Genomic DNA, 115,343 nt, shown 5'->3' with positions numbered 1-115,343 from the left:
CTGCTCCGCTGGTAGTAGTTGATGGTGTAACTTATCCAGGCGCAAAACTACCGATGGAAAACAACACGCTATATGGCACGGGCAATTTTATACAGGGTGGCAACGGTCTTAACTTTTTAAACCCTAATGATATAGAAAGCATCAGTGTACTGAAAGATGCGGACGCCACTTCGTTATACGGCGCCTCAGGTGCCTATGGCGTGGTGCTGATCACCACAAAAAAAGCCAAGCCCGGCCCTGCTACCTTAACGGTTAATATCTACAATGGGGTATCCTTGCTGGGTCAGACAGTGCAGCCGATGAACACAGATCAATACCTGATGCTGAGAAGGGAGGCGTTAAAGAATGACGGAACTCCGGTTGGCGCAAGCGACAAAGATTTAAACGGCACCTTCCCTACCAACCGTAACGTTGATTTTAAAAAGGAACTGCTGGGCGGCCTGGCACAAACCGGCAACCTTAACCTCACCTATGGTGGCGGTACGTTAAATAGCAGCTACCTGGTTGGCGGCAGTTTACGCAACAACGGGAATATTCAACGGCACAAGGGCTCAAATATTGACGGATCGTTAAGGTTTTCGATTAATACTAACAGTGCCGATAATAAGTTCAGCTATAACATTGCAGGTACCTACCTTTCTAACGTGAATACGATGGTTCCTTATGATTTCAGCAGGCTGATGTCGTTGACGCCGCCTAATGCGCCCGACCCGTTTTTACCTGACGGCAGCGTAAATTGGGATAGCAATATTGTAAACTTTACGGGCGATTTTAACCGCACCTACAGGGCGGTAACCAATAACCTCTTGGCCAATACCAGCCTGATATACCGGCCTGTTAAGGGCTTATCACTGCGCGCCAACGTGGGCTATAACAACATCAGCGGCGAGGAACTGATGGGTTATCCTACTACAACCATGCCGCCATCAACAGCCAACGCGGCCGCCTCAACACACAGCATTTTCCACCACTACCAGGTTCGTAATATCACCATAGAACCTTATGCCGAATATGCCAGCACTTTTTTTAACAAAGGCGATTTTAGTTTTAAACTGGGTGGCAAAATTGATAATAACCTGAATACCGTAGATGAAATATCAGGTACGGGCTTTGCTTCCGATGCTTTGCTCAGTAATCCTTCCGCGGGCACTAACATCACCACAACCTATGGCAGGACCCCTTATCGCGATCTGGGCGCATACGCCATCATGAAGCTGGTTTGGAATCAAAAGTACATCGTCAACTTAAACGGAAGGCGCGATGGGTCCACCCGCTTTGGCCCCAACAAGAAATTCGGGAATTTCGGTTCGGTAGCCGCCGCCTGGATATTTAGCGAGGAAGATCTTATTAAAAACAACCTCCGCTTTTTAAGTTATGGTAAGATACGCGCCAGCACAGGTATATTAGGTGGCGATGCCATAAACGATTTTGCCTATCTAAGCAAATATACGGCGTCCTCGGGTACTTACGCGGGTAAAACCATTTTAAACCCATCCGGGCTGGCCAATCCCGAATTGAGCTGGGAACATAACAAAAATAAGGAAATAGGCATTGAACTGGGCTTTCTGAAAGACAGAATTTATGTTGAGGGCAATTACTACCGTAATATTGCAAGCAATCAGCTCATCAACATTCCCCTGTCCGCCGTTACCGGGGTGGGCAGCTATCCCGTAAATACTGATGCGGTTATCCGCACCAGCGGCTGGGAGATGAGCTTAAGCACCAACAATATCAGGACCAAAAGCTTAAGCTGGACAACACGCTTCAATATGTCTATCCCAACAAGCAAACTGCTTAAACTGCCTACTTATTATTCGTTAGGGCCTAATTACATTATTGATAAACCCGTTACGGGCACTTTGCTATATAATTTTGCCGGCGTAAACCCGCAAACCGGTAATCCCTCCTATACCAATGCAAAAGGAATTACCGCAGATGATCCGAGCTTGGGTAGTGCAGATAAAACAGAATTCAGGGATCTTTCGCCCAAGTACTATGGTGGTTTTCAAAATACCGTCACTTACAAACAACTTTCGCTGGATTTCTCCTTTACTTTCACCAGTCGTTTGTCACTCAACGCGGTAGCCCAAAATGGCTTCCCGGTAGGTTACAACGGCGTTAACGGCGGTACGGTTTGGCTTAACCGCTGGCAAAACCCGGGCGATATAACCACTGTACCTAAAGTTAGCGCAACCATAACCAATCTGCTGAATTTTTCGCAGGTCTACACTAACAGCACGGCTGCTTACAGCAATGCTACTTACGCCAGGCTGCAAAATGCCAGCCTCAGGTATAACTTTGCAGGCAATATGCTTTCTAAAATGCATGTAAAGGCGTTGTCAGTTTATGCACAGGGCCAGAACCTGTTAACCATCTCCAACCTGGGCGGCCTTGATCCTGAAAATCTAAGTATCACCGTTATTCCACCTATGCGCGTAATTACCGCGGGGTTAAACGTCTCTTTTTAAATAATTAATCAGATTAAAAATGAAGATCAAAAATACACATATCAAGGCTGTGGCAATGGTGCTGACATCTTCGCTGCTGCTCACAGGCTGTCAAAAATATTTAAATAACAGCGAGTTGCCGGCAGGTACCATTGCCGGTACCGACGCCTATGTTTCGGATAACTCGGTGGCGTCTATAGTAACAGGCTCCTTAAACGCTCTGAACAGCAGCGGCCCGTCAAACTTTGCACAGTTTACCGGCTTTTATACTGATGAGCTGGCCGTAATGCCAAACTCAACATCCAATACCCCTGTTCAGCAAGCTTATGCCAACAGCATTTTAGCAGCGAATATTAATTATTGGTCGCCCACCTACTCAAAAATATACGCTTTGAATTTGGCTATAGAGGGTATAAACACTACACCTTCCAAACTCTATTTTAAAAACCAATGGCTGGGCGAATGCTATTTTTTACGTGCCTTTGATTATTATTATTTGACCAGCCTTTACGGCGATGCAGCCCTGGCTTTAACCTCCGATTTTAATGTAACCTCCAAACTATCGCGGGCACCGCAAAGCCAGGTTTACGGACAGATTATTTCAGATTTGCTTAAAGCCAAGTCATTATTGCCAACCGACTTTATGAACGGCTACGGCACTGCCACATCAGACCGGGCGCGGCCTAACCGTTATGCAGCAGAAGCCATGCTGGCCAAAATGTACCTGACCACCCGCGACTGGACGAACGCTGCGGCAATGGCCGATTCCGTGATCAGCAATACCACGTTGTTTAAAATGGTAGCTCCAGCAAGCGTATTTTTAACCAACAGTGCAGAAACTATATGGGCTATGGCCACCACCAACGACGTTCCGACCAACGAATATACCATATACAACAATGCCATGCCGGCGATAACGGCTACCGATCCCGTTAAGCTGAACGTATTCGGGCAGCTAACCAATTCATTGCGGCTGAGTTTTGAGGCTAATGATGCGCGCTATACCAATTGGGTAAGATCAACAACCTATACCGGCATCACACCTAACGCTACCTACTACTTCCCGAATAAGTACAAATCGAATGTGATAGGTAACGAACGCTCCGTGATATTAAGGCTGGCCGAGATGTACCTGATCCGTGCAGAGGCACGCGCTCAGCTGAAAAACATAACCGGAGCCCAGGCGGATATCAATGTAGTAAGAACCCGGGCCGGGCTGCCTAACACTACCGCAGGTATGCAAACGGATTTACTTACTGCCGTTGCGCAAGAGCGCCGCGTGGAGTTATTTACCGAAATGGGCAACCGCTTTTTTGACCTGCGCCGCACCGGCACGCTTGATGCCACTATGCTGGCGCTGAAGGGTAGCGGCGTGTGGGCAAGCTACAAGCAATTCTGGCCAATCCCTTTAACCGAAATGAGCTATAACCCTAACATGGTACAAACTCCGGGTTACTGATTAATACAGACCAGGTGTGCCCAACAGCACACCTGGATTAATAATTGAATAATGAAAAAATATATTGTTACCGGCCTGGTTATGATGTTATGCATCTGCAGCCTTGCACAAACCCGGCCCTGCCAAATAAACATCAAGTTGAATGGCTTAAAAGTGCCGGCCAAAGCTTACCTGATTACACAATATGGCTGGACCGACAGCCGGGTGATTGATTCGGCTGTATTTAAAAACGGCGACGTTAAATTTAAAAGCCAAACTGCCGAGCCGTTTAAGGCTCAGCTGCTTGTTGGTAATAGCCCTAAATGGAGTAAAACCAATGATGCCTTACTGCTATACGTTGATCAGGGTAATATTGCGGTGAATGGTACCGATTCTGTAAAAAATGCAGTTATCAGCGGTTCAGAAATAAACAAACAATACCTGCGCTACCGGGCAACCGTATTAGCCCCTGTAGAAAAAACATCAAAGGAAGTAAACGCAGCCTTTACAGCAGCAGGAGCGGAAAAGAAAAAGGGCAGTCAATTTATGGCTGAGATGACGGCTAAATTAAAGCAGGCCGTTAAGGTGTCCGACTCGCTTAAATACATTTATATCCGGCAAAACCCATCGTCATTTTTAAGTTTGGAAGCGTTAAGTGAACTTGCCGGTAAAAACCCGAACATTACGCTGATTGAGCCTTTATTTAAAAAACTGGATGTAAGCTTACGCAATATGCCGAAAGGAAAAAAACTCGCGGAGATATTGTACGACAACGGCTCTACAGGTATAGGCGCCCTTGCCCCGGTATTTACCGAGCCTGATGTAAATGGTAACAACGTAAGCCTGACCGATTTTAGAGGTAAATATGTATTACTTGATTTTTGGGCATCCTGGTGCGGCCCCTGCCGTGCGGAAAACCCTAACGTACTAAAGGTCTATAACAAATATAAGGATAAAAATTTCACCGTATTGGGCATATCACTTGACCAGCCGGGGAAAAAAAATGCCTGGCTTGCCGCGATAAAACAAGACGGATTGCCATGGACGCAGGTGTCTGACCTTAACTATTGGAACAACGCCGCTGCCAGGCTTTACGGCGTTCAGGCCATCCCTCAAAATTTTCTGATTGATCCATCCGGAAAAATAATCGCCAAAAACCTGCGCGGCGATGCACTGGAAATTACGCTGGCTAAATTTATCCGCTAATATGAAAATCGTTTTCAAAATTATTCCGGCTATATTTCTATTAACGGCAGCCATCCGCGTTAACGCGCAAAACAAACGCCAATGGCAGGATATTGATACCTCCGGCTTCCACACGCGCAGCCAGAACAGTAAGAACGGCTTTACATTGATCACGATCAATAAAGATTCACTGTTCTCAGCCGAAACCTTACAGCGTATAAAAAATGCATTTTGGCAGATCTACCCTCGGGAAGTTAAACGATACAATAAAAAAGCTTTGCGCACCGTAACAATCTTAATTGGTAACGACTATAAAGGTGTAGCGGCCACGCTGAACGGTGTGGTTAAAATTGATCAGGATTGGCTAACTAAAAATCCCGAAGATATTGACGTGTTCACGCATGAGTTGATGCATATTGTGCAGGGTTACACCTACAATGTACCTGATAACTGGCTTACCGATGGCATTGCCGATTACGCCCGTTATACATTTGGTGTAAACAATTCAAAATCCGGATGGGCTTTGCCGGCCTTCCAAAACGGACAAAGTTATAAAAACTCCTACAGGGTGGCGGCGCGCTTCCTGGTGTGGGTAGAGCAATACAAAAACAAGAACATCGTAAAAAAGCTGGATGAAGCATTGCGGCAAGGTAATTATCAACCCGCTATATGGCAGAAGCTCACCGGCAGCAAACTTGATGAACTCTGGACTGCTTACGCAGCCAACCCCATGCTTAAAACCCAGTAGTATCTAAATTAAGCAGCAGGTGTGCGGTAAACCAATTCACTTTACTTTAAACTATCACCCTGCTGCCTAATTTCACATTTATCAGGATTGATGCTGTAGAGATTACTCCTTTCTGCAGTACAAATGGTCCTATCCGTAAAAGGCGAAAGGCTGGCATCTGATTAAAAAGTATAAATCAACATTTAGTAAATATTTTAAAATCAACCAGATATAAAAATAGCAAAACAACGACACTTATCGACAAGCAGCTGAAAGTCATATGGTTATGAATGTTGGGCTATTCTTCGACGGTTTTGCACAGATAGTAAACTTTTTTGCCGCAAATACTTGGGTTTAATATGAATATTTTAGGAAACACGTCCCAATTGGTATCTTTATATCATAGCAATTGCAGCTAAAACGTAGTCAAAAGCAGTGAGCGACTCATGGAGTAAGGAAACTCGATGCTTGTAATGCGCTGAAAATATGATAGTTGCCGATTAGGCTCGATTCTCGTCGGAATCCCCGACGAACCACTATCATTGCTTTGTGCCATAACATTAGATGACAAGCTTAACGTAAATTACCAAATGATACCCCGAACGGTTAAAAGGCGGGCTGTTCCAGAACTATGTGCTTCGCAGGTCTCTCACTATAGAACTAGGCTGGAACGTAATTTAATCAATAGGTATATGCTTTTACATGCTGGATGTTATACTCATAAACAGGTATCCGGACATGCCTTCCCTGGTGATCCTGATCGCCATTCATTATTCTGCCCGGGATCCATTTGCTAAGTTTAAAATGCCCTTCATCTACACTTAATAACCCGGCTTTTTTACTATTACCCAACGGCTCATAAGTAACTACGATGCCTGTCCCGGCAACATAAAATTCATCCGGCGCAACGCAAATGATGATGCCCCCGGTTTGCGGCCAGGTATCGTCCTTAGACCCTGGCGACCAGCCCAGCGCATACTCATGCTTAATCGTCAGTAGATAGTTGCCCAGTTTAACCTTTTTTGTAACCGAATCTTTATCAAACAAGAAGCCTTTTACGGTGCCCATTGGGGCGTATTTTGCAATCAACGGGGTTAATTGTCCTAAGATGTGGTAGGCTTTGCCAATCGGCTCTTTTTGCGGCGTTTCGGTAGATTCAATAGAAAAAGGAGAAAATGAAAGGCAATTATAATTTCCAAACGCGAAAAACGCTTTTGCATCATCGCCTCTTTCAAATTTTATTTCGGGGATAAATAAAGGGTTGGCGGTACGGGTGTACAGGTCTGCCCAATGCTGGAAATTGGGAAAATAAAAGTCGGGCGCTAATATATCAATAGCCGGTGCGCCTGCTTTCCAGATATCCATGATATGCGGGAGGGGGCCGCCGCTTGGATACGCACCCGGGTCAACATTGGGTCGGTTAAGCGCGGCATTTAAGTACATAGGCAAATGATATTGAGCCTTACCCGCCGATGTAATCTCATTGACATAAACAGCAAAATACCATGCTGTAAATATTTCATCCGTAACCAGCCCTTTGCCAAATATATCTTCCCAATTGCCTGCCGTTTTATAGCCATTTCGTTGCCAGATAGCTTTAATTTCGGGCAGTAATATCTCCTTGTTTTTTTGAAGATAGTTCATAAACTGTGCAGGTACCGCTTGCTGAAAAGAACGGTTAGCGGCATCGTCATAACTGCGCGCATTCGGTAACATCCCTATTTCATTTTCGACCTGAACTGCGATAACGGTATGTTGTACATCCGTTTTTTTTAAATGCTGCATCAGTTTAACAAAAGCGCTTTTATCTGCTTTGAGATTGTCTTTGTTGAAAGGCGTCAGTATCTCCTGCGGTTTGCCTATTTTATCTTTTGTTCTTGGAAAACGGGCTTCGTTAGTTTTAACCCACCTGGGAGCATAACACGACATACTGTTTTTCCAGGAACCAAACCAGAGTAGTACCAGTTTCAAATGGTTTTCGCGGGCAGCTTTGATATGGTAATCAACCAGTGTGAAATTAAACTTTCCTTCCTCCGGCTCCATCAGTTCCCAATAAACCGGGACGATAACGGTGTTTAAATTCATCTTTTTCAGCTTAGCCCATATGGGTTTCATATAAGTTTTGCTCGATGCGCTTGAATTGCCCAACTCACCACCCAAAATAAGGTAGGGTTTATGATCAACCAACAGCTGAAAATAATTGCCCTTTTTTACCAGCCTCGGCATATCAGGTGTTTGCGCATTTGCATTAAACAGGCAGCAAACGGCAGCCACTACTATTAAAGATCTAATTCTAATCATAATGGAAGACGTAAATTCATTAGCGGGCAGTATTGGCTGCTACGGACGTGCGGTTCATGTTTTTATCTGCCCAAGCAATAAAATATTTCATATTGGCATGATCCTCATGCCCCTGGTCGTGCTGGCGCCAGGCTAACTGTCCGTCAAGCAAGCCTGTATTTACCGGCGGCATTTTTTCGGTATGGTAGTCGTTTGATACACCTATATCTTTTACGCCTAACAGCTTAAATACAGATCCCGCAGCGACCGTTGCCATATAGCTGCCCTGGTGGTCAAGCCAGTGCGCATCGCCTTTTCCAGGGATACCGTAACTGATAAAAGTAAGGCGAGGCGCACAAAGGGCGATCAATTCATGGGCGTCAACCGGTAGATCACCTGGATTCATACTGCCAAATTTAGATTCTGCCGCCGCATATTTCATAAAATTACCTGCCATCCAGTAATGCGCGCCACCGCTAAGGCTTTCTACCATTTCGCCCCAGTTGCGGCGGCTAAGTTTCGCGCCGCCCTCGCCGGATGAACCAACCAGTACCATATAAAAACGCTGGTCATAAGCCATGGTTACCAATGCGGCTTTACCATAACGCGAAACGCCCTCGATACCCACGTGCTTGGCATCGACCATAGGTTCGTTGGTTTCCAAATAATCCAGTCCACGGCCGGCACCCCATCCCCAGGCGCGCAATGCGCCCCAGTCATCGGGTTTTCGGGGCTGGCCTTTGTTAACTAATCCAATAATACCCCGGGTTGTCTCCGCGCCATTATCTGCCTGTATACTTTTTGGATTGATTTGCGCGTAACCCCATCCATCAGCGATCAGCTGATCAGTCGAAGGCTGGTCATAATTTTCCCCGGCCACACCTGGGATATTTGGGCTGATCTTAGGTGCCGGCTGCCGCGCAAAGGCGAAGGGGTTAGGAGGATCGGGCACGGTATACGGATTGTACAAAGGGTGTTCTTCAAACACCGCCTTTAAAGACGGGTCGGTTTTTAATAGTACTGCTTTTAAGGCTTCATTAATCTTTATCACCTGGTCGCGGTTGGGCTGTGATGGTGCCGGGAAACGGCCCGGACTGAACATCATTAAAAGCGGCACGGGGCCTTTAGCGTTGGCCGGCATGACCAATGTCATGGTAATATTGACGTTTATCAGGGGATATTCAGTATTGTCCACGTGCGCGACCAGTTCTTTGACAGTAACCGGCGCACGCCCCACCATTTCATGGTCTATGGTTTTAACCGTCCAGGTGACTTTGGGCGTGCTTTTAGGTACACGGCCATACATTTCGCGTTCAAAGTCTTCTACGATTTCAGGCCGGCGCTGGTTGAACCACATGGCAGGCGTAGTCACTTTTTTGCCGTTCTTTAGCACCAACGGGTCCGGAAGGTTAGGGTACGGGTTAGCCAATGCTTCATCTGTATTGGCATGATTAGGCGCTTTTTCGTCCCCGCTCGGTCCCGGACGCAAAGCCTTAATGCCGAGCTGATCCATCATGTTTTGTTTATCCTGCTCTTGCGTAAATATAACCGGCGGCGGATAATTTCCGGCAGGCACGATAACCTGCTGGGCTGATGCTTGAGCAACGGTCAGCAGGCATAAATAAAAATACATCTTCATATTACTACTTCGTATTTTGGTCAATAAATGCAATGAGTTGGTCGGCCATTTTTTTATGCTCGGCAACACTTGAGTGTTCAAAGGGGCTGGTGCTTGTATTGTAGGGAAAGATCAGCGAATATCCATCTTTGCTTTTTATCTTTTTCACCGTGTTTGCCACATAGCCTGGTCATAGAGATCCCTCTTTAGATGCATCCATGCTGCCTAAGCCTACAATCATTTTAGCCTTAGGATACCTGCTCCGGATAGTATTTATAAAACCAACATAACCGTTAACGATTACATCCACGGTAGCCCCGGTAGCGCCAAACCATGCTTGATACTGCTCGTTAGCGGGCTGCTTCACTATCCATAAATCATTTTGGCCGAGGTCAGTGATAACAATATCGAGCGCATATTTAGAAAAATCCCATTTACTATTTGGGTCCGTTTCATCCAGCCTGTCATATATATCAGCGATAATTCCCGCGAACCAGCTCACCACAATACTTATTCCGATACGTGCAATGCAAGAATACTTCTCGTCAAAATGCTTGGCTGTCAACCCACCATAAGAAAGATAGTTGTTTTCATCGCCGTTCCCTCCTTTCACCGTATCAGCTATCGCGAGGCCGCATGTAATGGAGTTGCCATACATTTCCATTCTACGTTTTTTTGTCAACGGGGCAGCCAGCAGTTTTGCACCCGTATTCAGCACAAACCTGTTAAAACAGGTCTTGCCATTTTCGGCTTCGGTACGTTTAAATAATTCAACCGAGTGGTTTCCTGCGGGAAGGTTTTCCGCTAAAACATATTGCCTCCCAGATTTATCCAGCAGGATGATCTTAGTTACCTTATCATCGACTATAACATTAAAAAAGTTGCCGCCTTTTTCATCGTTCAGCAAAACTTTGACGCTGGTGCTATTGAAATTAGATTTGGCCGATGTGCCTGAACATTGCAATTGGGCCTTACCGTCTTTAAGTTGTACACGGCCCATACAATGAATGTGAGGATCATCACCGTTAAGGATAGTCTGGGCATTACTTATGCCTGCAAGCAGTAGAAAGCAAATTAACTTAGCGCAAAATTTATACACCATGTTGGTTTATGACGGATTAACCGTATTATATAAATATCAGGCAAACAATCGGTGAATGCAAAAAATCATAAACTTTTAATTGTTTGATTAACATGAATTTAGAAGTTAGAAATGATTGGCGTAAAGGATAGCTGCGGATCGCCAGTTGGCACCAGCTCATCAGGTCTTTTTTATTTTAAATTTCCGCCATGTGAAATAGTAGTCTAAGAGTGTTTAGAACCGATAATCTAAAGTGAGTATACGATAACTGATCCACAGACTTATATCAAAAGCTTTCATTTTATAATGGAAGTTTTAACGAAGCCCTAATCAATCTTCTTAGGCTGGGATTGGTATTTAACTTTGTTAAAAGTTTTCATCACTGATTTCATCAACGCATTTCTCGATATCGGCATCTAATATATACTTAGGCTTACCTTTGATTGATAAAAGATCGCTTCAGTAGCATTATCGACTGATCCCCAGTCCCCTAACCCATAGCCATTGGGTTCAAACCTCTCTTCCCATTCGGGTTCAAGGGCTAATTTATCCAACGCCTGTGCAGCACGGTCTTTCATAACGGTATGCCCAAAGGGCGTATTTCATTACTGTTTCGGAATCCATATTCGGTGAGTTGGTTTTACCTTTACCTTCAATAAGTCTTTGTTGCTAAGTTTCATCCGTTGCGCCGGAGTTAGTTTTCTTGCACCATCAACCCCCGCTGTTTTCTTCCTTTGATCGTCCTGCGTTAGTTTCCTAACCGCCAATAGCTTGGCGGCATTAGATTTCGATAACAGTTTTTGTAATTTGCGCGTAGATATTATAGTTCCGCACATGCATTCCTGTAAATTCGTTTATGCAGCTTGAAAACATTACGCTGACTTCTCGTCCAGTTAATTGTGTTCCATTGATACATCGGTCGTATTGCCGCGTTGGCCGTCTTAAACGGCTACTTACTAAACTTATCATTAACGTCGCGGGTAAGTCTGCTTATCCTTTGGCTTTCCCAAAGGCATTTGCTTTTTTCCCAATCTTTTTTCGCTAAGGCATAAGGATGGCTTACCACGGCGATTTCATAGCCTTTATAACATTACCTTATTCCGATTACTTGTACGGTTTTAATTCAATAAGTTTTAACTTCCTACTATTCAACGTATTAATTTCTTTTGAACGATTGATGGGCGACATTACCACCAAGACTGTCACCATACCCTTTTGTGGCAAGCCTTACAACCGTAGTTGAATAATCTGAGTAGACTTGTTGATCGCGATGGTGATTCAAACATAGGTTCGTTACCTACGCATACCAAAATACTTAGAAAGGATTGAATGTTATATTCAATTCTTACTTGCTTTCTTCCCTGCTGTACTCATGCAGATGGCACCTGAATCAATTAGGAAGGTGTTTTCATCTGTTCAAATAGAGAGAATGGTGTATCCATTCATCAGATAATCAGTTATTACAAAAGAACATTTGTAATGTCCGCTTACTTAACTCAAGGACAACAAGTCACACATGCCGGTGCTATCCCTGATGGTCATGGCTACATGTTCAATTCAAGTCCGGCTGGTTTTGCGCTCACCTTTGTTGCCGTGTTTTTCTTGCCCGGGGATTGTTCTCTTCCACAAGCTGATCCACACGGTGATAAAATTCATGACTTCCGATTTCCATAACATGATCGGCTCAAGCGATGCCATAGCCGAATTTTTCAATAAGCAGGCTCGCGAGCTGCGGCGTTTCTCCTCCATCTATGATACGCTTTTTCCGTACTGCGGCATAATTTTCCAGTTACTGCTAAAATCTTCTTTGGTAACGCAATACGGTTGCTCTTGTCAGTTCAGGCATGGCGGATAGTTTATGATATTAAATTAAGAATCTTCCGCAAAAATTATGAGTGCTGAACAATTTCCAGCGACGTTATCCCGCCGCGCATCGAAAAAATATTAAAATTCTTCCTGCATTTTTTCAAGACGAGGGTTAAAAAGGACGCGAAGTTGGGCCTGATGCCTGAAGACCACACAGGCTGAAAAAGTGTTCGGCATAACTCCGCCTGGGGATCGTTCCTCAACCCGCTACGGCCTTTGGCACTTATTCCGCTTCCTTTTGCACCCTGAGATCCGCCCCACTTCCATTGGCTACCTTTTTAACCCATCGTCTTTCAAAAAAAATCCTTGGAAGAGTTTCGGTTGAGGAGGTACGAAATAATTTTTAACTCATTAATAAAGAAAAAGATGGAAATCACAAGCACAGGAGTTTTGACAGGCAAGGCCGAGGTCCGAGAAGTTAAGGGTGGCAAAACGGTAACCAATTTTACCATTGCCGTCAACCGTACCTACAAAAAGGACGGCGAGTTGAAAAGGGAAACCACGTTCGTAGATTGTGCGTGGTGGCTTAATGCCGGGGTGGCCGAATACCTGACCAAGGGAACAGTCGTGGAACTGTATGGCCGGATAGGTGCGAGGGCGTGGATCAACCGGGACGGTGACGCCATCGCTAACCTGACCTTAACCGTGCTGAACCTGAAATTATTGGGGCATGCCGGGAAACAGGGCACACAAAGAGCGGACACTGAACCCGTGCAGACCATGACCCTTGTGGTGGACGGCAAACCGGGAGAGGATGACGACCTGCCGTTTTAAACCACCTGCCTGAACCTTATCACTTTTTCAATGCAATTCATTTCAAATTAAAAAATTACAGTCATGGCACATAACCTCAATTTCAACGACCAAACCAATCAGCATAGTTTTTTCAGCGTAAAGGAAAAGGCATGGCACGGTTTAGGGCAAGTCGTGGAACAATACCCAACCTCCGCACAAGCCATTCAGTTTGCGGGTTTAGATTACTTCGTGGAGAAACGCCCGTTGTTCACCAATGGCATCAGCAATGATTTAGCGGAGTTAACCGCAGGGATAGAACCGGCGAAAATCAGTGTTCCGGCTTTTTTTGCGACCGTCCGAAATGATAACGATGCCGTTTTGGGCGTGGTAGGCAAGGACTACAAAGTCGTGCAGAATGCCGAGGCCTTTACTTTTTTTGATGCCATCGTGGGTGGTGGTGATGGTATTTTATACGAGACTGCCGGGGCGTTGGGTAATGGTGAACGCATTTTTATTACCGCTAAACTGCCGGGTTATATCAAAGTTGGCAAGCAGGATATGATAGAGCAGTACCTATTCCTGACCACTTCGCATGATGGTTTTGGAAGTATTACCGCAGCTTTTACGCCTATCCGCATCGTATGCAACAATACTTTGAACGCCGCTTTAAAGAACCACAGCGGGGCGATCAAGATACGACATACCGCCAGTGCCAACGACCGATTGAAACAGGCGCATACCTTAATGGGCATCACCAATTCGTTGGGTGCGGAACTGGAAGAACTATTCAACCATTGGGCGACCGTACGCATCACCGATAAGGAAGTTAAAAAATTGATACAGGTGGCGATGTCTCCCAACAAGGAAGTCCTTAAAAACTTAGCCGGGGGCAAAACGGACGATTTGTCAAGCACCTTTAAGAACATCGTGGAAAGCGTGGAGGCCTATGCTTTGGGCAACCCGACACAGCAGACCGAGACAACCGCAGGGACGGTATTTGGAGCCTATAACGCCGTGACAGGCTATTTTCAAAATGTCCGTGGCTTTAAGGACGAGGAGGCCAAATTCAAATCCATCATGGACGGAACGGCCAAACAAAGGGCGCAGGTGGCTTTTGACCTTTGCAAAAACTTCGCTAGTCACGGAGCGGATGCCCTGAAACTGAATTAATCATTGATAAGGGGGGAGCAATACCCCTCATTTTAAAGACAGCAACAAAATGAAACCATTGGAACTGATGGACAACGTGCAGAAAGCAAGGCTATTGCACGGTTTAATGGCAAATGAGGTACCCGGATTTTTAACCTATATGGCCGAAGTCGCCCAAACCATTTACGATGAACAGGAAGCGATGCGAAAAAACTGGAAAGACCAATTACTGGCCTTTGACTTTTGGTTTGACCTCGCCCGGGGAACAGGGGAACTGATCGAAAAGCACCGGGAGGAACTCACGAATGTCCGTAAGGTTTTCAGCGAAGTTTTATTCGGTGGCTATATGTGCGTGTTCGCTATTCATTGCCTGCATAACTATGTCGGTACAGGCAGGTACGCCGACCCCAAAATGGAACATGCGGTCAATCTCTTATTCACTTAATTACCCGGCTATGAAAACGATACAAGTTGAACTGTATGTATTCAGCGAACTGGAAAGCAAGATCAGGGATAAGGTGCTGATAGACCATTTATATATCAATGTAGAGGATAATTGGTGGGAAGCCGTTCAACAAAATAAAGGGGTTAATTGAGGCAAAATATTGAAAAAATTGCTTCGGAATTAGGTCAACGAAACAATACAGAAGACAAGGTTCCAACACTATCACAGCCGGTCTTTTCTGTAAGGCCCAAAGCAAACTTTATAAAGTTTGCTATCTTGCGGGCAGCAAATAATATTGCAAATATAATAAATCCGGCTAAAAAACATCAGCTACAATTATTGTAATGGTAAATTTTGTGTCAATTTATTTTAATATCGTTCCAATTTAAAATAGATATAAATAAGTCGTTTTTAAAAAGTCAGGTCAAATAATCGATCCCCATAATGGTTTTAAAACCCATTTTTCTAATTTTGGACCGATATGATTCTACAATACTGCTCCGACCTACATTTAGAGTTTCCCCAAAATGAAGCTTATATAAAAGCACACCCAATTCAACCCGTCGGAGAGATTTTGATATTAGCAGGTGACATTACTTTGTTTAATCGGATAGACTATCAAAAAGACTTCTTTAATTACGTTAGCGATCATTTCAGGGAAACCTATTGGATACCGGGTAATCACGAGTACTATCAAAGCGATATTTCAAACCGGTCAGGTTCATTTGAAGAAAAGATCAGAGACAATGTGTCCCTGGTCAATAATGTTGTTAAAAATTTTGGTACACATCAGCTACTATTTTCCACCTTGTGGTCGTCAATCAGTCTTTTAAATGGCTGGCGAATAGAAAGGGGCTTAAATGATTTCTATCAAATCAGTTACAACGGAAAGCGCTTTCAAATTCCTGATTATAATGACTTTCACGCAAAATGTGTCGATTTTCTGCGCGATGCTTTAGAAAAAGAAATAAATGGCAAAAAAGTTGTTATCACACATCACGTTCCTACTTTTAAACACTATCCGCCCGAATATAAAAGTGATTATTTAAACGAAGCTTTTGCAACCGTGCTGGATTATTTGATTTTGGATACCACGCCGGATTATTGGGTCTATGGGCATCATCACCGGAATATTCCAGAATTTAAAATAGGCCATACCAAAATGCTGACAAATCAACTTGGCTACGTTCAACACAATGAAAATCTAAACTATAGTAATGCTAAGTTTATCGAATTATAGCAAGAATTTGTTCCTGCCACTATCTTCAATAGCACAAAATAACTTAATGTGATTTTCTTTAGCAATAAAAAAACGTACTAAAACACACGCAAACTGTTAGACCTATGTTAGACCCAATAAAAAAGGACTCAGATTTTTCAATCATAAGTCCTTGATTTTCAAGTCGGGATGAGAAGATTCGAACTTCCGACCTCCAGCACCCCATGCTGGCGCGATACCGGGCTACGCTACATCCCGAATGGTGGTGTTGCTGTTACACAGCTTATTTATCTGTAGTATACCGTACTGATGCTCGGTTTAAATTAATCTGTTACTTTACTTTTTGTAATTAACCAATTTGTGTGGTAGTAAGCAAAGTGATAAAATAAATCAGGCCACAAATATAACGTATGCGCTAATAATCGCAAACCCAAATTTACAATGTTAGCAATTTCTATTACCCTAGCCTCCATACTTTATTGTGGCTTAAAATTGCGATATAGCAATTTTATTTCAGCTTGGTCTGTTGGTGATTAATTGATAAACACGCAGATAGAAAACAAGTACAACAAGCAGGCGCATTCGCGGATTTTTTGTGGGCTTTTCGATTGAGAGGATGGTTACCAATGTTTAATTTTCATGAGCACCTATTAAACTGCAATGTAAGCCTTCATTCAAGTCATAACAGAAAAATTTGCGTAGGAGGGTGGTTTTTATACAAGTGCAGTTACGTTTAAATAACACAAAGGTGGCTTTTTTTTATTCTTATCGCACCATTTAAGTTATTTGGTATTTTTGCATAACCTTAACTTTATTATGAACGAAAGAAACATTTACAAAGCATTGAAGCAGATACAAAAAGGCACTATGAAATTTAGCAGACTAAACCTGGTTTGTGAAAAACTTACTGAAATGGGCCTTGTCAGACCCATTCCTACCCAAGGCTCCATTGATTATGAATTGACTATCAACGGAAAGGTTTTTATTTGGGATTATGATAACTGGAAACTATAACAATGCGTTAAGTAAGCATTGTTTCTATTTATCGTCGTTTGTAGCCTGTAACTCATCTTCTTTTTTACCCTTGCCTAAGCGTATCTTAGGCTTATCTTGAGTGCCGGTTATGTTCATCGGTATGCCTATTATTCCTAGTGGTGGTAGGCCTAACCTAAATTGCAGGTCCATCTTTTTATCAAAACTCACCTGGCCCTCAAAACGGGCGCGGAAACCTGCTATGCGCATCTTTGTACGCTCAATAGTGATTATATTATTGGCGATTTTTGTTTTGATGTCAATTTGCGATACATCTGGGTTTTTTGATAAACTATCGCGCTTGGCTGAGTTACCTATAGCGTTCAATAACTTAAAACCATGCATTTTAATTTGCCTTGCCGATAGTACGCCTCCGCCCTTTAACGATGCGTAAACGGGTTGCATATCGCTGTTAAGCCTGCCGCTTAACTGGTAATCCAACGAAACTAAGCCCTCGGCATGCTCTGCCGCAGTGGCCATATCACGAAACAGCTTAATTTTGTTGTAGGCCTTTTTTATATCAAAATCCTTGGCGTTAATGTGGTAATCAAAATAGGCCCTCTGTGGGCTTACGCTAAGGTAATTGGCATCCATTGATACTGGTGTGCCTATTAAATTAAAGCCTGTTTGTTTAAGGTTAATATTGCCGTTATTAATGGTCATCTGGCTTTTGGCATCGTTTATAAGCAGGCCGTTGTAAGTAAGTTTCTTAACATTGGCAGTAATAACCAGGTTTAGGTTTTTGGGCACCATAATAACGCCCGTGGTGCTGCTGCTACCCTGTGGCGCGCCCGAATAGGCCATAAAATCGTTAGCAACAAGCAGGTTGCTGGTAAGGTTAAACTGGCCTTTAAGGATAGAGCCCGGCTTTACAGCATAGTCTATCACGTTGGTTAAATTGCCGTTCAATATCATTGTCGAATTACCGTAATGGCCTGTAAAACTATCAAACAGCATTTTATCCTGGTTAAAGCTAAAATCGCCTTTACTGATGGTAAACGGCTGCGGAAACATGTCCCACAAAAGAGTCATGTTTTTAACTTTTAAAGTACCCGAGTTTTGAAGCTTATCATAATGCCCTGCTACAGCATCGCTTTGTTTGCCTTTTAATGCCACGTTTGCTGCTATGCTACCATGTACATTGTAACCCTTTTGAGCAAACACCTGGTAAATTTTACCTATGTTGATGGTGCCTTTTGATTGAATATCATATTCCAGATTGGCAAAGTTGTGCAGTTCGGCCTTTAGCGAAAAGGGTTGGCCTTCAAACTGAAAGGATATAGGTTTGATAGAAACATTAGTGCCGTTTAATGTACCGGTATGGTTGGTTATGCGGGTATCGATGTTGATTTTTTGGATAGGATGCGGATAGTATTTGGTTTGGATAGAGCCATTTTTTAGCACAACATCGGCAACCGTTAACGGAAATTTGTGTTTGGTAGCAATGTATTTACCTTTTACTTTAACATTTGCATCAAGGTCGCCCTCAATTTGTATGCTATCGGCAGGTAAAAACTGTTTTAAATCGGCCAGATGAAATTTGGCTTGCAGGCCTGCATCAACCGGGAAGTCGTTAACGTTGGCCAGGTTAAAGTAACCTTTAATATAATTGTTTAATGCCGATGCATTTAAATTATCAATTGCCAGGCTAATGTGTTTGTAATTATTATCAGGGCAATTGGCCCGCATATTAAAGCCAATGTTGTTAATGGCTTGCGGCAATTTGGCGTATTTAAAATAGCCATTTTTAAATGACGATGTGAGCGTAAACTTAGGTATGCTGGTAATTACGGTATCCACCTTTTTTAGCTTGTTGCTCACCGTGCCCTTGGCGTACCGGCCTTCGGCCAGCAGGTGTAGCGAATAGCGGCCCCTTACCTGGAATGGCTTAATACCGAAGGCGGTGTTCCATTTTTCAAGATCGATCTCGGTATTAACTTTGGCGTAAATTTGTGGTTCTTTAATGCCTTTAACCCGTATTATCGAGCTAAAGTAATCTTTGCCGATGTTAAAATAGATAGAATCGACATTTACATACAAGCTATCGGGGTTTAAACCCGGCAACTTCGACTCCATGTTGAGAAATAGGTTACGTACCGGCGACGGCGATTTTTGATTGTTAACATACCCATTGCGTATCTTTAAGCTAATATCCAAATCGGGCATAATTTTGTCTTTAACAATGTATTTTCCCTTTAGCGATATTTGTAAGTTGCCCGATCCATCCACATCTGTTTTCTCCAGCATCTTTTGGTATTCTGCCGGGAGGGCCGTAAAAATATCGCTCAAGTCACTTTCGTGCGAGTCAATCTTGAAATCCATATCATAGCCATCTTTCAAAAAGCCAAACTTGCCGGTAAATTGCACAGGGAGCTGGTTAATCATCAGATCGTTTTTTTGGAAAACAAAATCTAACGATTTGGTATTAATTCGGGTTACCAGGTCGGCATTTACCTTTTTGGATAATATGTAGGGTTGCTTATTGTAATACAAATCAAGCGATTGTATTTGCGTGTGGGTATGCAGGGCAAAAACATCCTTACTCAAATCGCCGCTGCCGGTGTAGTTAAAATTACGGGCAATCACCATCATCGGTAACGACCGGTCGTTATATACCAGGCGGCTGTTCTCAATCAAAATCTGGTCTATCCCTAATGATGCACTGCTACTATCGGCCTGCGCGGCGCTTTTTTGTGCCGACGATTTGTAAACATAATAATTTGCCCTGCCCAGGCTATCGGCCTGTAAGTTAATAAAGGCATTGCTAAGGTATATCTTACCTATTTTTACTTTACTTTTAAATAGCGAACTAACATCTATACCAAAAGCAATTTCTTTAGCGGCAATTAGGGTGTCTTTTTCAAATGGGGCACTACCTTTAAGCGTAACATCGTAAAGGGTAAGTGTTAATGCCGGGAAATGTTTAAAAAACGAAAGGCTGGTACCCGAAAATACAACATGCCCGTTAATATTACTATTGGCCCATTGATTAATTTTTTTAGTAACCGCCGAAGGGAACAGCAATGGCACCAAAAGCATGAGCAACAATATGGTACCCAAAACAATGCTACCTGTTTTAATAATTTTAAGGCCTATTTTTTTTATACTAACTTTCACTGCGATAGGGGTTTGGTATACAAAAATAGCAAATTTATAATTTTAGAGCCTATTTGGTTTTAAAGTTAGTAGCATATTGGTGTTATAAACTGTAATTTTTAAATGGCCCACGCAATTATACCAGGCGGTATGGCGTTTTTAACACAATGTTTATTACATTAGCTTATTAAACATATGCAGGCAGTTAGTAATTACGATTTACTGATAAGTAAGATAGATACCTTTATACGCAGGTATTATTTAAACAAACTGCTGCGCGGCATTATTTTTTTAGGAGCCGTTTTGTTTTCGGGATTTGTTGTGGTTACCCTTAGCGAGTACCTGGGTAATTTTAACACACTGTTACGCAGTATTTTATTTTTTGGGTATATACTGCTTAACGTAACCATATTTTGCTGGTTGGTTTTACCGCCGCTAATGGCGTATTTTAGGTTAGGAAGTACAATTAGCCATGATGAAGCGGCGCAAATTATAGGTACACATTTTGCCGACGTTAAAGACAAGCTGCTTAATACCCTCCAGCTAAAACGCCTGTCGGACGATCAACCTGCTCACCGGGCATTGATCGAAGCCAGCATCAATCAAAAAATTGTGTCGCTTAAGCCGGTCAGTTTTCCGTCGGCCATCCGTATTAAAGAGAATGTTAAGTATTTAAAATGGGCTCTGGTGCCGCTTTGTATTATTGTGATACTGGCTTTTACCGCACCATCTATGCTGAAAGACAGTACCGAAAGGCTTATCAAACACAATCAATATTTTGCACCCAAATCGCCCTTCCGGTTTGTTATTACCAATCCGGTGCTCTCGGTGGTACAAGGCGAAGATTTTAAGCTTGAGCTGAAACTGGTAGGCGATAAATTCCCTAATGATGTTTACCTTGAAGCCGGTAACAATACCTTTAAGCTTGATAAAGATAATATAGGTAAGTTTCATTACCTGTTTTCAAACTTACAGCAAAACGTTAAATTTAAATTAACGGGAAACGATTTTTCGTCGGAAGAATACCAGATCAGCGTTAACCTGAAACCATCGCTCCTGCACTTTGATGTGGAGTTGCAATATCCTGCTTACATTCACAAAAAGAACGAGCAACTTAATAATGCCGGCGACCTTACCCTCCCCATAGGAACCACCGTGCGTTGGACAATGCATACCCAAAACGCCAATGCCATGCTTTTTGAAATGAACGGGCATACCAAACGTTTGCAAGCCGATGGTAATGCCTTTTTGAATACCGAGCGGATATTAAACACCGCTAATTACAGCCTGAAAGCACTCAACAATGCGGTTAAACACGGCGATTCGGCAAGTTATCATATCAACATTATTGCCGACCAGCCTCCCACTATCGAGGTTGACGAAAAGCCCGATTCGGCAAGTTCAAAAGCTATTTATTTTAACGGTAAAATACAGGATGATTATGGTTTCTCGTGGCTAACGTTTCACTATTCCATTACATCGCATACCAATGCAAAGCCGCGCACATTTACTAAAGCCGTAAAAGCAGACCTTAACCAAAACCAAACCGGTTTTTTCTATTATTGGAATTTAAAAGAACTGGATGCAAAGCCGGGCGAAGAAGTAAGTTATTATTTTGAAGTTGCCGATAATAATGGGGTTAATGGTCCGCAAACGGTGCGGTCGGCCGAGCATACTTTACATATACCCACCGAGCAGGAGCTAAATAAACAACTTGATGCAGGTACGGAATCGGTTAAACAAAAAATGGCCTCGGCCATAAAGCTTTCGGCAGAGGTAGAAAAAGATGCAAAAAAACTGAATGAACTACTTTTAAATAAAAACAACCTGTCGTTTGATGAAAAAAAGCAGGTACAAGATCTTTTGCAAAAGCGTAAGGAACTTGATGATATGGTTAAGGACATCCAGAAAGAAAACAAACAAAACCTGTTAAACCGTCAGGAAAACAAAAAAGAAGACCAGGAAATATTAGACAAGCAGAAGCAAATTGAAAATTTATTTAATAACGTGCTTGACGAGAAAACACGGGATTTGCTGAAACGCCTTGAAAAACTGCTTGAGCAAAACCAAAAAGACCCGGCGCAGGATGAGTTATCTAAAATGCAAATGGATAATAAATCGTTAAAAAAGGAACTCGACCGGATGTTGGAATTATACAAACAATTGGAGATTGAGCAGAAGCTAAAAGAAAACATTAACCAGCTAAATAAACTTGCTGATAAGGAAAAGAAGCTGGCAGACGAGACACGGAAAGACAATAGCGATCAAAAAGCAATACAACAAAAGCAAGACGAGTTAAAAAAAGATTTTAAGGATGTAGAAAAATCCTTAGATGAATTGAAAGACAAAAATGACCAGTTAGAGCAGAAAACCAATTTTGAAAACCCCAAGGCCGACGAGAAAAAAATTAACGACCAAATTGATAAGAGCCAGGATAATTTAAGCAAAAGTAACAAACAAAAAGCATCGCAATCTCAACAAGATGCTGGCGAACAAATGCAGCAACTTGCCGAAAAGTTACAAAAAATGCAGCAGGATGGCGAACAGCAGCAGGATACTATAAACATGCAGCAGTTGCGGGAGCTGATTAAAAACCTTGTTAATAACTCGTTTGAGCAAGAAAAAACAATGCAGAGTTTGCGCAACATGAACGCCGCCGACCCTGCCTATATTAACTGGGCCCAAAAACAAAAAGACATTAAAGATAACATGAAGAATGCCGAAGATAGCTTGTACTCACTAAGCAAGCGTGTTCCGCAAATTGAATCAACCGTTAATAAGGAAATAGGCATAATAAATAGTAATATTGAGCAGAGTTTAACAAACCTTGGGGACAGGCGCACGGCCGAAGCAAACCAAAACCAACAGTACGCCATGACATCGATGAACAATTTGGCACTAATGTTGGATGAAGCATTGAGCCAATTGCAAAATTCGATGAAAAACGCTAAGGGCGGTAAGGGCAAAAGCAAGCAACCATCAATGTCGCAACTCAATCAAATGCAGCAAAAGCTCAATGAAAACATGCAAAAAATGCGCAATCAAATGCAGCAGCAAGGCAACCAGGGCAAAAGCGGGAGCCAAGGGCAAATGAGCGAGCAATTTGCTAAAATGGCGCGCGAGCAACAAATGATAAGGCAAAGTTTGCAGCAAATTAACGAACAGCAAAATAAGGACGGAAAGAAACAGTTGGGCGATTTGGACAATATTTCGAAAGAAATGGAACAAACGGAGAAAGATCTCGTAAACAAGAAAATATCAGAGGAAACAGTGAAGCGACAACAGCAAATTAAAACACGCATGCTCGAAGCCGAAAAAGCAGATCAGCAGCGTGACCAGGATCAGCAGCGGGAAAGTAAGGCCGCTAAAGATGTTGCTCCCGGTTATGTAAAGGCCTTGCAAAACTATCAGCAGATGAAGAGTAAGCAAACCGAACAGATACGCACCGTTTCGCCAACGTTAAACTATTATTATAAGTCCAAAATAAAAATCTACTTTGATCAAATTAATGGTAAATAATATGGAAGCAGCCAAAATAGAGACAGGGGAATTATTTACTTTGCAATTACCATCGGTAATGGAAAGCCTCGCTGCACTTGAAAACCTAATTGAAGAAATAGCCGATAGGTATCAGATAAGCGAGGATACTTTTGCAAATATGATGACGTGCTTAAATGAGGCATTTATTAACGCTATAGTACATGGTAATAAACTTGATGCAGAAAAAAAAGTGATTATTAATGCCGAAGTTGACTCAAAACGCATTATATGGACGGTAACCGACCAAGGTACCGGCTTTGATTACAACACACTGCCCGACCCTACTGCGCCCGAAAACTTAGAAAATTTAACCGGCCGGGGTGTTTTTATTGTTAAACAACTTGCCGACCAGTGCGTTTTTAACGCCAAGGGCAACGAAGTTGAACTGCATTTTAAAATTTAAGCATGGCTATACCTGTTTTTTTTTTTGAAGAGGATACTGAGTTTAAACCTAAAAAAAAGGCCAAACTACGCGAGTGGCTTAAAGCTACCATAGTTGCCGAAGGTTATTCGTTAAGCGAACTTAATTATATTTTTTGCTCTGATACCTATTTGCTGGCCCTAAACCAGCAATATTTAGACCACGATACCTATACCGATATTATAACCTTTGATAATTCGGAAATAGAAAATGTAGTTGTGGGTGATATTTTTATCTCGATAGACCGCGTACGCGAGAATGCTAAAGAGTTTTCTAAAACGGAGGAAGATGAATTGCACCGCGTTATTATACACGGCGCACTACATTTGCTTGGTTATAAGGACAAAACAAAAGCCGACAAAAAGCTGATGACGGAGAAAGAAGATTTTTACCTCACTAAGCGGCTATTGTAAAATTTATATGTTATTTCAAACATATTCCATAAAATCTGCTTAAAATTGCCTAAATAAAAAATCAAGTAAATATGAAAGCATTAGCATTTGTAATAATAGCCTTGTTGTTTACAGCAAACAACCCCGCTTACGATTTTAAGCTGAAAACTATTGATGGGAAGGATTTTAAACTGTCAAAATATAAAGGGAAAAAAATATTGGTTGTAAACACCGCCTCTAAATGCGGGTATACCAAGCAATATGCCGAATTACAGCAGCTTGCCGATAAATACAAGGATAAGTTAGTTGTTGTAGGTTTCCCGGCTAATAACTTTGGCGGGCAAGAGCCTGGCACTAACCAGGATATTAAAACCTTTTGCCATGATAACTTTTCGGTAACTTTCCCAATGAGTGGCAAGGTGAGCGTTAAGGGCCTGGATATTGACCCCTTGTTTGCTTATTTAACCACAGCCCCAAACCCCGATTTTACAGGAGACATTAAATGGAATTTTGAGAAATTTCTGTTAGATGAAAACGGAAAATTAATTCACCGTTTCCGTTCGGCCACAACGCCCATGTCCGACGAGATCACTAAAGAGCTTTAATAAATTAAACCAAAGTATAATTAACCCCTTAATTAATTGAGGGGTTTTTTTATGTCTGCAAAAAAAATAATTGCCCGCATTATTCTCAATTTAAAAACAAATCTTTAAATTGTTAATTATCTACACCACAACCCATTTAATGCGATATGATTAAATTTAAACTATTGTTGTTGTTGCTTTTGTTGCACGTTACTCAAAGTTTTGCCCAGGCTATTTTACAACCGCCTTTAAACATTGTAAATAGTTATAACAAGGGTACACGGGCTTATAATGGCAAACCGGGTAGCAAATACTGGCAGAACACTGCCGATTACAACATTAAGGTAAATTTTGAACCCAATACGCGCATTTTAACAGGCACGGTAGATATTGATTACATCAACAACAGCCCGGATACGCTTAAAGAACTGGTATTTAAATTGTACCCCAACTTTTACAAAAAAGGCGTGATGCGTAATTATAAAATGGATGCTGCGGACCTTTCGGATGGAGTGCAAATATCCAAAATAAGCATCAATCAGCAAGATCAGGATTTATCGAGGATCAATATTGAAGGTACTAATATGATGATGGACATCAGTCCGTTACTATCAAAAGCGAAGTTGCACGTTACGGTTAATTATTCGTACACGCTAAACCGCACATCGCATGTGCGGATGGGGCAGATAGATTCGGGATCGTATTTTGTGGCCTACTTTTTCCCGAGAATAACCGTTTACGATGATGTTGACGGATGGAACAGATACCCCTATTTAGGCAGCGAAGAGTTTTACAACGATTTTTGCCATTTTAATGCCGAAATAACCGTACCAACCAATTACACCGTATGGGCCACCGGAGATTTAAAAAACCCCAACGAAGTATATGCCGATAAGTTTGTAAAACGGATAGAACAAGCTGGCCTGGCCGATAGCGTAACCAACATTATTACCGAGGCGGATTTGGCTTCGGGTAATATTACAGCGCAAAACATTACCAATACCTGGAAGTTTGAAGCTAACAACGTTACCGACCTTGTTTTTGCCACAAGCAACCACTATACGTGGCAAGCCAGTAGTTTGGTGGTTGATTCGGTTAGCGGCCGCCGTACACGGGTTGACGCTGTTTTTAACCCCATCCACAAAGATTACTACAACGTAATAGGTTATGCCCGTAAAACGGTGGAGGCTATGAGTTTTAAATTCCCTAAATGGCCATACCCATATGCGCACGAAACTGTTGTTGATGGCCTGGACCAGATGGAATACCCCATGATGGTTAACGATAACCCGCTGGAAAAATTTGAGGACGAGGTTGAGCTAACCGACCATGAGATATTTCATACCATGTTTCCGTTTTACATGGGCATTAACGAAACCAAATACGGTTGGATGGACGAAGGTTGGGCAACCATTGGCGAATGGGTTATAAGCCCTCTGGTAGATTCGCGCGTAACCGATGTTGACGGCATTGCCGCTTACGAGTTTAGTGCCGGAAAGGAAGAAGATCAGCCAATTGTTACGCTTACGCCACAATTATCGGGTATTAGCTTTTTAACCAACTCGTACCCTAAGCCGGGGCTTGGCTATTTATACGTGCGAGATATGCTTGGCGAGCAACTGTTTACCAAGGCTTTGCATTATTATATTGAGCAATGGCACGGCAAGCACCCCATGCCTTACGATTTTTTTAATTGTATGAACGCCGGTGCCGGTAAAAACCTAAACTGGTTTTGGAAAAATTGGTTTATGGATAACGGCTTCCCCGACCAGGCCATAGCCAAGGTAACCCACATTAATAAGGAATACAAGGTTATTATTGCCAATGTTGGTATAAAAGCCGTACCGGTAGATTTAACGGTGAGCTATAAAGATGGCACCACCAAACTGATACACAAAGATATTTCGTGCTGGGAAAACGGCAACCGTAACGTTGTAATTAATTTTATTGCCGAAAAGAGTATTGCCAAAATAGTATTAGGCGGTATTTACGATGTCGATATTAATAAAAAAGATAATGTGTGGGAGGCTAAGTAAAGCTATTACTAAGCCTTTAAACCAACCTTTTCGCCTATTTTAACCAGGGTTTCTATCCCTTTGATGGATTGCTCTATAATGTCGGCATCGGGCACAATGGCGTCTTTTTTAAATAGCTGTATAACGGTTGAGCCACCAAACTCAAACCAACCTTTTTCTTCGCCGCGCTTAAAGGTGTAGGCACTGTTATAGCGCTGCACTATTTTGCCAACAAACAAGGCTCCCACTTCAATATGTATTACTTTGCCAAAATTCTCGGTATGCAGTACGGTTAGCTCACGATAGTTTTTAGCCATTACGCTTTTGGTTTCGGCAAGGGCTATGCGGTTTACCGAGTGCAGGATGCCCTTTATTTTACGAACCTGCTCTTGTTTACCATTATCAATATAACCGTAACGGTGAAAATCCTGTGGGGCAAGGCGGTACATATAGCACCAGCCACCGGCGTATTCCTGCTCAAGGGCTTTATCTTTTACCAGGTCGTTTAGTTTGTACCAATATCCTTTTACAGGTAATTGCTCGGCTTTGCTCAGGTCCCATATCATTAACCTCGAATCGGCGGCAGATATCAGGTGTTCGGCAACCATGTCAATTGGCCTTGCTTCGGGTTTCAGTTCGCGAATAAAAAAATCGTTAAAGCTTTTGAATGAGCTAAGCGGTCGTTTTATTTCGTTAACATCTAACTTATAATGCTCAATAAATTTAGGTATCTGCTTTAAACTGCGCTTACCATCCATTACTCTGCCGTACGATTTGGAAATGAACCGCCTTTTAAGCACAAGGTTGGTTAACAATTTCCCGGTAAGGGTTTTATATAAAAACATTAAGCCACCCAATTTTATGGCGTGCTCTTCAATTGTTTTTTTCGACTGGCGGTCGTATACGTAAACTGGCATTATGTGTGGTGTCGGTTTATAAATAAATTATCAGGCCCTCAATTCGGCCAGCATGGTTTGTCCGCCTTTTACCTTGTCATCCGGGTCAACATTAAGTACTGCTCCGGCGGGTAAAAAAACTTCAAGCCTGGCACCTAAATTAGCAAAGCCCAATTGCGCACCCTGGCTAACCAAATCGCCTGTTTTAACATAAGTTATAACAGGTTGTGGCAGCAAGCCGGCTGTTTGCCTAAGTAAAACGGTAAGCCCGGCATTGTTTTGTACGGCAATTGTAGTTTGGTTTTTATTGCTATCGTAGTTAAAATAAGTTACTGCGCCGCTAACTGCATTGCGTGTTACATGTACATCGGTAGCAGATATTGCGATGGCAACCCTGGTGCAGCGGCTTTTTAAAAACTCGGTTTCTTCAACGTCGTCAATTGCGGTTATCATACCGTTGGCAGGGCAAAGTACGGTAGTGTCATCCGCAACAATATCAAGGGCCGGGCTACGAAAAAACAGTATCGTAACCACAAAAAACGCGAAAGACAGCAAGTAAACAATCCATTTTACAGCAGTGGCACTTGGCGAATAAAATTGTATAAGGGCATTCAATACAAAAATGAAAAGAATGCACAGGGCTATTGGGGTGTAACCTTCTTTATGAATGGTCATATGGTATTTTAATGGCAGATCAGGGTATTTAATTAATAACGTAAAAGTACTAATTTGAAATTAAGTACAAGTAAACAAAAACTGCAGGTGCTGCAAGTAATAAACCATCAAATCGATCAAGCAAACCGCCGTGGCCCGGCAATATGGTGCCCGAATCTTTGGTGTTAAAATTACGTTTCAGCATCGATTCTATCAAATCGCCCATCGTACCGAAACACGAAATCAATACCGCTACCGACATCCACTGTTTCCAGGTAATATCTGTAAAGTATAGCGATATTACCCATGATATAAACATAGTGAATAGCAAACCGCCAATAAAGCCTTCCCAGGTTTTTTTGGGCGAGTGGCGCTCAAATAGCTTGGTGCGCCCAAATTTGAGGCCCACAACATACGCGCCGGTATCATTACTCCAAAGCAACAATAAAAAGCCTAACGGAAAATGATGATCGAAATGCCCGGTTATAAATGCCAGCGCAAATAAAAAGCAAAAAGGCGATATAGAAAAAATGAAACCAAGGCAGGTATAGGCAATGTTATTAAAAGGTGTTTCAGATTTTTTGTAAAGTTCGGCAATAAAAATGCTCAACAATACGGGTATGCTGATGAGCAAAAATTTAGGATCGATATTTAAAATGTAGTGGAGTGTATTACCTGCGAAAATGCATAGCCCCCCTATTAAGCCGGCAACCCGGTTTGGTATAATTTGAGGTGTTTTTACTAAGTTATAAAACTCGTTAAGGCACAAAAAGCCTAACAAGCCTAAAAATGCGGTGAATATATACGGGCCATTGAGTAGCGAGGCCAGCATGATAATTACAAAAAGTATGCCTGTTATAGCCCGTGTTCTCATAGGTATCTAATTATGCTTTTAGTACTGGTTTCCGGCATTACAAGTTTGCTGTTTGGTTAAGTATAATCACCTCTATAGCTCTGCTAAAGTCTTCCTGATGAATATAAACTTCAATGTTGCCAAACGTGCGATGGGCCGAATCTTGTTTATTTATCAATACGCTGGCTATGTGGTGTTCGATAAGCATTTGTTTAACGATCTCCGATTGGTAGTAATTGGTAGATGTAAATATCCGAACCCAATTTTTTTCCATTATAGCGTAGCTTGTTGTGTTTTTGTTACTGTTAATTTTCTGTAAACGAAAAACAAAAGTAAGGTAATTATCAAACTGAACGTATAATGCCCATAATTAAAAATGTGCTGATCGTCTGGGTTAACGGCAATTGTTTTTTGTTTATAAAGGTAAGTAACCACTACAGCGGTTCCGTTGTTTATAAAATGCCCCCAAACAGATGTCCATGTACTGCCGCTCCACAACACAAAATAGCCAAAAAATACACCGAGCATTAAACGCGGCAAAAAGCCAAAAAATTGCATGTGTATGGCACTAAATAATATAGCCGCCAGCCAAATACCCAAATGCGGGTTTTTGGTTAAACGTGTAAAAATGGTTTGTATGCACCCCCTGAATAAAAACTCCTCGGCCACGGCTGTTAAAAAGCCTACTACCAATAGCGCCCATAACATTTGCCAAACCGATTTTAATGCAAGCAATATAGATGTTTCTTTGGCGGCTTCGGTTTCGCTATCGCGCATCCATTGTTCTACACCCTTTAAAAATTTCGGGAATACCATTTTTTGGTTTATGTTAATTAACAACTCCATTAAAGGTGTCGAAAAAATCATTACCGCAAACACCATTACCAATAGTAGCGGATTAAATTTAACAGTTGCCTTTAGGTATGCACCGGGTTTTTTAACCACAAATTTGGCAAATACAAAAGGGCCGGCAAACAGCGGTATGGTAGTGCTGGTAACTTGCAGCACCCACAATTCATTTACAACTTGCGGCGTTACGCCGGCTTTTATGAGAGATAATAAAGGGTCTAAACCGTAAAACATCCAGATAATACCGGCACCGACAACGCCGCCCGCAATCATCATTCCGAAAGTGATAACCACCAAAATAAAAAACTGCCCTGCCGGGTGAATACGGTCGTTATAGCTATCTGTCATATAAGTTAATATTTTTGTATTTTTGCAGCGTTTAAAGATACTGCATGTCTGTTCAAATCGGAAATATTGATCTGGGTAAATTCCCGCTGTTACTGGCGCCTATGGAAGATGTGAGCGATCCGCCGTTTCGTTACGTATGTAAGCAGAATGGTGCCGATATGATGTATACCGAATTTATATCCAGCGAGGGCTTAATACGCGATGCTGCAAAAAGCCGAAAAAAGCTTGATATTTTTGAATACGAGCGGCCTATTGGCATACAAATATTTGGCAGCGATATAGAAAGTATGCGCGAAGCCACCCGGATTGCTACGCTTGCCGGTCCGGATTTGATGGATATTAACTACGGTTGCCCTGTAAAACAAGTGGCTTGCCGCGGCGCCGGTGCCAGCCTGTTGCAGGATATTGATAAAATGGTAGCCATGACGCGCGCCGTTGTAGAGGCAACACATTTGCCCGTAACCGTAAAAACACGCTTGGGCTGGGATGATAATACCAAAAATGTTTACGAGGTTGCCGAGCGCCTGCAGGAAGTAGGCATTAAGGCCCTTACCATACATGGCCGCACACGCGCGCAAATGTACAAGGGCGAAGCCGATTGGAGGTTGATAAGAGAAATAAAAAAGAACCCCAATATTGAGATCCCTATTTTTGGGAACGGGGATATTGATTCGCCGGAAAAGGCTGCCAACTGGCGTTTGGAATATGGCGTTGATGGGATGATGATTGGCAGGGCAGCTATTGGCTACCCCTGGATTTTCCGCGAAATAAAACACTTTTTTGAAACAGGCCAACATCGCGAGAAGCCAACAATTGCCGAAAGGGTTGATGTTTGCAAAACGCATTTAGAAAAATCGATTGAGTGGAAAGGACTGCGTACCGGTATTTTTGAAATGCGCCGCCATTACTCCAATTACTTTAAAGGATTAGACCACTTTAAAGAATACCGGATGCAGTTAGTAGGCACCGAGGATGTACAGGAGATATATGACCTTTTACAAACAATTACCGAAAAGTATAGTGTTGAAATGGCCTGATTATTGATTGTAATGATTTGACTATGAATATAATAAAATATTTTACACTCGGGCTTTGAAATTATGCGAAAAAATTATTTAAGTTTGAGTTGAAAGGCTTTTGATATGATCAATACAATTACAGAGGGAGTTAAGGTTTCGGTAGAGACCCTATATCAGCCGGAATATTCCAATCCGGCAAATGATCATTTTATGTTTGCTTACAAAATCAATATCGAAAATGTAGGCAATCATTCGGTGCAATTAATGCGCCGTCATTGGCATATTTTTGACTCTAACGGCACACAGCGCGAAGTGGAGGGCGAAGGTGTAGTAGGCCTGCAACCTGTAATTGAACCCGGCCAATCGCACGAATATGTATCGGGCTGTAACCTTAAAACCGATATGGGCAGCATGAAAGGCGAGTACCAGATGCTTCGCCTTTTTGACGATCTGCTTTTTGATGTTGCCATTCCCGAATTTTATTTGATAGCACCATACAAGTTCAATTAATAGTTTGATATAACGCAAAAAAGATCTGCCCCACGGCAGATCTTTTTTGCGTTATAGGTATTTGCGCGAGGCTTCCCGGCCAAAAAACAAAAAGCCCCCAAATATTGCTATCTGGGGGCTCACTATTTAATTTGTACTTAGTTAGTCAATCACGGTAACTTTAAGCATATTGGTTTTGCCTTGTTTAGCAATTGGGATAGCGGCAGTATTGATAACAATGTCGCCATTTTCTATCAGGCTTTCTGATTTTAAGATGCCGTTTACATCGCTAATGGTTTTATCGGTGCTTTCTAATTTATCATAATAAAACGCCTTTACGCCCCAAACCAAGCTTAACGCATTAAGCAAATTGCGGTTTGATGTAAAAATATAAGTAGCAGCTTTTGGCCTGTGGCTTGATATTTCGAAAGCGGTATAACCCGAAACCGTCATGGATACAATACCAACGGCGTTGGTTTGCTCGGATAAAAATACTGCTGAGTTACAAACCGCATCGCCAATTACATTGGCCGGCGTTGTTGCCGAATCTTTTGGCGAGTTAAACGGATAACCCAATTCTTCAACATTGTGAACAATTTTAGCCATAGTTTCGATAACGATGAGCGGGAATTCGCCTACCGATGTTTCGCCGCTTAGCATCACAGCATCAGCACCATCTAAAACTGAGTTAGCAACGTCGTTAACCTCAGCGCGTGTAGGGCGCGGTGTTGTAATCATTGATTCGAGCATCTGGGTTGCAATAATAACCGGTTTTGATGCTGCACGACATTTACGGGCTATCATTTTTTGCAACAAAGGCACTTCCTCTAAAGGCATTTCAACTCCTAAATCGCCACGGGCAACCATAACACCATCGGTAGCGGCAATAATTGCGTCGATGTTTAATATCGCTTCGGGCTTTTCAATTTTAGCAATAACTCTCGACGATTTACCACTACGGTTAATAATGCGCTTTAATTCAACAATATCTTCGGCAGTACGCACAAACGATAAACCTATCCATTCTACATCGTTTTGCAGGGCGAAATTTAAGTTAACCAAATCCTCTTCGGTTAAGCTTGGGATAGATACTTTGGTGTTTGGCAGGTTAACGCCTTTACGGGATGTTAGTATACCTCCGTGTACAATTTCGCAAACAACGGTGTCTTTACGGTTAGTGGTAATAACCTTCATTTGTATCTTTCCGTCGTCCAGCAAAATAATTTCGCCTGCGTGAACGTCTTGCGGAAAGGTGTCATAAGTAATGTAAATCTGGTTATCGTCGCCAATGCATTCCTTAGTTGTCATGTTAATGCGGGTGCCATTAACCAGGTGTATGCCACCATCTTTAACCAGCCCGATACGGATTTTTGGGCCCTGTAAATCGGCAAGGATACCTACATTTATCTTGTATTTGTCATTAATTTCACGAATAGTATCAATCGCTTTTTGATGGTCTTCGGTTTTGCCATGCGAAAAATTAAGTCGGCAAACATTAACGCCGGCCTTAATCAGCGATAGTAAAACATCCTTTTTTACTGAGGCAGGGCCCAGGGTTGCTACAATTTTAGTACGGTTATTTGAAACTTTCATATAAATTTTTTAGGTTATCGGTCATCTGTTAAACTAATATAGTGTACTTATTACACCATGCAAATATGCCGCTAAAATAATAGATTTTCGCGTGATTTTATTTTTTTTGGATCAACCTTTGTTGCGGCAACAATTTCGGGTATCCGGTTAAGCCTCAAAACAATATCGTCAAGGTCGTTTTCGTCAATATAATTTTTTATCATCAGCAGGTAATCAGTGCGGTTCATTTCCGGGATCAGATACCCATCAGATCCCCGGTTTGATATCAGGTAGAAGTGGGTATTGCTGCTTTCCCAGCTACAGTTAAAAAATGAAAAGTAGCTTTCGGCCATGCCATTTAAGGCATCCAGGTGCAGGTCATCGGCACGTACAAAGTTAAAATTTAGGCCTTTATTAACCATATAACAAAGGCGGTAATCTTTTAACGGCGAAGTAATGGCGATAAGCACAAAGTCAAGATCAATCTCAAATTTAAGCACCTTTTTATTCAAAACTTTGATAATTAAGCGTTGTAAAAGTACGAATGTATGTGCCAACTACAACAATATAATGGCATAAACCAGTTAAAAAAATTAATGTAGCGGCACTCAACGGGCTGCCTGCAAGGGGCATACCATGTTTTAACTAACATTGTGGAAAAATAACCAGCCAAATAGCCGCGCAAAGCCGTGCCGATGAGTACCTTTATAAAAAAATAAAGAGCAAAATATCTCGTCGGAACGAAACTGTTAACACTAATTTGTGTTATTATGTGGCTAAAAGATTTTAGATTTGATTATTGACAGAATTTATTTTTCTTTGCACAGAATTTATTAATCATTAAATCATAAAGACTATGTCTGATATCGCTTCAAGAGTAAAAGCTATTATCGTAGAAAAATTAGGTGTTGACGAAAGTGAAGTTACGCCAGAGGCAAGTTTCACAAACGACCTTGGTGCCGACTCATTAGATACCGTGGAATTAATTATGGAGTTTGAAAAGGAATTTAACGTTGCTATTCCTGACGATCAGGCAGAAACAATTGGCACAGTAGGTCAAGCGATAGCTTACCTTGAAAAAAACGTTAAATAAACTCCGCCCTTACAATTTAGTATGGAGTTTAAAAGAGTTGTTGTAACCGGGCTCGGCGCACTTACACCTATTGGCAATAACGTTCCGGATTACTGGAGCGCATTGGTAAAAGGCGTAAGCGGTGCTGACATCATCAAAAGTTTTGATATCTCGAAGTTCAAAACAAAATTTGCATGCGAGGTAAAAAGCTTTGATGCCGATGGTTATTTAGGAAGAAAAGAGGCACGAAAGCTTGACCCTTTTGTGCAGTATGCGCTGTTTGCCACTGAAGAGGCCGTTATTGACGCGGGACTCAACTTTGACATGCTTGATACCAACCGCATTGGTGTAATATGGGGCTCGGGTATTGGTGGCCTTAAAACGTTTATGGACGAAGTGATAAACTTTGCCAAGGGCGATGGTACACCCCGGTTTAATCCGTTTTTTATACCTAAAATGATTGCCGATATTGCTCCAGGGCATATATCTATCAAATACGGTTTGCGCGGCCCTAACTTTTCAACCGTTTCAGCCTGTGCGTCGTCAACCAATGCGTTGATAGATGCCTTTAATTATTTACGCCTGGGTATTAGTGATATCATTATATCGGGCGGCTCAGAAGCAATTATTAATGAGGCAGGTATGGGTGGTTTTAACGCCATGCACGCCCTGTCTACCCGTAACGACGATCCGGCAACAGCCTCTCGCCCTTTTGATAAGGACAGGGATGGTTTTGTAGCTGGCGAAGGTGCCGGTACCATTATACTTGAAGAGCTTGAACACGCCAAAGCACGTGGCGCTAAAATTTATGCGGAAATAATTGGCGGCGGCATGAGTGCCGATGCTAATCATATTACCGCTCCTCACCCCGAGGGTTTAGGCGCGCGTTTGGTAATGACAGGTGCTTTGAGAGATGCAAACCTTAAAACAAGCGACATTGATTACATCAATGTACACGGAACATCAACCCCGCTAGGCGATTTGAGCGAAACCAAGGCTATTGTTAACCTTTTTGGCGAAGATGCCTACAAGCTCAATATAAGCTCAACCAAATCAATGACGGGGCACCTTTTAGGGGCTGCCGGTGCAATTGAGGCCATTGCTGCCATATTAGCCGTTAAAAATAATATTATACCACCAACCATTAACCACTTTACCGACGACCCGGAGTTTGACCCTAAATTGAATTTCACGTTCAATAAGGCACAGGAGCGTCTGGTTAATACCGCACAAAGTAACACCTTTGGCTTTGGTGGGCATAATGCATCGGTTATTTTCACCAAATACAAGGACTAATTGTTTTGAATGTCAATTTTAAGGGTTTATAAACTATATTTTTCTCCAAACAGAAAGTATGTAAAAGCATTAAAAAATTTGCTCGGCTTTGTGCCGGGCAATTTGTCTTTATACAGGCTGGCTTTCAGGCATAAATCTGTTGCGCAAAATGTAAAAAAAGGGGTAAAAAACAGTAACGAACGCCTTGAATTTTTAGGCGATGCTGTACTAGGCAGCATTGTTGCCGAAGTGCTTTTTAAACTTTACCCTTACGAGGATGAGGGCTTTTTAACCGAGCTACGATCAAAAATTGTGAGCCGAGTTAACCTCAACCAGCTTGCGCGTAAATTAGGCTTTGATAAACTTATAGAGTATGATAGCCGTATGGTTGGTTCAACACGGCAGGGATCTTTGCTAGGCGATGCATTTGAGGCTTTGGTAGGTGCCGTTTACCTGGATAAGGGTTATGATTTTACGCGGAACTTTTTGGTGAACCACATTATCAAATCGCACATTGATATTCACCAGCTCGAAAAAACTGAAACCAATTTTAAAAGTAAATTGATTGAATGGTGCCAGCGGCACGGTAAGGATATTACTTTTGAATTAACCGAAAACCAGGAAGGCGAAAGCAATAAACTGTTTACCGTTCGCGCCCTTGTTGATGGTGAGGTTTTAGGTACCGGAAAAGAATTTAACAAAAAGAACGCCGAGAAGCTGGCTGCCGAAAAAACCTGCGAAGCATTAGGGATTTAATAAAACACTAATCTAAGGCCCTGAAAAATTAATACCATTTATTTTGCCAGGTTAAAACTTAGGCCAGGGCCCGGTATTCCATATTTATTTCGAGTTTGTTTAGCTTGCTTTTAAGTATGGCGCGTGCCCTGTGCAAACTAGTGCGCGACATGATTTCGGTCATGCCCAATGTTGCGCCTATCTCCTGGTGCGAGTAACCTTCTATAGCATACATGTTAAATACGCTACGATAATTATCGGGCAAGCTATTGATAAGTTTAAGCAAATCTGCTGCTTCAAGCGAATCATTACGATAAGCGTGGTCAATGGTATGCTCTGCTATATCATCAGTTAAAACAACCGGCGCATTTTTACGGTGATGGGATAAGGCTGTATGCACCATAATACGCCGTATCCATCCTTCAAGGCTACCTTCACCACGAAACATAAAGCGGTTTTTAAATGCTTTTATAAAGCCTTCCTGTAAAATATCCTGGGCTTCATCACGGTCGCGGGCGTATCTCATACAAACGGCCATCATGCGCGGCGCAAGTAATTTATAAAACAATTCTTCTTGTTTTCCTTCATTTTTTAAGCAACCGTTCCAAATTTTTAACAATGCGTCGTTGGCTATCATGGTATACGTGTTTTAATTTGATACACCCATGCCAAAATTGTAGCCAATTATGTAAGTAATTTATAATCAATTATTTAATTACTATTGATAGTTTTAAAACTGTTCGTAAACGTACAGTAGGCGTTCGGTAGCACGGCAATGTTAACCGCATAAAAAAAACAATAAAAATAAATGGTGGTTATTGCTGCGAAGCTATTTTTTGCTTTGCCGTTTGTTTATAACCCAGATAAGAATGCCGATGATGATGAATACCGAATAAATACCCATGCGAAAACCGAGCCGGAAAACCGAGCCAATCATGTAGCAGCTATTGAGGGTAACGGCCATTAAGGTTAATGTGAGGTAGTGTAGTTTTTTCATTGAGAGGCCGAAATTAAAAAAAAATGAATAATATTATGCGATGCTTAGGCTACACGGTGCAAACATGCTAACCTTAAACTGCGTTTGTATAACTATTATGTATAAAATAGTTTAAATTAGGTAAATTGCTGTTGTATGCTTAATATGTTTGTGAGCCATTTTTTATGTTGTTAACAGGTATGCGGACGGTAGTTACAGCTTTTTTATTTTTTTCTTGCAGCTTATGTTTTGCACAAGGCTATTTGCTTGACGGTAAAATAAGCGATATACACGGTAACCCGCTGGCCTTTGTACCCGTTTACATTAAGGGCACAACCAACGGTACAATTGCAAACGAACAGGGTGTTTATCAGCTAAAGCTGCAGCCGGGCACTTATACCGTTGTTTTTAGGTTTATTGGCTATGAGCAGCAAACGGAGCCCCTGGTTATTATTGATCAAAATGTTAAGCTTAACATTAAGCTTGAACCCGAAAGTTATACGTTGGAATCGTACTTGCCGCAAGATACAGAGGTAGACAGCTCATATGTTATTATGCGGCAGGTTATTGCCAGGCGCAAGTTTTATTTGAACCAGGTAAAAGAATACAATTGCCGCATTTATTTAAAGGCCGATCAAAAATTATTGAGCGCACCGCATACTTTTTTAAAAGCCGATGTAGCTAAAATACTTAACCTGGACCCGGAGCGCCGTGGTATTATTAGTTTATTTGAGTCGATATCGCAATTTAATCACCGTAGGCCAGGCAAGGTTAAAGAAATTATGCTCGGCCTAAAATCTGCCGGTGGCGAAAATCCCTTTGGCTTTAACCGCGCAACCGATTTGCAGGTTAACCTTTACGAAAACCTGCTATCGTGGGGAGGCATGAGTAACCGTGCCTACATATCGCCAATAGCCGACAATGCCCTCCGCTTTTACAAGTACAGGTTATTACAACGTTTTACCGATGACGACAAAACTATTGATGTAATTGAGGTTACGCCTAAGCATGAGAATGAGCACGTATTTCATGGTGTTATTTATGTGATAGAAAACGATTGGAGGCTTTACAGTGCCGATTTGCACTTGTATAAAAGGGCCCATATTGATTTTGTTGACACACTAAATATACGCGAACAGTATATACCGGTAACAGATAGCGTTTGGGTGCCATTGTCATTAAATTTTAGCTTTACGGGCACTATACTTGGTTTTAAATATGCCGGCTATTTTTTAGGGATAGCTAACAATTATGATATTAACCCACATTTTAAAAAAGACTTTTTTAATGGTGAAGTTTTTGAAGTAGGTAAAAATATTAACAAAAAGGATTCGGTATTTTGGAGCAATAACAGGCAGGTGCCGCTTTTGGACGACGAGAAGCGTTATTACCATTTATTTGAGCTGGCCGAGAAAAAGCAAAACGAAAACCACGCCAAAGATTCGGTAAAAAGCGAAAACAATAAGTTTAGGCTAATACCCTACGTTTTAAAAAGTTACACCTATCGCGATCCATTTAAAAAAATAACCATCAACGTTCCGTCGCCGGCAAAAATGGTGTTTTATAATACTGTTGAAGGTGTGAGCGCTGATGTAAAGCCACAATTTTTAAAAGAATACGATCGGCATAAAACGCTTACTGTAGAGCCCGAAGCAAGGTACGGTAACTCGAACAAAATTTTCACCTTTAATACCAACGTTAATTACCGCTACAACCCTTTAAAACAGGCCGCGGTCTATGGTAGTTTTGGGTCCGATTTTCTTGATTTAAATAATTCGGGTACGTTAAGTTTGTTTTTAAACTCGTTAAGTACCTTATTTACAGGTAATAACTATTTAAAGCTTTATAAAGCTAAGTTTGCATCTGCCGGTACACAGGGCGAAATAATGAACGGTGTGTTGCTCAATGGCCAGATAGAATACGCGCACCGCGAAACGGTAATCAACACATCGTTATTTGCCATTGGTAAAGATAGTACACAACTTACCTCTAACGACCCTGTTCACCCGCATTCGGCTTTGGATATTAACAGCAATGTGCCTCTGTTCCCCAATCACAACGCGCTATCTATACGTACATCGGCCACCATAACATTTAACCAGCAATACACCATTAATCCCGATGGTAAATTTATTGAGCCTACCAAGTATCCGCGAATGCGTATCAATTACCGCAAGGGTTTCCCCATATGGGGATCAATAGTTGACTATGATTTTTTATCGGTCGATTTTTTTCAGGATCAGCTTAAATGCGGAATATATGGCTTTGCATCGTACTTTGTATCGGTGGGTAAGTTTTTTAATGCCAAAAGTTTGTTTTATCCTGATTACAAGCAATTTCGCGGTGGCCAGAGTTTCTTTTTCGATTCAAGCCTGGGTAGCTTTCACTTTTTGGATTACTATACTTACAGTACCGATAAAAAATATTTTGAGGCGCATTACGAACATAATTTTGCCGGATACTTTTTGGGCCGGGTACCTTACATCAGGAGCCTTAATATTGAAGAAGTAATAGGTGGCTCGTACTTAACACAAGAATTGCTGCGGAGCTATAAGGAGTATTACGTAGGTTTAAAGCGGAGCGTGGTACGCCTGGATTACGGCTTTTCGTATGGCGAAAACCTGCCCGTATTGCAGGGATTCAGGTTTACCTATAACTTTTAAAGTTTATAAACTCTTATTTTTTGTCGTCTTTAGGAAATTGATCTTTGTTTTTATCTTCGCTGCCTTCCTTAAAATGGCGTATGCTTTGGCCAAGCCCTTTGGCAAACTCGGGTATGCGTTTGCCGCCGAATAAAAACAAGGCTAAAATGATAACCACTATCAAATCCGGACCACTCAAAAACAATAGCGTTGTGTTTATCATAACTTGCACGGTTAAAACAATTAATTGGTAAAGGTATAAATTATATTGATGGGAGGTAAATTAATTGTTTGAATAGAAGGTGTTTAAACACAAAGAGCCGGATAAATTACCCGGCCCTTGCTATTTTATATTACCAAACTTTAGTTGTTGTTGTTATTATTATCGGTATCGTTTTGCGGTGCATCGCCATTGTTTTGGTCGGTGTTTAACTCACCATCTTTACCTACAATTTTATAGGCTGTTGTACCATCTTCGTTAGTAACGGGTTGATAATATATACCGTTTAGTTCATAATAGTCAATACCATCTATAGTTATGGTTTTAGCGTTTTGTGGTACGTTTGGTATTATAGCACCCATTGGCGGTGCAACAACTTCGTATTGTGTATTATCATATTGTTGATAAAACAAGCCGTTGTCGTAGTAAAACTGGTCGTCGCCCCAAAAAAACGGATAATATCCGTAAGGTAATACATTAATACGGAAGCCTAACCTTGGTGCATAAAACCTGCTGTAATAACCACCGTTATAGTGGTAGCCGCCACGAAAATATCCGCCTCTGTAACCACCGCGGTTATATGCACCTACCGAACCCGAGTAGCCTCGCGGACCTCTGGATGCATAGCCCTGGCCGGATACCCTAGGAGAACTTCCGTATGAGCGTTGTTGTGTTGAACTATAACCTTGGCCGCTTACCCTTTGTTGAGATTGTATATTGGCCGGGGCTTGCCTTTGGCCACCCTGGAACGACCCACGGCTACCATTGAATGAACCACCGCCATGAAAGCCGCCACCGCCACCATGAAAGCCACCACCACCGTGAAAGCCGCCTCCTCCACCACCACGACCGCCCCGCTGTGCAAAGCTGGTTGAGCTTATAGAGAATGATAGTAAAGCTGTTACTATAACAGCTGCTAAATATTTTATTTGAGTTTTCATTTTATCTTAGTTTAAAACTATTTGCGTTTTGTATATATAGACTAATTTTATTTTGCGGGTTTAATGTGAAACAAGTTAGTTACGCTAAACTTACAAATGGTTTACAATACTAAATTTGTTTCGATAGGTTGATATATTACCGGTATTTACCAGGTTTTATGCATGTTGAATTTACTTAACTTTCCTTTTAGTTTATATGTGTTAACTTGTACAATACACGTGCCAGTCCGTAAATTGTCGGTAATCTGTATGTCATCCCTGATGGATAGACAACGAGTAACGGGATTGGTTTGAAGGCGTATTGGTAAATTTTTGGCACCATTTAATCTAATCCCAGAGTATTTTAGGGTTGAATACTTCATCGCGATGCTTTAATACGGTATCTAAATTATCGCGTTGCTCTCTGTTAAGGGTATCATGGGCAATAACGGAGCCATATTTAAAATATATTTTCATTATTTGTTTACCAATAGTCGTATCGGGTTTTTTGTCGTAGGCTTTGCATAAACAGAGCCCTAATTGATTTTGAGCTACATAGTAGGCGTCTTCGGTTGTGTCAATGCTATAACGGTAATAGAAACTAATGGTACAATCTTTAAAAGATATAGTATGAGCCTTTTTTAAATTGATATAAGGCGCTACAACGAAAAAATATATGCCTATTAGAGCTACAATTGATAATACGATAACTGCCGTTTTTCTTTCTTCCATAATTTTAATACTGCTTTAGGCGGAAAGTAACCCAATAGTATTGCACAGCAAAAAGCCCGCCTTGTTGCCAAAGCGGGCTTCCAAATAATGACTGAGTTATTTTAAAAGATATACTTGGTACTCAAAAAGTTTGAATCGTGATTGTTTACTATCTCGTTAATAATGGCTTTGTTGGCATCGTTAAGTTTGGTTGCTACCAACGACCGGATAGAGAAACTGCGTAAGGCATCAACAACCGATAATGTGCCTTCGGCACTGTCTTTACGGCCGGTGAACGGAAACACATCAGGGCCGCGCTGGCACTGGGCGTTAATGTTAACACGACTAACCAGGTTAACAAAGGGATCAATCAGGGCCGAAATTTCTTCTGCATCGTTACTAAATATACTTACCTGCTGCCCGTGTACCGAATCTAATTGGTACTGGATAGGCTCTTCTATGCTTTCGTAAGGTACAATTGGTATAATAGGGCCAAACTGCTCTTCGCGGTAAAGTTTCATTGACGAGTTAACCGGGTAAACAATAGCCGGGAATACAATAGAAGCTGCCGTTGCGCCACCATTTTCGTTTATCACCTTGCCACCATGTGCGGCAGCATCGTCAATGCACTGTTTTAAGTACTCTGGTTTTTGAGGTTCGGCTAACGGGGTGATGGCTACACCTTTTTCCCAGGGCATACCTAATTTTAACTTGGCAACCTCGGCACTAAGCAAGGTATTAAACTGGTCTACAACATCTTTGTGAACAAAGAAGATTTTTAAGGCCGTGCAACGTTGCCCGTTGAATGATAAAGAGCCTAAAACTGCTTCGCTTACGGCAATTTTAAGGTCGGCACTTTTGGTTACAATGGCTACGTTTTTAGCATCTAAGCTTAAAATGGCACGCAGGCGGTTAACCTTGGGGTGCATTTTTTTCAGCTCGTTAGCCACCTTGCTGGATCCTATCAGTGTAAGTACATTTACCTTGCCCGATTGCATTAAACCAGGTACCGTATTGGCACCACGGCCATAAACAGTATTTACAACTCCCTTAGGAAAGCAATCGCGGAAAGCCTCCAATAGCGGGTAGTGAACCAAAGTACCATGCTTTGGTGGTTTAAACAGAATGGTATTGCCCATTATAAGGGCCGGTATAAGCGTAGTAAAGGTTTCGTTTAAAGGGTAGTTAAATGGCCCCATACAAAGTACCACACCAAGTGGCGAGCGGCGTGTTTGCGCCACAATGCCCTGCTCAATAATAAACCGCGACGATTCGCGATCAATATCTTTTAGCGCATCAATTGTAAGGTTAATGTATTCAACAGTACGGTCAAACTCCTTGGTTGAATCGGCAATTGATTTGCCAATTTCCCACATAATTAGTTTAATAACCTTATCGCGTTGCTCAAGCATTTTAAAGGTAAATTGCTCAACGCATTTAATACGGTCGGCAACGGTCATGGTTGGCCATTCGCCGCGGCCGTTGTTATAGGCTGCTGTAGCGGCATCTAACGCTTCCATCGCTTCGGTTTCGGTACCTAAAGGGTAGCTGCCTATTAACTTTCTTTTTAAGCCATCGGCGCTTGGGAAACACACCGGCGAGTACACATCGCTAACCGGGCCATTCCATTTTTTCATTTCGCCATTGCTCAAATATTCGCGCTGGTGAACTTCTTCACCCAACTGATATTCAGCCGGAATTTGGCTCTCCTCAATAAATAAGGATTTCAATTGATCTTCAAAACTCATTATAAATTTTTAGTTTTTATATTTCGATAAGCTTGTACTTTGGCACTAATGCTTTCATCACTACCCAGGCAATAAGGTATGCCGTGGCGCATATGGCAAACATAATGGTATAACCTGTTTCAATATGGCCCAAAGCTTTGTAATAGTCAAATAGCGCACCCCCAAGTTTAGTAATTAAAACGCCGCCAAGGCCACCGGCCATGCCGCCGATACCTATTACAGAACCAACTGTTTTTTTAGGAAACATGTCTGACACGGTAGTGAATATATTTGCCGACCATGCCTGGTGAGCCGATGCTCCAATACCTATTAATATTACAGGCATCCAGTATGAGGTATGCCCTAAAGGCTGTGCCAATAATACAACCAGCGGTATAAAGGCTATCAATAACATGGCACGCATACGGCCATCATAAGGTGTATATCCTTTTTTAATAAAGTACGCCGGGAAGTAGCCACCGCCAATACTGCCAAACATCGTCATGCTATAAAGTACAGCCAAAGGTATTTGTGTGGCCAAGCCTTGAATGTGGTATTGATCTTTCAAAAAAGCAGGTAGCCAAAATAAAAAAAACCACCATACGCCATCAGTCATAAACTTACCAAACGTAAAGGCCCAGGTTTGTCGGTAACCTAACAGTCTAACCCATGATACCTTTTCGGTTCCACCTGCTGCAACTTCGGCTTTATGGTCTTCCTGGTCGCTGTTAATGTAGTCAAATTCTTCTTTCGATAATCTTTTTTGCTGATCCGGGCGTTCATAGCAAATTAGCCAAAAGGCCAGCCAAATAAAACCAATAGCTCCTATAATTAAAAATGCCGATTCCCAACCCCAATGTAAAGCAATCCACGGAACGGATAGCGGAGCCAAAATAGCCCCCACGTTTGAGCCGGAGTTGAAAATTCCTGTTGCAAACGAACGTTCTTTTTTAGGAAAATACTCTGCAGTGGCCTTAATAGCCGCCGGAAAGTTTCCCGATTCGCCCAAGCCAAGCACCGCTCTCGAAAACATAAAGCCCAGTATAGATACGGGTACCGTAGCAATGCCTATCCATCCTAGTAAAAAGCTTATTTTTTCGCCTATCGGGATAGCAAGCGCATGTATAATAGCACCAACAGACCATAGTATGATTGCCAATGCATAACCCTTTTTGGTGCCCAACTTATCAATAATACGGCCGGCAAAAAGCATAGATATGGCATATACAAACTGAAACATTGCCGCTATATCCGCATAGTCACTATTGGTCCAGTGAAACTGCTCTTCGAGTGTCGGCTTTAAAAGGCTTAATACCTGCCTGTCTAAATAGTTTACTGTTGTTGCAAAAAACAGCAGCGCGCAAATAGTCCAGCGGTAGTTACCTACTTTTTTGATCTCCATTTTTTAATTTAGTTTATTGGTTGGTTTTTTAGCGGCAGGCTTTTACTATCTCTATAGCTTGTTTGGTAGCCTCGGTTAATTCGGCATATTTTTCGTTTTCCATTACATCTTTGCTTACCAGTTTGCTTCCCATCCCAACTGCGCAAACACCTGCTTTAAACCAACCCGAAATGCTCTCTTTGGTCATGTCAACACCACCGGTAGGCATAAATAACAGGTTAGGGAATAATTCTTTAATTCCCGAAAGGAAGGCAGGGCCTAATATATTGCCAGGGAATAATTTGATAACCTTGGCACCTAACTTTTCGGCACGTATAATTTCGCTGGGCGTCATACAGCCCGGAAACCATAAAATGTCGTTTTTATCAGCAACCGGCACAACATCTTCAACAAGGCCGGGGCTAATAATGTAATCTGCACCGGCATCAATAAATTTTTGGGCTGTTTCGCCGTCTTTTATAGTGCCAATACCCAGGTACATTCCTTTAAGTTCGGTATCGCAAACTTTGCGTAATACTTTAAAGTTTTCGTAAGCTGCCTCGCCCCGGTTAGTGTACTCAATTGTTTTAATGCCGGCTTCGTAAAGTGCGTGTAAAAGCTTCACGCTTACTTCGGGGCTCTTGTTAAAAAATAATGGTAAAATACCTTGCTCTGGTATTAATTTTAAAAGAGTTGATTTTTTGTCCATAGTAGTAGTTTTATATACCTTAATACATTTGGGGCTAAAAGTAGAAAGAATTACTATAAAGATAATAGTGTATTTGGCATTTAATGCAATTATTTACGCAATCGTTCCCGTAAATTTTTATTATAAAAACTTAATAATTAGTAAGGTTTAATGTAATTTTGACACGCTCGGTTATTATTGAGCATTATGCCCATAACTTATTTATCAAATTTAATCATATAAAAACGATGTCTAAAAAAGTCGTAACTCTTGGAGAGATAATGTTGAGATTATCAACTCCTGATTTCAAAAGGTTTGTTCAATCCGATACCTTTGATGTTACTTATGGTGGTGGCGAAGCAAACGTAGCAGCCGCATTATGCAACTATGGTTTAAATGGTACCTTCGTGTCAAAAGTACCCGCTAACCCAATTGGCCAGGCAGCTATTAACCACCTGCGCCGTTATGGCGTAGATACCCAATTTGTAGCCCGTGGTGGTAAACGTTTAGGGATATACTTTTTGGAGACAGGTGCTTCAATGCGTGCTTCGCAAGTAGTTTATGACCGTGCCGATGCATCAATATCAGAAGTTGAAGCCAGTGAGTTTGATTTTGATAAGATTTTTGAAGGTGCCGATTGGTTTCACACTACCGGTATTACCCCTGCATTGAGCGACAAAGCTGCCGCTTTAACTTTAGCTGCTTTAAAAGCTGCAAAAGCTAAAGGCATTACAACTTCTATCGATTTAAATTACCGCAAAAAACTTTGGAGCAAAGAAAAAGCACGCGAAGTGATGACCGAGCTTTGTAAATATGTTGACGTATGTATTGGTAACGAAGAAGATGCCGACACTACTTTGGGTTTCAAAAGTGCTGGTACCGATGTAACTAAAGGCGAATTAAACCTTGATGGTTATAAAGATGTATTTAAACAAATGAAAGAAAAATTCGGTTTTAAATACATAGCATCTACATTGCGCGAAAGCCACTCAGCATCTGATAATGGATGGAGTGCTTTGGTATACGATGGTGCCGAGTTTTACCATACTAAAGAATACAATGTACGTATTGTTGACCGGGTGGGTAGCGGCGATTCGTTTGCCAGCGGTTTTATTTATGGTTTGGTAACAGGCCTGCCATTGGCTGACGCTGCCGAATTTGGTGTTGCTGCTTCGGCTATTAAACACACCATTCCTGGTGATTTGAACCACGCTACATTAACCGAAGTGCAGGAACTGGTTAAAGGTGATGGTTCTGGCCGTGTACAGAGATAACATTTAGTTCATAGTTGATGGTTCATAGATAATAGTAAGAAGTTAATTCGGCTTGCCTTTCTATGAACTATCAACCATGATCCATGAACCCCAAAACAAAAACAATGATTATAGATAAGTTAGCAGAAGCAGACAAATACTACAGTCTGCATAAAAATTATCAAGTTGCATTTGAATATCTTAAAGCGCAAGACTTGCTTAACATGGAAGTTGGCAAATACGAAGTTGCCGACGGTGTTTTGGCCATAGTATCTGATAAACCAGGTGTTACTACTGATGTTGCTTACGGTAAATTTGAATGCCATAACAAAAACATCGATATCCAACTATGCATACGTGGTAACGAAACTATTGCATGGAAGCCCCGCGCAGACTGTGTAGACCCAAGAGGCGAGTACAGCGACGAAAAAGACGTGCTTTTTTACAATGATGCTCCGGATATGAGCTTCCAGTTAAAAGGTGGCCAGTTTGCCATTTTTTATCCTGAAGATGTTCACGCGCCAATGATAGGTGATGATTTAATTAAGAAATTAGTAGTGAAGGTTAGAATAGCATAACCTCTACCACCAATAAGTAAAGCCGGTGCATCAACGTGCCGGCTTTTTTGTGTTTAAGGCAATTGCTATTAATTTGGTTAAAATAAACTTTCAATAATATTTGAAAGTAAGAAAACTTGTTTATATTTGTACGCGATATCGGCATCACAAGCTGATATATTTTTTAAATGTATATTTCAATTTTTACTGAAAATTCAATAATTAAAAACAATAAAACAAATCATCATGAATTACTTTATTTTAACCTACGCATTTTACTTAGCAATAAGCATTGCATTAACTATTTGGGTGGCCGGGGTGCTGTTTAAAAACGGGCGCATCTTTTTAGTGGATATTTTTCATGGTAATACCCTACTGGCCGATTCTGTTAACAAGTTGTTGGTAGTAGGTTTTTACCTTATCAATGTTGGATACATGAGTTTGGCCTTAAAAGAAAGCGGAAACATACCTGGCGCTCAAGTTGTGGTTGAAGTATTAAGCTACAAACTTGGGTGGATTATACTCATATTAGGTGCAATGCATTTTTTAAATCTGATCGTTTTTTTCAAGCTGCGAAGCCGCGCCCAGCAACAGTTAAAAAACAACACCGGGGAATAGATTATCAGCCATACTCAAACAACCCGGCATGGTATGTGTATATAATACAATTTTATTTAAAGCTTTTTTATTTTAAACAAAGTAATTCAAATTATAGGCGGATATTTTGCGCTAAAGTAGCTTTGTTTTGTTTTTAACGCAATTTGTATTATGAATACCATACTTGAAACCGAAATAACAATAGGCGATGTTGTTGAACTCTCGCCCAATAAAATGTCTACCCTGGATGATTTTGATCTGGAAAAGTGTACTGTATTGGAAATAGACAAAGCAGGCCAACGTATTAAGGTGGCTTTTAATAACCACAACACAAGGGACGAAGATTTTTTTAGCAATAGTAGTATTGTGAACTGGTATACGCTAAAACACGTAATCAATATTGAACGCGATTACAAGGTGGTTGATATAACGGATAATCAAGATACCACAAATAACCAGCCGGTTACTTTTTTAGCAATGGCAAGGGTACATAAAACTATAAAACAATCGGCACGCGGGTATGAAATTACAAAGGTAATTAACGCCAATGATACCGAGACTTTTATTTTTGTAGGTGTACCTTATGCCGACTTAAAGCAATACTTGGGTAACATCAAGCGTATCAGTTTTTCTAAATTTAAAGCTGATGAGGTTTCAATAAACGGCAGCATTGCAAAAGCCTGGCTTTTTAAAGATAAGATTTTAGACGTAGAGGATATATTTGTATTGCAATAAGGTTACAAGGTAGTAGGTTAGCCTAATCTACCGCCTTAACATTCTTAACCGTTAACACATCTTGCCCGGTTGCGTCGCCTTGCTCTTGTAGCTTTCCAAAAGCGGCAGCGGTGGCATAGTTTAGCAGTTCTTGTGCCTCATGGTTATTGTAAAGGCCGTATATAAGGCCGGCCATAAAACAATCGCCACTGCCCGATCTGTCAACAACGCCTGCACAGCTAAATTCGTGCGAGTGGTAAAAATTGCCACCCGTATGTAGCGCGGTGTAGTATTTTAAGTTATCGCCTTCGCTATCAAACCTAAATGTGTTAGCTACGGTTTTACATTTCGGAAACATTTTCATGATCTCTGCCGATGTCGTTTCGGCATGGCTAAGGTAAGCTTGCTTACTTCGGCGGTCGTGAATGTGCTCGTCTATTTTGGTGCCCAGTAATGTGTTGGCACTCCAAATGTTGCCCATTATAACATCGCAATGTTTTACCAATTGGGGCATAATTTCAATGGGGCTTTTGCCATATTTCCAAAGGCGCGACCGATAATTCAGGTCTACCGAAATGGTGATCCCCTTACGGGATGCAGCCTCTAAGGCTTCCAGGCAAACGTCGGCAACGTTTTGGTTAATTGCCGGACTAATAGCTGTAAAGTTAAACCATGATACATCGCGTAAAACTTTGTCCCAATCAATCATTCCAGGTTTAAGTTCTGAGAAGGAAGAGTGTGCACGGTCGTACACCATGCTGCCCTTTAAATCGGCTCCACGTTCTAAGTAATAAACGCCTATACGGTTGCCTGCAAATAAAATGGACGAAGTAAAAATGCCTTTATATTCAAGATAATCTATCAAATGGTGGCTCATAAAATTGTCCGGTAAAACAGTACAATATTTTACCGGAACATTCCATCCTGCCAAGGCGGTTGCGGCGTTGGCTTCCGCACCGCCCATATACAATAAAAAAGGGTGTTTTTCGGCATTACTATCCTGTGGCGCGGGTGAAACGCGCAACAACAGTTCGCCAAAACATAAAACCTTACTTATCACCAGTTAAAATATTTTTGTGCGTTGTTATAGCTAATATCCTGTATCACTTTACCTAGCCATTCAATATCGTTAGGTAGCTCGCCATTTTCTACATCATCGCCAAACAGGTTACAAAGTATCCTGCGGAAATACTCGTGACGCGGAAACGATAAAAAGCTGCGCGAATCAGTCAACATGCCAACCATTTGGCTTACCAGGCCCATGTTGGATAGGGCATTTAATTGCTTGGTCATGCCGTCCTTCTGGTCTAAAAACCACCAGCCCGAACCAAACTGAATTTTACCGGCAACCGAGCCATCGTTAAAGTTACCAATCATGGTAGCCATTAACTCGTTATCGCGCGGGTTTAGGTTGTAAAGTATGGTTTTGGTTAGTTGGTTTGTGGTATCTAAACGGTTTAAAAATTTAGATAGTGCTACGCCCTGACTAAAATCGCCGATGGAGTCCCAACCCGTATCCGGACCTAAATTTGATAAGGCACGGGCATTGTTGTTGCGCAACGCGCCTAAATGATATTGCTGAACCCATCCCTTTTCGTGATCCCAAACGGCGAATTGGTATAGCATTGCCGATTTAAACTTCAGTACTTCGGTAGGCGTTAGTGCCTGGTTTGCGCGTATCTTTTCGAAAATGATGCTAATCTCGGCATCGGTATAATCTTCGGCATATATTTGCTCCAGGCCGTGGTCGCTTACTTTACAGCCGTTGGCCGCAAAATAATCATGGCGTTGTTTTAACGCCGATAGGTAGCTATCAAAGCTGTTAATGCTTACATTGCTAACCGCTTCAACCTTATCAATATAGGCGTTTAAACCGGCAACATCATCGGCATTCATTGCCTTGTCAGGACGGAAAGCGGGTGCAATTTTTGCTACCGCGCCATCTTTAGCAATTTTTTGGTGAAACTCAAGGTTGTCAATAGGATCATCTGTTGTACAGATCACCTTTACATTCATCTTTTTAATAAGGCCCTGTATCGAAAATTCTTTTGTTTGCAGTTTGGCCGATGTTTCTTTGTAAATTTCGTTGGCGTTAGCGCCGCTTAAAATGGTATCTATATCAAAGTAGCGCTGTAACTCCAAGTGTGTCCAATGGTAAAGTGGGTTACGCAGAGTATAAGGCACAGTTTCGGCCCATTTTTGAAACTTTTCTTCGTCAGTTGAATCGCCGGTAATATAGCGCTCATTAATGCCATTGGCGCGCATAGCACGCCATTTGTAATGGTCGCCATAAAGCCAGGCATGGGTAATGTTGTTGAAATTGATGTCGGCGGCTATTTGGTCGGGCGGCAAATGGCAGTGATAATCAATAATAGGCATTTCCTTGGCATACTCATGATAAAGCTCTTGTGCCGTTGGGGTTTGCAATAAAAAATTTTCGTCTAAGAACTTCTTCATTATATTTTGTGATTGCACCGATGTGGTTGCTATTACACCGATTTTTATTTATTTAACTATGGCATTGTAAGGAACGAAGCAACAGCAAATTTTATAGGGCGATTATGCCCCGTGCGATTGCTTCGTTCCTCAATGACAATTTATTATAAAGATATACCGCGTTTCCAGGGAATAAAATCGTCCTGACCGTGGCGTACTGCACTTACCTCAATTTCGCCGCTGGCTACTTTAATTACGTAATCTAAAATACGTTCGCCTGCCTGTTCAATAGTTTCGTCGCCATCGATTATCGAACCGGTATCGATATCAATAATGTCGCTCATTTTGTTGAACAACTTGGTGTTGGTTGATATTTTAATAACCGGAACAACCGGGTTACCGGTAGGCGTGCCCAAACCGGTGGTAAATAAAACCACGTTTGCTCCCGAAGCAACTTCGGCAGTGGTTGATTCTACATCATTACCCGGGGTACATAATAAATTTAAGCCAGGTTTAGTTACCTTTTCGGGATAATCCAATACATCAACCACAGGCGACGTACCACCTTTTTTAGCCGCTCCGGCAGATTTGATGGCATCGGTAATTAAGCCATCTTTAATATTACCCGGTGAAGGGTTCATGTCAAAACCCGAACCAACTTCTTCTGCGCGTTTGGCGTAGGTATTAACTAAATAGCTAAACCTATCGGCTTTTTCTTTATCCACACAACGGTCTATCAGGTTTTGCTCAACACCACAAAGCTCAGGGAACTCGGCCAGTATAACCGCGCCGCCCAAACTAACCAACAGATCGGAAGTGTAACCGATAGCGGGATTGGCCGATATGCCCGAAAACCCATCCGAACCACCACACTCTAAACCAATAATTATTTTGCTTAAAGGCGCCGGCTGCCTAACATTATTATTTGCTTCAATTAAACCAGCCATGGTTTGGCGGATAGCTAATTCTAACAAATCCGACTCCTTACCCACCTTTTGCTGATCCAGCACATACAAAGGCTTGCTAAAGTTTGGCGAGCGTTTTTTAATTTCTTCTTCCAGTATCGAAACCTGAGCATTTTGGCAACCTAAGCTCATTACAGTTGCACCCGCTACGTTAGGGTGAGTAATGTAGCCTGCAAGCAAGCCGCAAAGTGCAGTAGCATCCTGGCGGGTGCCGCCGCAGCCACCGTTGTGGGTTAAAAACTTTATACCATCAACGTTAGGGAAAATGCGGTTTGCTTTATCAATGGCAGTACCGTCTTTAACTTCGGTATACAAAACCTGCTCAACGCTACCGCCTTCTTTTACAAGGTTTATTAATTGCTGGGCCTTGGTGTGGTAGCTGTTGTGGCGGCCATAGCCAAGTGGTTTTACAAGGGCATCCTGTAATACCTCAAGGTTGCGGTTTTCGCAAAATACCATGGGTATAACCAACCAATAATTGCCAGTACCCACGCTGCCATCTTCACGGTGAAAACCGTTAAATGTTTTGCCAGCCCATTTACTGGTATCTGGCTTTTGCCACTCGTCATGATGTTGGGCGGTTAAAAAGCCGCTTGCCGCATGTTTTACATTAGCAGTGCTTAATAAACCACCGGCTTGTATATCGTTTTGTGCCTTGCCAACCAGTACGCCATACATCATTATTTGCTCGTCCTGTTTAATCAAATCCTCGGCAAATTTATGTTTAGCCGCAATAAACTCTTTTACAGTATAAGTTCTGCCCGCATATGTTGCGGTATCGCCCGGTTGCAAGTCTGTAAGTGCTACAACCACATTATCGGCAGGGTGTACTTTTAATATTGTTTGTTTCATTGTAATTAGCTTTCTAATTCTTTTTTGCTGGTAAGTTTTAATACGCCATGTTCCATTATTGCAGTCAGGTTTTTCAATACAGCCTCTTTAAAATCAGGCAAAATGGTTAGGTTAGGCCCGTCCCAAAGGTTTTCGTTTGCTAATATGCTTTCTACAACCTCTTCTAAATTTGCCAATTTCCAGGCTTCATAAAAAATTGGGGCGTTATCATCGGTAACTTTATATTCAACACCATTGTTGCTGCCAATGTATTCGCCTTTTGCGTTTTTCTCAACCTTCATAAAACGGAGGAACGCTGCAAAGCCAAAAGCAATATACTGGGGCACGGTGCTGCCCAGCCTGTAATGCTGTAGTAAAACAGGCACCACACGCATTTTTATTTTTGATGAGTATTGTGCCGATATACTGATCCACATGTGCTCAATATGCGGGTTGCGGAACCTATCTAATACCTTGCCTGCAAAATCGTGTTTTAATTCGGTAGAAACATTGTATGGAATGGCAGGTGCAATATCATTGACCATTAACTCATAAATAAATTCTGAAAAGGCTTTATCGTCCATTGCAACTTTTACCGTTGGGAAGCCCGAAAGGAATGCTACCGCGCAGGTTAAAGTATGCGTGCCGTTAAGCAACCGCAGTTTTAACTCGCGGAATATTTCAATATCAGGCGCAATAACTACGCCTTTATCTGCCTGTGCAAACGTTAGTGCCGATTTTATATGCTCATCGCCCTCAATGGCCCAAAGGCTATAAACCTCGGATACGATGCGAAGATCGTCTTTGTAACCGCCTGCCGACTCCAGTAAGTCGAGTGTTTTTGCATCCGGTTTACCCGGAACAATTCTATCAACCAGCGAATTGCAAAAATGATTTGCCGAGTTTAACCAGGTAATAAATTCCCCGTCTAAATTGTTGTTTTCGGCTAACTGTAAAACAATGGCCTTTAATTTTTTGCCATTATCAACAATCAGTTCGGTAGGTACAATAACCAAACCGCTTTCGGGAGTGCCTCCAAGGGCTTTATACCGTTCGTGCAATACGGCAAGCAATTTACCGGGGAACGATACCGGGGGGGTATTGTTAATGTCGTCTTCAACCAGTTGAATGCCAACCTCTGTTGTGTTTGATATTACCACTTGCAGCCCGGGGTTGCGGGCAAATTCCATAATGGCTTCCCAATCTTTTCCGGCAGTTAATACGCGGCTTATAGCCGAGCATATTACGCTTTCGTCAATCCTTTCGCCGTTTTCAATCCCTTTTATCGAAAGGGTATATAAACTATCCTGCTGATCGAACTCGGTAGCCGAACCCGTATCGGTTGATTTAACTACCACCACACGGCCATTAAAAATGCCCTGGCGGTTAGCTTTATCAATAAAATAATCGGGCAGGCCCCTTAATAAAACGCCTGTACCAAATTGCAGTACCTTTTCGGGAAGGCTAAATAGATTTTCGCCAGGCACTATCAGCCCTGGTACCGTTATGGATTTTAAATTATTTTGCGAGAGTATCATATCAGTTTTTGTTATTCCGTTAGTCCGTTTTGTTTGGCCCATTGCGGATAGGCTTTGTCAATTAATTTTTGCGGCCCGTTACCATGCCAGGTTAAACCTGCTATGGTAACTGAATGGATATGTTTAAATATCTCTTTCATGCCACACATTTTTCATGCTTATTTTTGTATTTGTTTAAGCGCCCACTTTACCAAATCGTTTGCGGCTTTATAATTGTCATAGTCGGCAGGTAATTTTCTGCCATCGGTATATTCGTTGTAAAACCAGGGGTCGCCAACGGCAAAAACAGTACCCTTGCCATACTTTGCTGTGGCGATGATAACGTCCTTTCCGTCAACTAACGATGCTACTGCCGGAGCACTTACCGCAAAGGTTGAAATCTCTTTAATGTAAATCTTTTTAGCAGTTTTAAATATCGGATCGGTTGTTGGGATGTTTATTGCTCCCGTTTCAAAGTGCGGTGTAGTTACGTGGTTGCGGCTGTCCTCGTTAAACTGAATGCCAAATTTGGCCATTAGTTTATTGAGGTGTTTAAATTCGGCGTTGCCTGTATCGTTATTCAATACAATAAGCATACCGCCCGCCTTAACCCAATCGCTTATGGCTTTAACATGCGCCTCTTCAATATATTTGGTGTTGGGGTTTTCTTTAGGAATATCAGGATCAACAATGATGTAGATGTCGCCTTTTTTTAGGTTGCTTGCAGTAGGGGCCTCAAAAAGCGTTGTGGTTTTTACACCATAGTTTTGAAAAACATTGTTAAAAAAGTTGAAACCATTGTTATCCTCCTCGCCCCATTTGTAATGGTATGATATGGTTGCGCCGGTTACGTCCTTTTTATGTTCATCGTTAAAATACGAATCGAGTATAACTGTTTTGCCTTTACCCAGGTTGCGGTTGGTTAACCGTTCCATTTCAACTGCCGCCTGTAAAAAAGCACCAATGCCTTTGGGGTCGTTAGTTACCACTTTCTCGCTCAGGTAATAAGCATAGCTACCATCGCGATAAGGGTTGCCGCCCAAGCCCGATACACTTACAGTGCCATTTAAATTGGTTAAGCCGTTGGCATCTGTTTCAATAAATTGTTTAATAATACCCGCATATCCTTTATTGGCTACGGCCAAAAAGCTTTCGGGTAAATTACCTTGCCGCACGCCTTTTGCCAAAGCGTAAACAAACATACTTGATGCCGAAGATTCAAGGTAATTACCCTTTTCTCCGGCCTTGTCTAATATATCATACCACACGCTCGATTTTGGGTCCTGATATTTTTGGATTGCTGTTGCCAGCCTGTTTAGTATCGCAACAATCTCTGGTCTTTTAGGGTGATTAGCAGGCAAATAATCCAGCACATCAACCAAAGCCATAGCATACCAGCCATCGGCCCTGGCCCAAAAATTTGGCGATAATCCGGTTTTAGGATCGGCCCATTTTTGCTTCTTGCTGTAATCCCAACCGTGATAAAGCAAACCTGTTTTAGGGTCGCGGGCATGTTGCTCCATCAGGATGTATTGTTTGGCTATATCGTCAAAGTCTTCTTCGTGATGAAATTCGGCGGCATATTCTGCGTAAAACGATTGGGCCATGTAAAGGCCATCAAGCCACATTTGGTCTTCATACACCTTTTTGTGCCAAAAACCACCTTCGGGCGTACGGGGTTGTTTTTTTAATTGGTCATACAAGGTAGTGGCAGCCTTTAAATATTTAGGCATACCGGTAACGTTGTACAGCGTGAGCAGGTTACGGCCGCATAATACGTTATCTAATGTGTAAGCATCGCTTTTGTAACCGGTGATGGTGCTTCCGTCGGCACTTATCAGGTTATCCATGCTTTGCTGAATGTACTTAAAATAGCTTTTATCGGCGGTTTGCAGCCAAACGCCCTCAAAACCTTTTAGTATTACGCCTTCATCATAGTTCCACCGTTTAAAGGGCTTGCCACCTGCTGCTGCCGACGTATCCGAAGGCATGTTCTTCATGATAGTAGCCGCAATTTTTTGCGACAGGGGTTTATCCTGCGCCTGGGTAAGAGATGCCGCCGCAAGCGTCGAAATCAATATTGTGCCTAATTTAATGATCTTCTTCATCGGGGCCTATTTTATAGTGATTGATTTTGCGGTAGCACCATCTTTAAACTCTACCTTGTTTTTAACTGCTGCAGTACTGGTGTTGCTTACCGCTACGTTTTCAGTTTTACTTCCGGATACCCTGAAAAGCAAATTGCTGTTGGCGTTGTAAGTAATGTTGTCCAGGTTAATGCTCTGGCTATTATCAATGCTGATAACCGGATTGGTTTCCTCTGTTATCAGTTGCAGGTTTTTAATATAAACGCCGGTTGCTTCGGTACAAACAACACCTTTTTTGGCTTTAATAACCAAATTGTTAAGGTATATGCCCGATATATTCATTTCGGGCAGGCCGCGTATAAATAGGGCGGTGGCCGCTCCGTTACAAACAATATTGCTTACGTGGAAATCGGTAAATTTAGGGGTAGCTTCGGTAACGGGTAATGCTTCAACTTTGGGAGCTTCACGTTTTTCGCCGGCAAGTACAACGGGGTCCTTAGCCATATAATACATGTCAAACAAAATAGCTTCGGCGCCAATATCTTTCATGTTAATATTGGTAACATAAATATTTTCTACCACACCACCGCGGCCGCGTGCTGTTTTAAAACGCAGGCCCACATCGGTACCTAAAAACGAGCAATTGTAAACAAAGATGTTTTTTGCCCCGCCGCTCATTTCGCTGCCGATAACAAAGCCGCCATGTGCATGGTAAACTACGCAGTTACGTACTATCACGTTCTCGGTTGGCTTGCCCAGTTTACGGCCAGCCTCGTCTCTGCCCGATTTAATGCAGATACCATCGTCGCCCACATCAAAAGTGCTGTTCTCGATCAATGCATTTGTGCTCGATTCCAGATCAATACCATCGCCATTTTGTGCATACCATGGGTTTTTAACAGTTACAGCGCGCAAGGTAACATCGGCACACAAAAATGGATGCAAGTTCCAGGCTGGGGAGTTTTGAAAGGTAACGCCTTCAAGCAGCACTTTTTTGCAATTGTTGAGTACAACCAAATTGGGACGCAAAAAATCTTTATAAACCTCAAAATCTTTAATGGTACGGCCATCTTTTAAAACACCAGGATCGGTAGCTTGCGAGCCATTGAATGATTTTTGGGTAGGATACCAGGTTTTTTTATCGGCACTTAATACACCACCCGAATTTACTTTGTCCTGCCATTGGTTTTCGCTCAGTTTATCTTTTTTCACCATTCGCCAGGCATCGCCATTACCATCAATTATGCCGCTACCCGTAATTGCAATGTTTTGCAAATCTTTACCGCTTATCGGCGATTTACATCTGCCGGCAGGTAAACCTTCGTAAGTGCCTTCAACAATGGGGTATTGGTCAAAGTCTTTGGTAAAAAGCAAAACGGCATCGCGGTCAAGGTGTAGGTTTACATTGCTTTTAAGGTCAATAGGCCCTGTGAGCCACACGCCGCCCTGTACTAAAACTACACCACCCCCTTTAGTACTGCAAGCCGTAATGGCATCGTTTATACTTTTGGTATTTAAGGTAATACCGTCTCCTTTGGCGTTGTATTGCTTAATATTAAAGGTATCGGTTTTAAAACCTACCTGCTTAACCTTAGGCAGGTTAATGCCGGGGAATTGCGCCAAAGCACAGTTCCCGATAGCCAGCAGGCCAAAACTTAACTTTAATATTTTGTTCATTTTTGCTTATTTCAATTCGTCAATGGCAACGGGGTCCATATCGCTGTAAACCTGGTTCTCGCCGGCCATACCCCAGATAAACGAGTAGTTAGCCGTGCCGCAACCAGAGTGGATTGACCATGGCGGCGAAATAACAGCTTCGTTATTTTTCATTACCAAATGCTTGGTTTGTTGCGGTTCGCCCATCAGGTGTAAAACTACCTGGCCTGGTGTTACATCAAAATAGAAGTACATTTCCATCCTGCGGTCGTGCGTGTGCGATGGCATGGTGTTCCAAACGCTGCCCGTACTTAAAACAGTTAAACCCATTACCAGTTGACAGCTACGAATACCATCTAAATGGATGTATTTATAAATGGTACGTGCATTTGATGTTTCGGCCGAGCCGATACTTACCGGTGTGGCATCTTCTTTTTTCAATAAAGCAGCAGGGTATTCTTTATGCGCTGGTGCCGATAACAGATAGTACATGGCCGGGTTGGCAGCATCAAGGCTTTTAAATATCACTTCTTTTGAGCCCTTACCCGCAAAAACGCAATCCAGTTTATTGATGGCGAATGTTTGGCCGTCAACAATAATTTCGCCGGCACCGCCAATGTTAATGATACCCAATTCGCGACGCTCTAAAAAATACTCGGCGCGCAATTCGGCATAATTTGGCAAAGTAATGGGGCCCTTTGCCGGAACCGCACTACCAACAATTACCCTATCGTAATGGCTGTAAACAAACTCAATTTCATCGGCCTTCATCAGGCTGTCTACTAAAAAGTTACCGCGCAGTTCGGCAGTTGTCATGGTACTTACCTCTTTTGCGCTGTTATGATATCGTTGTTCCATATTGTTATTTTGATTCCACCGATTGGAGTATGATTCCGCCGATGCTTTCATTCATTTATTCATTCAAAACTCAATCACTCAATCACTGGTTAGCGTCCCAGCCAGCCGCCGTCAACAGGTAGTATAACGCCGTTGATATAGTCGGATGCGGATGATGCTAAAAATATAGTTGCACCGCCCAGGTCACTTGCCTGGCCCCAGCGTGCTGCAGGTATGCGGTCTAAAATAGATTTACTTCTGTCGGGGTCTGCCCTTAAAGCTTCGGTATTGTCGGTAGCAATATAGCCCGGTGCAATAGCATTCACATTAACACCCTTTGATGCCCATTCGTTAGCAAACGCTTTTGTTAAGCTGCCAATTGCGCCTTTACTTGCCGCATAACCCGGTACGTTAATACCCCCTTGAAACGTTAATAGCGATGCAGTGAATATTACCTTGCCATAGCCCTGCTCAATCATGCGTTTACCAACTTCGCGCGTTAAAATAAAAGGGGCGTCGAGGTTAATGTTTAAAACCGTGTCCCAGTAATCATTAGGATGTTCGGCGGCAGGTTTGCGCATAATGGTACCGGCATTATTTACCAGTATATCAATGGTTGCGTTTTCGGCTAATACCTGTTTGGCAAATGCCTCGAGCGCTACGCGGTTACCAAAATCGCATTGGTAGGCTTTAAATTTACGGCCCAGTGCTGTAACTTCCTGTTCAACTTCGCTTCCGCTTAGTGCGATGGAAGCCGAAACGCCAATAATATCGGCCCCGGCTGCGGCAAGCGACAATGCCATTGCCTTACCTATACCACGATTACAACCAGTTACTACAGCCGTTTTGCCGGACAGATCAAATAATTTTTGCATTTGCATATTTGGTTTATAAACAAGATTAGGTTTTCGGTTTCCGAATGTAATTTCCCCAAGCAATTTTAAGGAGTTTATGTTAAAAACTACCATCTATACACAAAAAAAACTGTGCAATCGTTCCCGAAGATTGGTTTTTTAAGGTTAAATAATTTTATTAGCACTGCTAATTTGTTAAATATTTAAACATAAACAGCAAGGGGGTTAAAATAGCTTATGCTTATGTTAATATAATTTAATTTTAAGCCCTGTAGATATCAAATAAGCGTTACTTACACCAAAATTGGTGCCTTTAGTAACCAATTTTTACATTGCCAATTAAGTTAACCAGTAAAATTTAGGAGGAAGGGAAATTACAAAAGCATTGGCAGATTAAAGTAATAATGCCTGAGTAAAGTGAACCAGTTAATTTGCTGTTCGAGAGGCAAGCGATTAATAAAAAGTTACAATATTTTAAAGCCAATGCTAAAACTCCAAAGGTTGGGGCGTTCGCCGTATTTTTGGTTAATGCTGGTAAGCCCACCTTCGTAGCGGGCATCAAGGGCAATATTACCCAGATCGATACCTAAACCGGCTTGGTAACCCAGCGTGCTGTGGTTATAATCGCCCAGATCGCGGTAGGCCGCGCCAAGGTTATCAGAGAAGGTGGTGTTCCTATCCAAAACATACGAGTAAACCGGGCCAACCATTGCCCTGATGTTAAAACTGCTTGCACCGAACGATTGGCCAATTAAAACCGGAACATCCAGCGTGGTAAACCTTACTTTGGCATTGCCGCCAGCGGTGGTGCCGTTAGCATCGTAATTAAATTGCCCGCCTTTGCTGCTTGCATAAATTTCGGGTTCTAAGTATAATCCTTTACCAATACGTGCAAATGCCCCAAACAAGTAACCTGCCATGCTTGATTGGGTAAAGTTATCGGTATTTATTTTTGAAACGTTAACGCCGCCTTTTAAACCTAATACAAATTGAGCTTTAGTGCCTGTACTGATAACCACGAGGGTAACAAGTGTTAATAAAATCCTTTTCATGATGCTGAGATATTGGGGTTTACAAACAAAGTTTTTTTGATAATTGATGCATCAAATTTAATAAAACCATATATAGAATGGTTTTTTTTTATTTTTGTTCAAAAATCAACACACCATGGCCGAGATTAGCATCAGTAACAAAGATTGGGATAGAGTAAAAATTAAAGTTCAGCGTAAATATAACCATATAACCAACGAGCAATTAACCTACACCGAAGGCCAGGAAGATGACCTGATAACCCGCTTGATGAATTTGGTTAACCGCGATCGTAAATATGTTGTTTTTACCCTAAAAAAAGCATTGGTAAATATAGATAACAACCGTTTGTAAAATTTCACCTACATTTAAAACACAAAGCCTTTTTTACTACTTTTATATTTTAAAGTATAGTATTATGGAGAAGAGGCGCGTTGTGATTACTAAAAAGTACAAAAAGATAGGGATAGGTGCAGCAATTATATCACTTCCTTTAATTTTATGGAGCTTTAACGACGATCTTTTCCAGATATCAAAAAACCTGGAGGTTTTTACTGGTGTTTACCGCGAAATAAACATTAACTACGTTGACGAAGTAAATCCATCAAAACTGGTTAAAACCGGGGTTGATGCGATGCTTGACGGCCTGGACCCTTACACCGAATTTGTACCCGAATCGGAAATTGAAGATTATAAGCTTAGATACGTAAGCACACAATATGGCGGTATAGGTGCCAGTATCTTCTCCAAAGATAAAAAGGTCATCATATCTGAAGTTGCCGAAGGCTTTCCGGCACAGAAAGCAGATATACGCGCCGGCGACGAATTGCTTAAAATAAACGACATTGATTTATCTACCAAAAGCGGCGACGAGGTTAGTAGTTTGCTTAAAGGCAGCAAAGGGGCACCCGTTAAATTATTAATTAAACGCGATGGCGTGGCCGAACCAATAACCAAGGATCTTATCCGCGATGAAATTAAACAGCCCAATGTATCATACTTTGGTATGGTTGAGGGTAATATGGGTTACATAAAGCTGGATAAGTTTCTGGAGAACTCGGGCGATGAGGTTACCAATGCCCTGGTGAATTTGAAAAAAAATAACCCAAACGGTATTATACTTGATCTGCGCTCTAACGGTGGCGGTATTTTGCAGGAAGCCGTAAAAATTGTGAACCTGTTTGTGGCCAAAGACGTTGAAGTGGTATCGCAAAAAGGAAAAGTTCGCGAAAAAAACTACACTTACCGTACTTACAATAATCCTATCGAACCCAATTTGCCGTTGGTGGTTTTGGTAAACAGCCATTCAGCCTCGGCTTCCGAAATTGTTGCAGGCTCGCTGCAGGATTTGGACCGTGCGGTTGTTATAGGGCAGCGTAGTTATGGCAAGGGCCTGGTTCAGCAAACTTTTAATACCCCTTATAACAGTTTGGTTAAAATTACCATAGCTAAATATTACACGCCGTCGGGCCGTTGCATCCAGTCTCTCGACTATACACACCGTAAAGACGACGGCACGGTTGACCGCGTTGCCGATTCGGTAATGCATGAATTTAAAACCAAAGACGGACGCTCTGTTTACGATGGCAGTGCCATATACCCCGATGTTGTGGTTAAGCAAGAGCGTTTTGCCAATATTACCCAAAGCCTGGTGGGTAAATTGCTAATTTTTGATTACGCCACTCAATACCGCAAAACACACCCGCAATTGCCCAGTGCTAAAACTTATGCTTTGACCGATGCCGATTTTGGCGATTTTACGAGGTTTTTAACTAAAAAGGATTACTCGTATAGTAACCCATCAGAAAAGGTATTAAAGGAGCTTAAAAACGCTACCACCAAAGACGGCGAGTTTGCACAGATAAAAACCGAATACGAGGCTCTGCAAGCTAAACTGACCGCTGCCAAAACCAATGACTTAACCCAGCACAAAACTGAAATTAAACAGGTTTTGGAAAACGAAATCGTATCTCGTTACTATTATGACAAGGGGCGCTACGAATGCAACTTTAAATATGACAAGGAACTTGCACAGGCGGTAAAAACCATGCAAGATAAAAACCTGATGGCCGCAATACTGAAAGGCGAGGGCCAGTATAAAGTTATAGGCAAACCGCAAATTACAATGGCAGCCGCCAAACCCGAAAGCAAAACCGAAGAGAATTGATTTAAGACTGCTTTTTAACGGCGTTTCTTTTTTATTGTAAATCCTTATTTTAATTGGGGCTTTGGGTATCGTGTATTTTTCAATTTAAAATTGTTATAAAACAGCAAAGCCTCCTGATGGGCAGGAGGCCTTTACTAACCAATTATAAACCTAAATTATGAGAAGAGCTGTAGGAGAAGGAGTCGAACCTTCACGAAGTGGTTATTCTTATTGCTAAGAGTTTCCCAATATCTTCGCCACCGCGACAAGGAGGTGTGTCTGCCAAAAATTTCACCATCCTACAGGATATAACTTCAATTGCTGAAGTTGCTGTTGGGGAAGGATTCGAACCTTCAAAGAGTGGTTAGCCCGCTTCGGGTTTTCCATATTCTCCGCCACCGGGACAAGGAGGTGTGTCTGCCAAAAATTTCACCACCCAACAATATATTTTTAAAGAACGCTTGAGCTTTTAGGTTGATTGCTTGCTACAAATTTAATATGCTTCACCATTCTTTGCAAATATTTCAACAAAATATTTGCATTTTTATTCATTTTTTAATTAAACTTGTATTTAGGTAAATATTTAAAAATTTATGTCTCACAAAAAAGCCCAAAATTTAGAAATTGATAATTTGGATATACAAATTTTATCAATATTGATGAAAAATGCGACCACCCCATACACCGAGATCGCTAAGGATCTGATCGTATCGGGCGGAACCATCCATGTGCGTATGAAAAAGCTTGAAGAAATGGGCGTAATTAAGGGCGCCAATCTCGAAGTTGATCCTCAAAAGTTAGGATATGACATTACAGCTTTTTTAGGTATCTACCTGGAAAAAGGTTCGCAGTACAACGAAGCCGTTAAACAACTCAAAGAGATTAAGGAGATTGTTGAACTGCATTATACCACCGGCGAATGGAGCATTTTTGCTAAAATTGTATGCCACGATACTAACCACCTGCGCGAGGTATTGAACGAGAACATACAAAGTGTAAAAGGCATCCAGCGTACAGAAACCTTTATATCGCTTGAAGAAAGCATTAAAAGGCAAATTACACTGGACTAAAACTTTACCTGAATTTACTTTTTAATGCGGCTAATTTGGCCAGCATGTCTGTTTCTTCGTTGCGGTGTTTTTCTGGGCTTCTCCGCTCTGCTTGTTCGGGCTTAGGTTTCGATATAAATTTACCTCCGGGATGTTTTACGGCATCCCGTTGTTCGTTAGCTTTCATTGATAAAGCTATTCTTTTCCGGTTCACATCTATCTCGGTAACGGTAACCTTTACCTTTTGGTGTACCTTTAATACTTCGTTAGGGTCTTTAATATAGCGGTTGGTTATCTGGCTAAGGTGTACCAAACCATCCTGGTGTACACCTATATCAACAAAGGCACCAAAGGCGGTAATGTTGGTAACAATACCGGGCAGTTCCATGCCAATTTTAAGGTCGCCAATGGCGTTTACGCCTTCGGTAAAGCTAAACGCTTCAAACTGCTCGCGTGGGTCGCGGCCGGGTTTGGCCAGCTCGGCCATAATATCATTAAGGGTTGGCAAGCCAACCTGCTCGGTAACATACTTTTTTAATGGTATACTTTTGCGTAGCTGTTCGTTCTGCATCAGGTCTTTCACTTTGCAGTTTATATCCTGAGCCATTTGTTCAACCAAAGCGTATCTTTCCGGGTGCACGCCGCTCGCATCAAGTGGGTTATCGGCATTCCGGATGCGTAAAAACCCGGCGGCCTGTTCAAACGCCTTATCGCCAAGGCGGGTAACCTTGCGTAATTCGCTGCGTTTTTTAAATGCTCCGTTTAAATTGCGGTACTCAATAATGTTTTGGGCAAGCTGCGGCCCCAGGCCCGATACATAAGCCAATATTTGTTTTGATGCAGTATTTAGCTCAACACCAACGGCATTTACCGAACTAATAACGGTATCATCAAGGGCAATTTGTAATTTATTTTGATCCACATCGTGCTGGTATTGGCCTACTCCGATGGATTTAGGATCTATTTTCACCAGTTCGGCCAAAGGGTCCATCAGCCTGCGGCCAATAGACACTGCGCCACGCACGGTAACATCCTTATCCGGAAATTCTTCCCGTGCCACATCCGATGCCGAATATACCGATGCACCGGCCTCGTTCACCATAACAATTACCACATCCGGCAGGTTTAAGGCCCTAACAAAAGTTTCAGTTTCGCGGCCCGCCGTGCCGTTACCTATGGCTATAGCCTCAATATTAAACTGAGCGCAAAGGTGTGTTACTGTTTTCTCGGCATCTTTTAAGTTGCCGGCTCCGGTATGGGGGTAAATGTTGGTGTTTTCTAACAGTTTGCCTTGCTCATCCAAACAAACCACTTTGCAACCTGTACGGAAGCCTGGGTCTATAGCCATAACACGCTTTTGCCCAAGCGGGGCTCCCAATAACAACTGGCGCATGTTCTCGGCAAAAACCCTGATGGCTTCTTCGTCGGCTTTCTTTTTGGTATGCAACCTAACCTCGGTTTCCATCGACGGCTTAAGCAGGCGTTTATAACCATCGGCAATGGCCAACTTAACCTGGCCGGTGCAGGCGTTGTTGCCTTTTATAAATTGGTTTTCTATAATATCAATAGCTTCTTCTTCCTGCGGTAGTACATCAAGGTATAATATCTCTTCTTTTTCGGCACGGCGCATAGCCAGTATGCGGTGAGATGGGGCACTTTTAACCGGCTCTTTCCAGTCAAAATAATCCTTGTATTTTATACCCTCTTCTTCCTTACCGGGAATAACTTTCGATTGAAAATCACCTTTTTCTAAAAACAAGGTACGTACATGGGTACGCAGTTCGGCATTCTCGGCTATGTGTTCGGCAATAATATCGCGCGCACCTGCTAAGGCTTCATCTAAGGTGTTTACTCCTTTTTCGGTATCAATATATTTTGCTGCTTCGCTATCAAGGTCTATGCGGCCTTGTTCTAATACGATGTCGGCCAATGGCTGCAAACCCTTTTCGCGGGCTGCTGTTGCCCTGGTTTTACGTTTAGGGCGGTATGGTAAGTAAATATCCTCTAAAATAGCCATGCTTTCGGCAGCGTTAACAGCTTGCTCCAGTTGAGGTGTTAACTTACCCAGTTCTGTCAACGATTTTAAAATAGCTTCGCGCCGTTTATCAAGCTCGCGTAGTTGCTGCATACGGTCGCGTATGGCGGCAACCTGTACCTCGTCAAGGCTGCTGGTCATTTCTTTGCGGTAGCGCGATATAAAAGGCACAGTGGAACCTTCGTCAAGTAAATCGATAGTGGCGCTAACTTGTTTTTCGGTAATGGAAAGTTCGGAGGCTATTTTTTTAAAATGCGATATCATGGTTGATATTAAAATTCAAGGCTGCGAATTTGCAGGTATTTTGGTAAAAATCAAAAAAAGGATTTTGTTAAAATAGCGTGATGATTATGCTTCGGGAGGTTTGCTGCCGGCACCGTTTACGGCCCTGCGTATAACCACAATAAGTAGCATTAAAACAATAACGGTTGATCCTGATGCAATTACCGTGCGTGTAGTATCGTGCGCTTTAACGGCATTTATAATGGTGTTTGTATTAATGGCTAATACACCCAAAAACACTAAAACAGGTATAATGAGTTTCTTTTTGGCTTCCGTATCCATAACCGAAGGTAATAATTATTTAAGTGTGTGCAGATAAATTTGTGGGTAGTTTATGTTAATTATTAAGCAGCGGCTTTAAATTGACGGTGTTGAAAATTGGTTTAAATGATCCCGATAATAGTCCGTTACAACCAGCCCGAAGCCACAAAAGTATTTCGTAATTTTATAAACCAATTAATATACCCATGCAAAAGATAAGCACATTTTTATGGTTTGATAATAACCTTGAAGAAGCCGTTGAATTTTACGCCTCGGTTTTTAAAAACTCAAAAATTGTTAGTATTAGTAAAGCTCCTGGGGATGGTGGAAAGGCATTTGCAGCTACTTTTGAAATTGAAGGACAGGAGTTTTTGGCTCTTAATGGCGGCCCCGGCCATCCGTTTACTGATGCCATATCCCTGTTTGTAAAATGCGAAACGCAAGAGGAAATTGATTACTATTGGGATAAACTGACTGCCGACGGAGGTAAAGCAGTGGCCTGCGGCTGGCTTAAAGACAAATATGGCCTGTCGTGGCAGATAGTACCTAACCTGGTTATGTCAAAACTATTAGGTGCCCCCGACCGTGTAAAGGCACAACGCGTAATGCACGCCCTGGTGAAAATGGTAAAGCTGGATATTGCAGGTTTGCAAGCGGCTTATGATGAGGAGTAATGAAAGGCTGCTATACGTTTAATGTTTCTTTGCCTATATGTTCTCCTTTTAGGATATTAAAACCTGATAACTAAACAAAAACGGCCCCAATTTCCCAGGGCCGACGCATTAGGAATTTGTTTTAGCGATTAATGAAAGAAGAAATTTATGGTTCCACCCGGCCATTTTTCTTTTTGCTTTCAGGCTGGCCTTACTGGTTTTGTCGGCTTTTAGGATATTTAGGGCTATCTTTCTGACTACGGCAAGGTTTTGGGCGGTCTGTTTGTTCCGTGTGGTATTGTAATCTTCGCCAAATCCGACATCCAACTGCCAGTGCAATTGGTTCTCAATGCCCCAATGTGCGCGGATGGCTTGGTTAAAATAGGCAGCATCAGCACGGAGGCTGGAGATATAGTAGCGGTCTTGTATGGAGTGGCTGTCACCTATTATCCTTTCCGAGGTTATTTTGATGATGGTCTTTATTCCCTTCCAATTTTCCTTTTCGTCAACCCAGTTAAGTTCATGAATGACTTTGCAGTCTCTGATCTCCGCCCGCCCGTGGCCCTTATCCAGGTGCTGGCTGTAACTGTCTTCTTTAAAGTTGAACTGATTGATTACCTGTTCATAAAGTGTTTCCTGGTTCTGTTTCAAAGCAAGGATATAATCGCCCTGGCTTTCGACAATCTGTTCAGCAATCGCTTTCTGTGTACCCATTGCGTCGATGCTTACTACCGCCCCTTTGATGTTCAATAGCGATAACAATGCTGGGATCGCCGTAATCTCATTGCTCTTGTCATCCACTTTTTGTTGCCCCAGTACCAACTGGTTACGACCCGACCAGGCGCTTACCAAATGCAAGGCCCCCAACCCCTGGTGTTTGCAGGCGCTGTTACAGATGCTCTTTCCATCGATAGCGATCAACTCCTTTTCGCCAGACAGGCCCGACTCCTCAAGACCCCGGCTAAGTTCCGCTGTCCAGGCACGAAAACACTGTTCAAAAAGCGCCGAATCGATCAGCATAAAAACCCGGTTGATCGTGTCATGACTGGGTATGCCGTTTTCAAGAGGCAGCAACTGCTTTAAAAAATCTTCTTTCTCCTTCCCGAATTCTTCCATCTCGTACCAGCTTTCTGCACCACATAGAACGGCCAATACCGACAAAATGATAACTTCCAGTAAATTGTGTTTCTTATTATTACCTGTACGAGGATCAGGTATCCATCTAAAATGATTGTGAAGTGAAGTCGTCATATGCTTTTACAAAGAAAAAACGCTAACCCGACTCTAATCCTCCCGAAACCACAAAAGTTATACCTACGTTTCCAACACTTTGTTCATAACCATATCAACTTTTAACTATTCTTATGCGTCAGCCCTGCCCAATTTCCTGGAGCCGTTTGTAAATATTTTGAAGTACGTATTACTTATTCACGTACATCACTTCTTTAACCGCCTTAACCACTTTTTCTGGGTTTGGCAGATATTCTTGTATCAGGGTTGGAGCGTAAGGCAATGGTACGTCGCCACCCATAATGCGCAAAATTGGTGCATCTAAATAATCAAAAGCATCTTTTTGTACTTTAAAAGCAACTTCGGTAGCTATTGAGCCTAATGGCCAGCTTTCTTCAACAATAACTAAGCGGTTGGTTTTTTTAACCGAGTTGATAACGGTAGCATAATCAATAGGGCGAACGGTGCGTAAGTCGATCACTTCGGCGCTTATGCCTTCTTTAGCTAACTCTGCTGCAGCTAAAATAACAACCTTCATTATTTTACCAAAGCCAACTAAAGTAACGTCGGTGCCTTCGCTAACTACTTTGGCTTTACCTATTTCAATATAATAAGTTTCTTCCGGAACTTCGCCTTTATCGCCATACATTAATTCCGACTCCATGAAGATAACCGGATCCGGATCTAATATAGCCGATTTTAAAAGTCCTTTAGCGTCGTATGGGTTTGATGGAACAACTACTTTTAAACCGGGGCAGTTTGCATACCAGTTTTCAAAGCATTGGCTATGTTGTGAGCTTAACATACCCGCGTTACCGGTTGGGCCGCGGAACACGATAGGTACAGAGAACTGGCCACCGCTCATTGACATGATTTTGGCAGCACCGTTAATTACCTGGTCGATGGCTACTAATGAGAAGTTAAACGTCATAAACTCAACAATAGGTTTTAAGCCGTTCATGGCCGAACCAATTGCTATACCTGCAAAACCCAATTCAGAAATTGGCGTATCAATAACACGTTTTGCGCCAAATTCATCTAACATACCCTGGCTAACTTTATAAGCACCGTTATATTCGGCAACTTCTTCACCCATCAGATAAATTGTTTCGTCCTTGCGCATCTCTTCGTTCATTGCTTCACGAAGTGCTTCTCTGAATTGTATTTCTCTCATTACTATTGTTAGATCAAGTGTTTTTGTGCGACTGCAAATATAATGAGTAAACTTTATAATGCAACTGCTGTAAAGCTTGCAAAGCTTAAATTATTATAAATTTCAAGGTTTTGGCGCACCTTCGCGTGCGGTAACATTACCGGTGCGTTTTAATACTCCCCAGCCGCTTAACTCGCCCTTTACTGCCCTGCGGATGGATTTAAACAGTACATAGTACATTAACTGGCGCCATACAAAACGCTGCGGTATAATGTAAACCAGTTTTTTGTAGTTTTCGCGTTCAAGCTTAAAGGCTATTACACCCACTAGGAGGTCAACCAATACAAAGGCTACGTAGTAAATTATAATTTTTTCTTTATGATCGCCAAACAAACCAAATATCATCATCAAATCGGCCAGTGGCGAAAACAGTGGCAGTATAATTTGGAATATCAAAATGTTAGGCATGCCCACCATTCCAAAAAACTTATATTTTTTATTAAACAGGGCATCGCGGTTTTTCCAGAAACTTTGCATTACGCCAAAGCTCCATCTAAAACGCTGTTTTAATAACATACTTATAGATTCGGGCGCTTCGGTATAAGCTATGGCTTCGGCACAATTTTTTACAATATAGCCTTGTTTTAATATGCGCATGGTTAAATCGCAATCTTCGGCAAGGGTATCATAAGTAAAACCACCGGCATCGTTAATAGCCTGTTTACGGAAAGCTCCAATGGCACCCGGTACTACGGTAATGCTGTTTAATAAATCAAACGCACGGCGGTCCATATTTTGAGCGGTAATATACTCTATCGACTGCCATTTGGTTATCAAATTGTTTTCGTTACCAACTTTTACGGTACCGGCAACAGCACCTATTTCGTCGTCGGTAAAGTAAACCATCAGGTTGTAAACTGCATCATCTTTTAGTTGAGTATCGGCATCAATACAAATCACAAAATCGTGAGTGGCCTGTGCTATACCCCAATTTAATGCCGATGCTTTACCACCGTTAGGTTTAGTTAATATTTTGATGCGCGGGTTGCCCTCAAACGCTGCCTTTACTATTTCGAAGGTTTTATCTTTAGATCCGTCGTCAACAAAAATAATTTCAAAATCTTTGTATTTGGTTTCCAGCAAGCTTTGTATAGTACGCGTGGCGGTAATCTCTTCATTATAAGCGGGTACTATAATACTAACCGGCGGCAGGTTGATATTTGCCATCCGTTCGGGAACATCTTTTTTATCTTCCGAAAACTGCCTTAATGCTAAAATACCTATGAGTATTATGCGGCCCATAGCCAGGAATATGGCCGATAAAAACAGATATAGCAAAAACCAGTTGCCATAAAATATGCTTAAAATGAAAAGGTTATACATCCTGCCAATAATACCGCTATCAGCATCGTCGGTAATAGGTGGCATTAAATCGTTACGGGTTTTGCCCAAAACATCGGCAATGGTTGTAAACTGGTAACCTTTGCTTTTAAAGAAATGGATAATACGTGGTAGTGCCTTTACGGTTTCTTCGCGGGTGTCGCCGCCGGCATCGTGCAGCAATAGCATCGATCCGTTTTTTTCCTGCGCAATAACCCTTGCCACAATACTATCGGCGGTAACGCCGGGTTCCCAATCATGCGGGTCGATAGATTCGCCAATGTTAATATAGCTTTGCTCGCGGCTTAACGCAACCGGTATAACCTCGGCAATGGTAGTAGGCTCGGCATCGGCATTAAAAGGCGGGCGGAATAAAATGGTGCTGCGCCCGGTTATAGATTCTATTAATTTACGGGTAGCATTCAGTTCCAGCTTTACACGATCAAGGCTGATTGCTGATACATCGGGGTGGAAAAACGTATGGTTCCCTATCTCATAACCGGCTTCAAACTCCTGCCGCAGCAGCGGGATATTTTTTTCGACCATTGAACCAACCACAAAAAAGGATGCAGGTACCTTTTCTTGCTTCAATATCTCCAGTATTTGCGGCGTGTAATCCGGGTCGGGGCCATCATCAAAGGTTAAAACAATTTTACCCGGCGAGTACCCGTATTTCCTGATTTGATATTTGGTGGGGAGCTTTACGTAAGTTTGGTTGGTAATGTTAAATGTTTTAGGATCAAGCTTGATGTCAATTAATCCTGGCGATGGGGTTGATACCAGATCGAGAACCTCGCCATTGCCCGAATAGTCAATACGATCATTTAAGCCAACGGTTGTTAATTTGCTTTTATCAACACCTGTTTTTTTCAGGGAATCAAGCGATAAATTTTTATCAAAGAAACTCCACAAACGCGGATCTTCCGACCCAAGTCGCCAAAGTGCTACACCCGCGGTTGACCAATCGTCGGCCATGCGGATAATGTTAAAATTGGTTATCGCATCGGTAAAGTAAACCGAATGCGGCACGCCATTTAGCTCGGTGTATTTAAAGTGTAGGTTTGCCGATTCGGGATTGAAAACAATTTGACTCTTGTTTCTAAACGCTGTACTAATGGCTTGCTGGTAGGTAACCGGTGTGCCAATACTGTTTTCGGGCCAATCGTAACCGTAGGCACCCACAACCAATATTACTTTTTCACTGGGTATTTGGCTGCAAATATCGTCCAACTGCGATTCAACCCAGCGCTGGTGCGAAATATCACCATCATTGCTCGATTCGGTATGTTGGTCATAAGCCATAATGAAGAGATAGTCATTATACTTTACCAATTCTTCAACATCATAATCATCATTTTGAGGCACAACATCCTGCGTAACCAAAAACTTGCGTGCATGAAGCGCCGTGTACAGTTCTTTTTGAAACTTGATAAAGTTATCGTTGTTCCGGTCTTTAAGATCCTCAAAATCAAGATTTACGCCTTGTAAATTATATTTGGTAAGCTTATCTAACACACTGGCAATAAAAACGGCCCGCAGCTTTTTGCTTTTAATAATGCGTTCAACATCCTTAGTATCCCAGCCGCCGCTAATGTTGTCTTTGTTAACGTAATTAGATATTTGCGCGATGATTGGCTTTTTGTATTTTTTGTTGAGGTGCATCAAAGCCGTATCAACCTTTGATGTAACCGTATCTTTGCCCGGTGCAATAAAAAACCACTCGCTCACTATCATATCTAATTTACCGATATGATCTTCGAGCGAGAAAAACGATTGGCTATCCCAGTTTACGTAAAATGCGGCATTTATACGATCTTTATTACTGGGGTGCTTTAATTGGTGCAAGCGTAAATTATGCCTTAAAGCCTGCAACTCGTCTTTTTGGAGTTTGAAATCTTTGTATTTTGTAGAGTGCTTTAGCGCCTCTAACTGTTCTTTAGAGATCTTTTTTGGGCTCTCGGTTAAATTGGGAAGGCTGGGATATTCCTTAGATGTAATAGTGATTACTGCACCAACCACGCCGCATAACAGCAAAATAATTAGTAACCGGCTTAGCCACTTAAAACGCGTCCACCTTCCCGGGGTATCCGCCTGAAAAACCTGCTTGTTAGACATCAATAGTGTTAATTTTTAGAAAAAAAATTAATTGGTTTATAAATATTGCCTGATGTGTTTAAATATAGGATTATTTAGCAGATTTAGTTTGCTCAATATTTGAAAAATCTACTCCGCATTTACAGTTTGAGCCACAGCTTTTTTTTGCGGATATGCTATTATATATCATGCGGCCTACATAAAACAGGGCTGCCGCAAAAATTAGTAACACTATAATAATCTGAAAATTCATACCACAAACTTAGTTAAAATTATTGCCTTTAAAACCAGTGTAAAGCCATATAGCTTTTTACAACATTTATTATCAATTAAAACGGCTGTTATTCTTAAATTTTAATACTATTTTAATATAAAAACGCAAACCATGTGGTTTTATTTTTGCAAAAACGCCACAGTGCCGCCAACCCAGGTAAAATTTTTATTATAACGTACCCCTATCATTTGCCCCCGGCTTAGCCGGGCAAGGTTAATAGCTAAAGTAGGTTTTTGGTCGCCATCGGGCCAAAGGTACAGTAATCTTATTTCGGCTTTAACGCCGCCGTCTGGTGCTTGTATGGAAGGTTCGTAATTTACCTTTTGTTGCAATATCCAATTATGTTTATCGGTTATACGCTCAATATCGGCGGGTTTAACATCAATTATAACGCCCTGCCCTGCAAAAGAGAACAAGGGCTTTAAAACATAATTTTCCAAATCGGCCGGTATGTTATCTAATTGATTTAAAAAGTAAGTTTGAGGCACATATTCTCCCTTTAAAAATGGCATTGTGTATTTGCTGATGCGGTAAAACCAATTGGGGTGGGTTATCCATTCCACATCAAGCGGTTGCCGCAAATCAATAACGTTTTTTAAAAGTTCGTCGTTGTGTTCTATCTCGTCGAATATTAAGCGGTTATAAAGGCGTTTTATTTGTTTTAGTTCGCCATTCAACTCGTAAAATAACTGGTTGCCCAGCTGCTTTAAATCCTGAAGGGACACAATGGGTATGCCAAGGTAATTTTGTGTTACAAAAAAATCCACAGCCGTTTTTTGGTCATAAGCGCTAACATCCATCAGCACAACCTCATCCGGCTGATATGGCCCCAGGATGGTTTTCTTCATCAGCTCAATATAGCTATCGCTATCCAAGCCACTAAAATATATACTCCAATCGCCACCGGGCAACCCAAAGGCTTGTTGATAATGATAACCCTGATGCGCCTGGAAACCAAATAACGAAGGGAAGCCCTGCATTTCTATTAGTTTGGGTACCAATGTGCCATGTTCGTCTTTACATACCCCAAAATCTAAAGCTATAAAATGCGGGTGATCGTTCTCGTTAGGTATGTTCCACCTTTCGGGGATGGCATTTTGGGTGAGTTGCTTAAAATTGGGCTGTAATATGGTTTGGATAATGGCATCGCCGGCAGTTATCAACTTGTCTCTAAAATCGGCCCCTATAAATATGGGCGTTTCGGCAAGGCGGAATTCAATAGGTTTTAACAGGCCGCTTTGTGTGTTTTTTAAAAGCAGTTGGTATTTCTCGTCGGTAAAACTGGCGTTAAATGCCGCCCTTGCCTGTGGAACCATATTAAACCTCCTGTAAGCTTTGCAAAGCCTGTTGTATAAATTTAGGTATAATAGTTTTATGAGTAAGCACAATTTTTTCCGGATGGGCTAAACCTTGCAGCATATCGTCATATCTGGCTTGCCCGTATTCGGCTATAATCAGTTGCTTTTTCTCCTCGTCGGCAAAGTGTATCTTCATGCCTTCTGGGTCGGCCTCGGGGTGAAACTGTGTGCCAAAAAAGTAATCGTTAAAACGGATGGCCATCATGGCGCGTGGGCGCGGCACATGCGGGCGCTCTTTCTCTAAAGCCAGTAGTTGTGAACCTGTTTCGGCAAAGCGCTGTTCATCGGGATTGATTACCTGCCACTCGCGCGAATCCACAATAAAAAACGGATCGGCAAGGCCCTCAAGTAAAGGGTCGTTTAAACCGGCTTCGGTTTGGTGCGTTGGGAATATGCCAAATGATTCGGAATGACGCATATTTACATCGCCCAGTTTTAACCTGCGGCACATCAGTTGAAACGAGTGACAAACAAAAAGCACATGTTTTTTATTTGTTGCGTTTGATTGGTTGTGCCCATCGATAGCATCAATTAAATTCCAATATAAACGTTCCCATTCAGAGCCTTCGGAATCCAACGGACTACCGGGGCCGCCGCTTGATATGTAAAGATCGAAACTTAAATCGGGTACTTCGTTTTTGCCACGGAGGTCAAATATCTGGTAAGTTAAGTTTACGTTATGTTGCGTTCTATACTGTTTCAACAAATCCTGAAAACTGCGCATACCCTGGTTGGGGTAATCCTGGTATAAATCAATTATAGCCGCTTTTATTTCTGTTTTATCTGTCTGCATTAAAATCCTTTTCGTTAATAGGGCAAAAGTACGTATTAATCATAAATGAGCTGTAATTATCAAGATGGCAACCAATTTTAAGCCATATCTATTCAATCCTTCGGTCAATCAATCCATCAATCATTGACTTCTACGTTCCTAATAAAGTTTGAGAGGTGATATAATCAACAACATCAATAAAGCTTCCCTTTTGTTTGTAAATTTCCAGTTGCCTGTCGGCCCCGGTGCCGTGTTCTAAAATTTTATGTACATAGGCTAAATCCTGGCGGCAGCCCAGTTCGTCAACCACATCGTCAACAAAATCTAATAGTTCTAAAACCAGGGCACGGGTGTTTACTTCTAGTTGTTTGCCAAAATCAATCATTTTGCCATCAATGCCGTAGCGTGCTGCGCGCCATTTGTTTTCGTTAATGAGCGCACGGCTGTAGGTAATAAAGTTCATGTTTTGCAAGCGCAGTTTATATAGCTTGGCGCAGAGGCATTGAAACAGTGCTGTAAAGGCCATGGTTTCATCAATAAGCATCGGGCAATCGCAAATGCGAAACTCTATGGTTTCAAAAAAGGGATGCACACGAATGTCCCACCATATTTTTTTAGCGTTATCAATGCAGTTGGTTTTAACCAGTAGTTTTATATAACTATCGTATTCTTCAATGCTGCTAAAATAATCGGGGATGCCGGTTCGCGGAAATTTATCAAACACTTTTGTACGATACGATTTAAAGCCGGTATTGCGCCCTTCCCAAAAAGGCGAATTGGTTGATAGCGCATAAACGTGTGGTAAAAAGTAACGCACCTGGTTAGCAATATGGATAGCCATCTCGCGCGATTGGATGCCGACATGCACATGTAAACCAAAAATAAGGTTTGAGCGGGCGGCATCCTGCATTTCGTCAACAATTTCAAAATAACGCGGATGATCTGTTATCAACTGATGTTGCCAGTGCGAAAAAGGATGTGTGCCAGCAGCACCAATACGTAAACCCATATCACCGGCCAAGCCGGCAACAGTGCGGCGCAGTTTGGTTACCTCGGCGCGTGCTTCATCGGTGTTACGGCAAATGTGTGTGCCTACTTCAACAACGGCCTGGTGCATTTCGGCCTTTACCTGGTCTTCCAGTATTTTTTGCGCGGCATCCACAATTTTTTGCTCGTGCGATTTTAGTTCCCGGCTAACGGGATCTATCACCATAAATTCTTCTTCAACACCTAAGGTAAATTCGTTCATTGCATTCGTTATTTAGTTTGCCCAATGGATTTTTGATTTCACCCGACAAATATCTTATTTATTGATAACGCAAGATATGGTGTAAATCAAAAGCGCAGTTCCAACTAACAAGCAAGCAGAACCACATATATTTAGATTTAATTTATACCAGCTTTTCTCACTTATTCTTTTAAATCTCTCAGATGGATCCCTTGATATGTAAAAATCAATAAATCTTTGTTTCTTGAAAACTGCAAAATATCCTATGAACAACAATAATGAGGCGGTTAATATACCTGTTAGATAACCCCAAAAAGAACTTGAATTATCATGCATTAGCTATTATTTGTTGTTGGTGGTCTTCTTAGGCTTAACTTCCTTTTCCGCTTTTGGCGCAACTACCTTTTTAACCGTTTTGGTTTCCTTTATTGGCTCACCAATAGTAACATCAGCTTTAACTGCTTTTTTAGGCGTTGCCGCAATTAACGGTAAACCTGCTGCACCGCTTTTTACATATTGGCCCCAGGTTAAATTATCAACGCCGTCTTTTTGTGCCTTCGCGCGTTCAATGGCGTAATTGGCGGCAGTTTCAACAACCCATTCAAAATTTTCTTCGCCTACGCTTTTTATATCGGCATCTGGGGCGGGGTTACAAAAATCAATGGCATAAGGTACACCATCGCGTATGGCAAATTCAACGGTGTTAAAATCGTAACCTAAATATTGGTTCAGCTTTAATACGTACCCTTCAACCAAATCCAGTATTTTTTTAGAGGCAGGTGCTTTGCCGTGTTGGTAACGCAAGTGGTGCGGGTTGCGCGGCTCGTATTGCATAATGCGCACATGTTTGCCGCCAATGCAATAACAACGGAAGTAATCGTCAAAAACAACTTCTTCCTGTAGCATCATTACATATTGTTTTGTTCCGTTATATTTTTCAAAAAAGTCTTGTTCGTTTTCAATGCGGTAAACCTCTTTCCAGCCGCCACCGTCAAACGGTTTCATGTATGCGGGGAAACCTACGTATTCAAAAATGCCTTTCCAATCAAGCGGGTACGCCAGGTTTCGGAAAGATTGTGAGGTGGTATCGTCAGGTAATTCTTTTGATGGCAAAATAACCGTTTTGGGCACAGGCACACCTATTTTAACCGCGAGGGCATTGTTAAAAAATTTTTCGTCGGCACTCCACCAAAAGGGGTTGTTAATAACTGCTGTACCACAAATGGCTGCGTTTTTTAGTGTTGCGCGATAAAAGGGCACATCCTGCGAAATTCTGTCGATAATAACAGCATAATCAAGCGGCTCGGCTTGCATTACCTTGTTAATGTTAACAAACTCGGCGGTAATGCCTTTTACAGCTTTTTGATTAACCCTGTCAATAAACGCCTGTGGAAACGTGTTTTCTTGCCCAAATAGAATTCCTATTTTCTTCATATATAAATTTATGTAGTGTTTAGCTTATAAATAAGCTAAACACTAATTTGTTTTGGAAAAATGCGTAGTTAAGCCGCCGCTTCTTCTTTGGTTTCAAATACACCGCGCCATAACAATGCCGCCAAAATGCCGCCAACAACAGGGGCCACCATAAATAGCCATAATTGTTGTAAGGCTTTACCGCCAGCCAATATAGCCGGACCAAAGCTACGTGCCGGATTTACAGAAGTGCCTGTTATAGGTATAGCCAGTAAATGGATAAGCACCAAAGTAAGCCCTATTGCTAAACCAGCCATGTTTGAGTTGCCTAGTTTAGAAGTGGTTGCAAAAATTACGAATAAAAACAAAAAGGTAAGCAATGTTTCGGCAATAAAGGCCGCCGTTGTGGTATAGCCGCCTAAGTAACCCGGCCCCCATCCGTTTGCGCCCAGGGCCCATTCGCCCATGCTGAAGCCGGGAGCACCTTTCTGAATTTCTAATAAAGCAAAGGCCGCTAAAGTTGCACCTGCTAACTGGGCTATAACGTAGCCTATTGCATCCTTTAAACCTATTTTTTTAGCTACCAGCATAGCAATGGTAATAGCCGGATTGATGTGGCAACCTGATATTGGGCCAATGGCGTAGGCCATTACAACAACCGCGAAACCAAAGGCTAACGATATACCTAAAAGGCCAATGCCGGTAGGTGCATCGGCAACTGTAATGGGGATTGTTTTACCGGCGACAACAGCAGCGCCACAACCGAATAGGACCAGGGAAAATGTCCCGATAAATTCTGCTAAATACTTTTTCATGATACGGTATTGATTTGATTTAGAGAACAATATAGGGTTTTTATTTCGTTTTTTGTGTTGTGGTAAATTATTTAATGGTAGATAAATAGTGAGGAAACATTTGGCGCCAAACCGGCCAGTCGTGTGTGCCGTTGCGAATATCTAACCAATGGTTAATATGTTTTTGTTTTAAAATATTCGACAGGCGGATATTTTCGCCTTTGCAAAAATCATCGTGGGCCGTGCCTAAAATAATGTTCATTTGCCACAGGTTGGCCTGGTTGCTTCCGGGCAAAAAATCGGGCGGGTTGTTATAAAAAATATCGTCGTTGTAAAACCCGTTGGTAAACTGTTTAATATCGAACGCGCCACCCATCGAAAATAAATGCGCCACCTTATCGGGATGTTTAAATGCAAAGTTAGCCGCATGGTAACCGCCAAAGCTACAGCCAGCTACGGCTATTTTACTCGCTCCGGTTTCGTACATGGCCCATGGAGCCAGTTCCTGGTCAAGCATTTTATCGTAAGCAACATGAGTTCGCGCGCGGTCGGCCGGGTGGATGGCTTTATTGTACCAGCTTTGCTCGTCGATAGAATCTATACAATATATTTTCACAAGGCCCTGCTCAATAAACCAGCGTACACTCTCAATCAAGCCAAAATCTTTATTTTGATAATACCGCCCCATTGAGGTTGGGAACAGGATAACCGGGTAGCCGCGGTCGCCAAAAATCAACATATCAAGGTGCCGGCTCAGGTTGCGCGAGTACCAACGTTTGTATTCTTCTTTCAATGCCTTTAATTTAGTGTAATATAAGGCTATTGTTTTTAATGTGCAAATGAGTAAATGTGCAGGTGTGTGGATGTGCAAATGTGTGTACTATTAGAAATGGCCTGTTGTATGAAAATATTAAGCATGTAAAATGCTTATCTAACATATTTGCGATGCTTGCTGCTTGTTTTACAAAGATGGCTTACCTTTGCAGCCCTGTTTAATTATTAGCGAGAGAGATGTATCCGAATTTGTTTGTTACCGAAATGGCCATTACCGAAGAAATATTAACATTATCATCCAAAGTGCTGGGGCGCGATGTTACCTGCACCCTGCTAGTGCCTTCGGAATATAATAAAGCCGAAGCCATTAATTTATTGCTGTTAAACGATGGGCAGGAAATTGAAAACCTGCAAGTAAAACTAACCCTGCTTAATTTATATAACGCCCATAAAATTAAGCCTGTTTTAGTTGCTGCCATACACGCCGGAGATGAGCGCCTGCAAGAATACGGTACCGCCGGCCAACCCGATTATAAAAAGCGCGGTAGTAAGGCCGGCCAATACACTCAATTTATAATACAGGAGCTTTTACCTTTTTTAAAGCAAAACACCGGGATTAATGCCTTTGCGTCCACAGTTTTTGCAGGGTTTTCGTTAGGGGGCTTATCCGCATTTGATATTGCCTGGAATAACGCTGATGTATTTGACAAGGCTGGTGCTTTTTCGGGTTCGTTTTGGTGGAGAAGCAAGGGTTTGGACGACGGCTACCATGATGGCGACCGGATTATGCATCATATTATTAGTAATACTCAGGCTAAACCGGAACTGAAATTCTGGATACAAACCGGCACTGCCGACGAAACTGCCGACAGGAATAACAATGGCATCATAGATTCGATAGATGATGCCATTGATTTGATAGGTGAGCTTGAATTAAAAGGCTACACCCGCCCCGCCGATATACAATATCTGGAAGTGGTTGGCGGCAAACACGATATGCCCACATGGGCGCAGGCTATGCCTAAATTTTTAAGCTGGGCGTTTAAGGCCTAAAACTTTAACGACACGCCAACCGAAAAGTAAAATATACTCGACTTATAAGGCGAGCCCGATTCTATACTTTTTGTAATTGCTTTTTCGGCAGCCGTGCTTTGTGGTAAGTTATTTTGTGCAAAAGTATAAGTGGGCGTAAACGAAAACCTGAAGTGCCCGTTTTTATAAACTATGGGTGCCGTTATTTCATAATCTAATAGCTTAAATTGCCCCAGGGCATCGTAATAAGAATTATAGGCGGCATTTACCGCATTGGCTACCTTTTTGCTGATCCGGTTTTTCTTTTCAAGATAACCTGCATAATAGTTTTGCGAACCGGCATTTAACCCCGCCTGCGGACTGATGACTAAAAAGTCATTATCGCTAAAAATGCCTTCAATATCAAAATCGTGGGATAGGTTTGGACTAAATATAAAATCGCTCCCGGTGCTGCTTTTATCAATATTGTAACTTAACAGTACTGCCGGGGTAATTATATCGGCAATATCATAATCAGCGTAAGCTGTAATAACGCTGCTTAGTGACGATGATACTTGTGTACTGTTTGAGTTATAAAACAATTTGGTTAATGATAGGCCACCCTCAAAGTCGTCGGTAAAGCTATGGTCGTAGCCAATTTCTAAATTGCCGCCGTCCAGCGTGTTCTTTTTTCGGTTGGTTACAAAATCCATCGCTCCCGAAAAGTATAGCCCCGATTTTAAGGTATAACTAATAGTTGGCGTTATGCCCGGTGTTGTAATGGTATCGGTACGGCCCAAATAAACGCTGTTGTTAACATAGCTAACGCCGATTTTTAAATGCGATTTTTCTGTACCCGAAGTGTCTGCCGTAGTGGTTGTATCTGTTTGAGCGTAAGCTAAAGATACAGAGGAGCTGAACAAAAAAAGTAATGGTAATTTGTAAAAAAGGTTCATGCAATAGGGTTTAAATTATACAGGTGATGCGTTTGACTATTGGCGTACAAAAAAGTTTAACGTTAAATATTTTTTTATTTTTATTAAACTCTTAAAATAATTATCAGTCATAACATCATAATTAATAAAATACTAATAATTAAACCTCTTTTAAAAAGGAAGCCCAGTAAATATGAAAACCTTAAACCTTATAGTGATTGCCTTAATTTGTTCGGCGGCCACATTTGCACAAACTACACCAGCTACCGGAATGCAAGACCTTCGTAAAGATATTCGCCAAACACGCGATGACAAGACTGCTGCAATTAAGGATGCAAAAGCAGGCGATAAAGTTGACGCCAAGGCTGACTTAAAAGCTGTAAAAGCCGATAAAGCCGCAGTAAAAGCAGATGTCAAAGCACTAAAAGCCGAAGGCGTAACCAAACCAATTGCCAAAGCAAACGCTCAAATTAAAGTTGCCGACGAAAAGAAACTTAACACTGATTTAAAAGCCGCTGCTGCGGATAAAAAAGCTGCCGCTGCCGATATTAAAGCAGGCGACAAGGCCCGCGCCAAAGCCGAATTGAAAGATTTAAAGGCTGAGAAAAAAGATATTAAAAAGGATGTAAGGGAAGCCCGTAAAGATGGTGTTAAGCACCCTGTACGCAAGGCTATATAAATACTATAGTGTTGTAGGATAAGTGTTGTTGTTTTTTAGTTAGAGGCTGTCCCCAATTTATATTTAGGGGGCAGCCTTTTTTGTAGAAACAAGTTTTTGATGCAATTTACTTAAAGCCGTCCCATTCGGCATAAAACTGCTCTAAATAATGCAGCATAAATTGGTGGCGCTGCGCTGCTATTTGTTTGCCCGATGTTGTATTCATTTTATCGGTTAGCAGCAACAGTTTTTCGTAAAAGTGATTAATTGTTGGAGCAGCCGAGTTTTTGTACTCATCTTTACTCATGTTAAGGTTGGGCGCAATATTAGGGTTGTACATTTCGCGGTTTTTAAAACCGCCGTATGTAAATGCGCGGGCTATGCCAATTGCGCCAATGGCATCAAGCCTATCGGCATCCTGCACAACCTGTAGCTCGGGAGATGTAAAAACAATTTCGCCAAAGCTGGCTTTGAACGACATATTGCGGATAATTTGTTGTACATGCTCAACAACCCCGGCATCAACCGCTATGCTTTGTAAAAAGCTTATGGCTAATTGAGGGCCAATCTCTTCGTCGCCATTGTTAAATTTACTATCGGCAATGTCATGCAGTAATGCTGCAAGTTCTACTACCAGCATATCAACAGGCTCTTGTTGGCCTATCAATTGTGCGTTTTTCCAAACGCGTTGTATGTGCCACCAATCGTGCCCGGCTTCGGCACCTTGCAAGGTTTGCTCAACGTATTGTGCTGTTTTATTTATTGCATCATTATTAACCATACTTGCTTATTCGTAATTTACAACAATGGTAGGCAGCATGGTTGCATAATTTAGCGGTACCTGATTTGTAGAAATAATAGGTTTATGCTGCTGTTGATAATCTAAAATAGCCTTTAGTGCAGCGGGTTTAATATCGCCCCCGGTAGGTTTGTAGTTGTAGGTAAATTGGATAACAAAATCATAAAGCTGCACTTCTTTAGGTATTATCCATTTCCCGTTAGAGCGGCGCAAAACATCGGTTGCGGGTTGGGTAAGCATATAATCATCGGCATAGTAAATTACTATGCTGGTTAAAAAACCCTTTCCTTCGGATGTAAACTTAATGATTGCCGTACCCGAAGCCTTGGCCTTAATAATTTGGGGCGAAACTACCAGGTTGTCTTTAAAAAACTGTAACAGGCTATCAATACCGCCCTTAAAAGGAGCGGGCAATTCTTTTTTTACGGTATCAGCAGCGGCTTTTTCTTTTTTTTGTGCAAATGCTGTGCCGCACATTAAAACTACTAATGCTAAAATTAATGTTTTTTTCATTGCTATTCGGGTTTGGGTTCTCTTTTGCTGCCGTCGTACAGTTCGTATTCTAACAAGCGGCAATCTAATTTACCATTGTAAAACTCAATTTTTCGTGCGGCTTTTAAGCCTATTTTTTTTGCCAAATCGGGGTTGCCGGTAAAAATATAGCCTTTGTAGCCCTTGCATTGCTGCTTCATAAAATCGCCAATGCGTTTATATGTCAGTTCCAGCTTAGTATGTACGCCTAAACGTTCGCCATATTCGGGATTAAAAAAAACAACGCCTGGTGTTTCGGGTACTTCTGTGTCGGCAAAATCGCAAACGGCAAAATCAATTAAATGGTCAACACCGGCAGTTTTGGCATTTTTGCGTGCGATATCAACGGCATCGTCGGATATATCGGTGGCAACAATTTTAAAATCTATCTGCTTTACAGCCTTATCTTTTAATATGCGGCGTTCGTTAAAAAAGGCCGTCTCGTCATAACCTAAAATATGCATAAATGCATAATTCATCCTAAAAAAGCCGGGCGGTTTGTCGGTAGCAAGTAAAGCCGCTTCAATAGCCAGCGTACCCGAACCACACATAGGGTTAATAAAAGGCGATTTTTTATCCCAACCCGTAGCCATAATGGTTGATGCCGCCAAAGCCTCAAGCATAGGCGCCTTGCCCGGTATTTTACGGTAGCTGTGTTTGGCCAGCGTTTCGCCGGATGTATCTATAAAAATTTCGGCCTGATCTTCTTGCCAGTACAGGTGGATAACGGCCTTGTTTAATTCCGGGCCCGAATTTGGCCTGATGCCTTTAACACTTTTGATCCTATCAACAATGGCATCTTTAACCTTTACGTTGGCAAATAACGGGGTTAAAATGTGCTCGTTATTAACGTTGGATGTTACCGAAAAATAGCCCGTAAAATCTATCAGTTTTTCCCATTCAATGGTAACTAAATGTTCATACAGTTCGTTGGGGTTTTCGGCCTTAAAGCTGCCTAACGAGTACAGTATCTGGCTAACACAACGCAGGTTAATGTTAAGCGGAATACAATCGGTAACGGTACCTTCAAGCTCAACGCCTGTTTGGAATACCCGTTTAATATCAAAGCCCAGTGCTTCTACTTCGTCCTTTAAATAGGGCGATAACCTTTTGTTACAGGTTAGGATGATTTTGCTTGGAGTGTGGAAAACTTGCATAGTAAAGTTTGCGAATTTACGGATTAAATACTCCCGATTTTATTTCATATCGCTTAACTTTACATTTTTAATTAAACAATTATGGAGATCAAAGGTAAAGTACACGAAGTATCTGTAACCGCACAGGTTACAGAATCGCTTAAAAAGAGAGAACTGATACTTGAATATATAGAAAACCCTCAATACCCTGAGTACCTTAAATTTGAGGCCATACAGGATAGATGCGCATTATTAGACAATGTAAAGATTGGTGAGGATGTGGAAGTTTTCTTTAATTTAAAAGGCCGCCCCTGGACAGACAAGACCGGCAAAAAAACTTATTTTAACTCGCTGCAATTATGGAAAATTAACGTTTTAGGTAGCACTGCTCCTGCTTCGCCAGAGTATGCCGCGCCTGTTAACCTGAGCGCCGCGCCAGGCGAAGACGACGATTTGCCGTTTTAGGCCCCACCCAAACCCTCCCCGTAGGGAGGGCTTTAAATAGTATGCTCTTAAAGTCTCCCCTACCGGGGGAGATTTAGAGGGGGCTGAGTTTATTAAAAAACTATCTTCCCAAACGAGGTTACCAGTGATGCAATCCTTACCGCATCAAAAATACGCTCTTCGGTAGTTCCTAATTTAATAAGCGAGTCTTCGTGCGAATTAACGCACATTTCGCAGCCGTTAATTGCCGATACGGCTAGGCTCATCAACTCAAAAAACTCTTTCCCGGTTACCGGCTTCATCATAATTTGCATACGGATGCGTGCAGGTATTTGGGTGTATTTTTCTTTTTGAGTAAAATGGCGGAAACGGTAAAATATATTGTTTGAGGCAAGTAACGATGCGCATGCAGCAGCTTCGGCAATATCGGCTGCGGCTGCACCCTGCTCTTCGGCATACTTGGTAAAGTAATCGGTAAGTGGTTTATTGTTGTTGTTTACGGCGGTGCTAAGGCCCAGCAAAGCACATTCTTTGGTGCTTAAATGCTCGGAAGTTAGGGTGCTGGTAAAGTTTAATTTCAAATCGCGCAGGTAGCGCGATTCGCCGGCTTCTAATAAGCTTAAGCTACTGGTGCGGTAATCGGCGTTTAAGCCAACGCTTTGTAGTATTTCGGTTATAATATCTGTAGTATCGCTCATGATGGAGTTAAAAGTTATTTGTTATTGGGTTATTAATTATAGCAAAGAGCATCTCGCTTTACTATATTGTCCTAAAAAAAATCCCCAATACTATATAGTAAAGGGGATAGTATATAAGGTGTGTTAATTAGGGGCAATTAAGCGTTTAACGTTTCTTGTCCTTTTTCCCAGTTGCAAGGGCAAAGTTCGTCGGTTTGTAAACCATCAAGTACACGTAAAACTTCTTTAACGTTACGGCCAACGCTCAAATCGTTAACACATACCCAACGGATGATGCCTGTTGGATCAACGATAAAGGTAGCGCGGTAAGCAATTTTTTCGGTAGGCTCTAATATACCTAATTCTTCGGCTAATGATTTTGAAGTATCAGCCAGCATCGGGAATTTTAAATCGCGCAAATCATCGTGGTCTCTTCTCCATGCTGCGTGTACAAATTCCGAATCGGTAGAAGCACCAATTAAACGTGAATCACGGTCGCGGAATTCGCCATAAGCTCTGTTAAATTCGGCAATTTCGGTAGGGCAAACAAAAGTAAAATCTTTTGGCCACCAAAACATTACTGTCCAAACGTTATCGTCATTCACCAGGTAATCAGAAGTTAATGTTTCAAACTCTTTACCTTTTTCAATGCTTACTACAGCGGTTTTAGAAAATGAAGGGAATTTTTGTCCTATGGTTAACATAATTGTAAGTTTTTTTAATTTTTGTTGATACAAATATAGGCAAAATAGCCTCCCGGTATAAATTCTATTATTCTATGGCATATAGCTTTTGTCTATATTAACTATTGGTTATTATAGGTTTTGTAGATAATGGCTTTGTTTATTGTTTTAAATATTTTTAATACATTGCATTACCATGAAAAAAAAACCTATCATCATTATTACAAGTGTTTTAGTGCTGGCGTTATGCTGTTTTTTGTTTATACGAAGCAAGTATTTGCCTAAGCCCGAAAAGAAAGAAGTAATTGTTTTTTTAGATATGTTTAACGCCGACCTGAAGCAAGGCTCGCAGGATACCCTGTTAACTTATTTTGAAGGCAAACAAAATAATAAGCAATTATTAAAACTGCTAAGTGTACTGTCGAACAAAAAGAGTTTGAATGGTCGTGATGCTGCATTGTTTGATGTGAATTTAATAAGTGGTGATAGCGAAATAAAAATACTGAATACCGAGTTTATTGAGGCGCAGGTGCCTGTTGAGTTTAAAGAAAACGGCTCAAACTTAAAGAAAACCGTTATTACAATTAAAATTCGCAAAATATCTGCCGAGAATTTTAAAATCACCCAAATAGATGCGAGGCGGTTTATGAGTGATTATATAGCTTATGGTAAGGATATAAAACATATCATACATAAAGGCACCCCGGCAGATTCGGGTTACCGGCCAATAACCATAGCAGCCTTTAAGGCGGCAGAAATTCTACGCTCAAAATACGACAGCGTAATATGGTTTAACTATGTAAACGAACGTACCTTTTTCTATGTAATAAACGGCAAATGGGATATAAACCATGAATGGTATGAAAAAGATGGCCACACAGAATATGAATTTAAAATGGGTTTGGTAAGCCCGGATATGAAAGAAATAATACCGCTTGAATATGACCTGATACATAACATCAGTGGTACAATAGCTGGCCTGATAGAGGTGGAAAAAAAACATAAAAAGGGATTATACAACATAACAGGCAAAGTAATAGCCCCTGCCGATTACGACCAGATAATACCTTTAACCGGTAACGAAAACCTGGCTGTATTAAAAATGGCATCGGATTATTTTTATTTAAAAAGGGATTTTACCATTAGCCCTAAACTTGAAGACTTTAAAATTACCGATGTATTGCCCCAAATAAAACTCTACAATGCATCGTACACCTTATCCGATTCTACTTTGGATAAAAACAACATAATGGAACTTAACTCGCATGATGAGGACGCTGCTGTGGTAATTCCGCCATCTTACTTGGTAGATTGGAAAATACTTCCTTCTCATTTTTCATTTAATAATCCATTTAGGCCTGGTAAAGAGGGCGATGATGAGGGTTTAACGGCATCATACCAAATAACCTTCGAGAGCAAACACGATGAAGGCAGTTGGCTCCAAACAGCATATTCATCAATAGTTGATAATTACCTGGGTGCGCGATCGGGCTTTTATGAAGAAAAAAAGGTATTGTTAGTTGATAAAAAGCATAACGCCGTATACGGTTACAGTGCTAAAAAAGATTACTCCGACTACGATGATAACTCACATCCACTAAGTGGGAAGTGTGATATCAATAATTTGAGGCCAATTAATGATACCATGTATGAGTTTAAATTCAGTTCATTTTTAGGTTTGCATTTATACAGCGATAACGTATTGCAGGAGGCGCCCACATACCATTATTTAGTTGTAAAAAACAATGTGCTGGACGAGCTGCCTAACCAAAGGCTATTTGGTTTTACCAAATTCATTAAAATGGACGATTCGTATTTAAATGCCTGCTATGTTTATCAGGACAAAAAAACCGCACAATTAACCTCGGATGTTTTACAATACATGAAAAATGAAATATTCGCAGAGTACCATTACCAATTTAAAAACCCTAAATGGACGGAGTTATTTCAAAATACCTTTAATAGGTATAACCGGCAGCTACGCGCAAATGTAGACGACTCCCTAACCGCAATTGATAAATACAACATTAACTGGATAGCCAACAAACTTAAGCAAACTAAACAGCCTCAAACCCTGGCTTCAAAATGAGTGTTACCGGTAAAGTACTGCGTTACCTGGCTTTAGTTTGGATATTGATATTAAGCTTAGGTACTTTTTACCTGTACGGTAATTTTAAAACCGACGAAGGCTTTTTGCTACTTAAACAACTGGCTATAAAAACGGGTTTGTACCTACCCGCATTTTATGCACATATTTTCGGCAGCAGCTTAATATTGCTCATAGGTTTTGCGCAGTTTTCTAAACGTGTGTACAGCAATAAAAAACTGCACCGGTTTTTGGGGAGGTGTTATGTTTTTGGGGTATTGTTGTTTTCGGCGCCGGGTGCCTATGTGATGACTTTTTTTATACACCGGGGTACAGGCGTATTTATTTCGTTTTTGCTGCAAAATACGCTGTGGGTATTGAGCACCATAACCGCCTGGCGCTTTGCCGTAAATGGGCAAATAGCAAAACATGCTTGTATGATGCGCCGCAGCTACGCCCTTGCTTTTGCCGCCGTTACTTTACGGCTGTACATATATCTGTTTACCGTATTTGGAAACGGCGTTAATTTTCAATACAACTATCTCATTATTGCTTTTTTAAGTTGGGTGCCCAATTTACTATTGGTTGAGCTTATTAATTATTATGATAAGGGCAAAGTACCAACGATTGCTGTAAAAGCTTAGTTTTTTAATCCTTTTACAGTTACCACTATTTTACTGGCATGCGCAATGCCGAGGGTTGTGCCGGGTTTAACATTAAGATAGTGTTTTAGATAACCATTGGTGATGGCCGTCATGACACGGTTTTCCGATTCGGCAAACTCGGGCATTTGCATGTTGTGCGATTTACTAAAGTGTAGTACGCCTTTCGAGTCTACCAGTATCACAATAGGGTAATTAAAGTTTTCATATGCTTTGTGGATGGTAACCCTAAAATCGGGAGTTAAGTAGTCATCCGCAGTAGTAATGTTCTCGAGCTCGCTTTTGGTAACGCTTGTTTTAATTACCGATACCAGCGGACTGTTGCTGGTTAACGATGCCGGAATACGTGCGCCGAAGGCATATTTAGGATCAGCGTCGGCCATCTCGGCCTTGTGTTTGATATACAGGGTATCCTGACGGCTCGGCCTCACCAGTGTGGCCGAATCGGTATGTAAAACGTTTTTGATATAATTGTCGGAATATAAGGTCATGTAAATAAACGAGCGATCGTATTGAATCTTCTTGTTCTCCACCTCAAGCACCTGGAATTTGATACTATCCTTTGTGATCTTTTTTACACGCATCCAGGCCCATGCTATGTTAAAAATAGAATCGTGATCGAAAATAACGGGGCAGTTAAAAAACTTCTTCTTTTCGGGACTGTAAATATTAATTGAATCGTCCGACAGGAAAGTAAACTTCCAGTCGGGCTCCAACTGGAAGCCCTGATCGCTAAATGAAACACCCGACTTAAAAGTGCGCCGCACCTCGGTAAAACTAATACCATGCACCAATTTAAATGATGGCTGCGGTTTAACAGGCGCAGGCTTTTGTTTACATGCTGTATAAACTATAGCCATAAGGGCTATTTGCAGTATGAGGTAAAATTGTTTTGTTGGAGTGGTACGGCAGATCATGCTTCAAAAGTAATGTTCGTTTGCGGTTGCTGGAAAATGTTTATGCATTAAAAAGTACAAGGTGTTATTACTTATTTAATGTTTCGTCAAATAATTTATAAATGCGGCTATACTCGTCGGTCCAGCTACTGGGTTCAACAAAGCCATGATCTTCCACCGGGAATACGGCCAGCTCCCAGTTTTTTTTGTGCAACTCAATTAAGCGTTGTGATAAACGCACAATATCCTGAAAGTTAACATTTTGATCTACCATGCCATGGCACATCAGCAAACGCCCTTTAAGGCCATCGGCAAAGTATATTGGCGAACTTAGCTTGTAGGCCTTCTCGTCGTTAAAAGGTTCATTTAAAATATTGGAGGTGTAACCGTGGTTATAATGCGCCCAATCGGTAACGCTGCGCAGTGCTGCACCGGCGGCAAAAACATCGGGCTGGGTAAACATGGCCATCAATGTTATAAACCCACCATACGAGCCACCGTACAGGCCAACATTTTTAGGGTTAACACCGTATTTTTCAACAAGAAGTTTCACGGCATCAACATGGTCGGTTAAATCTTTACCACCCATGTGGCGGTAAATACCCGTGCGGATGTCGCGGCCATAACCCGCGCTGCCGGTATAATCTATCTCCAATACAGTATATCCGTTATCGGCAAGCATGTTGTTAAACATGTACTCGCGAAAGTACGACGAACTCCACTTGTAAAACACATCCTGCAAGTAGCCCGCGCCATGTACAAAAATTACAGCCGGGTGCGATGGCAAGGCATGCGCCGGGGTATAAACACGGGCATAAATATCGGCACCGTAGCGGTTCTTAAACGTAAATATCTCGGGAGAGCGCCACGCGTACGATTTAAATTCGGCACTTACCGAGTTGGTTACCTGTACAGCTTTAGCACCCGGTTTATTGGCCTGGATGAACAGTTCCCAGGGTTTATTAGGGTAGGAGTAGCGGATGGCCAGCCATTTTTCGTCGGGAGATAGTTCAACCTCATTACCGCCTACCATAGCTGTTAGTTTAACCGGGCTGCCGCCAATCACCGGAACGCGGTAAAAAGCTGTTACTCCCGGATGGTCTATATTGGCGGTAAAATAAAAGTCCTTTTTATCGTTTGATAGCTTGAGGCCTTGTACTTCCCATTTACCACTGGTTATTTGTTTCTTTTCGGCGGTAGCCACATCAACAACATAAATGTGCGAATAGCCCGAAGCTTCACTCTGGAAATAAATATGTTGTTCGTCTACCCAACCCAGGTTCCCACTATCATAGCTGTTTATACCCGGGCCGCCAATCCAGGCTTCGTCGCGCTGGCGGTCAAGCAAGCTTAGTTTGCCGGTTTCGGGATCGAGCTTCATGAGCCACCTGTCTTTGTTATCTTCTGCCCATACGGTAACTATTGCGTTTTTGCCGCTTTCGCTCCAATAAGGGCCGGTTATGGTAACCTTACGGTCTTCGTTTTGGGTTTTACGTTCCTCCAATTGTTTGGGATAATCCTTCACATAGTCGGGCAGGTCTTTAATGCCCGGAATATTCTTGGTTACGATGCTATAAACCGTATCACGCTGTAAATCATAAATAAAGCTTTCCGAAGCGGACTGCGGTGTGCCAACCTTGGTTCGGTTAGGTATGTCTTCAGTATACCCCGAAGCAGTTACGTAGTTAGGCACAATAACGTTATGGCTGCCTTCGGCAGGCTTGGTTAGGGTATAAGTAATGTATCGGGTATTTGGGCTAAGTTTTAAATCACTTATTTGCTTGCTATCAATAGCAATTTCCTTTATGGGTTTCACCTGCATGGCTTTGCGCTCGGCAGCAGTTAACTTTTCGTTCTTGGCCTTAGTTTTAATGATGTCGAATATATCAAGCTGCTGATCCTTTAGCCAGGCATCTTGTTTACCTGCAGCCGTTTGGGCTGCTACGGCTCCCCTTGCTCCGCCACCTCCCCCTCTGCGACCGCTACCTGCTGGTGCCGGGGTACTTGCACCTGCCGCGCTTGGACGCGTAAAGTTGGTTAACTGTGTCAACTGCGAACCGTTGAGTTTTAAAGAGAATAGGTTATCGCCCTGGGTGAATATTATCTTCGTTTCGTCGCCGCTGAATGTCGGGTTGCTTTCGCGCTCGGTGGTGCTGGTTAGCTGTTCGGTTTTACCGGATTTTAGATCGAAAACAAAAATGTCGCCATTTTTTTCGTATAATTTAATGGTGTGTTTTTTATTCCAATCGCCGTTTGTGGGGCGCATGGCCCTTCTTTCGTCCAAACTAAGCTTTTGAGGTTTAAGGTTATTGGGCGTGATAGAAAATAGCTCGGCCCTTTCGGCACTATCGGGGTTCCAGGTAAAATAAATATTCCTGCTATCATCGCCCCAGTAAACGTTGGTTGGCGATGTGCCTATCCATTTGGGATTGCGCATGATTTTTTCGACAGTCAATTTATCTAATTTCTGCGCAAACGAACCGGTAGATACAACAAGCAGCAAGCACGTAAAAAATTTCTTCATATCAATAATAAAATCAGTTATTAAATTGCAATTTAGCATTTATACGTTAATTATCAGGGTTCATTTTAGCAGCACTTACAATTGTTACAAAATGGTTGAGTTAAAAGCAGAAGGGTTTTGTTTACGCCAGTGGAAACCCGGCGATGAAAAATTGCTGGTTAAATATGCCAATAACCCCAGTGTATCGCGCTATTTGTCCGACAGGTTTTGTTATCCTTATACTCACGAATACGCACAGGAATGGGTATCCTTTCAGTTACAAAAAACAAGTGTTGATAACCTGGTTATTGATATTGACGGCGAGATTGCCGGAGGCATAGGCATTGAATTTAAGCAGGATATTTTCCGGAAAACGGCCTTAATTGGTTATTGGCTCGGCGAGCCCTTTTGGGGTAAGGGCATTATGACGGAAGCCTTGAAACTAATGGTTAACTATTGCTTTGAAACGTTTGATTTGGTGCGGATACAAGCCGGGGTATTTGAGGGCAACCCGGCATCGATGCAGGTTTTGCAAAAGGCCGGTTTTATTAAAGAGGGTATTTCAAAAAAAGCATTGTTCAAACACGGGCAACTTTACAACGAGCATATTTTCGCCCGGTGTAAATAATTTCTATGGCTATTAATCATTAGTCTTCCTATTCAACAAAAAATACCACGTCAACCTAATTGCAATAATACCGTGGTTAAATACGGTTGGCACAGTGCCATAATGCTTGCGCATGATGTGGAAACGCTCTATTAAGCTTTGCTTATGTTTCTTTTTCGACATACCCCCAAACAGGTATTTGGCTGCGCAAATGCGGGTGTTAACTATCTTGTCTGCCTTTTTGGCGATGCGGATAATCCAATCAATATCGGCGCTTAGTTGGTACTGTTCGTTATATGGCTCAACCAGGCTGCGCTTAATGTAAATGGCCTGGTGACTAATGCTCATGCCTAGGTTAAAACCGCGCCATGTAAAAGTTTCGGGAGTTTTATGGCGGCGCATACCCATGCTTTCGCGTTTGCTGTTTATTATTTCGGTTTCGCCATAGTAAATATCTGCATCGGCTTCGGTAGCAAAAACACGTTCAACGGTATCGTATGCAAAAAGCTCATCGCCCGAATTCATAAAAAGCACATAATCTCCGGTAGCCAAATTTAGGCCTTTGTTCATTGCGTTGTAAATGCCATTATCCTTTTCGCTAACCAGTGTGCTTATCCGGCTGCGATATTTTTCTATAACATCAAGCGTGCCGTCGGTTGATGCACCATCAATCACAATATACTCAATATTGGTGTAGGTTTGCCCAAGCACGCTTAATATGGTGCGCTCAATATCGTTAACGTTATTGTAAACTATGGTAATTATACTAAGCCGCGGGTTAAACATGCTTTAACTTTTAATGATCTGCTGATAAACTTCAAGATGCTTTTTCGCGATCACGGTTTCAGAGAATTGCTCCATTACCGTTTGCCGGGCCTGCGCACGTAAAATTTGGAGTGTATTATGGCTTAATATCCATTCCATTCCATCCGCAAAACTTTCAGCCGAACGGTAAGTGGCTAGGTAACCATTATGTTGGTGCTGTACCATATCTGGTATGCCTCCGGTTGTAAAGGCAATAACGGGTGTACCGCAAGCCAGGCTTTCCATTACGGTATATGGCAGGTTGTCTTCCAGCGATGGTATCAAAAAAGCATCTGCCGAGGCATAGCATAGGGCCAGTTTTTCGTCGTTATTTATAGTGCCTAAAAAGGTGGTTTTAAATGGGAACACAGGCACATCTTCCAGATTGCGGTTGCCAAAAACTACCAGTTCAATCTGTTCTTTGTTGATGCCCTGTCTTTCGGCCAATAGATCAAGGCTTTGCATAAGGTAACCGGTGCCCTTGTGCATATCCTTACGGGAAGGCATAAACCCGGTTAAAAAAATAAATTTATCTGTTGGCAGCCCTAATTTTTGGCGCGCCAGGGTTTTATCAATTGGCGTAAAAACATCAGTTTCGAGGGTGTTGGGTATATTTACAATGCTTTTACCCTCCATCAAACTGCTTGCCTGTACAGACGATTGCATCCACCTGCTTGGTGCAACAATGCTGAAATTAAGTTTATTATAGGCGGCGTGTTTTGCTTGCCAAATACTATTCGATATATCATCCGGCTGTGGCTCTTTTAGCAACGGGCAATTGCCGCATTGCTGATGAAAATGATTGCACTCGTATCGTACATGGCAACCGCCTGTAAATGCGTTGCTATCATGAAACGTCCAAACAACGGGTTTATTGAGTTGGGCAATTTCGGCTAAATGCTTCGGGTCTAAAAAACCGTGATTAACCCAGTGCAGGTGAATAATATCGGCATTTTTAACGTCGGGATGATGAATAACCGAGCGGCCAAACCAGGCAAATGAAAATGGCGTTTTAACAGGTTTTAAATAGCGTTTGGCCAAAAGCCGCTCCATAATAATGGTTGCCGCTGTATATGCCTTTTGAATTATGGAGCTGTTAAAAGTTTTTATTTGGGGATTGTTCCCAAATTTATAGTGGACTATTATTTTAGAATCAACACCTTGCGAAAGTAAGGCGCGGTTAAGCCTGATACAGGCCCGCCCGGCACCGCCATTGCCATCGTAAGTATTTAAGTGAACCACTTTTAACATAGCCAAAAATACATTAATATTTAATGAGCATACAATGGCCACAGGTTTATCATTTGGTTAGAGAGAAAGTACCTGTCCCGGTTCTTGATTCTCGCTTCCTGACTCTTCTTCCCTTATTTATAATTTGGCCAGTGCGGTTTTAATACGCGGTATCATGGCCTCAATTTCCTCTAAAGTACTTGCACCTACTGATGCTCGGAACCAGTTTTCACTTTCATCTGTTCCAAAGGCCGAGAATGGCACTAAGGCGCATCCGGCTTCTTTAATAAGGTAAAAGTTAACATCTGCCGAGTTTTTTATCAGCGTGCCATCGGGTGTAGTTTTACCACTGTAGTCTATTTTTACAGTTAGGTATATGGCGCCCATTGGTTCAATGGCGTCAACCGCAAAACCTTCTGCCTTCAATTCCATAAAGCCGTTGTACAGCGCTTGCAAACTGGCTTGTATGCGTGCCTTAAAGCCATTTAAAAAGCTGGTAACGCTTGCGGCATCTTTTAAATAGGCCGCCATAGCAACCTGCTCGGCCTTGGGCGACCATGCGCCCATGTGGCCAACAATGGCTTTCATGTTGTTAATAATATCTGCCGGGCCAAAGCCCCAGCCTACGCGTACACCTGTTGCAGCAAAACATTTAGACGAGCCATCAACAAAAACCACATAATCCTTTAATTCGGGGCGCAGGGTAACCGGGTCGTAATGTTTGTGTACACCAAAGGTTAACTGCGAATAAATTTGATCGTATAAAATATATAATGGTTTTTCGGCAGGTGTGCGGCTTGCGTTCTCTTCAATTACAAGGTCGCAAATTTCTTCGAGGTCCTTTTTGGTGAACATGGTGCCGGTTGGGTTAAGCGGCGAGCACAAAGCCAGTAAAGTTGCTCCCTTTACATGCGGACGTAATTCTGCTGCCGTAGGCATAAAATTATTTTCGGGAAGGGTTTGCACAATAACGGGCTTGGCGGTAAGTAAATCGCAATAGTGGTTATTGTTCCACGATGGTGCAGGGAAAACCACTTTATCGCCGGGGTCAACCAGGGCAAGGTAGGTTGCATAAATTAACGGCCTCGAACCGCCCGATATTAATATCTGGTTAGGCTTATAATCTAATTTATACTCTTTAGTTATAAAGTCTGATACACTTTCGCGCAAGCTTAAAACACCATCCGCAGGCGGATAATTAGTTTGGTTTGCGTTGTAGGCGTCAATAATACCAGCCTTTAAATCTGCCGGGATAGGATATATATTTGAGTCAAAATCGCCAATGGTTAAGTTGGCAATGTTTTGTCCTTGTCGTTTCAGTTCATTGATCTCACCGGCAATCTTGATAATTTCGGATCCGCGCAGGTTTTGAGCCAATTTTGATGGTATCATGGTTTTGATATTTTTGAGGTGCAAATATAGCCGTTTATAAACAATACGATAATTAAACCCAGCACCTTTTATTTGAATTACAAAAGTTTGGTTGATAAAAAGCGGCCCGTTTAATAATGTGGGTAATAACTTGTAATTTAGCGTTACCATATATAAACTAAAGCAAACGGCAGTTTTGCTTTTTTAGGCAGAGCAGTTAAATGAAAGCACAATTACTAAAGGTTTTTCCCGGTCATTCAAACTCGTTCACAGCCCGGGAGGACGTTGGCTTTGATGCTAACAAACGTTGGCATTACCACCCGGAGATTGAGTTTATTTACATTAAAACCGGCGAGGGTACACACTTTATTGGCGATAGTGTACAAAAGTTTAAAGCTGGCGATATTTTTATGATAGGCTCGCAATTGCCGCACTTTTTTAAGTTTGATGATGTTTTTTTGAAGAGTAAAGGCGATGCTGCTGCACACGTTTCGGTAACCCAATTTGCCGAAAATTTTTGGGGTGATAAGTTTTTGCAATTGCCCGAAAATACAAACGTGCGTTTATTACTTGAAAAAGCACGACGAGGCTATACCGTACCCGTAGATATTACTGATAAAATTGCTGCTACTTTAGACGAGCTACAACATAGCGTTGGCCTGGAAAGAATTATACTGTTACTTCATGTTTTGAACAAGTTGGCTCATGCCAAAAACATGAAACAGCTATCGTCGGTAGCGTTTAATCACGGCGCTTCTGATTTGGAGGACGAGCGGATTAACGCTATTTATGAGTATTCGTTTGCTAATTATAAGCGAAAAATTGACCTCAACGAAATAGCCGAAGTTGCCCGGATAAGCCCCAACTCGTTTTGCAGATATTTTAAGCTAAAAACCAAAAAAACTTACTCGCAATTTATAACCGAGATAAGGGTAGGCCATGCTTGCAAATTGCTTATCGAAAACAAATACTTTATTAAACACATTTGCTACGAAAGCGGCTTTAACAACTTTGCCAGCTTTAATAAGTACTTTAAACTCACTACTGGCAAAAGCCCTTTAAATTACCAAAAAGAGTTTATGAGCGCATAGTTTATGGCACCAGCAAGGTTTGCAGCTGCCCAACCAGTGCAAATTGGCTGGCGTTTAGTTTGTTTGACGCTTCTGTAACGTTAAACCAACCGGCGCGTTCTACCTCGGGGAAGGCCATCATTTTGCCCGACCGGGGCGGCCATTCAATCTCGAAGGTATTGCTAACTATGCCTTGTGCATCAATATCGCCCTTTAGGGCCCAGGCATAAATAATTTTACCGCTTTTTAATTTTTCGGGTTCAAGTTTGATAAAGGAACCATCAATAGCCAACCCTGTTTCTTCTTCAAACTCGCGTTTTGCGGCAGTTAATGCGTCTTCATCATCTAAAAATTCGCCTTTGGGAATGCTCCAGCTTCCGTCATCCTTATTTTTAAAGAACGGACCACCGGGGTGTACCAAAAAAACTTCCAATAAATCTTTTGTTCGGTATAGCAATATCCCAGCGCTTTGTTTTGGCATTAGTTTAAAGGTTTTGGCGGGCTGAGCTTTGCTTTTATCTCTTCAAACTGCTTTTCGTAGCTGCGCATGCGTGCGTGCAAAAGTTCAATCTCGGTGCGCAATATTTGTATTTCGGTAACCAGTTTGGTGCTGTCTTTTTTACCATCGGCTTGTTTTTCACCCTTGCCCGTAATAATCCACTCGGGCGAGTAGCCCAGATCATGACAAACGGCGCGTATAATGGTAAAATTAATATCGCGCTCACCCGATAGCATCAGGCTTATTAATGATTGTGATACACCACAGGCTTTGGCAAACTTGCTTTGGCCACCGCTTGCCTTAATAACTATACGCAGGCGTTTAAGTAATTGATTATCTGTGGTCATCTAAATTTCAATATGATTACTAAAGTTTGCTAAATAGCCAACCCTTAAACAGGGCTTGTAAGGCAAAAAGATAATATATAGCCTTAACGTGGCCTTTTTTGTTACATGTCGTTCAGCATGTCTGCAACTTCCGAGTCATGCGGTGCCCATGCCCTAGCAAAATCCATCCATTCTAAATAGTTTTGTTTGTCGTTTTTGCTGCGGTAGGTAATTGCCATATTCATAGCCATTTCGGCTTTTTCTTCGGCTTGAGTTCGGTCGCAAAGTTTTATACCGGCATTAAAAGTATCAAGTGCTTCGTTAAGCCGGCCTTTACTTAACTGTGCAAAGCCTAACTCTTTATATAATAAAGGTTCGCCGTAGTTGTATAATAATGCGGCTTCGGCAACTTTAATGGCATCGTCAAAGCGTTTTACGCCATTGTAAGCACGCGCCAGTTCAAGCTCAAGGCCGGGTGCATGTGGTGTTATTTTGTATGGGGCCTTTAAAATTGCCACAGCCATTTCGCCATCTTTTATATCATTGTATGCTTTTGCCCAATCAATACAATGCACAAGTGTATCCGTATAAGTGTTATAATTATCAAACCAGGCCGGGCGTGGGTAAATATCAAGCTCTTCGTTATGGTCGGAATTAATGATGGCAACCAGCGTTTTTTGTGCGCCGCGTTTTAGCATATAACGCTGGTGTGTTGCCTCGTTAATTTTTTGCTTTATGCGGATAAACCTGCCTCGGCCATCAGTTTTAAAAAAGCCTTCCAAATTAAACACAAAGCCCGAACTGGGGTCGATATATAAATACCCAAATGGATAAGCGTCAATATCAGCCTGTTTTGGAAAAACTATCCAATTATTAACCGAGCGCGAAATACGGTGCGTAAACCTGAAAGCCGTATCGGCCGCCAAACCTTGTGCCCGTAGTTTGGGTACTATGCAGGCTATTAATAATAAAAACAGCAGCCCTTTTTTTTTCATCGGTGGTAGCGATTAGTTGCCACTAATATATTCATTTTATGTAAAATACAGCAAGCTAACGCCGGGCCTTGTGTAACAATGGCGTTAAAGCGCATGTTGCATGCTTACAATATATCATTTAAGTTAAACTATTTAACTGGTTTGCTGTTCAACTTATAATTAACATTTGTAACTATGAAAAGATCGATTTTTAAATTGTTAACACTTTTGTTTTTTGCCAGTGTTGCATTGCAAAGCTGCTCTATGCAAGCCCGGGAAAGCAGGAGGAAACAGCATAATGAACAAAGGAGGCACGATCATGATAACGATAACGACCATCATTACCGCAACTATTAACAGGTAATCAATTAACAATACTCATCCGGGCTTAACAAAATGCCGGTTGTAGTTTATTAAACAACAAACAATTTAAAATCATGAAAATTTTAAGAATAGTAGCTTTTGCCATTGTGGCCATTTGCTTTTTTGCTACGGCAGATGCAAATGCACAAGTAGTAGTTAGGGCCCGTGTTGGCCAGCCCGTTCATCGCCGTGTTGTTGTTAGGCACCGGCCTGTTTATCGCCATGGTAACTACCGCCATCATTATTATGCGCGCCACCGCGTGCATCATCGCAGGTATTAGAATACAGGAGCCACTCATTTTTGAGCGGCTTTTTTTTTGAACTGTAAATTAAACACATCGTTAATTAAGCTCTTAGGAGTTGATAAAATTAGCGCGGATAAATTTACATTTACATGTTGCAACATATATTGTTTTGTTTGTATGTTTGCCTCTCAAAGGGGGAGATATAAATTATCCCGGTAATTAAATAGTAAAATATATATTAGTCATTCATAAAAAAATCAAAAAACAAAAAAAGATCATGAAAAAAGTAACAATGGTGGCAGTAGCCATGTCGGCAATTTTATTCTCGTTTACGTCAAACGCACAATCAACTTGGGGAATTGACAAAGCTCACTCAAAATTAGGCTTTACTATTACCCACATGGGCGTATCTGATGTTGAAGGATCATTTAAAGTTACAGATGCAACAATCACTTCGGCAACCGACGATTTTAACGGTGCTACCGTTGAACTTACTGCAGATGCTACAAGCGTTAATACCGACCAGGAAGCACGCGACAAACACGTAAAAAGCGATGCTTTTTTAGATGTGGCCAAATTCCCGGCTATTACTTTTAAAAGCACTTCGTTTAAAAAGGTATCTGCTAATGCCTATGTTGTAACCGGCAATTTAACTTTACACGGTGTTACTAAACCGGTAACTTTAAACGCTACTTTGCGCCAAGGTGTGGGTATGAACAAAAAACCAGTTGCCGGCTTTAAAATTAGCGGAACATTTAACCGTAAAGATTTTGGTGTAGGTACAGGTTTTGGTTCGGCAATGTTGAGCGACGAAATTACGCTTGCTGCTAATACCGAATTTGATAAAATGTAAGCTTAAAACGCTGTAAGGCATATAGCCTTAAAAAAAAGCCCTTGATCCAACCACGTTGGCAAGGGCTTTTTTGTTTTATTGAGATTGACTGATTTTATTTGATCTTGGTTTTTAAAAAAGCCAGCGTGCGTGCATTGGCTTCGGTAGCGGCATCGTTTTTAAAATTAGGGCCGCTTGGGTTTGCAAAAGCATGGTCGGCGTCGTATTCGTAAGCGGTTAACTTTTTGCCTGCTGTTTTCATGTTTTCTTCAAAAGTTGCAACAACTTTAGGGTTTATCCATTGGTCTTTATTTCCAAAGTTACCCAGTACATCGCAGTTTATGGTTTTTAGCTTATTTACGTTTTGCTCGGGCATTCCGTAATACATAACGCATGCAACAGCTTGTTTACCGGCAAGCAATGCACTTTGCAAGCTCCAGCCACCACCAAAGCACCAGCCAATGGTTGCAATACGTGCCTTTGGCCCTGCATAAGCAAGGGCACCTTTTATAATAGCTTGTGCCCTATCTTCTTTAACGGCTTGCATTAGTTTTGCGGCCTCGGCTCTGTCGGCGGTTGATTGGCCATCGTATAAATCAAGATCTATAACATTTACATCTCCTAATTCGGTATACAATCTTTCCGATTCTTTTTTCACATAATCGTTCAAACCAAAATACTCATGTATTACAAACAGGTAAGTTCGGGTTGCCTTTTTAGCTTTAAACTCATAAGCACTGGCGCTTTTGCCGTCGGCAGTTTTGTAAGTTATGGCCTTACCAATACTGCTTTGAAAATGAATAACCTTTGGATTGGGATGCGCCATTACAAACTTTTTATCGGATGCCAGCATAGCAAATTGTTGTGTGGCACTGGGGTGGCAACTGGCTACCGGGCCCCTGGTTTGGCTATAAACCATTGTGCAAGTTAAAACTGTAGAAATGGTGAGCAATAATTTTTTCATGAAGTTGGTTTTATATTGAATTTGTAACCAAATTACGCAATTATTGTTTATTTGGTTACGGTAGATTTTTGGGGATTTGCTTACTACAAGCGTATGTGTTAAAAAGCTTAGTTGGATTAAATAAAAAAGAGGCCTTCTGGTTTTTAAATCAAAAGGCCTCTGCAATGCTAGTATAAGCTATTTTAGTTTTTTACAACCTGCTTAGCCTGATCTTTCATTTGATCGTTAGCTACAATTACAATTTCAACGCGGCGGTTTTGTGTACGCCCGTCAACAGTTGTGTTATCGGCGATAGGTTCGGTATCGCCTTTGCCCTGGGTAGTTAAGCGAGACGGATCAACCCCGGCTGCTGCTGCGTATGCTTTTACAGCCTCGGCACGGCGTATTGATAAATCCATGTTATGGGCTGGTGTACCTGTGTTATCGGTATGGCCAACAATTAAAATATTAGTTTGCGGGTTACTTTTCAGCGAAGCCGATAACTGCTCAATATCTGTTTTTGCTACAGGCTTTAAAGCTGTTTTATCAATATCGAACAATATACCCGAATCAAACTTTACAATAATACCTTCGCCAGCTCTTTCAACAGTTGCACCAGGTACGGTGTTTTTTATTTCGGCAGCCTGCCTATCCATATTGCGGCCAATAAAGGCACCAGCTGTACCACCTAATGCACCACCAATAATGGCACCCAAAGCGGTATTGCCTGCTCTTTTACCTATTAAAGCACCAATGGTGCCACCTGCACCCGCGCCTATGGCTGTGCCTTTTTGCGTTTTTGTTAACGAGTTACAGCTTGTACCCAACATGGTAACTGTTGCCAATGCAATGCTAAATGTTGTAAATTTTAATTTGAACGATCTCATAATCAATTATAATGAATTACACTGTGTTTTCGGTAAATATACAAATGAAATGCCAAAATTATTTTATGATACATTTGCCTTTTAAAATACCTGTTTTGGAAAAAAATATAAGCATTTTAGGGTGCGGATGGCTGGGCCTACCCTTAGCTATTAGCCTCATTGCCAACGGCTGGAAGGTAAAGGGCTCAACTACCCGTGCCGATAAGGTTAATTTACTATCGGATAACGAAATAGAAGCTTTTTTAGTACAATTATCTAACATCGGCTTGTTAAAAGGTAGTAAATTTTGGGATTCGGAAGTATTGCTTATTAATGTACCGCCGGGGTTGAAACGGCAAACTGCCAACCAATATTTGGAGCAGATGCGCAACCTCGCTGAGGTAGTTGCAGCATCGGGTATTAAAAAAGTTATTTTTATTAGCTCAACATCTGTATATCCCGAACTCAATAATATTGTAACCGGGGTTGATGCGGTTGACGAAAGTTCGCCCTTATTACAGTCCGAAAGGATATTTACGCTAAATTCAAATTTTAAAACCACGGTTATCCGCTTTGGCGGACTAATAGGCCCCGCCCGCGACCCATCGCGCTGGTTTGCCGGCAAAAAGGACATCCCTAATGGCCGGGCCCCCGTTAATTTAATACATCTGGACGATTGTTTAGGGATTATTAAATTAATTTTGGAACGAGATGTTTATGGGGAAACCTACCACGCCGCCGCGCCACAGCACCCCACTAAAGCTGAGTTTTATACCGAAGCTGCAAAAAATGCCGGGCTGGCCGAACCGCAGTTTGTTGATGAGTTGCTGGAATGGAAGGTTATTGATGCAGAAAAGTTAATGCAGCAATTAGGTTATACGTTTAAGCCATTATAGGTAACCATTGCAATAAAATGATAAAAATAAGAGTTTCGTCATTTATGTAACGGCACTGTTTAAGGGCACTGTTTTTGGCTTTTCGTCTTGATTTACTACTCTTATTTCTTGCCGGGATAATTTAGTATATTCCCTTTGGTAGCTTAACGGGCTTTTGCCGGTAATGAGTTTAAAGTATTTGTGAAACCCAACCAGGTTATTAAAGCCACACTCAAAACAAATTTGCTTAATGCTCAACCTATCCTCAATTAGCAGTTTGCAGGCGTCGCCAACGCGTATCTCAATTAAAAACTGTGAGTAGGTTTTACGTGTACGCGATTTAAAATAGCGGCAAAACGAGTTTTCGCTGATGCGGGCCACATCGGCAATTTGTTTAAGCTGTATTTTGTTGCGGAAATTTGCAAGCGAATATTCATAAATGGCGTTGATACGTTCGTTCTCCACGTCGTTAAAATCATGACGGAAACCTATCGATGATAAAAAAACAAGCTGGTTGCAAGCCGCTATCTCCGAAAGTAATTCTATCAAAATGGTAATGCGCTGCACACCATCGGCATTAACCATTTTTTTTATTAATGCAGCCACGGCTTTAGCGGTATTGCCGGTAACATGGATGCCGCGTTTGGCTTTTTCGAGTAACATTTTAATAGGCTTGTTTTCGGGGAGGCTCAAAAACTGGTCGCCCCAAAAGTTTTCAAGGAAGTGTATAACGGCGGCATCGGCATAAACTTCGGCGTTTTGCTGAAAATACAAGTCATCATATCGCCAGTAATGCGGCAGGTATGATCCCACTAAAACTACATCGCCCTCGCTAAAGCGTTTAATGTTATCGCCAATAAATTGCGTGCCTGTACCCTTACGGATGTGTATCAGCTCAACTTCGGGGTGATAGTGCCAATGGTTATTAACATACGGGTAGATATCCTGCCGTATGCTGAACGAGTGGGCCGGGCCATTGGTAACTTTAAGCAGTTGTGGTTTCATTAAACTAAAAACTCGCAAATATGAATAAAAGTGTTATTTATATGCCAAAATAAGTTATTATTTAAATAAATCAAAAGAATTGATATCCGGTAAAACATTCTTTCTTTGTATAACCAATTTAAATTTTAACCGTGAGAACCTATGCAGCCAATTGCAACTCCACCTGTAAAACAAACAGGTAACAATAAAGGGCAAACGTTTGCCTTCATCCTTATTACTTCGTTGTTTTTTTTATGGGGCTTTGCCCATAACCTCGACCCAATATTAATACCACATTTAAAAAAATCGTTTACCTTATCCACCGTTCAGGCCACGCTGGTTGATTCGGCTGTTTTTGCCGCTTACTTTATTATGGCCATCCCGGCAGGTGTCCTCATGAAAAAGTTTGGATATAAAACCGGCATTATTACCGGGCTTTTAACTTTTGCACTGGGTTCCTTTTTATTTGTTCCGGCTGCAAATACGCAATCATACACTTTCTTTCTGATAGCACTATTTATAATTGCCTGCGGATTGGCTACTCTCGAAACCGCAGCCAACCCTTACGCCACCGCTTTGGGCGATCCCGAAACAGGAACATTTAGGTTAAACCTTGCACAATCATTTAACGGACTGGCTGCCGCACTTGCTCCTATTGCTGGGGCACGAATAATTTTAACAAAAGGTTATACTGACGGCCAGCTAAATGCCATGACAGAAGGAGCCCGCAAACTGGCTTTAGCTGCAGAGGCTTCATCGGTAAAGATGCCGTATATAATTTTAGGCACTATATTGGTTATTATCGCTTTAGCTTTTTCGTTTACAAAACTTCCCAAAATTCAACAAACAGAAGAGCATCCAACCAGCCAAAGCATTTTTCATGCATTTAAGCACAAGCATTTGTCATGGGGGGTTGTTGCACAGTTTTTTTATGTTGGTGCGCAGGTGTCGGTATTTAGTTTGTTTATCTTATATGCTACAAAGTCTGCAAGTATAACAGAAGTTAAAGCAGCCGATTATTTAGGTGTTTGCGGAGCCGCATTCTTAATTGGCAGAATTTCAGGAACAGTTTTAATGAAATTTATAAAGCCTAATGTTTTACTGGCAATTTATGCCATTATTAATGTGGCTCTTTGTGCTGTTGCCATTACCGGGCATGGTATGATAACCGTTTACAATGCCATAGGTATATGCTTTTTTATGTCCATCATGTTTCCAACAATTTTTGCCTTGGGTATTAAAGGCTTGGGTGGCGATACCGAGTTTGGCAGCAGTTTAATTATTATGTCTATTGTTGGTGGTGCAATTATTCCCAGATTTTTTGGGATGATTAGCGACGCGACTGGCAATATTCAGAATGGCTATATTGTGCCTTTAGTTTGTTTTGTTGTAATTGCAGTTTTTGGATTATCGGGATATAAAATTATCAGTAAAACCGATGTAGAAACCGCTATTGACCCTGGCAACTTAGGATAAATAGTTTACACCTATGAATAAATACTGTTTGGCCTGCGACCTTATTGACGACCCAGTGCTGATAGCCGAATATGATGAACAACACCGCCAGGTTTGGCCCGAGATATTGGATAGTATTAATGGTTCGGGTATTACCAATATGGAAATATATCGCTTCGGTACGCGTTTGTTCATGATAATGGAAACCGACGATAGTTTTACGTTTGAGCGCAAGGCGGCAATGGACGCCGCTAACGCCAAGGTGCAGCAGTGGGAGCAATTGATGTGGAAGTTTCAGCAAGCAATCCCCGGTTCTAAACCCGGCGAGAAATGGGTTTTTATGAATAAAATTTTTCAACTTTAATTAGAATAATGGGAATTTTAAATTTAACAGGTAAAATAGCAGTTGTTACAGGTGGTGGCAGCGGTATAGGTAAAGCCGTTGCCAAAGTGTTTGCAAAACAGGGTGCTATAGTCCATATTTTAGATTTGAGCCTGCCGGGAGGCGAGGCCGTAGTTGATGAGATAAAAGCAGAAGGCGGCATTGCCTATGCCCACGCCTGCGATGTGAGCAACCAACAACAGGTGAGTGCTATTTTCAATCATATTGGTATGGTTAACCTGCTGGTAAACAATGCTGGCATAGCCCACGTTGGCCGCGCTGATAACACTACCGAAGAGGATTTTACGCGGGTATTTAACATTAACGTAAAAGGCGTTTACAATTGCCTGCACGCCGCACTGCCCATTATGAAAGCAAACGGTGGCGGTGCTATACTAAACCTGTCGTCAATAGGTGCGGTAGTTGGTATTGCCGATAGGTTTGCATACAGCATGAGTAAAGGAGCCGTTCACGGGATGACACTATCAACCGCACGCGATTACCTGGCCGAGGGTATTCGTTGTAATTCAATATCCCCGGCAAGGGTACATACACCATTTGTAGATGGTTTTATTGCGAAAAACTATCCCGGCAAAGAGGACGAAATGTTTGATAAACTTTCCAAATCTCAACCTATTGGCCGTATGGGTAACCCCGAAGAAATTGCCAACTTAATACTGTACCTATGCTCGGACGAAGCATCATTCATCACCGGCTGCGATTATCATATTGATGGCGGCTTTATAAAATTAAATAATTAAAAAGCCTCATCCGGCCTCTCCAAAGGAGAGGCGTGGAATGCGGTAAAATCACAAATAAATTTTTAATCCCTCCCTTTAGGGAGGTTAGAGGGGGCTTTATGAAACTTATACGATACGGAGAAATTAACAAAGAAAAAACAGGTGTTGTGCTTGATGGTGAATATTTTGATACTTCGGCATTTGGCGAAGATTATAACGAGCAATTTTTTGAAACCGACGGATTAACCCGCCTGGCAGCTTTTGTTGATGCCAACAAGGCATCGCTTAAACCAATTGCAGCAGGCTCACGTTTGGGCAGCCCGGTGGCAAGGCCATCTAAAATTGTTTGTATAGGGTTAAACTATGCCGATCATGCCAAAGAGACAGGAGCGGCCATACCTGCGGAGCCCATTATTTTTATGAAAAGCACCACAGCATTGGCTGGTCCGTTTGATGATATTATTATCCCTAAAAACTCCGTTAAAACCGATTGGGAAGTAGAACTGGCGGTTATAATTGGTAAAAAAGCAAGTTATGTTAACGAGGCAGATGCACATCAATATATTGCAGGCTACGCATTGCATAACGATGTATCCGAACGTGAATTCCAGATAGAGCGCGGTGGCACCTGGGACAAAGGCAAAGGCTGCGATACATTTGCGCCAATTGGTCCATTTTTGGCTACAGCCGATGAAATGACCGACGTTGACAATTTACGTGTATGGTTAACCGTAAACGGCACAAGCATGCAAAACGGCACAACGGCCAATTTGATATTTAAAGTGCCGTTCTTGATATCGTACCTAAGCCAGTTTATGACTTTGCTGCCCGGCGACGTCATATCAACAGGTACACCGGCAGGTGTTGGCCTGGGCTTTAAACCGCCAATTTACTTACAACCCGGCGATGTGGTTGAGTTGGGTATTGATGGACTTGGAACCTCTAAACAAACCGTTAAGGCCTATGCCGCGTATTGATTCGCATCAGCATTTTTGGGTGTTTGACCCGGTTAGAGATAGCTGGATCAATGATGAAATGCGTGTAATTCAGCGTGATTTTTTACCTGCCGATTTGCAACCTGTATTGGCCGATAACGGTATAGACGGCTGTATTGCGGTACAGGCCGATCAATCGGAAATCCAAAACGACTTTTTGTTGGGCCTGGCCAATGGTAACGATTTTATTAAAGGCATTGTGGGCTGGGTTGACCTGCGGGCAGATAATATTGCCGAAAGGTTGGAGTACTATAGTGAGGTTAACCTGATGAAAGGTTTTAGACATGTATTGCAGGGCGAACAAGACCGCGCGTTAATGCTAAAACCGGCTTTTAAAAACGGCATTGGCCAATTAAAAAAGCATGGCTTCACTTACGATATTTTGATATTTCCAGATCAACTGCAATATGTAAGCGAGTTTGCAGCAGCTTTCCCAGATCAAAAATTTGTAATAGACCATTTGGCCAAGCCTTATATTAAAGATGGCAAGATTGACGATTGGGGGCGCGATATGCGCAACCTGGCCAAACACAATAACTTATACTGCAAAGTATCGGGCATGGTAACCGAGGCCGACTGGAAAAACTGGAAAGCCGAAGATTTTTTCCCGTATATGGATGTAGCTTTTGAGGCCTTTGGCGCAGAAAGATTAATGTTTGGGTCGGATTGGCCTGTTTGCCAGGTTGCCGCCAGCTATGCCAGCATGAAAGGCATTGTTGAGCAATACACAACCAGGCTATCAGCCACCGAACAGGCTGCATTTTGGGGTGGTAACGCATCCGAATTTTATAGTTTAAAACAATAAAACCCTTTAGGGAAACAGATATGGATTTATTACTTAAAAACAAAGTTATCATAGTAACCGGTGGTGCTAAGGGTATTGGCGAGGGTATAAGCAAGGTTTTAGCCGGCGAAGGTGCTATACCGGTAATAGTTGGCCGTAAAAAGGAGGATAACGAAGCCGTAGTTTCTCAAATCCAGGCAAATGGCGGTCAGGCGTTCCAGGTAGAGGCCGAGTTGTCTGATCCTGAAGACTGTAAAAAAGCAGTTGAGGCTGTTATAGCGCACTTTGGCCGTATTGATGGCCTTGTAAACAATGCAGGTGTTAACGATGGCGTTGGGTTGGAAAACGGCACTTACGAAGCCTTTATGGCATCGTTACATAAAAACGTGGTTCATTATTATTTAATGGCCCATTATGCGCTGCCCGAATTAAAAAAATCAAAGGGTTCGATATTAAATATTACCTCTAAAACTGCCGAAACCGGCCAGGGAAATACATCGGCCTATGCTGCTGCAAACGGTGGCCGTAATGCATTAACCCGCGAGTGGGCGGTTGAATTGTTAAAATACGGCATCCGTGTAAACGCAATTGTTGTTGCCGAGTGCTGGACACCCGCTTACGATACCTGGATAAACGGACTGGACAACCCCGAAGAAAAATTAAAAGAAATAACCAACAAAATACCTTTTGAAAACCGGATGACAACCGCCGAGGAACTGGGGAACGCTACCGCATTTTTACTTTCGGAACGCTCAAGCCACACTACCGGCCAAATAGTACATGTAGACGGTGGTTATGTTCATTTGGACAGGGCGCTGGCAAACGCGTAAACAGCCCCACCCACCCTTCCCGGTAGGGAGGGTTTTTTGATATCTTAATTTATAAATAACGACACAAAATTAAAATCTCTCCTAACGGGGAAGATATAGAGGGGTTATATCATGAAAACATTAGTATGCACAACTCCCGGCGAGTTTGAATATCAAGAAGGCGTAATGCCGGAGTTAACACCCGGCCAGGCCATCATCAAAATAAACCGGATAGGCATTTGCGGTACCGATTTGCATGCTTTTGAAGGTACACAGCCTTTTTTTAGCTATCCGCGCATTTTGGGCCACGAGTTAGGCGGGGAGTTAGTTGATTTTGACGATGCTCCCGGTTTTACTAAAGGCGAAGCAGTTACATTTATACCATACTTTAACGATGGTACCTGCATAGCCTGCCGAAGCGGAAAACCTAATTGCTGTACCAATATTAAAGTTTTTGGCGTACATATTGATGGCGGAATGGCGCAATATGTATCGGTGCCAAGCTATTCACTAATACACGGCGAGGGTTTAAGTGCCGATGAACTGGCATTGGTTGAGCCTCTTGCTATTGGTGCCCACGGAGTGCGCCGCGCGGGTGTACAACCCGGCGAATTTGTATTGGTTGTTGGTGCCGGCCCTATAGGTTTGGGTATTATGGAATTTGCCCGCATAGCCGGTGCGCAAGTTATTGCAATGGATATTAACCAAAACCGGTTAGACTTTTGTAAAGACAAACTAAAGGTACACCACACCATTAACGCCGCCACCCACGATGCCGATGCCATGCTGCGCCAGATAACTAACAATGATTACCCAACGGTAGTTATTGATGCCACAGGTAGTTTAAAAGCTATTACCAACGCCTTTCAATATATGGCTCATGGCGCACGGTATGTTTTAGTGGGCCTGCAAAAAGGCGAAATAAGCTTTAGCCATCCCGAGTTTCATAAACGCGAGGCCACGTTAATGAGCAGCCGCAATGCCACCCGTGCCGATTTTGAGCACGTTATAGCCAGCATGAAAAAGGGATTGGTTGACCCTACCAATTACATTACCCACCGCGTAAAATTTGATGAGGTGAAAGATAATTTCGCCAGCTGGCTTGACCCCAAAAACGGAGTTATTAAGGCAATGGTTGAGTTGTAGGTTATTGGGGTGGTGTTTTAAAGCATAGTAATAAACAACTGCCACAAAATATATAATGATGATAGCGTGCGGATAATGGTGCCATTTAATGGCCTGCTGTTATCCGCATTTGTTTAATAAGGGCCCATACTCAGCGGGTTAAGATAAATATAATTTACGGTTAACAATTAAATATAGTTGAACTAATATCAATAAAAGTGTATTTTTAGAGCATCTTATCTACAATATGCACTTTAAAAAAACGTTATTTGCCATCGCTTTTATTTTATTACTTGTTAAGGCAGCTTCTGCGGATACATTTGTTGTAACGGAGAAGGCAGATGCTGGCCCGGGAACACTACGCGAGGCTTTAGGCAAGGCGCAGGCCAATGGCACAACCGTTCAGGATATTATTACCTTTAATTTAGCGGGTTCGTTAACTTCCGATCGTACAATCAGGCTAAAATCGCAATTGCCCTTAGTTACCGCCAATGTAATAATTGACGGAACAACACAGCCCAGTATAGCGTTTGGCGTATCGGGCGCACGTGTAATTATAGAGCCCGAAACCTCTCCGGCTTATTTTAGCGGCCTGGTAATAGCCGGCGATTATTCATCCAGCGTGGTTACCCAGGGTGTTGAGATATACGGCTTATACATTCGTAATTTTGCACAAATAAACAACCTTATCACTTATAATACTTCGCAAGGCTCGGGCATTACTTTTCAAGGTAATGCATCTGGTGTAAAAATAGGTGCTCCCGGTAAAGGCAACATTATTTGCGGTACCGTAAATGCTATTTATAGCGGATATTATTACTACTCCAGCGCAATATCAGCCGATATTACCATTCAGGGTAACATCATCGGCCTTGCCGAAGATGGTAAAACGCTGGTAAGTAATATAAATGGTATTAATGTTAACAACTTTAGCACCATTACCATTGGGGGCGACGATGCTAAAATGGGTAATGTTATAGCCAGCGGCGTTACCAATATAAATGTAAACCGGTCTAATTATTATTACACGGCAACGCTTCAAACCATAACCATTAAAAACAATAAAATTGGTACCGATTACTCGGGCACTATTGATTATAAGCAAGACCCTCTGTTTTTGGCGGCAGCATTTGTAAAAACCTATGGTGTTAACATCGTTTCGGGCTATACAAACAGCCTCACCTCTGTTGATATAGCCGGTAATGTTATTTCGGGGCAAATTGGGTACGGTGTATTTATCAGCAACGCAACCTACAGCATCAAGAACAATAAAATTGGTACCGATGTTACAGGTACGGCCGATCTGGGTAACTACGAAGGTATTCGGTCGGACGCCAGTGCTATCGGCACCATTGGCGGCACCGGCACCGATGCTAATTACATTGGCCATAACACCTATGGTGTTGAGGTTGTAAATAGCAGCCAGGTATTAATTACCCAAAACAGCATATTTTGTAATAGCGGTTTAGGCATAGCGGTAACATCAAGCTATTACCAGGTACCTTATGTTAAGGTGCTTACTTACCGTAGCGATATGGTTGCGGGCGTGGCCACGCCAAATTCGGCTATCGAATTATTTTACTCGGATGATTGCGCGGGAAGCCTTTGCCAGGGTAAAGAATACATTACTACTGTACAATCGGATGGTTCGGGCAAATGGTCGTATTCTGCTGCTATAAGCCGTTCGGTAATTGCAACGGCAACTACTGCGCAAAAAAACACATCGCCGTTTTCGTCGCTTGCCATAGCCGCTACAGATTATGTTAAAAAAGAATACACTTGTGCATACAACGGCAGCTTAACAATAATACAACCGCGCGACGGTATTTTGTTCCATTGGGATAGAAAGGAAGAAGATGGTAGTTTTAAACCTGTTGGCGATACACAAAATATTGACCAATTATTGCCGGGGGTATATCAATTAACCGTCCAATATCCGGGTGGTTGCCAAAAGGCCACGCAACTGTTTGAAATATTTGACCAGAGAATCACAATACAGCAACTCATTACTCCAACACCGGCTTGTAGACAAATAACTTTTCCGGTTAGCGCTATTTACTCCGGCGGTACAGGGACTAAGGTATTAAGATGGGTGAACGATGCGGGAGTGACGGTAGCCTATGGTAGCGAGCCAAATGCCGCTGCCAATGTGCCAGCGGGTAAATATACATTGCAAATTACGGATGCCCTAAATTGTGCCCCCGTAATTTCTAAAGATACGATAACGATAAAAGCTTTGCCCGGCCCTGATTTTGACCTCTCACACATTGATATTCATGCTGCAGAATGTGGGTTTAATAATGGGCATATTTTTGGTATTAAAACGAAGCCCGGGTTAGGTCTTACAAAGACAACATGGAGAGATAACAAACAGAATATTTTCAGTTACAAACTCGACGTAGATAGTCTACCACCGGGTATCTATACTCTAACATTATCCGATGACGGAACATGCCCATACTCAATGTCGTTCACTGTTGGAGAAACACAATCTGTATTTGTAAATACCAATATTTACACCACACGCGCATACACATGTAACGGCGCAAATGGCGCAAATGGTTTACTCAATGTCCCCCTCTCCAGTATTACAAACGCATCCGAATTTACCTGGACTGGGCCAAATGGCGCAGCACTTCCTCAATTTAAAAATAAACTGATTTTAACCGGACTTTTACCAGGGTCCTACAACCTGCACGCCGTTAATCCTACATCAGGGTGCTTTGGTGACGGAACATTTAACGTTCCGAATTTGCCGCCCGACGTATTCACAGTTATACCCCATGTAAAAGATGTAACATGTGGCCAAGGCAATAATGGCAGCATTACCACAACATTTGGCGTTGTCACTCCTGCAACTTATGCTTGGACAGATCAAAACGGCATTTTGGTAAGTTCCCGACAAGATTACCTTAATGCCAAACCCGGGAAATACACGCTCACCGTTACCGACAAAGGAGCCGGATGTACATCGGTGTTATTGAGAGATATCGTTGTTGTCGATATACCGTTAATGAGTGCCACCAACACGCCAACAACTACAAATGACCAATGCGGGCAGATGTTCGGCGCAATATCGGCTATAAACATGACCGGTGGCATACCGCCATATACTTACCATTGGACAGACGCCAATGGAAAACCTTTTGGCGGCAGTACCACCAGTTTAAGTAATTTAGGCAAAGGGGATTATTCGTTACGGGTTACCGACCAAACCTCATGCGATTTTAAAATAGGGCCTTTCCATATAGATGATATACCATTTACGCCGCCCGCACCCGAATTAAGTAATCAACGTATTTGCGACCCGCAACAGTTAGTATTATTTGTAAAAAACCCGCAGTCGGGGACAAATAATCTTTACAAGCTATATCAAAATTATGATGATGCTGTGCCTGCCCAAACAAGCACCAACGGCCAGTTTACTTTAAATGTGAAAAGAACCAGCGATTATTATGTTAGCTTTAATGTAGGCACTTGCGAAAGCGCACGCACCAAAGTACATGTTGAAGTGATA

At 42.0% G+C, this 115,343-nt stretch carries 111 protein-coding genes and 2 tRNA genes (2 of these 113 cut by a window edge); 50 read left to right on the top strand and 63 right to left on the bottom strand.

The features are described 5' to 3' along the window. The 4 genes in view from BDD43_RS05435 to BDD43_RS05420 are tightly spaced (at most 51 nt apart) and all read left to right on the top strand, a layout consistent with a single transcriptional unit that may run on beyond the window. A protein-coding gene (locus BDD43_RS05435; protein ID WP_162846988.1) for a SusC/RagA family TonB-linked outer membrane protein crosses the window boundary here: on the top strand, positions 1 to 2,468 show its 3' portion. Its footprint begins 799 nt before the window's first position; 2,468 of the gene's 3,267 nt are visible here — the last part of the coding sequence; its start codon lies off the left edge, out of view; the stop codon is at positions 2,466 to 2,468. A 19-nt stretch (positions 2,469 to 2,487) separates the two neighbouring features. Further along, positions 2,488 to 3,906, top strand: coding sequence for a RagB/SusD family nutrient uptake outer membrane protein (locus tag BDD43_RS05430; protein WP_008507843.1), 1,419 nt, complete (start codon positions 2,488 to 2,490; stop codon positions 3,904 to 3,906). Between the two features lie 51 nt (positions 3,907 to 3,957). Further along, on the top strand, positions 3,958 to 5,091 hold the full coding sequence (locus tag BDD43_RS05425; RefSeq protein WP_008507841.1) for a TlpA disulfide reductase family protein: 1,134 nt from the start codon (positions 3,958 to 3,960) through the stop codon (positions 5,089 to 5,091). Position 5,092: 1 nt separating this feature from the next. Beyond that, positions 5,093 to 5,818, top strand: coding sequence for a basic secretory protein-like protein (locus BDD43_RS05420; RefSeq protein ID WP_008507839.1), 726 nt, complete (start codon positions 5,093 to 5,095; stop codon positions 5,816 to 5,818). 660 nt (positions 5,819 to 6,478) lie between these two features. Here the strand turns inward: BDD43_RS05420 and BDD43_RS05415 are convergent. The 6 genes from BDD43_RS05415 to BDD43_RS31035 all read right to left on the bottom strand — a co-directional run bounded on the left by BDD43_RS05415 (position 6,479) and on the right by BDD43_RS31035 (position 11,612). Next, entirely contained in the window at positions 6,479 to 8,098 is a 1,620-nt protein-coding gene (locus BDD43_RS05415; RefSeq protein ID WP_008507838.1) for a GH35 family beta-galactosidase, read from the bottom strand. Between the two features lie 19 nt (positions 8,099 to 8,117). Continuing rightward, positions 8,118 to 9,716 (bottom strand): glucuronyl esterase domain-containing protein, encoded by a 1,599-nt coding sequence (locus tag BDD43_RS05410; RefSeq protein WP_040626038.1) that lies wholly within the window; start codon positions 9,714 to 9,716, stop codon positions 8,118 to 8,120. A 4-nt stretch (positions 9,717 to 9,720) separates the two neighbouring features. Beyond that, the gene (locus tag BDD43_RS29920; protein ID WP_157543924.1) at positions 9,721 to 9,864 is read right to left on the bottom strand and encodes a hypothetical protein; all 144 of its coding nucleotides are present in this window, start codon (positions 9,862 to 9,864) and stop codon (positions 9,721 to 9,723) included. A gap of 21 nt (positions 9,865 to 9,885) precedes the next feature. Next, complete coding sequence (locus tag BDD43_RS05405; protein ID WP_008507836.1) at positions 9,886 to 10,797, bottom strand: SGNH/GDSL hydrolase family protein; 912 nt, start codon at positions 10,795 to 10,797, stop codon at positions 9,886 to 9,888. Between the two features lie 395 nt (positions 10,798 to 11,192). After that, the gene (locus tag BDD43_RS29915) at positions 11,193 to 11,354 is read right to left on the bottom strand and encodes a hypothetical protein (protein ID WP_157543923.1); all 162 of its coding nucleotides are present in this window, start codon (positions 11,352 to 11,354) and stop codon (positions 11,193 to 11,195) included. Positions 11,355 to 11,381: 27 nt separating this feature from the next. Continuing rightward, complete coding sequence (locus BDD43_RS31035) at positions 11,382 to 11,612, bottom strand: reverse transcriptase N-terminal domain-containing protein (protein ID WP_050982119.1); 231 nt, start codon at positions 11,610 to 11,612, stop codon at positions 11,382 to 11,384. Positions 11,613 to 12,430: 818 nt separating this feature from the next. Here BDD43_RS31035 and BDD43_RS29675 point away from each other — a divergent pair. The 7 genes from BDD43_RS29675 (at position 12,431) to BDD43_RS05360 (ending at position 16,211) form a co-directional block, all read left to right on the top strand. Continuing rightward, positions 12,431 to 12,631 (top strand): hypothetical protein, encoded by a 201-nt coding sequence (locus BDD43_RS29675; RefSeq protein ID WP_147425577.1) that lies wholly within the window; start codon positions 12,431 to 12,433, stop codon positions 12,629 to 12,631. Between the two features lie 377 nt (positions 12,632 to 13,008). Continuing rightward, the gene (locus BDD43_RS05380) at positions 13,009 to 13,416 is read left to right on the top strand and encodes a single-stranded DNA-binding protein (RefSeq protein WP_008507834.1); all 408 of its coding nucleotides are present in this window, start codon (positions 13,009 to 13,011) and stop codon (positions 13,414 to 13,416) included. A gap of 63 nt (positions 13,417 to 13,479) precedes the next feature. Further along, entirely contained in the window at positions 13,480 to 14,547 is a 1,068-nt protein-coding gene (locus BDD43_RS05375; RefSeq protein ID WP_008507833.1) for a DUF932 domain-containing protein, read from the top strand. A 49-nt stretch (positions 14,548 to 14,596) separates the two neighbouring features. Continuing rightward, positions 14,597 to 14,971 (top strand): hypothetical protein, encoded by a 375-nt coding sequence (locus tag BDD43_RS05370; RefSeq protein WP_008507832.1) that lies wholly within the window; start codon positions 14,597 to 14,599, stop codon positions 14,969 to 14,971. 10 nt (positions 14,972 to 14,981) lie between these two features. After that, on the top strand, positions 14,982 to 15,122 hold the full coding sequence (locus BDD43_RS29910; protein ID WP_008507831.1) for a hypothetical protein: 141 nt from the start codon (positions 14,982 to 14,984) through the stop codon (positions 15,120 to 15,122). Then, entirely contained in the window at positions 15,119 to 15,316 is a 198-nt protein-coding gene (locus BDD43_RS05365) for a hypothetical protein (protein ID WP_040626034.1), read from the top strand. Before BDD43_RS29910 ends, BDD43_RS05365 begins: the two co-directional genes overlap by 4 nt. A gap of 136 nt (positions 15,317 to 15,452) precedes the next feature. After that, positions 15,453 to 16,211 (top strand): metallophosphoesterase, encoded by a 759-nt coding sequence (locus BDD43_RS05360; RefSeq protein ID WP_008507830.1) that lies wholly within the window; start codon positions 15,453 to 15,455, stop codon positions 16,209 to 16,211. 163 nt (positions 16,212 to 16,374) lie between these two features. On the opposite strand, the gene BDD43_RS05355 is transcribed toward BDD43_RS05360, so the two are convergent. Further along, positions 16,375 to 16,448 (bottom strand) — tRNA-Pro (locus BDD43_RS05355). Positions 16,449 to 17,006: 558 nt separating this feature from the next. On the opposite strand from BDD43_RS05355, the gene BDD43_RS05350 reads away from it, so the two are divergent. Further along, a complete protein-coding gene (locus BDD43_RS05350; protein WP_121196767.1) occupies positions 17,007 to 17,204 on the top strand; it encodes a hypothetical protein in 198 nt (65 codons plus the stop codon). Between the two features lie 24 nt (positions 17,205 to 17,228). Here the strand turns inward: BDD43_RS05350 and BDD43_RS05345 are convergent, their stop codons facing one another. Next, entirely contained in the window at positions 17,229 to 20,339 is a 3,111-nt protein-coding gene (locus BDD43_RS05345) for an AsmA family protein (RefSeq protein WP_121196766.1), read from the bottom strand. A gap of 174 nt (positions 20,340 to 20,513) precedes the next feature. Here BDD43_RS05345 and BDD43_RS05340 point away from each other — a divergent pair, with 174 nt between their 5' ends. The 5 genes from BDD43_RS05340 to BDD43_RS05320 all read left to right on the top strand — a co-directional run bounded on the left by BDD43_RS05340 (position 20,514) and on the right by BDD43_RS05320 (position 27,291). Continuing rightward, positions 20,514 to 23,837, top strand: coding sequence for a DUF4175 family protein (locus tag BDD43_RS05340; RefSeq protein ID WP_121196765.1), 3,324 nt, complete (start codon positions 20,514 to 20,516; stop codon positions 23,835 to 23,837). A gap of 1 nt (position 23,838) precedes the next feature. After that, a complete protein-coding gene (locus tag BDD43_RS05335; RefSeq protein WP_121201889.1) occupies positions 23,839 to 24,261 on the top strand; it encodes an ATP-binding protein in 423 nt (140 codons plus the stop codon). A 2-nt stretch (positions 24,262 to 24,263) separates the two neighbouring features. Further along, positions 24,264 to 24,692, top strand: a complete 429-nt coding sequence (gene ybeY, locus BDD43_RS05330; protein ID WP_121196764.1) for an rRNA maturation RNase YbeY — start codon at positions 24,264 to 24,266, stop codon at positions 24,690 to 24,692. Positions 24,693 to 24,763: 71 nt separating this feature from the next. Then, positions 24,764 to 25,276: a glutathione peroxidase gene (locus BDD43_RS05325; protein ID WP_121196763.1), complete on the top strand. Its 513-nt coding sequence runs from the start codon at positions 24,764 to 24,766 to the stop codon at positions 25,274 to 25,276. 146 nt (positions 25,277 to 25,422) lie between these two features. Next, complete coding sequence (locus tag BDD43_RS05320) at positions 25,423 to 27,291, top strand: M1 family metallopeptidase (RefSeq protein ID WP_121196762.1); 1,869 nt, start codon at positions 25,423 to 25,425, stop codon at positions 27,289 to 27,291. An 8-nt stretch (positions 27,292 to 27,299) separates the two neighbouring features. Here the strand turns inward: BDD43_RS05320 and BDD43_RS05315 are convergent, their stop codons facing one another. From BDD43_RS05315 to BDD43_RS05295, 5 genes are read right to left on the bottom strand one after another with little or no spacing between them, the layout of a single operon-like run. Next, entirely contained in the window at positions 27,300 to 28,187 is an 888-nt protein-coding gene (locus BDD43_RS05315) for a phosphatidylserine decarboxylase (protein WP_121196761.1), read from the bottom strand. 30 nt (positions 28,188 to 28,217) lie between these two features. Beyond that, complete coding sequence (locus BDD43_RS05310; protein WP_121196760.1) at positions 28,218 to 28,841, bottom strand: phosphatidylserine decarboxylase; 624 nt, start codon at positions 28,839 to 28,841, stop codon at positions 28,218 to 28,220. 49 nt (positions 28,842 to 28,890) lie between these two features. Further along, the gene (locus BDD43_RS05305) at positions 28,891 to 29,694 is read right to left on the bottom strand and encodes a phosphatidate cytidylyltransferase (protein ID WP_121196759.1); all 804 of its coding nucleotides are present in this window, start codon (positions 29,692 to 29,694) and stop codon (positions 28,891 to 28,893) included. 37 nt (positions 29,695 to 29,731) lie between these two features. Continuing rightward, positions 29,732 to 29,947 carry a DUF2007 domain-containing protein gene (locus BDD43_RS05300; RefSeq protein WP_121196758.1) on the bottom strand — a complete coding sequence of 72 codons (216 nt, stop codon included), beginning with the start codon at positions 29,945 to 29,947 and terminating at the stop codon, positions 29,732 to 29,734. Beyond that, a complete protein-coding gene (locus tag BDD43_RS05295; protein ID WP_121196757.1) occupies positions 29,947 to 30,870 on the bottom strand; it encodes a CPBP family intramembrane glutamic endopeptidase in 924 nt (307 codons plus the stop codon). Before BDD43_RS05295 ends, BDD43_RS05300 begins: the two co-directional genes overlap by 1 nt. A gap of 44 nt (positions 30,871 to 30,914) precedes the next feature. Between BDD43_RS05295 and dusB the strand changes: the two genes are divergently transcribed. Continuing rightward, positions 30,915 to 31,907 (top strand): tRNA dihydrouridine synthase DusB, encoded by a 993-nt coding sequence (gene dusB / locus BDD43_RS05290; RefSeq protein ID WP_121196756.1) that lies wholly within the window; start codon positions 30,915 to 30,917, stop codon positions 31,905 to 31,907. A gap of 105 nt (positions 31,908 to 32,012) precedes the next feature. Then, positions 32,013 to 32,399, top strand: a complete 387-nt coding sequence (apaG, locus tag BDD43_RS05285; RefSeq protein ID WP_121196755.1) for a Co2+/Mg2+ efflux protein ApaG — start codon at positions 32,013 to 32,015, stop codon at positions 32,397 to 32,399. A 141-nt stretch (positions 32,400 to 32,540) separates the two neighbouring features. Here apaG and pyk read toward each other — a convergent pair whose 3' ends face one another. Beyond that, complete coding sequence (gene pyk, locus BDD43_RS05280) at positions 32,541 to 33,971, bottom strand: pyruvate kinase (protein ID WP_121196754.1); 1,431 nt, start codon at positions 33,969 to 33,971, stop codon at positions 32,541 to 32,543. Between the two features lie 71 nt (positions 33,972 to 34,042). Beyond that, positions 34,043 to 34,462: an IPExxxVDY family protein gene (locus BDD43_RS05275; protein ID WP_121196753.1), complete on the bottom strand. Its 420-nt coding sequence runs from the start codon at positions 34,460 to 34,462 to the stop codon at positions 34,043 to 34,045. A 344-nt stretch (positions 34,463 to 34,806) separates the two neighbouring features. Here BDD43_RS05275 and BDD43_RS05270 point away from each other — a divergent pair, with 344 nt between their 5' ends. The 3 genes from BDD43_RS05270 to rnc are packed head-to-tail and all read left to right on the top strand — an operon-like array spanning position 34,807 to position 37,053. Further along, entirely contained in the window at positions 34,807 to 35,043 is a 237-nt protein-coding gene (locus tag BDD43_RS05270) for an acyl carrier protein (protein WP_008508386.1), read from the top strand. Between the two features lie 21 nt (positions 35,044 to 35,064). Further along, on the top strand, positions 35,065 to 36,318 hold the full coding sequence (fabF, locus tag BDD43_RS05265) for a beta-ketoacyl-ACP synthase II (protein ID WP_121196752.1): 1,254 nt from the start codon (positions 35,065 to 35,067) through the stop codon (positions 36,316 to 36,318). A gap of 9 nt (positions 36,319 to 36,327) precedes the next feature. After that, a complete protein-coding gene (rnc, locus tag BDD43_RS05260) occupies positions 36,328 to 37,053 on the top strand; it encodes a ribonuclease III (protein WP_121196751.1) in 726 nt (241 codons plus the stop codon). A gap of 58 nt (positions 37,054 to 37,111) precedes the next feature. Here the strand turns inward: rnc and BDD43_RS05255 are convergent, their stop codons facing one another. Together BDD43_RS05255 and BDD43_RS29905 are read right to left on the bottom strand one after the other, a co-directional pair. Continuing rightward, the gene (locus BDD43_RS05255) at positions 37,112 to 37,669 is read right to left on the bottom strand and encodes an RNA polymerase sigma factor (protein ID WP_121196750.1); all 558 of its coding nucleotides are present in this window, start codon (positions 37,667 to 37,669) and stop codon (positions 37,112 to 37,114) included. 192 nt (positions 37,670 to 37,861) lie between these two features. After that, positions 37,862 to 38,029: a hypothetical protein gene (locus BDD43_RS29905; protein WP_162846987.1), complete on the bottom strand. Its 168-nt coding sequence runs from the start codon at positions 38,027 to 38,029 to the stop codon at positions 37,862 to 37,864. Positions 38,030 to 38,193: 164 nt separating this feature from the next. Here BDD43_RS29905 and BDD43_RS05250 point away from each other — a divergent pair, with 164 nt between their 5' ends. Then, complete coding sequence (locus BDD43_RS05250) at positions 38,194 to 40,671, top strand: DUF5686 and carboxypeptidase regulatory-like domain-containing protein (protein ID WP_121196749.1); 2,478 nt, start codon at positions 38,194 to 38,196, stop codon at positions 40,669 to 40,671. Between the two features lie 13 nt (positions 40,672 to 40,684). Here BDD43_RS05250 and BDD43_RS05245 read toward each other — a convergent pair whose 3' ends face one another. From BDD43_RS05245 to BDD43_RS05220, 6 genes are all read right to left on the bottom strand, one after another. Then, a complete protein-coding gene (locus BDD43_RS05245) occupies positions 40,685 to 40,873 on the bottom strand; it encodes a Sec-independent protein translocase subunit TatA/TatB (RefSeq protein WP_121196748.1) in 189 nt (62 codons plus the stop codon). Between the two features lie 140 nt (positions 40,874 to 41,013). Continuing rightward, positions 41,014 to 41,811 carry a DUF6515 family protein gene (locus BDD43_RS05240; protein WP_121196747.1) on the bottom strand — a complete coding sequence of 266 codons (798 nt, stop codon included), beginning with the start codon at positions 41,809 to 41,811 and terminating at the stop codon, positions 41,014 to 41,016. A gap of 327 nt (positions 41,812 to 42,138) precedes the next feature. Next, entirely contained in the window at positions 42,139 to 42,522 is a 384-nt protein-coding gene (locus BDD43_RS05235) for a hypothetical protein (protein ID WP_121196746.1), read from the bottom strand. Between the two features lie 101 nt (positions 42,523 to 42,623). Further along, positions 42,624 to 44,249 (bottom strand): NADP-dependent glyceraldehyde-3-phosphate dehydrogenase, encoded by a 1,626-nt coding sequence (locus BDD43_RS05230; RefSeq protein ID WP_121196745.1) that lies wholly within the window; start codon positions 44,247 to 44,249, stop codon positions 42,624 to 42,626. A gap of 16 nt (positions 44,250 to 44,265) precedes the next feature. Further along, entirely contained in the window at positions 44,266 to 45,630 is a 1,365-nt protein-coding gene (locus tag BDD43_RS05225; protein ID WP_121196744.1) for an MFS transporter, read from the bottom strand. Between the two features lie 28 nt (positions 45,631 to 45,658). After that, positions 45,659 to 46,318, bottom strand: a complete 660-nt coding sequence (locus BDD43_RS05220) for a beta/alpha barrel domain-containing protein (protein WP_121196743.1) — start codon at positions 46,316 to 46,318, stop codon at positions 45,659 to 45,661. A gap of 227 nt (positions 46,319 to 46,545) precedes the next feature. On the opposite strand from BDD43_RS05220, the gene BDD43_RS05215 reads away from it, so the two are divergent. The 4 genes from BDD43_RS05215 to BDD43_RS05200 all read left to right on the top strand — a co-directional run bounded on the left by BDD43_RS05215 (position 46,546) and on the right by BDD43_RS05200 (position 49,439). Continuing rightward, positions 46,546 to 47,571 carry a sugar kinase gene (locus BDD43_RS05215; RefSeq protein ID WP_121201888.1) on the top strand — a complete coding sequence of 342 codons (1,026 nt, stop codon included), beginning with the start codon at positions 46,546 to 46,548 and terminating at the stop codon, positions 47,569 to 47,571. 104 nt (positions 47,572 to 47,675) lie between these two features. After that, positions 47,676 to 48,128 (top strand): YhcH/YjgK/YiaL family protein, encoded by a 453-nt coding sequence (locus BDD43_RS05210; protein WP_121201887.1) that lies wholly within the window; start codon positions 47,676 to 47,678, stop codon positions 48,126 to 48,128. A gap of 225 nt (positions 48,129 to 48,353) precedes the next feature. Then, the gene (locus BDD43_RS05205) at positions 48,354 to 48,725 is read left to right on the top strand and encodes a hypothetical protein (RefSeq protein WP_121196742.1); all 372 of its coding nucleotides are present in this window, start codon (positions 48,354 to 48,356) and stop codon (positions 48,723 to 48,725) included. Between the two features lie 150 nt (positions 48,726 to 48,875). After that, positions 48,876 to 49,439: a hypothetical protein gene (locus tag BDD43_RS05200; protein ID WP_121196741.1), complete on the top strand. Its 564-nt coding sequence runs from the start codon at positions 48,876 to 48,878 to the stop codon at positions 49,437 to 49,439. A gap of 22 nt (positions 49,440 to 49,461) precedes the next feature. Here the strand turns inward: BDD43_RS05200 and BDD43_RS05195 are convergent, their stop codons facing one another. From BDD43_RS05195 to BDD43_RS05155, 10 genes are all read right to left on the bottom strand, one after another. Further along, positions 49,462 to 50,478: a sugar kinase gene (locus tag BDD43_RS05195; protein WP_121196740.1), complete on the bottom strand. Its 1,017-nt coding sequence runs from the start codon at positions 50,476 to 50,478 to the stop codon at positions 49,462 to 49,464. Beyond that, positions 50,475 to 51,875 (bottom strand): glucuronate isomerase, encoded by a 1,401-nt coding sequence (gene uxaC / locus BDD43_RS05190; RefSeq protein WP_121196739.1) that lies wholly within the window; start codon positions 51,873 to 51,875, stop codon positions 50,475 to 50,477. The genes BDD43_RS05195 and uxaC overlap by 4 nt, the downstream gene beginning before the upstream one ends. A 143-nt stretch (positions 51,876 to 52,018) precedes the next feature. Continuing rightward, positions 52,019 to 53,671 carry a UxaA family hydrolase gene (locus BDD43_RS05185; protein WP_121196738.1) on the bottom strand — a complete coding sequence of 551 codons (1,653 nt, stop codon included), beginning with the start codon at positions 53,669 to 53,671 and terminating at the stop codon, positions 52,019 to 52,021. Between the two features lie 5 nt (positions 53,672 to 53,676). Continuing rightward, entirely contained in the window at positions 53,677 to 55,188 is a 1,512-nt protein-coding gene (locus BDD43_RS05180) for a tagaturonate reductase (protein ID WP_121201886.1), read from the bottom strand. An 11-nt stretch (positions 55,189 to 55,199) separates the two neighbouring features. Further along, complete coding sequence (locus BDD43_RS30755) at positions 55,200 to 55,328, bottom strand: hypothetical protein (protein WP_262707401.1); 129 nt, start codon at positions 55,326 to 55,328, stop codon at positions 55,200 to 55,202. Positions 55,329 to 55,346: 18 nt separating this feature from the next. Beyond that, positions 55,347 to 57,275, bottom strand: a complete 1,929-nt coding sequence (locus tag BDD43_RS05175) for a glycoside hydrolase family 88 protein (protein ID WP_121196737.1) — start codon at positions 57,273 to 57,275, stop codon at positions 55,347 to 55,349. 6 nt (positions 57,276 to 57,281) lie between these two features. Continuing rightward, entirely contained in the window at positions 57,282 to 58,931 is a 1,650-nt protein-coding gene (locus tag BDD43_RS05170; protein ID WP_121196736.1) for a glycoside hydrolase family 28 protein, read from the bottom strand. A gap of 6 nt (positions 58,932 to 58,937) precedes the next feature. After that, positions 58,938 to 59,768 carry a 5-dehydro-4-deoxy-D-glucuronate isomerase gene (kduI, locus tag BDD43_RS05165; RefSeq protein WP_121201885.1) on the bottom strand — a complete coding sequence of 277 codons (831 nt, stop codon included), beginning with the start codon at positions 59,766 to 59,768 and terminating at the stop codon, positions 58,938 to 58,940. Positions 59,769 to 59,857: 89 nt separating this feature from the next. Further along, positions 59,858 to 60,628: an SDR family oxidoreductase gene (locus tag BDD43_RS05160; RefSeq protein ID WP_121201884.1), complete on the bottom strand. Its 771-nt coding sequence runs from the start codon at positions 60,626 to 60,628 to the stop codon at positions 59,858 to 59,860. A gap of 437 nt (positions 60,629 to 61,065) precedes the next feature. Continuing rightward, positions 61,066 to 61,653 (bottom strand): porin family protein, encoded by a 588-nt coding sequence (locus BDD43_RS05155; protein ID WP_121196735.1) that lies wholly within the window; start codon positions 61,651 to 61,653, stop codon positions 61,066 to 61,068. A 115-nt stretch (positions 61,654 to 61,768) separates the two neighbouring features. Between BDD43_RS05155 and BDD43_RS05150 the strand changes: the two genes are divergently transcribed. Together BDD43_RS05150 and BDD43_RS05145 are read left to right on the top strand one after the other, a co-directional pair. Beyond that, on the top strand, positions 61,769 to 61,984 hold the full coding sequence (locus BDD43_RS05150) for a hypothetical protein (protein ID WP_121196734.1): 216 nt from the start codon (positions 61,769 to 61,771) through the stop codon (positions 61,982 to 61,984). A gap of 64 nt (positions 61,985 to 62,048) precedes the next feature. Next, positions 62,049 to 63,797, top strand: a complete 1,749-nt coding sequence (locus BDD43_RS05145) for a S41 family peptidase (protein WP_121196733.1) — start codon at positions 62,049 to 62,051, stop codon at positions 63,795 to 63,797. Between the two features lie 309 nt (positions 63,798 to 64,106). Here the strand turns inward: BDD43_RS05145 and BDD43_RS29900 are convergent. Next, positions 64,107 to 64,218 (bottom strand) — tRNA-Asp (locus BDD43_RS29900). Between the two features lie 151 nt (positions 64,219 to 64,369). Here BDD43_RS29900 and BDD43_RS05140 point away from each other — a divergent pair. Next, complete coding sequence (locus BDD43_RS05140; RefSeq protein ID WP_121196732.1) at positions 64,370 to 64,846, top strand: Lrp/AsnC ligand binding domain-containing protein; 477 nt, start codon at positions 64,370 to 64,372, stop codon at positions 64,844 to 64,846. Positions 64,847 to 64,850: 4 nt separating this feature from the next. Here BDD43_RS05140 and BDD43_RS05135 read toward each other — a convergent pair whose 3' ends face one another. Beyond that, positions 64,851 to 67,124: a Tex family protein gene (locus tag BDD43_RS05135; RefSeq protein WP_121196731.1), complete on the bottom strand. Its 2,274-nt coding sequence runs from the start codon at positions 67,122 to 67,124 to the stop codon at positions 64,851 to 64,853. A gap of 84 nt (positions 67,125 to 67,208) precedes the next feature. After that, positions 67,209 to 67,424 (bottom strand): hypothetical protein, encoded by a 216-nt coding sequence (locus BDD43_RS05130; RefSeq protein WP_121196730.1) that lies wholly within the window; start codon positions 67,422 to 67,424, stop codon positions 67,209 to 67,211. Positions 67,425 to 67,609: 185 nt separating this feature from the next. Here BDD43_RS05130 and BDD43_RS05125 point away from each other — a divergent pair, with 185 nt between their 5' ends. Beyond that, a complete protein-coding gene (locus BDD43_RS05125; RefSeq protein ID WP_121196729.1) occupies positions 67,610 to 68,077 on the top strand; it encodes a VOC family protein in 468 nt (155 codons plus the stop codon). Between the two features lie 108 nt (positions 68,078 to 68,185). Here BDD43_RS05125 and BDD43_RS05120 read toward each other — a convergent pair whose 3' ends face one another. The 10 genes from BDD43_RS05120 to BDD43_RS05075 form a co-directional block, all read right to left on the bottom strand. Then, positions 68,186 to 69,307, bottom strand: coding sequence for an ISAs1 family transposase (locus BDD43_RS05120; protein WP_121195558.1), 1,122 nt, complete (start codon positions 69,305 to 69,307; stop codon positions 68,186 to 68,188). 169 nt (positions 69,308 to 69,476) lie between these two features. Then, positions 69,477 to 70,460, bottom strand: coding sequence for a pyruvate dehydrogenase complex E1 component subunit beta (locus BDD43_RS05115; protein ID WP_121196728.1), 984 nt, complete (start codon positions 70,458 to 70,460; stop codon positions 69,477 to 69,479). A 102-nt stretch (positions 70,461 to 70,562) separates the two neighbouring features. Continuing rightward, positions 70,563 to 73,934: a glycosyltransferase gene (locus BDD43_RS05110; RefSeq protein ID WP_246001464.1), complete on the bottom strand. Its 3,372-nt coding sequence runs from the start codon at positions 73,932 to 73,934 to the stop codon at positions 70,563 to 70,565. A gap of 70 nt (positions 73,935 to 74,004) precedes the next feature. Beyond that, complete coding sequence (locus BDD43_RS30750) at positions 74,005 to 74,166, bottom strand: FeoB-associated Cys-rich membrane protein (RefSeq protein WP_121196726.1); 162 nt, start codon at positions 74,164 to 74,166, stop codon at positions 74,005 to 74,007. A 140-nt stretch (positions 74,167 to 74,306) separates the two neighbouring features. After that, on the bottom strand, positions 74,307 to 75,503 hold the full coding sequence (locus BDD43_RS05100; protein WP_121196725.1) for a hypothetical protein: 1,197 nt from the start codon (positions 75,501 to 75,503) through the stop codon (positions 74,307 to 74,309). A 1-nt stretch (position 75,504) separates the two neighbouring features. Beyond that, positions 75,505 to 76,338, bottom strand: a complete 834-nt coding sequence (locus BDD43_RS05095; RefSeq protein ID WP_121196724.1) for a type 1 glutamine amidotransferase — start codon at positions 76,336 to 76,338, stop codon at positions 75,505 to 75,507. 130 nt (positions 76,339 to 76,468) lie between these two features. Further along, positions 76,469 to 77,566 carry a carboxylate-amine ligase gene (locus tag BDD43_RS05090; RefSeq protein ID WP_121196723.1) on the bottom strand — a complete coding sequence of 366 codons (1,098 nt, stop codon included), beginning with the start codon at positions 77,564 to 77,566 and terminating at the stop codon, positions 76,469 to 76,471. Between the two features lie 321 nt (positions 77,567 to 77,887). After that, positions 77,888 to 78,979: an ATP-grasp domain-containing protein gene (locus BDD43_RS05085; protein ID WP_121196722.1), complete on the bottom strand. Its 1,092-nt coding sequence runs from the start codon at positions 78,977 to 78,979 to the stop codon at positions 77,888 to 77,890. Positions 78,980 to 79,047: 68 nt separating this feature from the next. Then, positions 79,048 to 79,773 (bottom strand): MIP family channel protein, encoded by a 726-nt coding sequence (locus tag BDD43_RS05080; RefSeq protein ID WP_121196721.1) that lies wholly within the window; start codon positions 79,771 to 79,773, stop codon positions 79,048 to 79,050. A 67-nt stretch (positions 79,774 to 79,840) separates the two neighbouring features. After that, positions 79,841 to 80,545, bottom strand: a complete 705-nt coding sequence (locus tag BDD43_RS05075; RefSeq protein WP_121196720.1) for an esterase family protein — start codon at positions 80,543 to 80,545, stop codon at positions 79,841 to 79,843. 218 nt (positions 80,546 to 80,763) lie between these two features. Here BDD43_RS05075 and BDD43_RS05070 point away from each other — a divergent pair, with 218 nt between their 5' ends. Then, positions 80,764 to 81,579 (top strand): alpha/beta hydrolase, encoded by an 816-nt coding sequence (locus BDD43_RS05070; RefSeq protein ID WP_121196719.1) that lies wholly within the window; start codon positions 80,764 to 80,766, stop codon positions 81,577 to 81,579. On the opposite strand, the gene BDD43_RS05065 is transcribed toward BDD43_RS05070, so the two are convergent. Further along, the gene (locus tag BDD43_RS05065) at positions 81,576 to 82,493 is read right to left on the bottom strand and encodes a hypothetical protein (RefSeq protein WP_121196718.1); all 918 of its coding nucleotides are present in this window, start codon (positions 82,491 to 82,493) and stop codon (positions 81,576 to 81,578) included. The genes BDD43_RS05070 and BDD43_RS05065 overlap by 4 nt on opposite strands. Positions 82,494 to 82,665: 172 nt before the next feature. On the opposite strand from BDD43_RS05065, the gene BDD43_RS05060 reads away from it, so the two are divergent. Further along, positions 82,666 to 83,151: a hypothetical protein gene (locus BDD43_RS05060; RefSeq protein WP_121196717.1), complete on the top strand. Its 486-nt coding sequence runs from the start codon at positions 82,666 to 82,668 to the stop codon at positions 83,149 to 83,151. Positions 83,152 to 83,257: 106 nt separating this feature from the next. On the opposite strand, the gene BDD43_RS05055 is transcribed toward BDD43_RS05060, so the two are convergent. The 3 genes from BDD43_RS05055 to BDD43_RS05045 are packed head-to-tail and all read right to left on the bottom strand — an operon-like array spanning position 83,258 to position 85,617. After that, positions 83,258 to 83,911 (bottom strand): HD domain-containing protein, encoded by a 654-nt coding sequence (locus BDD43_RS05055; RefSeq protein WP_121196716.1) that lies wholly within the window; start codon positions 83,909 to 83,911, stop codon positions 83,258 to 83,260. A gap of 6 nt (positions 83,912 to 83,917) precedes the next feature. Next, positions 83,918 to 84,442: a hypothetical protein gene (locus BDD43_RS05050; protein WP_121196715.1), complete on the bottom strand. Its 525-nt coding sequence runs from the start codon at positions 84,440 to 84,442 to the stop codon at positions 83,918 to 83,920. A gap of 2 nt (positions 84,443 to 84,444) precedes the next feature. After that, entirely contained in the window at positions 84,445 to 85,617 is a 1,173-nt protein-coding gene (locus tag BDD43_RS05045; protein WP_121196714.1) for a THUMP domain-containing class I SAM-dependent RNA methyltransferase, read from the bottom strand. 81 nt (positions 85,618 to 85,698) lie between these two features. Here BDD43_RS05045 and BDD43_RS05040 point away from each other — a divergent pair, with 81 nt between their 5' ends. Continuing rightward, a complete protein-coding gene (locus tag BDD43_RS05040) occupies positions 85,699 to 86,061 on the top strand; it encodes a DUF3127 domain-containing protein (protein ID WP_121196713.1) in 363 nt (120 codons plus the stop codon). A gap of 92 nt (positions 86,062 to 86,153) precedes the next feature. Here BDD43_RS05040 and BDD43_RS05035 read toward each other — a convergent pair whose 3' ends face one another. Together BDD43_RS05035 and BDD43_RS05030 are read right to left on the bottom strand one after the other, a co-directional pair. Further along, positions 86,154 to 86,738, bottom strand: a complete 585-nt coding sequence (locus BDD43_RS05035) for a carboxymuconolactone decarboxylase family protein (protein WP_121196712.1) — start codon at positions 86,736 to 86,738, stop codon at positions 86,154 to 86,156. Positions 86,739 to 86,875: 137 nt separating this feature from the next. Beyond that, on the bottom strand, positions 86,876 to 87,421 hold the full coding sequence (locus tag BDD43_RS05030; RefSeq protein WP_121201883.1) for a peroxiredoxin: 546 nt from the start codon (positions 87,419 to 87,421) through the stop codon (positions 86,876 to 86,878). Positions 87,422 to 87,596: 175 nt separating this feature from the next. Here BDD43_RS05030 and BDD43_RS05025 point away from each other — a divergent pair, with 175 nt between their 5' ends. Next, the gene (locus BDD43_RS05025; RefSeq protein WP_121196711.1) at positions 87,597 to 89,489 is read left to right on the top strand and encodes a YARHG domain-containing protein; all 1,893 of its coding nucleotides are present in this window, start codon (positions 87,597 to 87,599) and stop codon (positions 89,487 to 89,489) included. Beyond that, positions 89,486 to 90,130 (top strand): DUF2306 domain-containing protein, encoded by a 645-nt coding sequence (locus BDD43_RS05020; protein ID WP_121196710.1) that lies wholly within the window; start codon positions 89,486 to 89,488, stop codon positions 90,128 to 90,130. Before BDD43_RS05025 ends, BDD43_RS05020 begins: the two co-directional genes overlap by 4 nt. On the opposite strand, the gene BDD43_RS05015 is transcribed toward BDD43_RS05020, so the two are convergent. Both BDD43_RS05015 and BDD43_RS05010 read right to left on the bottom strand, forming a co-directional pair. Next, the gene (locus tag BDD43_RS05015) at positions 90,127 to 91,065 is read right to left on the bottom strand and encodes a hypothetical protein (protein WP_121196709.1); all 939 of its coding nucleotides are present in this window, start codon (positions 91,063 to 91,065) and stop codon (positions 90,127 to 90,129) included. The genes BDD43_RS05020 and BDD43_RS05015 overlap by 4 nt on opposite strands. Positions 91,066 to 91,132: 67 nt before the next feature. Next, positions 91,133 to 93,568 carry an alpha/beta fold hydrolase gene (locus BDD43_RS05010; protein WP_121201882.1) on the bottom strand — a complete coding sequence of 812 codons (2,436 nt, stop codon included), beginning with the start codon at positions 93,566 to 93,568 and terminating at the stop codon, positions 91,133 to 91,135. A 91-nt stretch (positions 93,569 to 93,659) separates the two neighbouring features. Here BDD43_RS05010 and BDD43_RS05005 point away from each other — a divergent pair, with 91 nt between their 5' ends. Beyond that, on the top strand, positions 93,660 to 94,175 hold the full coding sequence (locus BDD43_RS05005) for a GNAT family N-acetyltransferase (protein WP_121196708.1): 516 nt from the start codon (positions 93,660 to 93,662) through the stop codon (positions 94,173 to 94,175). A 12-nt stretch (positions 94,176 to 94,187) separates the two neighbouring features. Here BDD43_RS05005 and BDD43_RS05000 read toward each other — a convergent pair whose 3' ends face one another. The 3 genes from BDD43_RS05000 to BDD43_RS04990 form a co-directional block, all read right to left on the bottom strand. Beyond that, positions 94,188 to 94,940 carry a glycosyltransferase family 2 protein gene (locus tag BDD43_RS05000; protein ID WP_121196707.1) on the bottom strand — a complete coding sequence of 251 codons (753 nt, stop codon included), beginning with the start codon at positions 94,938 to 94,940 and terminating at the stop codon, positions 94,188 to 94,190. A gap of 3 nt (positions 94,941 to 94,943) precedes the next feature. Next, positions 94,944 to 96,209, bottom strand: coding sequence for a glycosyltransferase family 4 protein (locus BDD43_RS04995; protein WP_121196706.1), 1,266 nt, complete (start codon positions 96,207 to 96,209; stop codon positions 94,944 to 94,946). Positions 96,210 to 96,326: 117 nt separating this feature from the next. Next, a complete protein-coding gene (locus tag BDD43_RS04990; protein WP_121201881.1) occupies positions 96,327 to 97,580 on the bottom strand; it encodes a pyridoxal phosphate-dependent aminotransferase in 1,254 nt (417 codons plus the stop codon). A 200-nt stretch (positions 97,581 to 97,780) separates the two neighbouring features. Between BDD43_RS04990 and BDD43_RS04985 the strand changes: the two genes are divergently transcribed. Next, a complete protein-coding gene (locus BDD43_RS04985) occupies positions 97,781 to 98,650 on the top strand; it encodes an AraC family transcriptional regulator (protein ID WP_121196705.1) in 870 nt (289 codons plus the stop codon). A gap of 1 nt (position 98,651) precedes the next feature. On the opposite strand, the gene BDD43_RS04980 is transcribed toward BDD43_RS04985, so the two are convergent. The 3 genes from BDD43_RS04980 to BDD43_RS04970 all read right to left on the bottom strand — a co-directional run bounded on the left by BDD43_RS04980 (position 98,652) and on the right by BDD43_RS04970 (position 100,449). Further along, the gene (locus tag BDD43_RS04980) at positions 98,652 to 99,110 is read right to left on the bottom strand and encodes an NUDIX domain-containing protein (RefSeq protein ID WP_121196704.1); all 459 of its coding nucleotides are present in this window, start codon (positions 99,108 to 99,110) and stop codon (positions 98,652 to 98,654) included. After that, complete coding sequence (locus BDD43_RS04975; RefSeq protein ID WP_121196703.1) at positions 99,110 to 99,475, bottom strand: helix-turn-helix domain-containing protein; 366 nt, start codon at positions 99,473 to 99,475, stop codon at positions 99,110 to 99,112. The genes BDD43_RS04980 and BDD43_RS04975 overlap by 1 nt, the downstream gene beginning before the upstream one ends. A 101-nt stretch (positions 99,476 to 99,576) precedes the next feature. Then, positions 99,577 to 100,449, bottom strand: coding sequence for a tetratricopeptide repeat protein (locus tag BDD43_RS04970; protein WP_121196702.1), 873 nt, complete (start codon positions 100,447 to 100,449; stop codon positions 99,577 to 99,579). Between the two features lie 174 nt (positions 100,450 to 100,623). Here BDD43_RS04970 and BDD43_RS29895 point away from each other — a divergent pair, with 174 nt between their 5' ends. The 3 genes from BDD43_RS29895 (at position 100,624) to BDD43_RS04965 (ending at position 101,889) form a co-directional block, all read left to right on the top strand. Continuing rightward, positions 100,624 to 100,785, top strand: a complete 162-nt coding sequence (locus BDD43_RS29895) for a hypothetical protein (protein WP_162846986.1) — start codon at positions 100,624 to 100,626, stop codon at positions 100,783 to 100,785. Between the two features lie 80 nt (positions 100,786 to 100,865). Next, on the top strand, positions 100,866 to 101,072 hold the full coding sequence (locus tag BDD43_RS29670; protein ID WP_147425576.1) for a hypothetical protein: 207 nt from the start codon (positions 100,866 to 100,868) through the stop codon (positions 101,070 to 101,072). A 241-nt stretch (positions 101,073 to 101,313) separates the two neighbouring features. Continuing rightward, positions 101,314 to 101,889, top strand: coding sequence for a YceI family protein (locus BDD43_RS04965; protein WP_121196701.1), 576 nt, complete (start codon positions 101,314 to 101,316; stop codon positions 101,887 to 101,889). Positions 101,890 to 101,983: 94 nt separating this feature from the next. On the opposite strand, the gene BDD43_RS04960 is transcribed toward BDD43_RS04965, so the two are convergent. Together BDD43_RS04960 and BDD43_RS04955 are read right to left on the bottom strand one after the other, a co-directional pair. Next, entirely contained in the window at positions 101,984 to 102,832 is an 849-nt protein-coding gene (locus BDD43_RS04960) for a dienelactone hydrolase family protein (protein ID WP_121201880.1), read from the bottom strand. Positions 102,833 to 103,014: 182 nt separating this feature from the next. Next, positions 103,015 to 103,698, bottom strand: a complete 684-nt coding sequence (locus BDD43_RS04955) for an OmpA family protein (protein ID WP_211339656.1) — start codon at positions 103,696 to 103,698, stop codon at positions 103,015 to 103,017. An 11-nt stretch (positions 103,699 to 103,709) separates the two neighbouring features. On the opposite strand from BDD43_RS04955, the gene BDD43_RS04950 reads away from it, so the two are divergent. Beyond that, positions 103,710 to 104,573, top strand: coding sequence for an SDR family oxidoreductase (locus tag BDD43_RS04950; RefSeq protein WP_121196699.1), 864 nt, complete (start codon positions 103,710 to 103,712; stop codon positions 104,571 to 104,573). A 42-nt stretch (positions 104,574 to 104,615) separates the two neighbouring features. Here BDD43_RS04950 and BDD43_RS04945 read toward each other — a convergent pair whose 3' ends face one another. Next, positions 104,616 to 105,557: an AraC family transcriptional regulator gene (locus BDD43_RS04945; RefSeq protein ID WP_121196698.1), complete on the bottom strand. Its 942-nt coding sequence runs from the start codon at positions 105,555 to 105,557 to the stop codon at positions 104,616 to 104,618. Positions 105,558 to 105,698: 141 nt separating this feature from the next. Here BDD43_RS04945 and fucP point away from each other — a divergent pair, with 141 nt between their 5' ends. The 8 genes from fucP to BDD43_RS04905 form a co-directional block, all read left to right on the top strand. Further along, the gene (gene fucP / locus BDD43_RS04940; RefSeq protein ID WP_121196697.1) at positions 105,699 to 107,012 is read left to right on the top strand and encodes an L-fucose:H+ symporter permease; all 1,314 of its coding nucleotides are present in this window, start codon (positions 105,699 to 105,701) and stop codon (positions 107,010 to 107,012) included. 13 nt (positions 107,013 to 107,025) lie between these two features. Continuing rightward, on the top strand, positions 107,026 to 107,355 hold the full coding sequence (locus BDD43_RS04935; protein WP_121196696.1) for an L-rhamnose mutarotase: 330 nt from the start codon (positions 107,026 to 107,028) through the stop codon (positions 107,353 to 107,355). A 14-nt stretch (positions 107,356 to 107,369) separates the two neighbouring features. After that, the gene (locus tag BDD43_RS04930; RefSeq protein WP_121201879.1) at positions 107,370 to 108,134 is read left to right on the top strand and encodes an SDR family NAD(P)-dependent oxidoreductase; all 765 of its coding nucleotides are present in this window, start codon (positions 107,370 to 107,372) and stop codon (positions 108,132 to 108,134) included. A gap of 98 nt (positions 108,135 to 108,232) precedes the next feature. Beyond that, complete coding sequence (locus BDD43_RS04925; protein ID WP_121196695.1) at positions 108,233 to 109,090, top strand: fumarylacetoacetate hydrolase family protein; 858 nt, start codon at positions 108,233 to 108,235, stop codon at positions 109,088 to 109,090. Then, positions 109,077 to 109,913 (top strand): amidohydrolase family protein, encoded by an 837-nt coding sequence (locus BDD43_RS04920; RefSeq protein WP_121196694.1) that lies wholly within the window; start codon positions 109,077 to 109,079, stop codon positions 109,911 to 109,913. The genes BDD43_RS04925 and BDD43_RS04920 overlap by 14 nt, the downstream gene beginning before the upstream one ends. A 20-nt stretch (positions 109,914 to 109,933) precedes the next feature. Beyond that, positions 109,934 to 110,722 (top strand): L-fucose dehydrogenase, encoded by a 789-nt coding sequence (locus tag BDD43_RS04915; protein WP_121196693.1) that lies wholly within the window; start codon positions 109,934 to 109,936, stop codon positions 110,720 to 110,722. Between the two features lie 111 nt (positions 110,723 to 110,833). Beyond that, the gene (locus BDD43_RS04910; protein WP_121196692.1) at positions 110,834 to 111,847 is read left to right on the top strand and encodes a zinc-binding alcohol dehydrogenase family protein; all 1,014 of its coding nucleotides are present in this window, start codon (positions 110,834 to 110,836) and stop codon (positions 111,845 to 111,847) included. Positions 111,848 to 112,073: 226 nt separating this feature from the next. Then, positions 112,074 to 115,343: the 5' portion of a gliding motility-associated C-terminal domain-containing protein gene (locus tag BDD43_RS04905; RefSeq protein WP_121196691.1), read on the top strand. It continues 270 nt past the right edge of the window; only the first 3,270 of its 3,540 coding nucleotides appear in the window; its start codon is at positions 112,074 to 112,076; its stop codon lies off the right edge, out of view.

It is taken from the genome of Mucilaginibacter gracilis, assembly GCF_003633615.1.
Classification (GTDB): Bacteria; Bacteroidota; Bacteroidia; order Sphingobacteriales; family Sphingobacteriaceae; genus Mucilaginibacter; species Mucilaginibacter gracilis.
This window is presented reverse-complemented; position numbering and strand designations above follow the sequence as displayed.

What these genes read in the sequence shown, in the direction of transcription:
- BDD43_RS04950 (WP_121196699.1), top strand. Translation starts at nt 103,710, where the DNA reads ATGAATTACACTGTGTTTTCGGTAAATATACAAATGAAATGCCAAAAT.
- BDD43_RS05140 (WP_121196732.1), top strand. Translation starts at nt 64,370, where the DNA reads ATGTCTCACAAAAAAGCCCAAAATTTAGAAATTGATAATTTGGATATA.
- BDD43_RS04995 (WP_121196706.1), bottom strand. Translation starts at nt 96,209, where the DNA reads ATGTTAAAAGTGGTTCACTTAAATACTTACGATGGCAATGGCGGTGCC.
- BDD43_RS05025 (WP_121196711.1), top strand. Translation starts at nt 87,597, where the DNA reads ATGAAAAAAAAACCTATCATCATTATTACAAGTGTTTTAGTGCTGGCG.
- BDD43_RS05430 (WP_008507843.1), top strand. Translation starts at nt 2,488, where the DNA reads ATGAAGATCAAAAATACACATATCAAGGCTGTGGCAATGGTGCTGACA.
- BDD43_RS05155 (WP_121196735.1), bottom strand. Translation starts at nt 61,653, where the DNA reads ATGAAAAGGATTTTATTAACACTTGTTACCCTCGTGGTTATCAGTACA.
- BDD43_RS05420 (WP_008507839.1), top strand. Translation starts at nt 5,093, where the DNA reads ATGAAAATCGTTTTCAAAATTATTCCGGCTATATTTCTATTAACGGCA.
- BDD43_RS05150 (WP_121196734.1), top strand. Translation starts at nt 61,769, where the DNA reads ATGGCCGAGATTAGCATCAGTAACAAAGATTGGGATAGAGTAAAAATT.
- BDD43_RS05380 (WP_008507834.1), top strand. Translation starts at nt 13,009, where the DNA reads ATGGAAATCACAAGCACAGGAGTTTTGACAGGCAAGGCCGAGGTCCGA.
- BDD43_RS05425 (WP_008507841.1), top strand. Translation starts at nt 3,958, where the DNA reads ATGAAAAAATATATTGTTACCGGCCTGGTTATGATGTTATGCATCTGC.
- BDD43_RS05080 (WP_121196721.1), bottom strand. Translation starts at nt 79,773, where the DNA reads ATGAAAAAGTATTTAGCAGAATTTATCGGGACATTTTCCCTGGTCCTA.
- BDD43_RS05050 (WP_121196715.1), bottom strand. Translation starts at nt 84,442, where the DNA reads ATGAAAAAAACATTAATTTTAGCATTAGTAGTTTTAATGTGCGGCACA.
- BDD43_RS05270 (WP_008508386.1), top strand. Translation starts at nt 34,807, where the DNA reads ATGTCTGATATCGCTTCAAGAGTAAAAGCTATTATCGTAGAAAAATTA.
- BDD43_RS05170 (WP_121196736.1), bottom strand. Translation starts at nt 58,931, where the DNA reads ATGAACAAAATATTAAAGTTAAGTTTTGGCCTGCTGGCTATCGGGAAC.
- BDD43_RS05295 (WP_121196757.1), bottom strand. Translation starts at nt 30,870, where the DNA reads ATGACAGATAGCTATAACGACCGTATTCACCCGGCAGGGCAGTTTTTT.
- BDD43_RS05065 (WP_121196718.1), bottom strand. Translation starts at nt 82,493, where the DNA reads ATGAACCTTTTTTACAAATTACCATTACTTTTTTTGTTCAGCTCCTCT.
- BDD43_RS05180 (WP_121201886.1), bottom strand. Translation starts at nt 55,188, where the DNA reads ATGATACTCTCGCAAAATAATTTAAAATCCATAACGGTACCAGGGCTG.
- BDD43_RS05085 (WP_121196722.1), bottom strand. Translation starts at nt 78,979, where the DNA reads ATGAAGAAAATAGGAATTCTATTTGGGCAAGAAAACACGTTTCCACAG.
- BDD43_RS05215 (WP_121201888.1), top strand. Translation starts at nt 46,546, where the DNA reads ATGTCTAAAAAAGTCGTAACTCTTGGAGAGATAATGTTGAGATTATCA.
- BDD43_RS05120 (WP_121195558.1), bottom strand. Translation starts at nt 69,307, where the DNA reads ATGACGACTTCACTTCACAATCATTTTAGATGGATACCTGATCCTCGT.
- BDD43_RS29670 (WP_147425576.1), top strand. Translation starts at nt 100,866, where the DNA reads ATGAAAATTTTAAGAATAGTAGCTTTTGCCATTGTGGCCATTTGCTTT.
- BDD43_RS30750 (WP_121196726.1), bottom strand. Translation starts at nt 74,166, where the DNA reads ATGAATTTTCAGATTATTATAGTGTTACTAATTTTTGCGGCAGCCCTG.
- BDD43_RS04990 (WP_121201881.1), bottom strand. Translation starts at nt 97,580, where the DNA reads ATGATACCATCAAAATTGGCTCAAAACCTGCGCGGATCCGAAATTATC.
- BDD43_RS04925 (WP_121196695.1), top strand. Translation starts at nt 108,233, where the DNA reads ATGAAACTTATACGATACGGAGAAATTAACAAAGAAAAAACAGGTGTT.
- BDD43_RS05115 (WP_121196728.1), bottom strand. Translation starts at nt 70,460, where the DNA reads ATGAGAGAAATACAATTCAGAGAAGCACTTCGTGAAGCAATGAACGAA.
- BDD43_RS05110 (WP_246001464.1), bottom strand. Translation starts at nt 73,934, where the DNA reads ATGTCTAACAAGCAGGTTTTTCAGGCGGATACCCCGGGAAGGTGGACG.
- BDD43_RS05320 (WP_121196762.1), top strand. Translation starts at nt 25,423, where the DNA reads ATGATTAAATTTAAACTATTGTTGTTGTTGCTTTTGTTGCACGTTACT.
- apaG (WP_121196755.1), top strand. Translation starts at nt 32,013, where the DNA reads ATGATCAATACAATTACAGAGGGAGTTAAGGTTTCGGTAGAGACCCTA.
- BDD43_RS04945 (WP_121196698.1), bottom strand. Translation starts at nt 105,557, where the DNA reads ATGAAACCACAACTGCTTAAAGTTACCAATGGCCCGGCCCACTCGTTC.
- BDD43_RS05060 (WP_121196717.1), top strand. Translation starts at nt 82,666, where the DNA reads ATGAAAACCTTAAACCTTATAGTGATTGCCTTAATTTGTTCGGCGGCC.
- BDD43_RS05335 (WP_121201889.1), top strand. Translation starts at nt 23,839, where the DNA reads ATGGAAGCAGCCAAAATAGAGACAGGGGAATTATTTACTTTGCAATTA.
- BDD43_RS05090 (WP_121196723.1), bottom strand. Translation starts at nt 77,566, where the DNA reads ATGAACGAATTTACCTTAGGTGTTGAAGAAGAATTTATGGTGATAGAT.
- BDD43_RS31035 (WP_050982119.1), bottom strand. Translation starts at nt 11,612, where the DNA reads ATGTGCGGAACTATAATATCTACGCGCAAATTACAAAAACTGTTATCG.
- BDD43_RS04910 (WP_121196692.1), top strand. Translation starts at nt 110,834, where the DNA reads ATGAAAACATTAGTATGCACAACTCCCGGCGAGTTTGAATATCAAGAA.
- BDD43_RS05240 (WP_121196747.1), bottom strand. Translation starts at nt 41,811, where the DNA reads ATGAAAACTCAAATAAAATATTTAGCAGCTGTTATAGTAACAGCTTTA.
- BDD43_RS05360 (WP_008507830.1), top strand. Translation starts at nt 15,453, where the DNA reads ATGATTCTACAATACTGCTCCGACCTACATTTAGAGTTTCCCCAAAAT.
- dusB (WP_121196756.1), top strand. Translation starts at nt 30,915, where the DNA reads ATGTCTGTTCAAATCGGAAATATTGATCTGGGTAAATTCCCGCTGTTA.
- BDD43_RS05225 (WP_121196744.1), bottom strand. Translation starts at nt 45,630, where the DNA reads ATGGAGATCAAAAAAGTAGGTAACTACCGCTGGACTATTTGCGCGCTG.
- BDD43_RS05250 (WP_121196749.1), top strand. Translation starts at nt 38,194, where the DNA reads ATGTTGTTAACAGGTATGCGGACGGTAGTTACAGCTTTTTTATTTTTT.
- BDD43_RS05095 (WP_121196724.1), bottom strand. Translation starts at nt 76,338, where the DNA reads ATGCAGACAGATAAAACAGAAATAAAAGCGGCTATAATTGATTTATAC.
- BDD43_RS04970 (WP_121196702.1), bottom strand. Translation starts at nt 100,449, where the DNA reads ATGAAAAAAAAAGGGCTGCTGTTTTTATTATTAATAGCCTGCATAGTA.
- BDD43_RS30755 (WP_262707401.1), bottom strand. Translation starts at nt 55,328, where the DNA reads ATGAAAGAGATATTTAAACATATCCATTCAGTTACCATAGCAGGTTTA.
- BDD43_RS05070 (WP_121196719.1), top strand. Translation starts at nt 80,764, where the DNA reads ATGTATCCGAATTTGTTTGTTACCGAAATGGCCATTACCGAAGAAATA.
- BDD43_RS05010 (WP_121201882.1), bottom strand. Translation starts at nt 93,568, where the DNA reads ATGAAGAAATTTTTTACGTGCTTGCTGCTTGTTGTATCTACCGGTTCG.
- kduI (WP_121201885.1), bottom strand. Translation starts at nt 59,768, where the DNA reads ATGGAACAACGATATCATAACAGCGCAAAAGAGGTAAGTACCATGACA.
- BDD43_RS05405 (WP_008507836.1), bottom strand. Translation starts at nt 10,797, where the DNA reads ATGGTGTATAAATTTTGCGCTAAGTTAATTTGCTTTCTACTGCTTGCA.
- BDD43_RS05015 (WP_121196709.1), bottom strand. Translation starts at nt 91,065, where the DNA reads ATGATCTGCCGTACCACTCCAACAAAACAATTTTACCTCATACTGCAA.
- BDD43_RS05160 (WP_121201884.1), bottom strand. Translation starts at nt 60,628, where the DNA reads ATGCAAATGCAAAAATTATTTGATCTGTCCGGCAAAACGGCTGTAGTA.
- BDD43_RS05230 (WP_121196745.1), bottom strand. Translation starts at nt 44,249, where the DNA reads ATGAGTTTTGAAGATCAATTGAAATCCTTATTTATTGAGGAGAGCCAA.
- BDD43_RS04955 (WP_211339656.1), bottom strand. Translation starts at nt 103,698, where the DNA reads ATGAGATCGTTCAAATTAAAATTTACAACATTTAGCATTGCATTGGCA.
- BDD43_RS05100 (WP_121196725.1), bottom strand. Translation starts at nt 75,503, where the DNA reads ATGGTTCCACAGGCAAGGGCGGCATTTAACGCCAGTTTTACCGACGAG.
- BDD43_RS05125 (WP_121196729.1), top strand. Translation starts at nt 67,610, where the DNA reads ATGCAAAAGATAAGCACATTTTTATGGTTTGATAATAACCTTGAAGAA.
- BDD43_RS05370 (WP_008507832.1), top strand. Translation starts at nt 14,597, where the DNA reads ATGAAACCATTGGAACTGATGGACAACGTGCAGAAAGCAAGGCTATTG.
- BDD43_RS05020 (WP_121196710.1), top strand. Translation starts at nt 89,486, where the DNA reads ATGAGTGTTACCGGTAAAGTACTGCGTTACCTGGCTTTAGTTTGGATA.
- BDD43_RS05235 (WP_121196746.1), bottom strand. Translation starts at nt 42,522, where the DNA reads ATGGAAGAAAGAAAAACGGCAGTTATCGTATTATCAATTGTAGCTCTA.
- rnc (WP_121196751.1), top strand. Translation starts at nt 36,328, where the DNA reads ATGTCAATTTTAAGGGTTTATAAACTATATTTTTCTCCAAACAGAAAG.
- BDD43_RS05375 (WP_008507833.1), top strand. Translation starts at nt 13,480, where the DNA reads ATGGCACATAACCTCAATTTCAACGACCAAACCAATCAGCATAGTTTT.
- BDD43_RS04920 (WP_121196694.1), top strand. Translation starts at nt 109,077, where the DNA reads ATGCCGCGTATTGATTCGCATCAGCATTTTTGGGTGTTTGACCCGGTT.
- BDD43_RS05305 (WP_121196759.1), bottom strand. Translation starts at nt 29,694, where the DNA reads ATGAGAACACGGGCTATAACAGGCATACTTTTTGTAATTATCATGCTG.
- BDD43_RS05045 (WP_121196714.1), bottom strand. Translation starts at nt 85,617, where the DNA reads ATGCAAGTTTTCCACACTCCAAGCAAAATCATCCTAACCTGTAACAAA.
- BDD43_RS05410 (WP_040626038.1), bottom strand. Translation starts at nt 9,716, where the DNA reads ATGAAGATGTATTTTTATTTATGCCTGCTGACCGTTGCTCAAGCATCA.
- BDD43_RS05185 (WP_121196738.1), bottom strand. Translation starts at nt 53,671, where the DNA reads ATGAAACAAACAATATTAAAAGTACACCCTGCCGATAATGTGGTTGTA.
- BDD43_RS05175 (WP_121196737.1), bottom strand. Translation starts at nt 57,275, where the DNA reads ATGAAGAAGATCATTAAATTAGGCACAATATTGATTTCGACGCTTGCG.
- BDD43_RS05415 (WP_008507838.1), bottom strand. Translation starts at nt 8,098, where the DNA reads ATGATTAGAATTAGATCTTTAATAGTAGTGGCTGCCGTTTGCTGCCTG.
- BDD43_RS05325 (WP_121196763.1), top strand. Translation starts at nt 24,764, where the DNA reads ATGAAAGCATTAGCATTTGTAATAATAGCCTTGTTGTTTACAGCAAAC.
- BDD43_RS05130 (WP_121196730.1), bottom strand. Translation starts at nt 67,424, where the DNA reads ATGGATACGGAAGCCAAAAAGAAACTCATTATACCTGTTTTAGTGTTT.
- BDD43_RS04985 (WP_121196705.1), top strand. Translation starts at nt 97,781, where the DNA reads ATGAAAGCACAATTACTAAAGGTTTTTCCCGGTCATTCAAACTCGTTC.
- BDD43_RS05310 (WP_121196760.1), bottom strand. Translation starts at nt 28,841, where the DNA reads ATGACCATTCATAAAGAAGGTTACACCCCAATAGCCCTGTGCATTCTT.
- BDD43_RS29675 (WP_147425577.1), top strand. Translation starts at nt 12,431, where the DNA reads ATGACTTCCGATTTCCATAACATGATCGGCTCAAGCGATGCCATAGCC.
- BDD43_RS05340 (WP_121196765.1), top strand. Translation starts at nt 20,514, where the DNA reads ATGCAGGCAGTTAGTAATTACGATTTACTGATAAGTAAGATAGATACC.
- BDD43_RS05000 (WP_121196707.1), bottom strand. Translation starts at nt 94,940, where the DNA reads ATGTTTAACCCGCGGCTTAGTATAATTACCATAGTTTACAATAACGTT.
- pyk (WP_121196754.1), bottom strand. Translation starts at nt 33,971, where the DNA reads ATGAAAGTTTCAAATAACCGTACTAAAATTGTAGCAACCCTGGGCCCT.
- fucP (WP_121196697.1), top strand. Translation starts at nt 105,699, where the DNA reads ATGCAGCCAATTGCAACTCCACCTGTAAAACAAACAGGTAACAATAAA.
- BDD43_RS05255 (WP_121196750.1), bottom strand. Translation starts at nt 37,669, where the DNA reads ATGATAGCCAACGACGCATTGTTAAAAATTTGGAACGGTTGCTTAAAA.
- BDD43_RS04960 (WP_121201880.1), bottom strand. Translation starts at nt 102,832, where the DNA reads ATGAAAAAATTATTGCTCACCATTTCTACAGTTTTAACTTGCACAATG.
- ybeY (WP_121196764.1), top strand. Translation starts at nt 24,264, where the DNA reads ATGGCTATACCTGTTTTTTTTTTTGAAGAGGATACTGAGTTTAAACCT.
- BDD43_RS04965 (WP_121196701.1), top strand. Translation starts at nt 101,314, where the DNA reads ATGAAAAAAGTAACAATGGTGGCAGTAGCCATGTCGGCAATTTTATTC.
- BDD43_RS04975 (WP_121196703.1), bottom strand. Translation starts at nt 99,475, where the DNA reads ATGACCACAGATAATCAATTACTTAAACGCCTGCGTATAGTTATTAAG.
- BDD43_RS05315 (WP_121196761.1), bottom strand. Translation starts at nt 28,187, where the DNA reads ATGCCAGTTTACGTATACGACCGCCAGTCGAAAAAAACAATTGAAGAG.
- BDD43_RS04935 (WP_121196696.1), top strand. Translation starts at nt 107,026, where the DNA reads ATGAATAAATACTGTTTGGCCTGCGACCTTATTGACGACCCAGTGCTG.
- fabF (WP_121196752.1), top strand. Translation starts at nt 35,065, where the DNA reads ATGGAGTTTAAAAGAGTTGTTGTAACCGGGCTCGGCGCACTTACACCT.
- BDD43_RS05005 (WP_121196708.1), top strand. Translation starts at nt 93,660, where the DNA reads ATGGTTGAGTTAAAAGCAGAAGGGTTTTGTTTACGCCAGTGGAAACCC.
- BDD43_RS29905 (WP_162846987.1), bottom strand. Translation starts at nt 38,029, where the DNA reads ATGAAAAAACTACACTACCTCACATTAACCTTAATGGCCGTTACCCTC.
- BDD43_RS05200 (WP_121196741.1), top strand. Translation starts at nt 48,876, where the DNA reads ATGAATACCATACTTGAAACCGAAATAACAATAGGCGATGTTGTTGAA.
- BDD43_RS05220 (WP_121196743.1), bottom strand. Translation starts at nt 46,318, where the DNA reads ATGGACAAAAAATCAACTCTTTTAAAATTAATACCAGAGCAAGGTATT.
- BDD43_RS05030 (WP_121201883.1), bottom strand. Translation starts at nt 87,421, where the DNA reads ATGTTAACCATAGGACAAAAATTCCCTTCATTTTCTAAAACCGCTGTA.
- uxaC (WP_121196739.1), bottom strand. Translation starts at nt 51,875, where the DNA reads ATGAAGAAGTTCTTAGACGAAAATTTTTTATTGCAAACCCCAACGGCA.
- BDD43_RS05350 (WP_121196767.1), top strand. Translation starts at nt 17,007, where the DNA reads ATGAACGAAAGAAACATTTACAAAGCATTGAAGCAGATACAAAAAGGC.
- BDD43_RS05035 (WP_121196712.1), bottom strand. Translation starts at nt 86,738, where the DNA reads ATGAGCGATACTACAGATATTATAACCGAAATACTACAAAGCGTTGGC.
- BDD43_RS05245 (WP_121196748.1), bottom strand. Translation starts at nt 40,873, where the DNA reads ATGATAAACACAACGCTATTGTTTTTGAGTGGTCCGGATTTGATAGTG.
- BDD43_RS05145 (WP_121196733.1), top strand. Translation starts at nt 62,049, where the DNA reads ATGGAGAAGAGGCGCGTTGTGATTACTAAAAAGTACAAAAAGATAGGG.
- BDD43_RS04980 (WP_121196704.1), bottom strand. Translation starts at nt 99,110, where the DNA reads ATGCCAAAACAAAGCGCTGGGATATTGCTATACCGAACAAAAGATTTA.
- BDD43_RS29895 (WP_162846986.1), top strand. Translation starts at nt 100,624, where the DNA reads ATGAAAAGATCGATTTTTAAATTGTTAACACTTTTGTTTTTTGCCAGT.
- BDD43_RS05135 (WP_121196731.1), bottom strand. Translation starts at nt 67,124, where the DNA reads ATGATATCGCATTTTAAAAAAATAGCCTCCGAACTTTCCATTACCGAA.
- BDD43_RS05040 (WP_121196713.1), top strand. Translation starts at nt 85,699, where the DNA reads ATGGAGATCAAAGGTAAAGTACACGAAGTATCTGTAACCGCACAGGTT.
- BDD43_RS05300 (WP_121196758.1), bottom strand. Translation starts at nt 29,947, where the DNA reads ATGGAAAAAAATTGGGTTCGGATATTTACATCTACCAATTACTACCAA.
- BDD43_RS04915 (WP_121196693.1), top strand. Translation starts at nt 109,934, where the DNA reads ATGGATTTATTACTTAAAAACAAAGTTATCATAGTAACCGGTGGTGCT.
- BDD43_RS29915 (WP_157543923.1), bottom strand. Translation starts at nt 11,354, where the DNA reads ATGAAAGACCGTGCTGCACAGGCGTTGGATAAATTAGCCCTTGAACCC.
- BDD43_RS05055 (WP_121196716.1), bottom strand. Translation starts at nt 83,911, where the DNA reads ATGGTTAATAATGATGCAATAAATAAAACAGCACAATACGTTGAGCAA.
- BDD43_RS29910 (WP_008507831.1), top strand. Translation starts at nt 14,982, where the DNA reads ATGAAAACGATACAAGTTGAACTGTATGTATTCAGCGAACTGGAAAGC.
- BDD43_RS05205 (WP_121196742.1), top strand. Translation starts at nt 48,354, where the DNA reads ATGAATTACTTTATTTTAACCTACGCATTTTACTTAGCAATAAGCATT.
- BDD43_RS05210 (WP_121201887.1), top strand. Translation starts at nt 47,676, where the DNA reads ATGATTATAGATAAGTTAGCAGAAGCAGACAAATACTACAGTCTGCAT.